General features: G+C 36.3%; 135 protein-coding genes, 1 rRNA gene and 1 pseudogene (1 of these 137 running past the window's edge). 6 read left to right on the top strand and 131 right to left on the bottom strand.

Annotated elements, in window-relative coordinates; all coding sequences use genetic code 11:
• The 11 genes from H8S01_RS08150 to H8S01_RS08100 all read right to left on the bottom strand — a co-directional run.
• Positions 1-388, bottom strand: the 5' portion of a protein-coding gene (locus H8S01_RS08150; protein ID WP_021866796.1) for an Asp23/Gls24 family envelope stress response protein. It extends 2 nt beyond the left edge of the window; 388 of the gene's 390 nt are visible here — the first part of the coding sequence; its start codon is at positions 386-388; its stop codon straddles the left edge of the window (only 1 of its three bases is visible, at position 1).
• A gap of 50 nt (positions 389-438) precedes the next feature.
• Positions 439-1,038 (bottom strand): SpoIIIAH-like family protein, encoded by a 600-nt coding sequence (locus H8S01_RS08145; RefSeq protein ID WP_021866797.1) that lies wholly within the window; start codon positions 1,036-1,038, stop codon positions 439-441.
• Between the two features lie 14 nt (positions 1,039-1,052).
• On the bottom strand, positions 1,053-1,460 hold the full coding sequence (locus H8S01_RS08140; protein ID WP_243204295.1) for a hypothetical protein: 408 nt from the start codon (positions 1,458-1,460) through the stop codon (positions 1,053-1,055).
• Between the two features lie 70 nt (positions 1,461-1,530).
• Positions 1,531-2,082, bottom strand: a complete 552-nt coding sequence (locus H8S01_RS08135) for a stage III sporulation protein AF (RefSeq protein WP_186836865.1) — start codon at positions 2,080-2,082, stop codon at positions 1,531-1,533.
• Positions 2,083-2,092: 10 nt separating this feature from the next.
• Positions 2,093-3,301, bottom strand: a complete 1,209-nt coding sequence (locus H8S01_RS08130; RefSeq protein ID WP_186836864.1) for a stage III sporulation protein AE — start codon at positions 3,299-3,301, stop codon at positions 2,093-2,095.
• A complete protein-coding gene (locus H8S01_RS08125) occupies positions 3,286-3,675 on the bottom strand; it encodes a stage III sporulation AC/AD family protein (RefSeq protein WP_021866801.1) in 390 nt (129 codons plus the stop codon). The genes H8S01_RS08130 and H8S01_RS08125 overlap by 16 nt, the downstream gene beginning before the upstream one ends.
• 27 nt (positions 3,676-3,702) lie before the next feature.
• Entirely contained in the window at positions 3,703-3,897 is a 195-nt protein-coding gene (gene spoIIIAC, locus H8S01_RS08120; RefSeq protein WP_021866802.1) for a stage III sporulation protein AC, read from the bottom strand.
• Between the two features lie 12 nt (positions 3,898-3,909).
• Positions 3,910-4,440: a stage III sporulation protein AB gene (locus H8S01_RS08115; protein WP_021866803.1), complete on the bottom strand. Its 531-nt coding sequence runs from the start codon at positions 4,438-4,440 to the stop codon at positions 3,910-3,912.
• Positions 4,440-5,360, bottom strand: coding sequence for a stage III sporulation protein AA (gene spoIIIAA / locus H8S01_RS08110; RefSeq protein WP_186836863.1), 921 nt, complete (start codon positions 5,358-5,360; stop codon positions 4,440-4,442). The genes H8S01_RS08115 and spoIIIAA overlap by 1 nt, the downstream gene beginning before the upstream one ends.
• A gap of 76 nt (positions 5,361-5,436) precedes the next feature.
• Positions 5,437-8,145, bottom strand: coding sequence for an FtsX-like permease family protein (locus H8S01_RS08105; protein ID WP_186836862.1), 2,709 nt, complete (start codon positions 8,143-8,145; stop codon positions 5,437-5,439).
• 27 nt (positions 8,146-8,172) lie between these two features.
• Positions 8,173-8,874: an ABC transporter ATP-binding protein gene (locus H8S01_RS08100; RefSeq protein WP_021866807.1), complete on the bottom strand. Its 702-nt coding sequence runs from the start codon at positions 8,872-8,874 to the stop codon at positions 8,173-8,175.
• A gap of 93 nt (positions 8,875-8,967) precedes the next feature.
• Between H8S01_RS08100 and H8S01_RS08095 the strand changes: the two genes are divergently transcribed.
• Both H8S01_RS08095 and H8S01_RS08090 read left to right on the top strand, forming a co-directional pair.
• A complete protein-coding gene (locus tag H8S01_RS08095) occupies positions 8,968-10,266 on the top strand; it encodes a D-alanyl-D-alanine carboxypeptidase family protein (protein ID WP_243204293.1) in 1,299 nt (432 codons plus the stop codon).
• 70 nt (positions 10,267-10,336) lie between these two features.
• Complete coding sequence (locus tag H8S01_RS08090) at positions 10,337-11,206, top strand: polysaccharide deacetylase family protein (RefSeq protein WP_186836861.1); 870 nt, start codon at positions 10,337-10,339, stop codon at positions 11,204-11,206.
• Positions 11,207-11,284: 78 nt separating this feature from the next.
• Here the strand turns inward: H8S01_RS08090 and H8S01_RS08085 are convergent, their stop codons facing one another.
• The 8 genes from H8S01_RS08085 to H8S01_RS08050 form a co-directional block, all read right to left on the bottom strand.
• Complete coding sequence (locus tag H8S01_RS08085) at positions 11,285-12,529, bottom strand: ABC transporter permease (protein WP_021866810.1); 1,245 nt, start codon at positions 12,527-12,529, stop codon at positions 11,285-11,287.
• A complete protein-coding gene (locus H8S01_RS08080) occupies positions 12,529-13,464 on the bottom strand; it encodes an ABC transporter ATP-binding protein (RefSeq protein WP_021866811.1) in 936 nt (311 codons plus the stop codon). The genes H8S01_RS08085 and H8S01_RS08080 overlap by 1 nt, the downstream gene beginning before the upstream one ends.
• A gap of 219 nt (positions 13,465-13,683) precedes the next feature.
• The gene (locus H8S01_RS08075) at positions 13,684-14,487 is read right to left on the bottom strand and encodes a gluconate 5-dehydrogenase (protein WP_420323502.1); all 804 of its coding nucleotides are present in this window, start codon (positions 14,485-14,487) and stop codon (positions 13,684-13,686) included.
• Positions 14,488-14,605: 118 nt separating this feature from the next.
• Positions 14,606-15,448 carry a 5-dehydro-4-deoxy-D-glucuronate isomerase gene (gene kduI, locus H8S01_RS08070; protein ID WP_021866813.1) on the bottom strand — a complete coding sequence of 281 codons (843 nt, stop codon included), beginning with the start codon at positions 15,446-15,448 and terminating at the stop codon, positions 14,606-14,608.
• A gap of 67 nt (positions 15,449-15,515) precedes the next feature.
• The gene (locus tag H8S01_RS08065; protein WP_021866814.1) at positions 15,516-16,157 is read right to left on the bottom strand and encodes an ABC transporter ATP-binding protein; all 642 of its coding nucleotides are present in this window, start codon (positions 16,155-16,157) and stop codon (positions 15,516-15,518) included.
• A gap of 21 nt (positions 16,158-16,178) precedes the next feature.
• Entirely contained in the window at positions 16,179-17,027 is an 849-nt protein-coding gene (locus H8S01_RS08060) for a hypothetical protein (protein WP_186836860.1), read from the bottom strand.
• Positions 17,014-17,805, bottom strand: a complete 792-nt coding sequence (locus tag H8S01_RS08055; protein WP_021866816.1) for a hypothetical protein — start codon at positions 17,803-17,805, stop codon at positions 17,014-17,016. The genes H8S01_RS08060 and H8S01_RS08055 overlap by 14 nt, the downstream gene beginning before the upstream one ends.
• A gap of 71 nt (positions 17,806-17,876) precedes the next feature.
• Positions 17,877-19,067: a hypothetical protein gene (locus H8S01_RS08050; protein ID WP_186836859.1), complete on the bottom strand. Its 1,191-nt coding sequence runs from the start codon at positions 19,065-19,067 to the stop codon at positions 17,877-17,879.
• 341 nt (positions 19,068-19,408) lie between these two features.
• Here H8S01_RS08050 and truA point away from each other — a divergent pair, with 341 nt between their 5' ends.
• Together truA and H8S01_RS08040 are read left to right on the top strand one after the other, a co-directional pair.
• The gene (gene truA, locus H8S01_RS08045) at positions 19,409-20,206 is read left to right on the top strand and encodes a tRNA pseudouridine(38-40) synthase TruA (RefSeq protein ID WP_186836858.1); all 798 of its coding nucleotides are present in this window, start codon (positions 19,409-19,411) and stop codon (positions 20,204-20,206) included.
• Positions 20,207-20,302: 96 nt separating this feature from the next.
• The gene (locus H8S01_RS08040) at positions 20,303-21,331 is read left to right on the top strand and encodes a 3-deoxy-7-phosphoheptulonate synthase (protein WP_021866644.1); all 1,029 of its coding nucleotides are present in this window, start codon (positions 20,303-20,305) and stop codon (positions 21,329-21,331) included.
• A gap of 76 nt (positions 21,332-21,407) precedes the next feature.
• Here H8S01_RS08040 and H8S01_RS08035 read toward each other — a convergent pair whose 3' ends face one another.
• From H8S01_RS08035 to H8S01_RS07965, 15 genes are all read right to left on the bottom strand, one after another.
• On the bottom strand, positions 21,408-21,965 hold the full coding sequence (locus H8S01_RS08035; protein WP_186836857.1) for a hypothetical protein: 558 nt from the start codon (positions 21,963-21,965) through the stop codon (positions 21,408-21,410).
• A 22-nt stretch (positions 21,966-21,987) separates the two neighbouring features.
• A complete protein-coding gene (locus tag H8S01_RS08030) occupies positions 21,988-22,530 on the bottom strand; it encodes an NUDIX hydrolase (RefSeq protein ID WP_021866642.1) in 543 nt (180 codons plus the stop codon).
• Between the two features lie 34 nt (positions 22,531-22,564).
• Positions 22,565-23,365, bottom strand: coding sequence for a pyrroline-5-carboxylate reductase (gene proC, locus H8S01_RS08025; RefSeq protein WP_186836856.1), 801 nt, complete (start codon positions 23,363-23,365; stop codon positions 22,565-22,567).
• Between the two features lie 81 nt (positions 23,366-23,446).
• Entirely contained in the window at positions 23,447-24,730 is a 1,284-nt protein-coding gene (locus H8S01_RS08020; RefSeq protein ID WP_021866640.1) for an aminotransferase class I/II-fold pyridoxal phosphate-dependent enzyme, read from the bottom strand.
• Positions 24,731-24,972: 242 nt separating this feature from the next.
• Positions 24,973-26,487: a ribonuclease Y gene (gene rny / locus H8S01_RS08015; protein ID WP_420323503.1), complete on the bottom strand. Its 1,515-nt coding sequence runs from the start codon at positions 26,485-26,487 to the stop codon at positions 24,973-24,975.
• Positions 26,488-26,621: 134 nt separating this feature from the next.
• Positions 26,622-27,254 carry a regulatory protein RecX gene (locus tag H8S01_RS08010; RefSeq protein WP_186836855.1) on the bottom strand — a complete coding sequence of 211 codons (633 nt, stop codon included), beginning with the start codon at positions 27,252-27,254 and terminating at the stop codon, positions 26,622-26,624.
• Between the two features lie 5 nt (positions 27,255-27,259).
• Positions 27,260-28,348, bottom strand: coding sequence for a recombinase RecA (recA, locus tag H8S01_RS08005; RefSeq protein ID WP_186836854.1), 1,089 nt, complete (start codon positions 28,346-28,348; stop codon positions 27,260-27,262).
• 256 nt (positions 28,349-28,604) lie between these two features.
• Positions 28,605-29,087 carry a CinA family protein gene (locus tag H8S01_RS08000; RefSeq protein ID WP_021866636.1) on the bottom strand — a complete coding sequence of 161 codons (483 nt, stop codon included), beginning with the start codon at positions 29,085-29,087 and terminating at the stop codon, positions 28,605-28,607.
• A 33-nt stretch (positions 29,088-29,120) separates the two neighbouring features.
• Positions 29,121-29,669: a CDP-diacylglycerol--glycerol-3-phosphate 3-phosphatidyltransferase gene (gene pgsA / locus H8S01_RS07995; protein ID WP_186836853.1), complete on the bottom strand. Its 549-nt coding sequence runs from the start codon at positions 29,667-29,669 to the stop codon at positions 29,121-29,123.
• Positions 29,670-29,691: 22 nt separating this feature from the next.
• The gene (rimO, locus tag H8S01_RS07990) at positions 29,692-31,017 is read right to left on the bottom strand and encodes a 30S ribosomal protein S12 methylthiotransferase RimO (RefSeq protein ID WP_186836852.1); all 1,326 of its coding nucleotides are present in this window, start codon (positions 31,015-31,017) and stop codon (positions 29,692-29,694) included.
• A gap of 30 nt (positions 31,018-31,047) precedes the next feature.
• Positions 31,048-32,982 (bottom strand): glycoside hydrolase family 25 protein, encoded by a 1,935-nt coding sequence (locus tag H8S01_RS14300; protein ID WP_186836851.1) that lies wholly within the window; start codon positions 32,980-32,982, stop codon positions 31,048-31,050.
• 2 nt (positions 32,983-32,984) lie between these two features.
• Positions 32,985-34,157 (bottom strand): 23S rRNA (uracil(1939)-C(5))-methyltransferase RlmD, encoded by a 1,173-nt coding sequence (gene rlmD, locus H8S01_RS07980; RefSeq protein WP_420323501.1) that lies wholly within the window; start codon positions 34,155-34,157, stop codon positions 32,985-32,987.
• A 69-nt stretch (positions 34,158-34,226) separates the two neighbouring features.
• Entirely contained in the window at positions 34,227-34,577 is a 351-nt protein-coding gene (locus H8S01_RS07975; RefSeq protein ID WP_021866631.1) for a DNA-directed RNA polymerase subunit omega, read from the bottom strand.
• Positions 34,578-34,594: 17 nt separating this feature from the next.
• Entirely contained in the window at positions 34,595-35,236 is a 642-nt protein-coding gene (gene gmk / locus H8S01_RS07970; protein WP_021866630.1) for a guanylate kinase, read from the bottom strand.
• An 83-nt stretch (positions 35,237-35,319) separates the two neighbouring features.
• Positions 35,320-36,198: a YicC/YloC family endoribonuclease gene (locus tag H8S01_RS07965; protein WP_186836961.1), complete on the bottom strand. Its 879-nt coding sequence runs from the start codon at positions 36,196-36,198 to the stop codon at positions 35,320-35,322.
• Between the two features lie 272 nt (positions 36,199-36,470).
• Between H8S01_RS07965 and H8S01_RS07960 the strand changes: the two genes are divergently transcribed.
• Positions 36,471-38,198 (top strand): Rqc2 family fibronectin-binding protein, encoded by a 1,728-nt coding sequence (locus tag H8S01_RS07960; protein ID WP_186836850.1) that lies wholly within the window; start codon positions 36,471-36,473, stop codon positions 38,196-38,198.
• On the opposite strand, the gene H8S01_RS07955 is transcribed toward H8S01_RS07960, so the two are convergent.
• The 5 genes from H8S01_RS07955 to H8S01_RS07935 form a co-directional block, all read right to left on the bottom strand.
• Positions 38,166-39,344 (bottom strand): hypothetical protein, encoded by a 1,179-nt coding sequence (locus H8S01_RS07955; RefSeq protein WP_186836849.1) that lies wholly within the window; start codon positions 39,342-39,344, stop codon positions 38,166-38,168. The two genes, H8S01_RS07960 and H8S01_RS07955, sit on opposite strands and share 33 nt — an antisense overlap.
• 12 nt (positions 39,345-39,356) lie before the next feature.
• On the bottom strand, positions 39,357-40,574 hold the full coding sequence (gene tyrS / locus H8S01_RS07950) for a tyrosine--tRNA ligase (RefSeq protein WP_186836848.1): 1,218 nt from the start codon (positions 40,572-40,574) through the stop codon (positions 39,357-39,359).
• 48 nt (positions 40,575-40,622) lie between these two features.
• Positions 40,623-41,099 (bottom strand): VanZ family protein, encoded by a 477-nt coding sequence (locus H8S01_RS07945; RefSeq protein ID WP_186836847.1) that lies wholly within the window; start codon positions 41,097-41,099, stop codon positions 40,623-40,625.
• Between the two features lie 35 nt (positions 41,100-41,134).
• A complete protein-coding gene (pyk, locus tag H8S01_RS07940) occupies positions 41,135-42,565 on the bottom strand; it encodes a pyruvate kinase (protein ID WP_186836846.1) in 1,431 nt (476 codons plus the stop codon).
• A gap of 161 nt (positions 42,566-42,726) precedes the next feature.
• Positions 42,727-43,734, bottom strand: a complete 1,008-nt coding sequence (locus tag H8S01_RS07935) for a rhomboid family intramembrane serine protease (RefSeq protein ID WP_186836845.1) — start codon at positions 43,732-43,734, stop codon at positions 42,727-42,729.
• A 260-nt stretch (positions 43,735-43,994) separates the two neighbouring features.
• On the opposite strand from H8S01_RS07935, the gene H8S01_RS07930 reads away from it, so the two are divergent.
• Entirely contained in the window at positions 43,995-48,224 is a 4,230-nt protein-coding gene (locus H8S01_RS07930) for an acyl-CoA dehydratase activase-related protein (RefSeq protein ID WP_186836960.1), read from the top strand.
• Between the two features lie 292 nt (positions 48,225-48,516).
• Here the strand turns inward: H8S01_RS07930 and H8S01_RS07925 are convergent, their stop codons facing one another.
• From H8S01_RS07925 to H8S01_RS07475, 92 genes and pseudogenes are all read right to left on the bottom strand, one after another.
• Positions 48,517-49,194 carry a uracil-DNA glycosylase gene (locus tag H8S01_RS07925; protein WP_021866619.1) on the bottom strand — a complete coding sequence of 226 codons (678 nt, stop codon included), beginning with the start codon at positions 49,192-49,194 and terminating at the stop codon, positions 48,517-48,519.
• Positions 49,195-49,207: 13 nt separating this feature from the next.
• Positions 49,208-49,969 carry an imidazole glycerol phosphate synthase subunit HisF gene (gene hisF / locus H8S01_RS07920; RefSeq protein WP_186836844.1) on the bottom strand — a complete coding sequence of 254 codons (762 nt, stop codon included), beginning with the start codon at positions 49,967-49,969 and terminating at the stop codon, positions 49,208-49,210.
• A 33-nt stretch (positions 49,970-50,002) separates the two neighbouring features.
• Positions 50,003-50,608 (bottom strand): imidazole glycerol phosphate synthase subunit HisH, encoded by a 606-nt coding sequence (gene hisH / locus H8S01_RS07915; RefSeq protein WP_186836843.1) that lies wholly within the window; start codon positions 50,606-50,608, stop codon positions 50,003-50,005.
• A gap of 150 nt (positions 50,609-50,758) precedes the next feature.
• Positions 50,759-52,000 (bottom strand): tyrosine-type recombinase/integrase, encoded by a 1,242-nt coding sequence (locus H8S01_RS07910; protein ID WP_186836842.1) that lies wholly within the window; start codon positions 51,998-52,000, stop codon positions 50,759-50,761.
• Between the two features lie 78 nt (positions 52,001-52,078).
• Positions 52,079-52,261 (bottom strand): excisionase, encoded by a 183-nt coding sequence (locus H8S01_RS07905; protein ID WP_186836841.1) that lies wholly within the window; start codon positions 52,259-52,261, stop codon positions 52,079-52,081.
• 107 nt (positions 52,262-52,368) lie between these two features.
• Positions 52,369-52,584: a phage holin gene (locus tag H8S01_RS07900; protein WP_243204290.1), complete on the bottom strand. Its 216-nt coding sequence runs from the start codon at positions 52,582-52,584 to the stop codon at positions 52,369-52,371.
• Positions 52,571-52,906: a hypothetical protein gene (locus H8S01_RS07895; RefSeq protein WP_186836840.1), complete on the bottom strand. Its 336-nt coding sequence runs from the start codon at positions 52,904-52,906 to the stop codon at positions 52,571-52,573. The genes H8S01_RS07900 and H8S01_RS07895 overlap by 14 nt, the downstream gene beginning before the upstream one ends.
• Before the next feature lie 37 nt (positions 52,907-52,943).
• The gene (locus tag H8S01_RS07890; RefSeq protein WP_186836839.1) at positions 52,944-53,816 is read right to left on the bottom strand and encodes a hypothetical protein; all 873 of its coding nucleotides are present in this window, start codon (positions 53,814-53,816) and stop codon (positions 52,944-52,946) included.
• A gap of 16 nt (positions 53,817-53,832) precedes the next feature.
• Positions 53,833-56,619, bottom strand: coding sequence for a pyocin knob domain-containing protein (locus H8S01_RS07885; RefSeq protein WP_186836838.1), 2,787 nt, complete (start codon positions 56,617-56,619; stop codon positions 53,833-53,835).
• Between the two features lie 49 nt (positions 56,620-56,668).
• A complete protein-coding gene (locus tag H8S01_RS07880; RefSeq protein WP_186836837.1) occupies positions 56,669-58,417 on the bottom strand; it encodes a phage tail spike protein in 1,749 nt (582 codons plus the stop codon).
• Entirely contained in the window at positions 58,402-59,115 is a 714-nt protein-coding gene (locus H8S01_RS07875; protein WP_186836836.1) for a hypothetical protein, read from the bottom strand. The genes H8S01_RS07880 and H8S01_RS07875 overlap by 16 nt, the downstream gene beginning before the upstream one ends.
• The gene (locus H8S01_RS07870) at positions 59,106-63,872 is read right to left on the bottom strand and encodes a tape measure protein (RefSeq protein ID WP_186836835.1); all 4,767 of its coding nucleotides are present in this window, start codon (positions 63,870-63,872) and stop codon (positions 59,106-59,108) included. The genes H8S01_RS07875 and H8S01_RS07870 overlap by 10 nt, the downstream gene beginning before the upstream one ends.
• Positions 63,869-64,246 carry an HK97 gp10 family phage protein gene (locus tag H8S01_RS07865; RefSeq protein ID WP_186836834.1) on the bottom strand — a complete coding sequence of 126 codons (378 nt, stop codon included), beginning with the start codon at positions 64,244-64,246 and terminating at the stop codon, positions 63,869-63,871. The genes H8S01_RS07870 and H8S01_RS07865 overlap by 4 nt, the downstream gene beginning before the upstream one ends.
• A 24-nt stretch (positions 64,247-64,270) precedes the next feature.
• On the bottom strand, positions 64,271-65,170 hold the full coding sequence (locus tag H8S01_RS07860; RefSeq protein ID WP_186836833.1) for a glucosaminidase domain-containing protein: 900 nt from the start codon (positions 65,168-65,170) through the stop codon (positions 64,271-64,273).
• Positions 65,171-65,182: 12 nt separating this feature from the next.
• A complete protein-coding gene (locus H8S01_RS07855; protein ID WP_186836832.1) occupies positions 65,183-65,728 on the bottom strand; it encodes a hypothetical protein in 546 nt (181 codons plus the stop codon).
• Between the two features lie 21 nt (positions 65,729-65,749).
• On the bottom strand, positions 65,750-66,181 hold the full coding sequence (locus tag H8S01_RS07850) for a hypothetical protein (RefSeq protein WP_186836831.1): 432 nt from the start codon (positions 66,179-66,181) through the stop codon (positions 65,750-65,752).
• A 71-nt stretch (positions 66,182-66,252) separates the two neighbouring features.
• The gene (locus H8S01_RS07845) at positions 66,253-66,936 is read right to left on the bottom strand and encodes a hypothetical protein (RefSeq protein WP_186836830.1); all 684 of its coding nucleotides are present in this window, start codon (positions 66,934-66,936) and stop codon (positions 66,253-66,255) included.
• Positions 66,937-67,255: 319 nt separating this feature from the next.
• The gene (locus H8S01_RS07840) at positions 67,256-67,579 is read right to left on the bottom strand and encodes a DUF7253 family protein (protein WP_118326520.1); all 324 of its coding nucleotides are present in this window, start codon (positions 67,577-67,579) and stop codon (positions 67,256-67,258) included.
• Between the two features lie 27 nt (positions 67,580-67,606).
• Complete coding sequence (locus H8S01_RS07835; protein ID WP_186836829.1) at positions 67,607-69,457, bottom strand: HK97 family phage prohead protease; 1,851 nt, start codon at positions 69,455-69,457, stop codon at positions 67,607-67,609.
• A complete protein-coding gene (locus H8S01_RS07830; protein ID WP_186836828.1) occupies positions 69,447-70,703 on the bottom strand; it encodes a phage portal protein in 1,257 nt (418 codons plus the stop codon). Before H8S01_RS07830 ends, H8S01_RS07835 begins: the two co-directional genes overlap by 11 nt.
• Positions 70,704-70,719: 16 nt before the next feature.
• Positions 70,720-72,465, bottom strand: a complete 1,746-nt coding sequence (locus H8S01_RS07825) for a terminase TerL endonuclease subunit (RefSeq protein WP_186836827.1) — start codon at positions 72,463-72,465, stop codon at positions 70,720-70,722.
• A gap of 22 nt (positions 72,466-72,487) precedes the next feature.
• Positions 72,488-73,027 (bottom strand): DUF7211 domain-containing protein, encoded by a 540-nt coding sequence (locus tag H8S01_RS07820; RefSeq protein ID WP_186836972.1) that lies wholly within the window; start codon positions 73,025-73,027, stop codon positions 72,488-72,490.
• A 76-nt stretch (positions 73,028-73,103) separates the two neighbouring features.
• Complete coding sequence (locus tag H8S01_RS07815; RefSeq protein WP_186836826.1) at positions 73,104-73,472, bottom strand: hypothetical protein; 369 nt, start codon at positions 73,470-73,472, stop codon at positions 73,104-73,106.
• Positions 73,473-74,233: 761 nt separating this feature from the next.
• A complete protein-coding gene (locus H8S01_RS07810; protein ID WP_186836825.1) occupies positions 74,234-74,500 on the bottom strand; it encodes a hypothetical protein in 267 nt (88 codons plus the stop codon).
• Between the two features lie 41 nt (positions 74,501-74,541).
• Complete coding sequence (locus tag H8S01_RS07805) at positions 74,542-75,531, bottom strand: DUF7211 domain-containing protein (RefSeq protein ID WP_186836824.1); 990 nt, start codon at positions 75,529-75,531, stop codon at positions 74,542-74,544.
• 11 nt (positions 75,532-75,542) lie between these two features.
• Positions 75,543-75,896 (bottom strand): DUF7211 domain-containing protein, encoded by a 354-nt coding sequence (locus tag H8S01_RS07800; protein ID WP_186836823.1) that lies wholly within the window; start codon positions 75,894-75,896, stop codon positions 75,543-75,545.
• Between the two features lie 84 nt (positions 75,897-75,980).
• Complete coding sequence (locus H8S01_RS07795) at positions 75,981-76,235, bottom strand: hypothetical protein (protein WP_186836822.1); 255 nt, start codon at positions 76,233-76,235, stop codon at positions 75,981-75,983.
• Between the two features lie 68 nt (positions 76,236-76,303).
• A complete protein-coding gene (locus tag H8S01_RS07790) occupies positions 76,304-76,660 on the bottom strand; it encodes a hypothetical protein (protein WP_186836821.1) in 357 nt (118 codons plus the stop codon).
• Positions 76,661-76,664: 4 nt separating this feature from the next.
• On the bottom strand, positions 76,665-76,952 hold the full coding sequence (locus tag H8S01_RS07785; RefSeq protein ID WP_186836820.1) for an SH3 domain-containing protein: 288 nt from the start codon (positions 76,950-76,952) through the stop codon (positions 76,665-76,667).
• A 13-nt stretch (positions 76,953-76,965) separates the two neighbouring features.
• Complete coding sequence (locus H8S01_RS07780; RefSeq protein WP_330605537.1) at positions 76,966-77,388, bottom strand: hypothetical protein; 423 nt, start codon at positions 77,386-77,388, stop codon at positions 76,966-76,968.
• Positions 77,372-77,734 carry a hypothetical protein gene (locus H8S01_RS07775; protein ID WP_186836819.1) on the bottom strand — a complete coding sequence of 121 codons (363 nt, stop codon included), beginning with the start codon at positions 77,732-77,734 and terminating at the stop codon, positions 77,372-77,374. Before H8S01_RS07775 ends, H8S01_RS07780 begins: the two co-directional genes overlap by 17 nt.
• A 270-nt stretch (positions 77,735-78,004) precedes the next feature.
• Entirely contained in the window at positions 78,005-78,268 is a 264-nt protein-coding gene (locus H8S01_RS07770) for a hypothetical protein (RefSeq protein ID WP_186836818.1), read from the bottom strand.
• Positions 78,269-78,277: 9 nt separating this feature from the next.
• Positions 78,278-81,067 carry a helix-turn-helix transcriptional regulator gene (locus H8S01_RS07765; protein ID WP_186836817.1) on the bottom strand — a complete coding sequence of 930 codons (2,790 nt, stop codon included), beginning with the start codon at positions 81,065-81,067 and terminating at the stop codon, positions 78,278-78,280.
• A 3-nt stretch (positions 81,068-81,070) separates the two neighbouring features.
• Entirely contained in the window at positions 81,071-81,628 is a 558-nt protein-coding gene (locus tag H8S01_RS07760; protein WP_186836816.1) for a DUF2800 domain-containing protein, read from the bottom strand.
• Positions 81,600-81,890 carry a hypothetical protein gene (locus H8S01_RS07755; RefSeq protein ID WP_186836815.1) on the bottom strand — a complete coding sequence of 97 codons (291 nt, stop codon included), beginning with the start codon at positions 81,888-81,890 and terminating at the stop codon, positions 81,600-81,602. The genes H8S01_RS07760 and H8S01_RS07755 overlap by 29 nt, the downstream gene beginning before the upstream one ends.
• A gap of 170 nt (positions 81,891-82,060) precedes the next feature.
• A complete protein-coding gene (locus tag H8S01_RS07750; RefSeq protein ID WP_186836814.1) occupies positions 82,061-83,107 on the bottom strand; it encodes a hypothetical protein in 1,047 nt (348 codons plus the stop codon).
• 636 nt (positions 83,108-83,743) lie between these two features.
• Complete coding sequence (locus H8S01_RS07745; protein ID WP_186836813.1) at positions 83,744-83,917, bottom strand: hypothetical protein; 174 nt, start codon at positions 83,915-83,917, stop codon at positions 83,744-83,746.
• Positions 83,918-83,921: 4 nt separating this feature from the next.
• Positions 83,922-84,158: a hypothetical protein gene (locus tag H8S01_RS07740; RefSeq protein ID WP_243204287.1), complete on the bottom strand. Its 237-nt coding sequence runs from the start codon at positions 84,156-84,158 to the stop codon at positions 83,922-83,924.
• 18 nt (positions 84,159-84,176) lie between these two features.
• Positions 84,177-84,338 carry a hypothetical protein gene (locus tag H8S01_RS07735; protein ID WP_186836812.1) on the bottom strand — a complete coding sequence of 54 codons (162 nt, stop codon included), beginning with the start codon at positions 84,336-84,338 and terminating at the stop codon, positions 84,177-84,179.
• A gap of 43 nt (positions 84,339-84,381) precedes the next feature.
• Complete coding sequence (locus H8S01_RS07730) at positions 84,382-84,558, bottom strand: hypothetical protein (protein ID WP_186836811.1); 177 nt, start codon at positions 84,556-84,558, stop codon at positions 84,382-84,384.
• The gene (locus H8S01_RS07725; RefSeq protein ID WP_186836810.1) at positions 84,555-84,749 is read right to left on the bottom strand and encodes a hypothetical protein; all 195 of its coding nucleotides are present in this window, start codon (positions 84,747-84,749) and stop codon (positions 84,555-84,557) included. Before H8S01_RS07725 ends, H8S01_RS07730 begins: the two co-directional genes overlap by 4 nt.
• A 141-nt stretch (positions 84,750-84,890) precedes the next feature.
• On the bottom strand, positions 84,891-85,547 hold the full coding sequence (locus H8S01_RS07720) for a hypothetical protein (RefSeq protein ID WP_186836809.1): 657 nt from the start codon (positions 85,545-85,547) through the stop codon (positions 84,891-84,893).
• A gap of 10 nt (positions 85,548-85,557) precedes the next feature.
• Positions 85,558-85,848, bottom strand: coding sequence for a DUF3307 domain-containing protein (locus tag H8S01_RS14465; protein ID WP_186836808.1), 291 nt, complete (start codon positions 85,846-85,848; stop codon positions 85,558-85,560).
• 13 nt (positions 85,849-85,861) lie between these two features.
• Entirely contained in the window at positions 85,862-86,128 is a 267-nt protein-coding gene (locus H8S01_RS07710) for a hypothetical protein (RefSeq protein WP_186836807.1), read from the bottom strand.
• Entirely contained in the window at positions 86,125-86,427 is a 303-nt protein-coding gene (locus H8S01_RS07705; RefSeq protein WP_186836806.1) for a hypothetical protein, read from the bottom strand. Before H8S01_RS07705 ends, H8S01_RS07710 begins: the two co-directional genes overlap by 4 nt.
• A 2-nt stretch (positions 86,428-86,429) precedes the next feature.
• A complete protein-coding gene (locus H8S01_RS07700; protein WP_186836805.1) occupies positions 86,430-86,627 on the bottom strand; it encodes a hypothetical protein in 198 nt (65 codons plus the stop codon).
• Between the two features lie 250 nt (positions 86,628-86,877).
• Positions 86,878-87,036: a hypothetical protein gene (locus H8S01_RS07695; protein WP_186836804.1), complete on the bottom strand. Its 159-nt coding sequence runs from the start codon at positions 87,034-87,036 to the stop codon at positions 86,878-86,880.
• The gene (locus H8S01_RS07690) at positions 87,033-87,200 is read right to left on the bottom strand and encodes a hypothetical protein (RefSeq protein WP_186836803.1); all 168 of its coding nucleotides are present in this window, start codon (positions 87,198-87,200) and stop codon (positions 87,033-87,035) included. Before H8S01_RS07690 ends, H8S01_RS07695 begins: the two co-directional genes overlap by 4 nt.
• The gene (locus tag H8S01_RS07685) at positions 87,200-87,514 is read right to left on the bottom strand and encodes a hypothetical protein (protein WP_055223439.1); all 315 of its coding nucleotides are present in this window, start codon (positions 87,512-87,514) and stop codon (positions 87,200-87,202) included. Before H8S01_RS07685 ends, H8S01_RS07690 begins: the two co-directional genes overlap by 1 nt.
• Positions 87,511-88,530, bottom strand: a complete 1,020-nt coding sequence (locus H8S01_RS07680) for a hypothetical protein (protein WP_186836802.1) — start codon at positions 88,528-88,530, stop codon at positions 87,511-87,513. The genes H8S01_RS07685 and H8S01_RS07680 overlap by 4 nt, the downstream gene beginning before the upstream one ends.
• A gap of 79 nt (positions 88,531-88,609) precedes the next feature.
• The gene (locus H8S01_RS07675) at positions 88,610-88,774 is read right to left on the bottom strand and encodes a hypothetical protein (protein ID WP_186836801.1); all 165 of its coding nucleotides are present in this window, start codon (positions 88,772-88,774) and stop codon (positions 88,610-88,612) included.
• Positions 88,771-89,721 carry a DUF5662 family protein gene (locus tag H8S01_RS14090; protein ID WP_243204284.1) on the bottom strand — a complete coding sequence of 317 codons (951 nt, stop codon included), beginning with the start codon at positions 89,719-89,721 and terminating at the stop codon, positions 88,771-88,773. Before H8S01_RS14090 ends, H8S01_RS07675 begins: the two co-directional genes overlap by 4 nt.
• The gene (locus H8S01_RS07665; RefSeq protein ID WP_186836800.1) at positions 89,718-89,891 is read right to left on the bottom strand and encodes a hypothetical protein; all 174 of its coding nucleotides are present in this window, start codon (positions 89,889-89,891) and stop codon (positions 89,718-89,720) included. Before H8S01_RS07665 ends, H8S01_RS14090 begins: the two co-directional genes overlap by 4 nt.
• A 162-nt stretch (positions 89,892-90,053) precedes the next feature.
• Positions 90,054-90,521 carry a Bro-N domain-containing protein gene (locus H8S01_RS07660; RefSeq protein ID WP_118326542.1) on the bottom strand — a complete coding sequence of 156 codons (468 nt, stop codon included), beginning with the start codon at positions 90,519-90,521 and terminating at the stop codon, positions 90,054-90,056.
• Positions 90,515-91,726, bottom strand: coding sequence for a DEAD/DEAH box helicase family protein (locus H8S01_RS07655; RefSeq protein WP_186836799.1), 1,212 nt, complete (start codon positions 91,724-91,726; stop codon positions 90,515-90,517). Before H8S01_RS07655 ends, H8S01_RS07660 begins: the two co-directional genes overlap by 7 nt.
• A gap of 1 nt (position 91,727) precedes the next feature.
• Positions 91,728-92,591 carry an N-6 DNA methylase gene (locus tag H8S01_RS07650; protein ID WP_186836798.1) on the bottom strand — a complete coding sequence of 288 codons (864 nt, stop codon included), beginning with the start codon at positions 92,589-92,591 and terminating at the stop codon, positions 91,728-91,730.
• Positions 92,592-92,650: 59 nt separating this feature from the next.
• Positions 92,651-93,142, bottom strand: a complete 492-nt coding sequence (locus H8S01_RS07645; RefSeq protein WP_186836797.1) for a hypothetical protein — start codon at positions 93,140-93,142, stop codon at positions 92,651-92,653.
• Positions 93,143-93,162: 20 nt separating this feature from the next.
• A complete protein-coding gene (locus H8S01_RS07640; protein ID WP_186836956.1) occupies positions 93,163-97,494 on the bottom strand; it encodes a DUF5906 domain-containing protein in 4,332 nt (1,443 codons plus the stop codon).
• A 7-nt stretch (positions 97,495-97,501) separates the two neighbouring features.
• Positions 97,502-97,735, bottom strand: a complete 234-nt coding sequence (locus H8S01_RS07635; RefSeq protein ID WP_186836796.1) for a hypothetical protein — start codon at positions 97,733-97,735, stop codon at positions 97,502-97,504.
• A gap of 21 nt (positions 97,736-97,756) precedes the next feature.
• Positions 97,757-98,305: a hypothetical protein gene (locus tag H8S01_RS07630; RefSeq protein ID WP_186836795.1), complete on the bottom strand. Its 549-nt coding sequence runs from the start codon at positions 98,303-98,305 to the stop codon at positions 97,757-97,759.
• Positions 98,305-98,889 (bottom strand): hypothetical protein, encoded by a 585-nt coding sequence (locus H8S01_RS07625; protein WP_186836794.1) that lies wholly within the window; start codon positions 98,887-98,889, stop codon positions 98,305-98,307. Before H8S01_RS07625 ends, H8S01_RS07630 begins: the two co-directional genes overlap by 1 nt.
• Positions 98,879-99,043 carry a histidine kinase gene (locus H8S01_RS07620; RefSeq protein ID WP_186836793.1) on the bottom strand — a complete coding sequence of 55 codons (165 nt, stop codon included), beginning with the start codon at positions 99,041-99,043 and terminating at the stop codon, positions 98,879-98,881. Before H8S01_RS07620 ends, H8S01_RS07625 begins: the two co-directional genes overlap by 11 nt.
• A 106-nt stretch (positions 99,044-99,149) precedes the next feature.
• A complete protein-coding gene (locus H8S01_RS07615) occupies positions 99,150-99,716 on the bottom strand; it encodes a cell wall hydrolase (RefSeq protein WP_186836792.1) in 567 nt (188 codons plus the stop codon).
• A gap of 15 nt (positions 99,717-99,731) precedes the next feature.
• Positions 99,732-100,649: a DUF6353 family protein gene (locus H8S01_RS07610; RefSeq protein WP_186836791.1), complete on the bottom strand. Its 918-nt coding sequence runs from the start codon at positions 100,647-100,649 to the stop codon at positions 99,732-99,734.
• Between the two features lie 2 nt (positions 100,650-100,651).
• Entirely contained in the window at positions 100,652-100,903 is a 252-nt protein-coding gene (locus H8S01_RS07605; RefSeq protein ID WP_186836790.1) for a DUF3310 domain-containing protein, read from the bottom strand.
• Positions 100,904-100,913: 10 nt separating this feature from the next.
• Positions 100,914-101,516: a hypothetical protein gene (locus H8S01_RS07600; RefSeq protein ID WP_186836789.1), complete on the bottom strand. Its 603-nt coding sequence runs from the start codon at positions 101,514-101,516 to the stop codon at positions 100,914-100,916.
• Between the two features lie 10 nt (positions 101,517-101,526).
• The gene (locus tag H8S01_RS07595) at positions 101,527-101,718 is read right to left on the bottom strand and encodes a hypothetical protein (RefSeq protein ID WP_186836788.1); all 192 of its coding nucleotides are present in this window, start codon (positions 101,716-101,718) and stop codon (positions 101,527-101,529) included.
• 85 nt (positions 101,719-101,803) lie between these two features.
• Positions 101,804-102,040, bottom strand: coding sequence for a hypothetical protein (locus H8S01_RS07590; protein WP_186836787.1), 237 nt, complete (start codon positions 102,038-102,040; stop codon positions 101,804-101,806).
• Between the two features lie 87 nt (positions 102,041-102,127).
• Positions 102,128-102,940 (bottom strand): DUF6353 family protein, encoded by an 813-nt coding sequence (locus H8S01_RS07585; RefSeq protein WP_186836786.1) that lies wholly within the window; start codon positions 102,938-102,940, stop codon positions 102,128-102,130.
• 52 nt (positions 102,941-102,992) lie between these two features.
• Complete coding sequence (locus H8S01_RS07580) at positions 102,993-103,730, bottom strand: DUF6273 domain-containing protein (protein ID WP_186836785.1); 738 nt, start codon at positions 103,728-103,730, stop codon at positions 102,993-102,995.
• A gap of 28 nt (positions 103,731-103,758) precedes the next feature.
• Positions 103,759-104,052, bottom strand: coding sequence for a hypothetical protein (locus H8S01_RS07575; protein ID WP_055223484.1), 294 nt, complete (start codon positions 104,050-104,052; stop codon positions 103,759-103,761).
• 33 nt (positions 104,053-104,085) lie between these two features.
• Positions 104,086-104,250: a hypothetical protein gene (locus H8S01_RS07570; RefSeq protein WP_172676042.1), complete on the bottom strand. Its 165-nt coding sequence runs from the start codon at positions 104,248-104,250 to the stop codon at positions 104,086-104,088.
• A 36-nt stretch (positions 104,251-104,286) separates the two neighbouring features.
• Complete coding sequence (locus tag H8S01_RS07565; RefSeq protein ID WP_186836784.1) at positions 104,287-105,099, bottom strand: DUF6353 family protein; 813 nt, start codon at positions 105,097-105,099, stop codon at positions 104,287-104,289.
• Between the two features lie 18 nt (positions 105,100-105,117).
• On the bottom strand, positions 105,118-105,435 hold the full coding sequence (locus tag H8S01_RS07560) for a hypothetical protein (protein WP_186836783.1): 318 nt from the start codon (positions 105,433-105,435) through the stop codon (positions 105,118-105,120).
• A 262-nt stretch (positions 105,436-105,697) separates the two neighbouring features.
• Positions 105,698-105,774: pseudogene (locus H8S01_RS07555) on the bottom strand.
• A 66-nt stretch (positions 105,775-105,840) separates the two neighbouring features.
• On the bottom strand, positions 105,841-106,059 hold the full coding sequence (locus tag H8S01_RS07550) for a CTP synthase (RefSeq protein WP_186836782.1): 219 nt from the start codon (positions 106,057-106,059) through the stop codon (positions 105,841-105,843).
• Positions 106,060-106,139: 80 nt separating this feature from the next.
• The gene (locus H8S01_RS07545; protein ID WP_186836781.1) at positions 106,140-106,358 is read right to left on the bottom strand and encodes a hypothetical protein; all 219 of its coding nucleotides are present in this window, start codon (positions 106,356-106,358) and stop codon (positions 106,140-106,142) included.
• 40 nt (positions 106,359-106,398) lie between these two features.
• The gene (locus H8S01_RS07540; protein WP_118326558.1) at positions 106,399-106,758 is read right to left on the bottom strand and encodes a hypothetical protein; all 360 of its coding nucleotides are present in this window, start codon (positions 106,756-106,758) and stop codon (positions 106,399-106,401) included.
• 69 nt (positions 106,759-106,827) lie between these two features.
• Positions 106,828-107,070, bottom strand: coding sequence for a hypothetical protein (locus H8S01_RS07535; protein WP_055223493.1), 243 nt, complete (start codon positions 107,068-107,070; stop codon positions 106,828-106,830).
• A 175-nt stretch (positions 107,071-107,245) separates the two neighbouring features.
• Positions 107,246-107,557, bottom strand: coding sequence for a hypothetical protein (locus H8S01_RS07530; RefSeq protein WP_186836780.1), 312 nt, complete (start codon positions 107,555-107,557; stop codon positions 107,246-107,248).
• A gap of 100 nt (positions 107,558-107,657) precedes the next feature.
• Positions 107,658-108,074 carry a hypothetical protein gene (locus H8S01_RS07525; RefSeq protein WP_186836779.1) on the bottom strand — a complete coding sequence of 139 codons (417 nt, stop codon included), beginning with the start codon at positions 108,072-108,074 and terminating at the stop codon, positions 107,658-107,660.
• Positions 108,075-108,118: 44 nt separating this feature from the next.
• A complete protein-coding gene (locus H8S01_RS07520; RefSeq protein WP_243204282.1) occupies positions 108,119-108,403 on the bottom strand; it encodes a hypothetical protein in 285 nt (94 codons plus the stop codon).
• Between the two features lie 69 nt (positions 108,404-108,472).
• Positions 108,473-108,670: a hypothetical protein gene (locus H8S01_RS07515; RefSeq protein ID WP_118326563.1), complete on the bottom strand. Its 198-nt coding sequence runs from the start codon at positions 108,668-108,670 to the stop codon at positions 108,473-108,475.
• A 78-nt stretch (positions 108,671-108,748) separates the two neighbouring features.
• Positions 108,749-108,958: a hypothetical protein gene (locus H8S01_RS07510; protein WP_186836778.1), complete on the bottom strand. Its 210-nt coding sequence runs from the start codon at positions 108,956-108,958 to the stop codon at positions 108,749-108,751.
• Between the two features lie 44 nt (positions 108,959-109,002).
• Positions 109,003-109,422 carry a hypothetical protein gene (locus tag H8S01_RS07505; RefSeq protein WP_186836777.1) on the bottom strand — a complete coding sequence of 140 codons (420 nt, stop codon included), beginning with the start codon at positions 109,420-109,422 and terminating at the stop codon, positions 109,003-109,005.
• Positions 109,423-109,553: 131 nt separating this feature from the next.
• A complete protein-coding gene (locus H8S01_RS07500; RefSeq protein WP_186836776.1) occupies positions 109,554-109,772 on the bottom strand; it encodes a hypothetical protein in 219 nt (72 codons plus the stop codon).
• A 46-nt stretch (positions 109,773-109,818) separates the two neighbouring features.
• Positions 109,819-110,121: a DUF6431 domain-containing protein gene (locus H8S01_RS14460; protein ID WP_279287875.1), complete on the bottom strand. Its 303-nt coding sequence runs from the start codon at positions 110,119-110,121 to the stop codon at positions 109,819-109,821.
• Between the two features lie 230 nt (positions 110,122-110,351).
• Positions 110,352-111,905, bottom strand: coding sequence for a hypothetical protein (locus tag H8S01_RS07495; RefSeq protein ID WP_186836775.1), 1,554 nt, complete (start codon positions 111,903-111,905; stop codon positions 110,352-110,354).
• A gap of 78 nt (positions 111,906-111,983) precedes the next feature.
• A complete protein-coding gene (locus H8S01_RS07490) occupies positions 111,984-112,508 on the bottom strand; it encodes a hypothetical protein (RefSeq protein ID WP_186836774.1) in 525 nt (174 codons plus the stop codon).
• Positions 112,509-112,585: 77 nt separating this feature from the next.
• Positions 112,586-113,491 carry a chemotaxis protein gene (locus H8S01_RS07485; RefSeq protein ID WP_186836773.1) on the bottom strand — a complete coding sequence of 302 codons (906 nt, stop codon included), beginning with the start codon at positions 113,489-113,491 and terminating at the stop codon, positions 112,586-112,588.
• Between the two features lie 96 nt (positions 113,492-113,587).
• Positions 113,588-114,892 (bottom strand): pyrimidine-nucleoside phosphorylase, encoded by a 1,305-nt coding sequence (locus H8S01_RS07480; RefSeq protein ID WP_186836772.1) that lies wholly within the window; start codon positions 114,890-114,892, stop codon positions 113,588-113,590.
• Between the two features lie 349 nt (positions 114,893-115,241).
• Positions 115,242-115,343: ribosomal RNA gene (locus tag H8S01_RS07475) — 23S ribosomal RNA — on the bottom strand; the annotation flags it as partial.

The following is a 115,343-nucleotide window of genomic DNA, read 5'->3' as shown; positions in this document are numbered from 1 at the left end:
ATTCTGCTTCAATGTTCACGCCTGCAATTTTGATATTAACTGCTACAACATCAAGACCTGTCATAGTTTCAATTGCTGATTTTACTTTTTCCTGTACCTTCTTTGATACTTTTGGAATCTCATATCCAAATCTTATATTTAGTGCAAGGTCAACTGTAACTGTCTTATCCTCAACCGTAACCTTAACACCTTTTGAAAGATTCTTCATTCCGAGTTTTGCAACAAGTTCATTCGTAATATTGCCTGCCATAGACTCAACGCCCTCAACTTCCGTAGCTGCAAGTCCTGCTATAATGGCAACGACTTCATCAGCAACACGAACCTCGCCAATGTTTACATTCTCACGAATAGAATAATTATTTCCTTTATCTTCAAACTCTTTAGTCATAGTGAACCTCCTAAGTCAAATTGTTATTAGGTTCATTATAATAAAAAATCCTAATTATTGCAAATATTTATTGTAATCTTATCTGCACTTACTCCTGTTTTTCTTTTAACAATATCTTCAACCTGTGCTCTTAACGTATCATCAAGCTTTGTACTGTTAATTACAACATCCACATTTCCGTCTGTCACAGACACTACAGCATTGGAAAATCCTTTTGCCTCAAGAAGAAGTTCAGCTGCAATTTCCTTTTGTGATGTATCACTTATATCAGCAAGCTTATTTACAGCGGCCTGCTTTGCTGCTTCATCAAGCGATTCATTATTTACTATTTCCATAAGCATTTCTTTATTTTTTGCACGAAGCTGTTCCCTGTTTAACTTTGCTTCAGATATAATACTGTCCGACACGCTGCTTCCTGATGTGAGCATGACACTCCCCGGCTCCATGAGTGAATTGTCATCCGGCTCTGCATCATTATTTACAATTTCGCCTGTATTCTCATCAATTACAACTCCGTCTGAACTTGCATCCTTAGTATCTTTGACTGAAATAATATCCGATAAATTCCCCGTATAATTTATGTAGCCTGCAACAGCTATCATAATGGCAAGTGCCGTGATAATAACCTGATTTTTTTTGATTTTTTTCAAAACTGCCTCCCTAATTATGACATTTTTAATACTTTTATTTTATGGACGGGTATTCCAAGCAACGCCTCAAGTGCTGATGTAATATTAGATACAACCGAACCATTATCACCTCCCTGTGCCACAATAACAACACCGCCTATAGCTGTATCATCCGTATTTTCAAGCGTAACCATAACATTAACTTTGCCGACTCCGTCAACCTGTGACAAAATCTTTTCTATACGCTGTTCCATATATACATCATAATCCGATATTTCTTCGTCAGAAGTTTTGTATGTATCACTGCCCGATACATATCCGCCTGTTTTGTCACTTTTTACAGGAATTGCAATTACAAGGAGCAATACTCCTATGAGTAATACTATTAATATTTTTTCCTTTCCCGATTTATTCAACATTTTTTCAACTAATCCGTTATCCATAAAACAAATTCCCCTTTCCGTGCCTCTTAATGCGGGCACCGGTAAAGACATCCGTTATGACACCACATTCTTATAAAATATAAATATTAACAAGCCCGGAATTTAATTCATAATATTGTGCTATGCTGCTCCGAAGATTAATAACTTTTTCCGATATCACAATTTCTTTATTATTTTCACCATAAAATATTTTTTTATCTTTTTTATCAATTGCAATATTTATTTTCTGGACATCAAGATATGTATCACTGTCTTCATCTGTGTCAATTACTATTTCAACCTCTGATGGCGTAAATCCCTCTTCCATAACCTTTTTCGTGACGAATTCCTGCTGTGTTTCTATATATTTTTCAATCATGACATCTGACGAGTCTTTTCCTGAAAATCTTATTTGTGACCTAAGTTCACTTATCTGTGAAGTTTTTGCAAATAAATCAATATCCGCATCATATTCCGCATTTATAATATTAAGCACAGGCATTATACAGGCAGCAGTTATCATACAGCCGCACAGAAGTCTTACAACTCCTTCATATTTTTCATCAGGCAGAATATGAATTACAAGTTCTGACAAAATGCTTATGACAAATATCTGTTTTACCCAGCCAAGAAGCTTATCCATATTTTATTCCTCAACTATTATTTGTAACTGTGCACACTATCGCAGTAAACAATATAAAAAGACATGCCGACATAACAACAAGAAGCGTCATAAGACCAGTCACCGTTCCCGAAGCATCAAGTATATTCGCGAACTTTTTATCGGCAACCGGCTGGACTGCAGCAGCAGTAAACTTTAATATTACAGTAAAACTTAAAAGTTTTATCACAGGCAGGCTTACAGCCGATATTATCAATATAACACCTCCGATGCCTATTGCATTTTTTATCACACTTCCCGCCGAAAATATCGTAAAAGAAACCGTTTCTGCTGAATCTCCTATTCCCGGCAGCACTTTAAGCACTTTATATACCGCTTTTTTCTTTGCACTCTCTTTAACAGGAGTTATCATCCCTTTAATCCATCCGGCTCCTGAAAACAGTGTAATTACAATTCTGCATGTCCATTTAATAACAGGCGGAATAAATTTACATATATTGGAAAATCTTTCGCTCTTTGTAAACGCATCTGCCACAATAAGCATAAAATCCACTTTAATAAGCCCCAGAAGCACATTTTTAAATATAATATTAACAACTGTTATCATAAGAAGCATCATTTCATAGTAAACACCGCTTGTCACACTCCCTGTCATAAATGTTACAGCCGAAAGAAAAGCCGGTATTACCGCTTTATATATTTTAAGGCCGGCATCCATAGCATTCACACACTCTACACATGATGAATAAAAAAATCCCGAAACAATAACTACCAGTCCTGTATAAAGCATTATCTCCGATATATCTGAAACCTGTTTTTTATTAAATGACGGAATAATAAAATTAATTCCTGCCGACAGAAGTGAAAGCATAATTATTTTTATAACTGTATCAGTATTTTCCCTGAAAACTGCCAGAAAATTCTTTATAACCACATTAATAATGCCTGTCTGTGAATAATCACTTTCTGCTATGCTTTTCACCAGACTTTCAAAATCCGTATTTTCCCTGTCATAACTGTATTTTTTCATAATTTCATCAATTTCAGAAAAATCGTAATCGTCAACAGATAATCCATATTCAGCATTTTCCGTATCCCCATCGTTATCTGTTTCCACAGAATTTCCGCTTTTTTCCGTCACAGACTCAGCATTTACACTTGTATAAGCCAACATCACAAATGATGCTGCATATAAAAATACTAACACGCCACACAATAATTTTTTTAATATCCCACGCATTTTTCCACCGTCTCAAGAAGCATGCTTACAACAGGAATACTCACTGCTGCTATTGTTATTTTTCCAAACACCTCAACCTGTCCAGCCAATGCACTGTATCCGCTGTCACGGCACAAATCTGATGTAAACTGCACCACATATGTAATTCCTATTATTTTTATCATAAGTGCCATATACTGCCCCGCATTACTAAGGTATGATGACAGCTTCGTTATCTGTGAAATAATTCCGGATATTTTCCCGGCAACCGCAATAATAATAAGCACAGATACAGCCATCGTCACAAGCACATATAGCTGGCTTCCCGCATTTTTTAAAATCATCGCAAAAAACACGGCACACACAGCCGTTGAAGCTATTTTTAAAACACTCATAAAGCACACTCCAGTCTGTTAAAAGCATTAAAAATCAAACAGTTTTTTCATATTTTCAAACAGATTCACAATTATCGGCACCAGCCAGTAAAGCACCAGCAGGAGTCCTGCAAGACTTGTAAGAAACGCATGCTCCTCCCTGCCGCTGTGCTTTAACACCTGGCTTAACACCGATACAAGAATTCCAACTGCCGCAATTTTAAATATCAGACTTACCTCCACCGGCACCCCTCCTTAAATCAAAACAAGCACAAGAAAAACTCCTGCTGCAATACCCATACATCTGTATATCCGGCATTGGCTGTCCGTTTTATCCTGTGCTTTTTTTATTCTGTCATCAAGCATACTTATCATATGATTGACAAAGTCCGTCTGCGTCTGTATATCAAGATGCACCGGCATATTTCCAAACTGCATAAGAAACTCTTCATCTTCCCTTAAAAAACAGCTTTTTGATGCGTTATTTCTGACGCTCTCCCTCCATATAATGTCAAATGCTGCCTTTTCACTGTCAACCACCATATTCTCATATACGTCTTTATAAAGTGCTTTTATGCCAAATGAATACTCATGCGATGCAAATCTTTTAAATATCTCGGGGAGACTTCCCGACTGAAATCTGATTTCTGCCGATATTGTTCTCCATGTCTCATCTATATCTGCAAGATTTTTTATACGTGTCTTATTTACTACAACAAAGTACATTCCAAGCATAAAACTCGACATAAGAACAACTGCTGCCCCTGTAATTTTTATGATATCCATTATAATCCCCCATTTTTTACAGCCCTCATTTCTTCTATCGTTCCTGCACCATTCTTGTCCGAAAGTACAACTATTCTTTCAAATCCATTAGCTCCAAACATCCCTGCAAGCTCACGTCTGTTCATACAGTCTGCAATTCCATAACCGTGTATTGATGCAAGGATATGACATCCGCAGTTTATAATCTGCTTTATTGCCATTACATCTTCCATGCTTCCTATTTCATCAACGGCAACAACCTGAGGTGACATTGACCTTACAAGCATAATCATCCCCTCGCTTTTAAGCCCCATATCAAGAACATCCGTGCGTATTCCTATATCATTCTGCGGAATTCCGACATGGCTCGAGGCTATTTCGGAACGTTCATCAACAATGGCAACTTTTAACGGAACACATCCAATGCCATATGAAATATGTCTTATAATATCACGCAGAATCGTTGTTTTACCACAGCCCGGCGGTGATACGACAAGTGTATTTTTAAATCCGCCGCTGCATATAAAATCAATTATTTCGTCTGCACACCCAACCACTTCATGTGCAACACGTATATTTATATATGATATATATTTCTGTCCGCATATATGTCCGTCCCGGGTTATCGCCTGCCCTGCCACACCTATGCGGTGGCCGCCTTTTACAGTCACATATCCCTGACGTATACTGTCCTGATATGCATACATTGAATACCTTGTCACCATCTGTATAATGTATGCAATATCATCAGATGTTATCTTTATATTTTCAATAACTTTCTCTTCATTATTATTGTACATAAGAATTGCCGGACGGTTAATCCTTATTCGTATTTCCGAAAGCTTACAAAATCCGTTTTTCCCCGGCACCATAACTTCCGTCTCTACAATCCGCTTTAACCGTTCCGGCAAAAGACATGTGATTTCTTTTAAATCAGACACTGCTCCTTTCTCCTGTTTATCTGTTTTTCATAATATATGAAAGGCAGGTCCCAAATATGTATTTAAAATAATCACGTTATTCAACTGATTTTAATGATTCAACCATAGGTACTTTCCTTAGTCTGTTATACATAACAAGATTGACAAACAATGCAAAAATCATCGTAAGCACAAATGAATATACATATGATACAGGACGCACTGCATCGCCGAACATTACATTATCCATCTCAATTGTTTTCATTATATACAGATGAAGTCCTCTTCCAAGTATAAGTCCTGCAAGCGAACCTATTATTGATATAACAACATTTTCACGATAAACATACGCTGCAACTTCTTTGTCAAAAAATCCAAGTACCTTAATCGTTGCAATTTCGCGTATACGCTCAGAAACATTCACATTAATAAGATTATACAAAACTACAAACGTAAGAGCTGCTGCCGATAATATCAATACATATGTAACAAGATTAATTGATGAAATCATATTATTAAACTTTTCTATATTAGAAGAACAGAATGTTATTCCTTTTACATTATTCATTGAAAGATAATCACTTCCGACTTCATTCTGCAGATCATCATTTTTCTGCGTCAGGGTTACAAGAATTGCATTCGGTAAATATTCTTCTCCAAAAACTTTTTCATAATAACCGGCTGTCATAAATATATAACTGTTTGTATACATTTCAACCACATGTGATACAACAGCCGGCTTTCTTACTCCTGAATCGGATGAAAGATATATAGTATCACCTGCCCTTACACCAAGCGTTCCTGCAAGCTGTTCTGTAATACATATACCATCATTATCCAGCTTGTACGTAACATTTGTATTACGCTTCCTTAACAGAATAAATTTTTCAAATTCATCCGCATTTTCCACAACATCTATGGTTATATCTTCTTTTTGCTGCTTGTCTTCATCATCAATCACTTCTGCATTTCCGACATCCGAAAGATATGTATGTATAGTATCATAATCATCGATTCTGTCATCAGCTTTAACTGTATCAAGCACCGATTCATCACTGTAACTTATTGTCGCATCATACTTTATAATCTGTACAAACTGCTTCTGTATAAGTGCAGAAACACTGTCCTTTATCGCAAATCCAGCAAGCATGAGTGCACACCCGCCTGCAATTCCGACAACTGTCATAAAGAATCTCTTTTTATACCGGAATATATTTCTTGCAGTCACTTTTCCGGAAAATGACAGATGTTTCCATATAATTCCAATATGCTCAAGCAAAATCTTCTTGCCTTTTTTCGGTGATTTCGGTCTCATAAGCGTTGACGGAACCTCCGAAAGCTCACTCATACATGCTGCAAGCGTAGCAGCCACAATAACTGCTGCCATAGATGCAATTGCAATAATCGAAAGAATAATATGATTAGCATATTTTATTTTTGGCATATAATAAATAATATTCCAGCTGTTATATATAATCAGAGGAAATACTTTCAGACCGAATATACATCCGATTATTCCTCCTGAAAGCGATGCCATAAGCGAATATAGCACAAACTTCATGGCTATTGCAGCTTTGCCATATCCAATTGCTTTATAAGTACCTATAAGGCCTCTCTGTTCATCAACCATTCTTGTCATAGTTGTAAGGCACACAAGTGCCGCAACAAGAATAAAAAATGCCGGAAATACTACCGCTATCGCATCCATTCTGTCTGCACTAGACTTATAATCCCTGAATGAATAATGTGAATTTCTGTCAAGCACATACCATTTCCATTCACTGCCAAGAGCTTCATTTTCTGCCTTGTCAAACTTATCATTGATTTCAGATAAATCAAGATTGGCAATAGCCTGATTTACAGCCGGTTCAACAAGCGGCTCTGCCATGGATGTTATGTCTATGCCCGGATAATATGCACGGTACTGCGAATAAATCTGTTCCCTCACCGACTCACGCACAGAATCGTATACTTTATTTAATGCGGCCTGTCTTTCATTTTCTATATTATTTTTTATATCACTTCTTCTTGCTTCAATCTGCTTTGTACCTGTATTTCCAAGCCTTACCTTGACATCATCGACGCAGCTGAAATATTTATCTTTATACGTATTAAGCTGCTTTGCACCATCTACTGTCACAAATGTTTCTGTATAATAATCTCCTGCAAAACAGTCGTCATTTACCATAATACATATATTTACTTTTCCGCTTCCTGTCGAACTCTGTCCAATATCATAACTTGCATAATACGGCGTGTATACAAGTCCCACAACCTTATATTCATTGAATTTCAGCGTATCAGATATATCCTTTTCATCTCCGGAGCGAAGAGTAATTGTATCACCAATATCAACTTTTCCGTCATAAAAATCAGAATACCGAACCACACATTCTCCGTCACTCTCAGGGAGCCTGCCCTCTTTAAGACGCAGCCTGTTAATATAATCTTCATTGTCATCTGCACGATTTTTTTCAGGAACACCCATCACTCTCACTGTTACCTGTGCATTGCCGATTGTAGTAAGCACATCAGCCTCATGTGCTGCAAAGACGCCTTTTACGCCATCAGTTTCACGAATTGCCTTAATATCATCATCCGTAAAACCGGCATCCGAAAGAAGTCTTAAATCAAAAAGATTATATTCATCATAATAGCTGTCTGACGAATATCTCATATCAGATGACGATGCCGTTATGCCTGCAAAAAATGACACGCCGATAGCCACTATGGCAAATATGGCAAAAAATCTTCCAAAAGAGCCTTTTATCTCCCTAAAAGTATCCTTTATAACTGTCTTACCCATGTATAAATCCTCCAAAATATGTAAATATTACCATTCTATTTCATCTATCGGCACCGGATTTTCATTGACTGTAACGTCTGATATAACTCCGTTTTTAACGCGGATAACCTTATTTCCCATAGGTGTGAGGGCAAGATTATGTGTAATGACAACAACCGTAACACCATGTTTAATACAAGTATCCTGTAAAAGCTTCAGCACAGCTTTGCCTGTCTGGTAATCAAGTGCACCTGTAGGCTCATCGCAGAGAAGAATCTTTGGATTTTTTGCCAGTGCTCTTGCTATTGCAACCCTCTGCTGCTCACCACCCGAAAGCTGGGCCGGGAAATTTTTCTTTCTGTCTGAAAGACCGACTGCGTCAAGTGTCTTATCAATGTCAAGCGGATCTTTGCAAATCTGTGCCGCAAGTTCTACATTTTCCCTTGCAGTAAGATTCTGCACAAGATTATAGAACTGGAAAACAAATCCTATATCATATCTTCTATATGCTGTAAGCTGCTTTGCATCCATTTCATTAACATGCTGTCCGTCAACTATAATCTCACCCGTCGTAGCTGTATCCATTCCACCAAGCAGATTAAGAATTGTGCTTTTTCCCGCACCACTCGGTCCTGCAATAACTGCAAATTCACCTTTTTCTATAGTAAAAGATGCCCCTGCAAGTGCCTTTATCTTAACATCACCCATTTTATATATCTTTTTTACATTATTAAATTCTATATAACTCATATAAAACTCCTTTCCGCATTATATAAAAATTTTGTATTTTATTTATATTTACTGCATAAATATTATAATAATCATTATATCAGATTTTTTAATATGACAAAGAAAAAAATCAATATTTTCAAAAAATTTTTATTATATACAGTTATAATTTCAATTATGACTGTACATTTTTTTAATCTTTTTACAACGGCCTCATACGCAAAAGAATCCCCTGATTCAATCTTTGCAAAATATGCCGTACTTCTGGATGGCGATACCGGACGTGTTTTATATGGCAAAAATGAAAATGAAAAAGCTCCAATGGCAAGCACTACAAAAATAATGACATGCATAATCGCACTTGAATATGCAAAAGAAAATATTTTTTGTACAACATCAGCATATGCCGCATCAATGCCTGATGTACAGCTTAATGCTGTAAAAGGTGAGATTTTTTCTATAAATGACCTGCTGTATTCACTCATGTTAAAATCACACAATGATACAGCTGTAATAATCGCCGAAAATATCGCTCTGCATTATCTATACGATGGAGATGACAAAGACAGTATGAGTCCGGAAACCAACACCGACGAACAGTCCAGAATGCTTGTCCTTCTTTTTGCATCGGCAATGAACCGGAAAGCCGCAGAACTTGGCTGTCATGATACATATTTTATAACCCCGAACGGCCTTGACAGCGAAGATGAAAATGGAATACATTCAACAACAGCCAGAGACCTCGCGACAATAATGGCATATTGCATTAAAAATCAGGATTTTCTTAATATAACACAATCCAAAAACCACACTTTTACATCATCATTAAAAACTTCTGATAATAATCTTAAAACATATAATTCATACAGTGTTTCTAACTCCAATGCCTTTTTAGACATGTATGATAATGTAATTTCGGGAAAAACCGGTTTTACAGGAGATGCAGGCTACTGTTATGTATGTGCATACAGGTGTGACGGACGTACATTTATTGTTGCACTCATGGCATGCGGCTGGCCCAATAATAAAACATATAAATGGAAAGATACACGGAAACTTCTGGATTACGCAAGAAACACGTACTATCCGTCAGAAATCATCTCCAAAGACATGCAGCCAGACGATATAATCGTTGAAAATGGTAATCCATCGGTACTTCATTTAAAAATCGAGAACAATAATGGTTTCACTGCACTTTTATCACACGATGATAAAGTAAATGTATCAATACATATGCAGACACTTTCAGCTCCTGTCATTTCAGGCGAAACCGTAGGCGAAGTGTGTGCATATATTAATAATGAAAAAATTTACAGTCTGCCAATCACAGCTGCAAATACTATTAAGGAAAAAAATTATGTATTTTACTTGAAACAATTGCTAAAACGTCTAATATTTATCGACAAATCATGACAATTATACTATAATATTATTCAGTTTTTATAAAAGTTATCAATTGCATACAGAAAGGCAGATTGTATAAATGAACAAAATATATAAAGCTTTTCCGGGAGGAAAGCATAAAGTTCTTACTTTGAGCTATGATGATGGAAAGGTTCAGGACAGACGTCTTGTCAAGATTTTTAATAAATATGGAATAAAAGCAACATTTAATCTGAATTCAGGTCTTACTGATATGAAAAACCGTATTCCAAAAGAAGAATGGACTTCTTTATATGCCGGTCATGAAGTTGCCGTACACACAGTAACGCACCCTACTATCGCAAGATGTCCGTCACCTGAAATATTTCATGAAATATATGATGATAAAATGGAAATTGAAAAAGTATTTGGTTATCCCGTAAGAGGAATCGCTTATCCTAACGGTTCATGTGACGACAGATGTGTAGACATTGCACGAAATGCCGGTATCGTATATGGCAGAATTGCTGCCGATAAATACTCAGCAGTCTGCAGCACTGAAACAAATGCAAAGTTTGCAGAAGCTCCTATCCTTCTGGGTGATGAAAACGGATTCGGAATGCCTGATGATTACATGCGTTGGCTCCCTACATGCCATCACAACCATCATCTCAAAGAATTCGGTAAAAAATTCATGTCCTTAAAGAAAAAGCAATATCTTTACATGATGTATGTATGGGGACACAGTTTTGAATTTGACAGAAATGATAACTGGAATATAATCGAAGAATTCTGTGAAATGATATCAGGTCAGGACGACATCTGGTATGCAACCAATATAGAAATTGTCGATTATAACGACATATTCAACCGCCTTCAGTTTGCAGCTGACAACAGTTTTGTATACAATCCTTCTGCTGCTTCTGCATGGCTTATGAAAAATGATGAAGAATGTATTGAAGTTAAAGGCGGAACACTCGTAAAGCTTTAATTAAAAATTTAATATCCGTATATTCCAACAGGCTGTGCATGACTTTTATACCATCATACACAGCCTGTTCTTTTTATCTTAGTTTTCTTTTATTGATTTAAATGCATTGGAAAGTTTTATTGGATTACCATATCTTAATGTACCCATTCTGTATATCTTCGCACCTATTATTCCTACAACAACAATACTTGCTACAAGTATAATAAATGATACTACGATTTCCCATGTATTTACAGAGCCCATTGCCACTCGCGCAAACATAGCACTGTAAGAACTTACAGGCAGAAATGATGTAACTTTTATCATAATTCCATCAACATTCGTCAAAGATGCAAGTGTAATAAAGTAAACAATCATAATTACCATCTGCACGCCGCCCGCACTCTTATTTATATCTTCTGTCTTTGATACAAGTGCCCCCATTGCACCATATATAAATGTGTAGAATAAAAATCCACCTATTCCAAAAAGTGCAAACACAACAAGCACATTTGCCGGAATATCAAGGACCATATTAAGCATGCCGCCCCATTTATCCTGATTAATCTTATAAGAAATAAGAACAGTTCCAAGCATAACAGCTGACTGAATAAGTGCTGCTACTGCACCTGCAAGTACCTTCGCAAAGAATAAAAGATTAGTATCAACACTTGTAACAAGCACTTCCATTGTTCTGTTGCTCTTCTCCTGCGTTACCGAAGTCGCAACCATAGAGCCATACATAATAATAATCATAAAAATAATCATCACAAGTCCATAACAGTACCAGTAATTGCTTCCCATGTCTTTGCCAAGAATATTTTCGTGGCAGTCAATCTGCGGATTAAATGCCTGTGTTAATGAAGCATAATCTATACCATTTTTCTGGCAATATACCATCTGATTCAACACTGTCATCACCTGTGTGAAAACAACCTGATTATCATCTGTCATACTCTGATTATATACATAGTAATCATAGTCTGTAAGCGAATTAACTACAAAGCCGGCTGATACTTCATCAGCCTTGACTTTATCAACAAGTTCGTTTTCTCCTGAAGCCTTTTTTATTGCATCATCATGATAAAAGTTCTGTATAAAGCTTATATCAGTAACCATACCACTCTTATCATATACAAGTATAGTGCTGTCAGAATCTGCACCTGAATTTTCATCGGATACATCATTTTTGTTCTCACCCGTAACAGAACCTATGTCAATGAAATTTGGCACAAACATAATAATACCGGCAACAAGTGCAATAATAACAGTAGTAATTACATAACTCTTATTTTTTATGTAATTCATCAGTTCATACTGAAAAATAACTCCGAATTTTTTCATTATTCTGCCGCCTCCTTCTCATCTGCATCACCAACTTTTGAAACAAAAATATCATTAAGAGACGGCTTATAAGTCTCAAATCGTTCAATCTCTATATTTTCACTGATAAACTTTGAAAGAATCTGCTTTCTTGATACATCTGCAACATTTTTAATAATCAATTCTTCCTTTGTTCTTCCTGTAATCTCAAGAATATCTGACATATGTTCATTAATAATATTTTCAAGGTCATCCAATGTCTTATCAACAGCTGATACAACAAGCTGATTCTTTCCAAACTCTCTTTTAATATTGTCAAGGTCACCGGATAACACAACGTCTCCCTTATTGATAATAACTATATCCTTACAGAATTCCTCAACATAACTCATCTGGTGGCTTGAAAAAATAACTATCTTATTCTGCCCTATAAGCTCCATGACAACATCCTGTAAAATTCTTGAATTAACAGGGTCAAGACCACTGAACGGCTCATCAAGAATAACTATATCAGGATCACATACCAATGTTGATGCAAGTTGCACTTTCTGCTGATTACCTTTTGAAAGAGTCTCAAGCTTTGCATTTTCATATTCAAGAACGCCAAGCCTTTTCAGCCATTTTTTTGAATTGGCAACAGCCTCGGATTTTGATATTCCTCTGATTCTTCCAAGATAAACCATCTGTTCAATTACTTTCTTCTTAGGATAAAGACCTCTCTCTTCCGGAAGATAACCTATAAGATGCTTTCTCTGGTTAAACTTTTCTCCATCAAGAAGAACTTCTCCTGAATTGGCACGGAATACATCCATAAGAATTCTTATCGTTGTAGTCTTACCGGCACCATTTCTTCCCAGAAGTCCAAGTGCTCTTCCGCTTTGAACTTCAAAAGAAATTCCATGAAGCACCTGTTTATCGCCAAATGATTTGGTGATATCTTTTACTTCTAACTTCATATAACCCTCACATTTCTGTGCATACAATTATATTCCTGCACAATATTTTAATTTCCAAAATAAATTATATCAGATAGTTAAAAAATTGTCTACCGACAGTTATGCTAAAAAATATTGCCCTCCTGATCCTGACAAAGAGTCTAAAAATCCCGGACAGCTTAAACTGCCCGGGAATAAAACAATATATATTATGTTTTTATTTACTTATCTGTATTATTCTTACTGTGGCTGCTTGCCGATGTAAGCAAGGATACCACCATCAACGTAAAGAATATGTCCGTTAACTGCATCTGATGCTTCTGAAGCAAGGAATACAGCTGGACCAGCTAATTCTTCTGGCTTTAACCATCTGTTAGCAGGTGTCTTAGCACAGATAAACTGGTCAAATGGATGTCTTGAACCATCTGGCTGACGCTCTCTTAATGGAGCTGTCTGAGGTGTCTCGATATAACCAGGTCCGATACCGTTACACTGGATATTATACTGACCATATTCAGAACAGATATTTCTTGTGAGCATCTTGAGACCACCCTTAGCTGCTGCATAAGCAGAAACTGTCTCACGACCTAACTCTGACATCATAGAACAGATGTTGATAATCTTACCATGACCTCTTTCAATCATTGATGGAATAACAGCCTTAGATACGATGAAAGGTGCATTTAAGTCTACATCGATAACCTGTCTGAATTCAGCAGCTGTCATATCACACATAGGGATTCTCTTAATGATACCTGCGTTGTTTACAAGAATATCAATAGGAGCAACTTCCTTTGCAATCTTTGCAACCATTTCATTAACAGCATCCTCATTTGTTACGTCACAAACATAACCATGAGCTTCAATTCCTGCTTCCTTATATGCAGCAATACCCTTATCAACTAACTCCTGCTTAATATCGTTGAATACGATTGTAGCACCAGCCTTAGCCATGCCTGAAGCAATAGCAAAACCGATACCATAAGAAGCACCTGTAACTAATGCAGTCTTACCTTCAAGTGAAAAATTTACTGACATTTTCATTCTCCTTTTCTTAAATAAATTCTATAAATGAAACCATACGGTGTCATTCCAAAAATATAATCTGACTTTTCAGAACCAGTTTAAACCGGATTGTTGATTAATTATTATCAGATAGTAATTATCTTAAATCCTTCATATCAACATCATCCATGTCATCGAAATCCTGATTCTCGCCAACCATGCCCCAGATAAATGTGTAAGCATGTGTAGCAGATGCTGAATGAATTGACCAGCTAGGTGAAATAACAGCCTCTTCATTTCTCATAACAATATGTCTTGTCTCTGTAGGTTCTCCCATGTAATGGAAAACAACGGCATCTTCAGGTACCTCAAAGTAAAGATATACTTCCATTCTTCTGTCATGTGTATGACATGGCATTGTATTCCATACACTGCCAGGCTCAAGACAAGTCATACCCATCTCAAGCTGACATGACTCAACCTGTCCCGGAAGAATATACTTATTGATTGTTCTGTGGTTAGCACTCTCAAGACATCCGAGTTCTTTCTTATTTTCAGGAAGAATATCCTTGGCTGGGTCGATAAATACTGTAGGATATGTCTTATGTGCAGGGGCACTGTTAAAATAGAACTTAGCCGGATTAGCTGCATCATCACTTGCGAACTTAATCTCCTTAGCACCCATTCCTATATACATACCGTCTTTGTACTTAAACTTATAATCCTTGCCGTCAACAGTAACTGTACCGTTACCGCCGATATTGATAATACCCATCTCACGTCTCTCAAGGAAATATGCAGCTCTGAGTTCTGCACCTGCCTCAAGTGTAAGTGTCTTTGCTGCAGGTGTAGCAGCACCTACAATAATTCTGTCAATCTGGCTGTATACAGTCTTAATCTCGTCAGCAACAAAAAGGTCCTGAACGAGGAAATCATGTCTCAATCTGTCAGTATCGTAATTCTTTACGTCTGCCGGATTAGCTCCTGGTCTTACTTCCATTGTAATTCTCCTTTTTATAAGTTTCTTCATTGTCTAATATCTTAACACATTTTGAAAAAAATTACAACTACTTCACCCTTGTAAGCACCCCCAGATCCATTTCACATACCGTATCACACAAAACATCAATATCTTCCGCACTGTGATTTGCCATAATAATCGTCTTTCCCTGCTGTGCAAGACTCTTAAAAAGCTCTCTCATCTCTTTCACACCATGTTTATCGAGTCCGTTCATAGGCTCATCAAGAAGAAGTATATCGGGATTTTCCATAATCGCCTGTGCAAGTCCCAGTCTCTGCCTCATTCCGAGCGAATAACGCCCAACATGCTTCTTACTGTCAGGGTCAAGTCCTACAAACGAAATAGCCTCACGAATCTGTTCCCTGCCTATTTTTTTATTAATCCCGGCAAGGAATTTAAGATTATTATAACCGCTGTAATTATTAAGAAATCCCGGTGTTTCAATGATTGCTCCAAGATTTTCCGGAACATCTATATCTTTTCCGATTTTTTTGCCGTTTACTGTAACACTGCCCTGCGTCACAGGCACAAAACCGCATATACATTTCATAAGCATAGTTTTTCCTGAACCGTTACGACCTATAAGCCCGTGTATTTTTCCCTTTTCAAAAGAAATATTTACATCATTCAATACTGTTGCCGCACCATATTTCTTTGTCACATGTGAAATTTCTATAATATCACTCATATATACCTCTCTTTCCGCACATCAATGCTCATTTCTAACAATAATTTCCTGTTTTCTTCCAAAAAATACAGCCAAAAATGTAAGTACAGCTATCAGCAGCACATACATTCCAAGTACATAACCTATCGAAGGATTTGCCGTCATGCCTGCAACATCAATATTATTAAGTGAATTCCAGCTTATAGGAGAAAACCATATAAGCCTTTGATTTCCATCTACAACAGCAGTTAATATCACAAAAAATCCGGCAATTATTGTCCCCGCAACATTAGTTTTTGTAATAACATTTACTGTATATATAAGAAGTCCGATAAAAATAAAACTTAATACCATAAGCAGAAATGAAAAAAACATAGCCTGTGCAGGTGTATAATATCTTATTACAATCGTCGGTACCTTTACTGTCGTATAATTAATTCCCAATGTGCTAAGCACTGTAGACGTGCCTGCCGAACCAAGCACTTTTCCCCATGAGGTTCCCCACTTTATATGACCGATATTAATAATTATCGTAGAAAAAAGCAGCACAAATGCGTATATAACAGAGCCTGCATATATGTATAATACCTGTCCGAAACACCACTTTTTTCTGCTCGTCCTTAACATAACATATGACTGGTTGCTGTCTATAAACGGAGCATCACAAAAAATAAATACAATAGGTGCCATAAATACAATCTTCATAAATCTCCAGCAGAAAAGAAACGGAAATATCCATGGATTCATCTTCTCACCAACAAGAGGTATAATTTTCCACATTCCGGAAATATACGAATAAACAAAAAGAAACGACATGATAAGACACATCTTTATACGGCTGTTAGAACCCCATTTCCTTATATTCTGCATACATATTCTAAATGATTTCATTACCGACCCTCCTCTTTACAAATCTATAAAACACACAACCGGCAAGAACAATATATCCAATTACAACCATTAATGACATAATAAGCATAACAGATGTACTCGTTCCATATGCTCCGCTTGCTCCCTGAATAGCCGGAAGTTTCAAAGCACCCGGAAGAAATCCAAAAAAATTTCTGATAATAATCACAACCATAAGCGGAAGTGTTACAGCTACAAAAGAATTGGGAATTATTGACGATATTGCAAATGCGATTGAGGCATATGCCGACGTTGCAAGTGAAAAGCACACCGTCTTAACAATTATAACCATATACGGAAACGAAGACGCTGCAATGTCATAGAACTGCCTTCCTTTACTAATCTCCATCCCATATGTTCTCTGAATATCACATCCGTACCGGATTGCCCATATTCCTGTACTGACATTAAGCCCTACAAAACTCACCGCAAATGATGTCAGTGCACACACAACCATCTTTGCGGCAGCATAACTTATTACATTACTTCTTATAATAACAGAATTGATATATCTGTCATTCCAGTCGTCGCAAAAGCTACATGCAAACGGAAATGAAGCTGTCAGAAATAATACAACATCAAAATTAGAAACACCGGTAACAACTATAAGCATCGATTCAGCCGCAGAATTTTTTACAACATCCATATGCCCTGCTATGAATACGATACTTATATATATAAGCAGCGATATATAAAAACGCCATGAACACATAACTCTCATAAGTTCATGGCGGCACATACCCCTTAATTTTATCCTCATAAAATCCCTCCTACACTTTGACGTATTATCCTCATAAATTATACTTAACACATAAACCGCATGTGACTCACTTAACTTTGAGAACTCATTTTCCTGATGATATTATAAGTTGTATTCATTATATATATACTTTTTGTAACACCTCTGTAAGCCGTTCCATCTTTTACCGTAGCACTTTCGACTTCATATGTAATCTGCCATACCGGATATGTAACCGCCTCTGTTCCTCTGTAATAATCATCCATAACTTTCGCCAGTGGACAATATACCTGCCGTATTTCAGTTATTTTCATTTTCATTATACCGCCTGCATATTGATTATCTGTATTAAAAGCAGTAATAGCATCCTCCAGTGTACATAATTGATTATTTTCCGGACTGCCGCCACATGTAATATTATATGTATAATTATCAGCTATTAACTTAATATCATCTCTTCCCACTACCACTCTTACATAACATGGATTGGAATAATTCACATTATTGCTTTTGGCTCCCGCCCAGGCAACAGGTATTCCCTCAATATTTTTATAAAACAAAAAATCATATACTTCATCTTCTTTATTCCATGTTATCTCTTCTTTATTATCACTCTTTAACGAACCGGAATACTTTAAATCTTGAACATTCTCTTCCCTGTTCATTATCTCTGTCATATGCGAAGCATCCATGGCAAAATATTCTATCACATCACCTACACCGGTTATTCCAAGCTTGTCACAATACTGTCTTGCTCTTTTTTCTGCTTCTTCTTTTGAAAAGTCTTCAAGTTCATCCAGCGGCAGATAATCTTTTTTATCTTTTTCTAACCGCACATACAAATTATACTTTCTGTCACTTGCATCCTTTGATGTGTACATTTTCATACTAAAAGTCTCTGTATAAGAGCTTCCGTCACTGTACTTATACATGATATTTCTTACATTTCCTGTCGTTTTGTCCAATATTTCTTTACGATCTGATAATTCTTTACCATCCTGTGCAAACACATCCGCATGTTTATCTGCTGTTGCTGAATCTACACCTGAATAATCAATCGTATAACTTTTGAACTCTTTATCTGTTCTGTACACGTCAGCATCAATCTCAAGCACATCACTGACAGTTGACTTTATATGATCGCTGTTATAATCAATCTGCTGTGTGCTTTCACCCGCATCTTTTTCAACTACTCTTGTTCCATCCGGAAACAATGAACATCCTGCCATAGTACACATAACCAGTACTGCAGCTGCTATACGCATTCTTTTTCTTATTACCATACGCACAACCTCTCCTTATTTAATTTTTATATATAAATCCCTATTTGCATAGAGTTCTATAGCTGTTTAGAATAAGCATCTCCTGCTTATTCGTTAAATATATCCCACCACAATCACGTAGTCTTTACATTTCAGATAATAACATTTTTCTACATTTTTTTCAATATCATTATATCAATCTGATATTTTTTGTGAATTATATACAATTTTCAATTTTTTTGTATTTTTTCTTTATATTCTCAAACCTTTGCAAAATCATACTATTGCCCGTTTATTATTTTTGTTCTATAATTACTTTAGATATTTGTTTTTAGATAATTTTACCAAAAAAGGAGTTTTGGATGTTTCACTATATGATTACCGTTTCCTATGACGGTTCTTCCTTCAACGGCTGGCAGCTTCAGCCCGACAATCCGTTAATCACAATTCAGGGACTTCTGAATTATGAATTAAGTAAGTTCACAGGTGAAGATATTAATATCCGTGCAAGCGGACGTACCGATTCGGGCGTACATGCCACCTGCCAGACCGCTGATTTTTTCTGCAATAAAAATCTTGATTTAAAGAATTTTCCAAAAGAAATAAACCGCAAACTGTGCGATTCCGTAAGAATAACAAGTATCTGCCGTGTGCGTGATGATTTTCACAGCAGAAAAAGTGCTTTGAGCAAAACTTATTCTTATTTTGTAAGTCTTTCTGACAAGCCCGATGTTTTTTATCACAGATTTGTATACACTCCTTGTATGCCGCCTTTAAATATAAAACCAAGCATGTGCAGTTCTCCTGATATTGAATTCATGAAAAAGTGCTCCCGTATTTTTATAGGAACTCATGATTTTTCAGCATTTACAACTGACAAATCACCTGATAAATCCCATGTAAGAACAATCAGTGATATTAATATTTCAATAATTGAAAACACGGATATTATGCGTATTGATTTTACAGGGGACGGATTTTTATATAATATGGTACGCATTATTGCCGGAACTCTTTTACAGGCAGGCTACGGACAGTTTACATACGACGATATAAAACAGGCTATGGAAAGCAGAATTCGCAGCAATGCTGGCGTCACTCTTCCATCCAACGCACTTTTTCTTACAGACGTGGAATATGACAACAACTTCTTTATATAAAGAAGTAATTATTTATGCCCGGGTTTACATTTTTTAATATTTATATTATAATTCTAAGCTGATGCAAAAGCGAAAATCGCAGAAATGAGGTAAAAAATGAGTTTTGAATTTATAAGAAAACTTCCTTCTCCTACGGAGATTAAAGCCGAATTTCCTGTCCCTGAAAAAACAGCTGCATTAAAAGCTGAGCGTGACAAGGAAATCGCTGATGTTATAACTGGAAAATCAGATAAATTTCTTGCAATTATAGGTCCATGTTCGGCAGATAACGAAGATGCCGTTCTTGATTATACACTCCGCCTTAAAAAAGTTCAGGAAAAAATCAAGGATAAAGTTATTATTATTCCTCGTGTATACACAAATAAGCCACGTACAACAGGCACAGGTTACAAGGGCATGTTACATCAGCCTGACCCTGAAAAGAAGCCTGATTTGCTTGCAGGGCTTGTAGCAATCCGCAAGATGCACATAAGAGTCATGGAAGAAACAGAACTTATGCCTGCAGATGAGATGCTCTACCCTGAGAATTACTGGTTTCTTGCAGATGTTCTATCTTATGTCGCAGTCGGTGCCCGTTCTGTTGAAGACCAGCAGCACAGACTTACTGTAAGCGGCATGGATGTTCCTGCCGGAATGAAAAACCCTACAAGCGGTGATTTTTCTGTAATGCTTAATTCTGTTGTTGCTGCACAGGCAAAACAGACATTTATCTACAGAAACTGGGAAGTTGCAACACCCGGCAATCCACTCGCACATACAATTCTGCGTGGTGCCGTTAATAAACATGGTCAGAACATTCCTAACTATCACTACGAAGATCTGATGCGTCTTGTCAATATGTATAATGCCCGCGATTTGATGAATCCGGCATGCGTTGTAGATGCAAACCACAGCAACTCAGGAAAGATATATCAGGAACAGATTCGTATCACTAAAGAAATCCTTCACAGCATGAAACATTCATCAGACGTAAAGAAGCTCATCAAAGGTGTTATGATTGAAAGTTACATTGAACCGGGCTGCCAGAAAGTCGGCGACGGTGTATATGGAAAGTCTATCACTGACCCATGTCTTGGATGGGACGAATCAGAAAAGCTTTTATACGAAATAGCAGAGCTTGTATAAATAAAGACAGAAAAAGGCGGCATTTTCAACTTTCCAAAAGGAAAGAAAAACGCCGCCTTTTTTGCCTTATTTAATCTTAAAAAATCAGCATATACATTTTTTTTAATGCTATAGGATTCAAAAAAGCCTCCATATATGTACCTGCTACAAACATAGCAATTACAATTCCTGCAAGAATAAGATTTTTTCTCATTCCTACCAATCCCGTACTCTCGATAAATATTTTTAACATAAGAACATACATTATTCCATAAAAGATAAACTGCGGAAATATTGAAATCAAAAATACAGCAATACCCATAAGCCCATATTTTAAAACCATTATGCTTATAAGTATTCCGCTTCCGGCTCCGGCCGCCATTGTAAATAATGCATAAATCGGAATTCTTATCTTTGTTATTCCTGCAAGTACAAGAAATACCAGCCATTTCATACGTGATTTTAACACATATTTCCACACTGTTATTCCATTTATTCTCACCGAATCATATATTGCAAGATAATCATTTCCAAGTAAATCTGCGTTTGTTATTTTTAATTTTATAAATATGTTAAACAATACCGTTCCAACAATCATCCCGGCAAAAATAAATAAAATAAACCTGTATCTTCTTATTAATAATGATGCCTTCACAGCCTGGCCTTTTTTGTTTTATTTATTGCATTGTATGTTTCGTTTTATTTATATATGCCATAATTGCAGCAATAGTTTTTGAATCCTGTATTTTACCGCTGTAAATCATATCCGTTATTTCATCTTCAGTGTAACTTTCAACATCAATAAATTCATCTTCATCAAGATGCTGCTGTGTTTTACAGAGATTTTTTGCAGTATAAACTTCTATTATCTCATTACAGAATGCAACTGCTGTCACAAGGCTTACAAGATGCGTAAGTCTGTCTGTCTTGTATCCTGTCTCTTCTTCAAGCTCACGCATCGCCGCAGCATATGCCTCTTCGCCCTTATTTATTCCACCTGCCGGAATTTCAAGTGTCTCTCTGTCGAGTGCATTACGAAACTGTCTCACAAGAAGTATTCTTCCGTCATCAAGCACCGGAATAACCGCAGCTGCACCACTGTGCTCGATAAAATCCCACTTTGCAACATTTCCGTCAGGTGTCATTATATCATCTTCATAAAATGATAATATTGAGCCTTTATGCTTTAATGTTCTTCCGACTCTTTTTATATGTTCCATATTTATTCCCTATTCTCTAAATTTATTGTTTTTATTATTTTTTTACTCCGTTACATGCCTCAAAACATGCATCTGTCGCTTTTATAAGTGCATTTCTGAATCCATTTTCTTCAAGAGCTGCAACCCCCTTAATTGTTGTGCCTCCAGGTGAGCATACATTATCCTTTAATTTTCCAGGATGCTCACCAGTTTCAAGAACCATTTTTGCCGAGCCAAGTACAGTCTGTGCAACAAGCTTGTAAGCATCTTTTCTCGGTATTCCATACTTTACGGCACCATCTGCAAGTGCTTCTATAAACATGTATACATATGCAGGTGAACTTCCGCTTGCACATACAACTCCACTCATAAGATTTTCCGGAACAGTTACCACTTTGCCGAAAGAATTAAAGAATTTTTCAATTATATCTCTTTCTTCAAATGAAAATTCTGCTGTATTATAGCTTATCCCTGTCATTCCCTCTCCGACAAGTGCAGGCGTGTTTGGCATTGCACGCACAACTCTTATATTGTCACCAAGTTTTCTTTTTATATCTGTAATTGTTATTCCGGGTGCGAGCGATATTACAATACTTTCCTCTGTAACTATATCATGTATATTTTTTAAAACCACATCATATACCTGAGGTTTTACAGCCAGAATTATGTATTTTGCATTGTTTGCACATTCAGCATTACTCTCCGCAAATCTTACGCCTGTCTCTTCACTTATTTTTTCTCTTCTGTCACTGCTTGGACATGTAAATATTATGTCTTCTTTTGAAAACGAATTAAGTGCACCTTTAAGCATAGCATAACCCATATTACCCATTCCGATAAATCCAAATGTATTCATACTCTTCTCCATCCTTTTACTTATTTTAAATAAACCCATTCCAAATATTATATCTGAAATGGGTTTGTCTTATAATTTATTTTACTTTGTTTCAAGTATTTTTTCAATACTTACTATTTTTACGCATAATACAAATATATCTGACGCAAGTTCCATCTCCTCAGGTGTTGGGAATGATGGTGCAATACGGATATTGCTGTCTTTAGGGTCTTTTCCATATGGGAATGTTGCACCTGCATTTGTAAGTACAACTCCGGCATCTTTACATTTTGCAACGATTGCCTTTGCACAGCCCTCCATAGCATCAAATGAAATAAAGTAACCACCGCGTGGCTCTGACCATGTACCGATACCAAGTCCAGTAAGTTCTTCTTTAAGGACTTTAAGTGTTGCCTCAAATTTTGGTCTCATCTGTGCAGCATGCTTCATCATATGAGCCTTTACGCCTTCAAGATTCTTAAAATATCTTACATGTCTTAACTGATTAATCTTATCATGACCGATTGTCTGTATTGTAAGCTGTTTCTTAATATCAGCAACATTCGCCTCAGATGAAGCAAGTGCAGCCATTCCCGAACCAGGAAAGCTTACTTTTGATGTTGAAGCAAATTCAAATACCATATCAGGATTTCCTGCTTTTTCACATTCTGATATAATATCAAGAATTTCATCCTGCTTATCTTCATAAAGATGGTGAATTACATATGCATTATCCCAGAATATTCTGAAATCTTTTGCAGCCGGCTTTAATGCTGCAAATCTCTTAACTGTCTCATCTGAATATGTGTAGCCCTGAGGGTTTGAATACTTAGGAACACACCATATACCTTTAACAGATTCATCATTATTTACATATTTTTCTATCATATCCATATCAGGACCATTTTCTGACATTGGAATGTTAATCATTTCGATACCAAAATGTTCGGTAATAGCAAAATGTCTGTCATAACCAGGTACAGGACAAAGGAATTTAACCTTATCAAGCTTGCACCATGGAGTATTTCCAAGCAAACCATGTGTATATGCTCTTGAAACCTGGTCATACATAATATTAAGACTTGCATTGCCATATATTATCACATGTTCAGGAGTTGTTCCCATTATATCTGCCATAAGCTTCTTAGCTTCCGGAATACCATCGAGAACACCGTAGTTTCTGCAATCTGTTCCATCTTCTGACTTCATATCTGAAGAACTGTTAATAGTATCAAGCATATCCATAGTAATATTAAGCTGTGTTGCTGACGGCTTACCTCTTGACATATTAAGACTAAGACCTTTAGACTGTGCCTCTTTATATGTCTCGTCCAATTCTTCTTTAAGTTTTAATAATTCTTCTTTGCTCATTTCGCAATATTGCATAGCCAAACCTCCTGCTTTTTATTAAACTTTGGATATGATACAATAAATCGTCAAAAAAGGCAATAGCAAAACTAAAAATTTTAATTTATCTTTGTATTTTTTTTATATTATTAAGTATTTTTTGCATTTGGCTTAATTTTAGTAACAGTCTCTTGTTTTACATATACTTTTTCCAGCTGACATATGCACACAAAAAACACCTGCGGGCAATACCCACAGGTGTTCTATGAACTCTAATCATTCTATTTGGCATAATCAACAACTCGTGACTCACGAATAACGCTGACCTTAATCTGTCCTGGATATTCCATCTGACTCTCAATCTGTTTTGAAATATCTCTTGCCATAAGTACCATATCCGAATCACTAACAACTTCAGGAATGACCATAACTCGAATCTCTCTACCAGCCTGAATGGCAAATGATTTCTCAACTCCCTTAAAGGAATTGGTAATATCTTCTAATTGTTTAAGTCTGTTTGTGTAAGTTTCTAACGTCTCACGTCTTGCACCTGGTCTTGCAGCTGAAATTGTATCAGCAGCCTGAACAATACAAGCAATTAAGCTCTCTGGCTCGACGTCACCATGATGTGATGCTACTGCATTAATAACAGTCGGCGATTCTTTATACTTTCTACATAAATCAACACCGATTTGAACGTGAGAACCTTCTATTTCATGGTCAATTGATTTACCAATATCATGAAGCAATCCTGCACGTTTTGCAAGCTTGATATCACAACCAATCTCTCCTGCCAAAAGGCCGGAAAGCTGTGCTACTTCAATTGAATGTTTTAACGCATTCTGACCATAACTTGTTCTGAAACGCATTCTTCCAAGGAGTCTTACAAGCTCCGGATGAATACCATGAACACCAACTTCAAGAGTTGCGGCTTCACCTTCTTCTTTAATTAAAACTTCTACTTCTTTCTGAGCCTTCTCAACCATCTCTTCAATTCTTGCCGGATGAATACGTCCGTCAACAATGAGTTTCTCAAGCGCTATTCTTGCGATTTCACGTCTGATTGGATCAAAGCCTGACAAAACGACAGCTTCAGGAGTATCATCAATAATAAGTTCCACACCTGTAAGTGTCTCAAGAGTACGGATATTACGGCCTTCACGACCGATAATTCTACCCTTCATCTCGTCATTAGGAAGCTGTACTACAGAAATTGTAGTCTCTGCAACATGATCTGCGGCACATCTCTGGATAGCTGTTACCACATAATCCTTTGCTTTCTTATCTGCTTCTTCTTTTGCTCTGCTTTCATATGCTTTAATCATTACAGCAGTTTCATGTTTTACATCATCTTCAACAGTCTTTAATAGATATTCTTTTGCCTGTTCGGAGGTTAAACCTGAGATTCTTTCAAGTTCCTGTTGTCTCTTCTGTTCAAGTTCATCAACTTTTTGCTTCATTTTACCAAGTTCTTCTTCTTTCTTGGTAATGCTCAAGTCACGCTTTTCGACAGCTTCAATTTTCTTGTCAAGGGATTCTTCCTTAGAAAGAACTCTTCTTTCATACTTCTGTACTTCAGCTCTTCTTTCTTTGGTCTCCTTTTCAAGTTCATTCTTGTTTTTCAAAGATTCTTCTTTAATTTCCAAGAGTGCTTCTTTCTTAGTTGTCTCGGCTGTTTTTAATGCTTCATCTATTATTTCTCTGGCTCTTTCATTGGCATTACCAATCTTGGCATCATTTGCCTTCTGGATAACTTTACCAGAAATAAACCATGTAATAGGTGCGACTATAACCAATGTTGCAATTATAGCGATAATAACCAGCACAGGAGCACCTCCTTATTTAGTTTTCATTGTACAAGCAATACAACATATTAATATTATACTCATTTTGCTTTATTGTCAAGAAATTTACGCTTGTCCGATAAGTTTCACATGCAATTATCACATACTTTATCAATAGCCTTATTAATAATATCAAAGTTAAATCCACGTCGGTAAAGATATGCCATAAGCTTCTGTCTTTCATTGTAATCCATTCTGCTTATATCTGTCTTAGATGTTCTCTTTTCAATAAGACTAACAACCTGATTCAGTTCACACTCACCATTATCACTGTAATACTCATCACATACACATGCAATTATATCAGCGGAAACGCCTTTCTCTTTAAGCTTCTGTTCTATTATACGCCTGCTTTTGACAGGAGCTTTAAATGCTACATAATTTCTTGCATATCTGTCATCATCTATATAACCATATCTGTCAATATATTCCAATGCAGCATCAACTGCTTTATCAGGATAATATCCGTCTTTCAGTTTTTTAATAAATTCTGCTCTCGTATAATCTTTATTCTTTAACAGATTCATCCCCCTGATAACTGCACGTTTAGATAAAACTGTCATTATCTCGTCATATACATCTTCACTTATATAGGACTGCTCTTTAATGCCAAACTTCCTTAACTCTCCGGCATACAATGCAAAAACATGTTCATAATCAACATATACAGCTCTTCTTCTTGAAGTAATCTCTTTTATTGATGTAACGAAATATTCCATATCAATTATTCTTCTTTAGCTGCTGCCTTTTTCTTTGCCGGCACCCCTTTTGCATCTTCAGACGTGCTCTGCTCTGCATTCTCTACTGATTCTTCGTTATCTTTGCTAAAATAATGTTCCCTTACTTTTTTGTCAAGTTCTTCCATAACTTCAGGATGTTCAGCAAGATAATTCTTGGCATTCTCACGTCCCTGTCCAATCTTTTCATTATTATATGCAAACCATGCACCACTCTTCTGTACAAGTCCTATACTTACTGCAAGATCCAATATATCACCCTCAACAGATATTCCCTTGCCAAACATAATATCAAACTCTGCTTCCTTAAATGGTGGTGCCACTTTATTCTTTACAACCTTAACTCTTGTTCTGTTACCAATAACTTCGCCACCCTGCTTGAGCGTCTCAATTCTTCTTACATCCATTCTTACTGATGAATAAAACTTCAAAGCCCGACCGCCTGTTGTTGTCTCAGGATTACCAAACATAACTCCAACTTTTTCACGAAGCTGGTTGATAAATATAACAATACAGTTGCTCTTGCTTACAACCGGTGTAAGCTTTCTTAACGCCTGTGACATAAGTCTTGCCTGAAGACCAACATGTGAATCACCCATATCGCCGTCTATCTCTGCCTTAGGAACAAGTGCTGCAACAGAATCGACAATAATAATATCAACAGCTCCTGAACGCACCATTGTCTCTGTTATCTCAAGTGCCTGTTCACCACTGTCAGGCTGTGATATATAAAGATTATCAATATCAACGCCTATGTTCTTGGCATATACAGGGTCAAGGGCATGCTCTGCATCTATAAATCCCGCTATACCGCCACGTTTCTGTACTTCTGCAACCATATGAAGTGCAACTGTTGTCTTACCACTTGATTCAGGACCATATATCTCAACAATTCTTCCCTTTGGAACACCGCCGAGTCCAAGTGCTATATCAAGGCTTAATGAGCCTGTTGGAACTGTCTCTACATTAAGATTATAATTAGACTCACCAAGCTTCATAACTGAGCCTTTACCAAACTGTTTTTCAATATTTGCAAGTGCGGCATCAAGTGCCTTAATCTTTTCTTCTTTAACCATACTTCTCCTCTCCTTAGCACATATTCTTATACATGCACATCATGAACACCTGTTCGTAAAATATATAATATATTATTGTCCAGCTGATGTCAAGTATAAAGCGAATATTTGTTCTTATTTACATAATTAATATTAATTTATAGTATGAGTATATCACACTGTATTTTATTTGTAAAGTTATTTTTTAATTAATAAATTAAAAATATCAGCAATTAGTAAAAACATACCAATCACTGATACTTTATCATCAGGCAATTTATTTTACAACATTAAGAACAAGTTTTAAAGCCTCATCTGCTGCCTGTGAACGTATTTCCATACGGTTTCCTTTAAATGAATATTCCTTAACAGTAACATTTCCGTTATAAAAACAGCCGATAAAAACACAGCCAACAGGTTTTCCATCCTCTGTATCCGGTCCTGCTACGCCTGTAACAGACACGCATACATCTGCTCCAGCTGCCTTTGCACCGCCTTCTGCCATCTCACATGCAGTCTGGCTGCTCACAGCATAATATTTTTCCAGCGTTTCTTTTTTTACACCAAGCACTGTATGTTTTGCTTCATCACAATATGTTACATAAGCCTGTTTCAACACTGCCGAAGCTCCCGGAACATTCACAATCCTTGACGAAATCATCCCACCTGTACATGATTCTGCCGTTGTTATAGTAAGTTTTTTTTCTTTTAAAACATCAACAACATGCTTTTCAAGAAGACCATTATTTCTTAATTCCATAAATGCTGCTCCCTTCAGATAAAACTTTCCGTTTTATTTTGATGAACCTTCAATAAATACCTTGTAATTCTTTGCAATATAATCAATCAGCGAAATCACTGTAAGTGCAAGTGCAATATATACAACTGCCATGTTTATTATGTTCATATATTTAAATGGCAGATCAAGAACAAGAAGAATTATCATTATCATCTGAAATGTTGTCTTGAACTTTCCCCAATAGCTTGCAGCAATTACAACTCCATTATCAGAAGCAACAAGCCTGAATCCGCTTATTATAAATTCTCTTGCTATAATAACAATGACAATCCATCCTGCAAGTTTTCCAAGGTCAGCAAGTGCGATAAGTGCAGAGCAGACAAGAAGTTTATCTGCAAGCGGATCCATAAATTTACCGAAATTGGTCACCAGATTATATTTTCTTGCTATTTTTCCATCTAATAAATCAGTAAGACTTGCTATTATAAATATTGCAACTGCTATATAAGCATTTCCTTTTCCCCAGAAATCTGTATATATAAATATCAGAAAAAAAGGTATTAATATTGTTCTAAGAATTGTAAGTTTATTTGGCAGATTCATATATTCCTCCATTCTTCCATGCCTAATCACACAGACTACCTATCAAATCGTATTCCATTGCACCGTCAATACGTACTTTAACTATATCACCCGACATAAGATTAGCATCTGTTTTTACAAAAACAAATCCATCCACATTAGGTGCATCTTTATATGAACGGCCTACATAAGTATCATCATCTTCAATCTTGCCTTCTATAAGACAGTCTATAACTTTTCCCACCATTTCTTCCGACTTGTCGAGCGAAACTTCCTGCTGTAGTTCCATGACTGCATCTCTTCTTTGCTCTTTCACTTCTTCATCAATCTGGTCTGGCATAACTGCTGCCGGCGTATCCTCTTCAGGTGAATATGTAAATACTCCAAGCCTGTCAAATTCCATCTCATCAACAAAATCAAGCATTTCCTCATGGTCTTTTTGTGTTTCGCCGGGAAATCCTGTTATAAGTGTTGTGCGGAGTGCAATATCAGGTATATTTTCACGGAGTTTATTTATTACATCTTTAAGTTCCTGCTTTGTTGTTCTTCTGCCCATTTTCTTCAAAATGCTGTCACTGGCATGCTGTATCGGCATATCCAGATAATGGCATACTTTTGGCTCATTTTTGATAACTTCAATAAGAGCGTCATCTATTTCTTCAGGATAGCAGTAAAGTATTCTTATCCATGCAATATCCTTAATTGCAGCAAGTTTTTTTACAAGCTCTGCAAGCATTTTTTTACCATAAATGTCAACACCGTAAACCGTTGTCTCCTGTGCGACAAGTATGAGTTCCTTAACGCCTTTTTCAGCAAGTTGTTCAGCCTGCTTAACAAGATATTCCATTGGATAGCTCCTGTAATTGCCACGCACCTTTGGAATAATGCAGTATGTGCAATGCTTATCACATCCTTCTGCAATCTTTAAATATTCATAATAACCGCCTGTAGTTATTATTCTTTCATCCTTCGTCATTACAAGTCTGTCCGCATCATCTATACAGCTGTATCCCTTGCCTTCAAGAACTGATAATACAACTTCTGCAATTTTATCATATGAAGCTGTTCCAAGAAGAGCATCGACCTCAGGGATTTCTTTTTCTATTTCATCATGATAACGGTGTGCAAGACATCCGGAAACAATAAGTGCCTTACATTTTCCGTCTTTTTTATGCTCAGCCATCTCAAGAATTGTATCAATGCTTTCCTGTTTTGCATCATGTATAAAACAGCATGTGTTTATTGCTATTACATCAGCTTCATATTCATCATCAGTAAATTCAAATCCTCTGTTTCTTAAAATACCAAGCATATTTTCTGTATCTACAAGGTTTTTATCACACCCTAAGGACACAAACATTATTTTCATGTATTAATCTCCATTCTTTTAAATCTTTTATCAATATACCCATGCACTTATATCAACGTCTCCGTTTATTCCGTCAACTCTGCCTTTGCTTGTATACTGCCACATATTTACACGTCCGCCATATGTATATTCAGTATTTCTATACTGTGCCAGCCATATTTTGCATGATGAAAGCAGATTACCTGAATATATTTTATTTTCAAACCAGTCTTTATTTGCATATGCCATAGCTGCATATCCGCTGTTCATTACCGTTCTTGCAAATGCATTTATTACATCTGTTCTTGTTGAAGCAGATATTGAATTGGCTCTTCCTTCTTCATAACTGTTTCCTGCCCATTCTACATCAATTGCAAGTGGAAGTGTCACATTGTATCCACGGCATTTTTCTACTATAAAGCTCGCCTCTTCGACAGCTTCTTCAGTATTTACCGCCTGTGTGACAATATATGCACCGACACGGATTCCTGCATTTATTGCACCACGCATATTCTGTTCAAAACGCCTGTCCTGTACAAGTCTTGCAGTTCCATATCCTCTGTAACCCACACGGATAATTGCATAATCAACTCCGGCTGCTTTGACTGCATTCCAGTCAATATCTCCATTATACGTCGAAACATCTATCATTGTACATGATGAAAGTTTACCATTTCCGTCAAAATAATATTGCAATCCATCTATATTCTGCCAGCCTGTCACACGCTGTGAACCCCTGTAATAATATCTGTTTCCGCCAATATTATGCCAGCCATCGCCATATTCTTTTACAAGAACCGGTGAAAGAGTATAGACATCATACAATTTCCCGTCTGATGCTGTTTGTGTCTCTTTTTCAGCTGTTGTCTGTGATTCCTGTTTTTTATCACTCTTTACAAGAAATGTACTTATAACACTTTTATCACCATCTGTAACAGAAACTGTTGTTCTTTCTTTTACCAGTCCTTCATATTCTTTTATTTCATCATTATTTTCTATAAAACATGCTGCTTTTTCATATGATGCAATATCAGAATCGGAAAATAATGCCGTGCTTACATTTTTTGTCTCATAAACATATGAATCATTCTGTGTTTTTATATGAGAAACCACACCATTATTATCATCCGAATACGATGGCGGTGTTATCACAATTGAGCCATTCGGCGTTACCGGCTCGTCTTCCGGCTCATCATCCCTGCCATTCTCCGGATCTTCTTTAATTGTGCTTTCATCTTCATATACAACACTTTCAAGAATATTTTCTATAACTGTATATTTTACAAGTGAAACTTCCGCAGCATCAGGAAGTGCGAATCCCTCATATGCCTTTGCAACAAGCGTATATGTTCCCTCATTCAGGTCAGTTATAACAACTTCTCCATCCTGATTATTATCTTCATACTCTGTTGCACCGGTCTGTGCAACTACATCTTCTGACTGGCTGCCATTTTCCTGTGTCTGTACTGCCGTACTTTCTTTAAGATTATCTGTGCCGCTCTTTTTATCATTTTTAAGTTTATCAACTTTTTCCTGATTTTCTTCAATGCTTCCGCTTAAAAGACGTACTGCAAAATTATGTCCTGTCACAGCTTCTCCTGATTCATTGACAAAATGAGCTGTTATTGAACTCTCATCTGCATTTGCTTCAAGCATGAGATTTTCAAGCTTTTTTGGTTCTTCTGTAGTCTGTTCCTGCGTTACAGTCTCAGCCTGTGTTGTCGTCTCTTCAACAGCCAGCGTCTGTTTTGTGCCTCTTTTATTTACTGAAATAACCACACAGATAACAGCTGCAACAATAACAACAGCAACGATTCCTGCCGCCGTAAGTATTTTTTTATTTTTAAAAATCCCAGACAAAACATTGGAAAAATCCTTTTTTTCTTTAACCTCTTCAACTTCAAGAATTTCTATTTCATCATCTTGATTATTTTCCTGTTTTATTTCTGTCTTTACTTCTTCTTCCTGTATATTATTCTCTTCCACTGCTATTTTCCTCTCTTTAAAACACAGATATTTTCAATATGCTCCGTATATGGAAATAAATCAAATGGCATACATTTTTCTGCCTTATATCCGCCTTTCTCAAGAATCTTTACATCTCTTATCTGTGTATCAGGATTACAAGAAATATATACTACACTTCTTGGCTTTATCTTTATAAGAGATTTAAGAAATGCTTCATCAGAACCACTTCTTGGAGGGTCCATGATTACAACATCTGCTTTTTTATTCCGGGCATATTCAACAAGGAAATCACCTGCATCACCCTCAAAAAATCTTATATTTTTTATATTATTGATCTGTGCATTAACCTGTGCATCCTCGACCGCTTTCGGATTAAGTTCTATGCCGATAACATTTCCTGCATACTTTGCAGCTGTTATTCCAATTGTTCCTATTCCGCAATATGCATCAACAACTGTATCATTTTTATTTATCCCGGCTGCCTTTATCGCTGCTTTATAGAGTTTTTCTGTCTGTTTGACATTTATCTGGTAAAATGAATCAGGACTTATTCTGAACCTGTTAGAGCAGAGTACATCTTCAATATATCCCTTTCCATAGATGACAATATTTCTTTTTCCAAGCACCATGCTTGTTGACATATTATTAATATTCTGAACTATCGTCGTCACAGACGGGCATGCTTTTAATAATTCTTTTATAAAAGCATTTTTTGACGGAAACTGCACCTGTCCTGTTACAAGGACAACCATCGTCTCATCCGTTGAAAATCCTCTTCTGATAAGAACATGTCTTATAAATCCACGTTTCGTATCTTCATTATAAGGCTGATACTTAAATGACTGAAATAATCTTCTCAATTCTTTTAAAATATTTTCCGACTGGGCATCTTCTATCATACATCCGTCAACCGGAATTATTTTATGTGTGCCTTCTTTATATGTACCTGTAATTATTCTGCCGTCCCTGTTGGTTCCAACTGCAGCATGAACTTTATTGCGATAACAGACTGGTCTGTACATTCCTGTTATCTTTTCACATTCTGCAACACCTCTAAAAAGTTCCGTAACATGTTTTTGTTTTAAACTTAAAGTTTTATCATATGGAACTTTTGTATAACAGCATCCGCCACAGTCATTGCTTACAGAACATGTTATTGTTTTATCTTCTTCGATATATTTTCCGCTCAACACTGCCTCCTGTATCTCTTTTCAGAAAAAAACAGCCATGCAGAATCTGTTGCATGGCTGAGCCTTTATCAATTAATCTTCGTCTGCTGAAGTATTATCAACAATCTTAATCTTTCCTTCGTATAATTCCTTAACTGCAACAGATAATGGTTTCATATCTTCTGCATTATCAATGAGCTCTTTACCCATGAAAATCTTTCTTCTGTCTTCCGGAGTCTTCTTAGGTGCTCTGTCCTTACCGTCTTTATCAGGAATTGTAATCTTGTCATACTTTTCCTCAAGATATCTTGCATCTATAATCTGCTTTGCTCTCTCTGCTGTCGCCTTGACAATTGAGTAGCGGCTCTGTACTACTGCCTGTTCTCCTTCTTCTGCTCTGCTGTTTACAGCTTCCATTAATTCTGAATATGATGGATGTAACATATATAACTCTCCTTAAATTAATATTTTTTTAAATCTTGTCTTATCTGGTTAATTACCTTAATGTTATCAGCATTGTCCGCACTGCACTCTGCAAGTACATCTTCTTTTCTGTGCGTAATATCATCAATGCATACAGCACATTCTTTAACTGTATCATTGATAACTATATAATCATATTTTTCAACACCTTCTGATTCTTTGGCAGCTTTTCTTAATCTTGCAATTATTGTCTCTTCATCTTCTGTTCCTCTGCCTCTGAGTCTCTTCTCAAGTTCATCGGCATCAGGTGGTGTTATGAAAACAAGAACTGCCTCAGGAAATATCTTCTTAACATTAAGTGCACCAACACTTTCTATCTCAAGAATCACATTCCTGTTTGCTTTTATCTGCTCCTCAACATAATCTCTTGGAGTTCCGTAATAATTATTAACATACTGGGCATGTTCAAGGAATCTGCCCCTGCTAATCATATCTTCAAACTCCTCTTTTGTCTTGAAGAAATATTCTCTGCCATCCTGCTCGCCTTCTCTCGGCTTCCTTGTAGTTGCAGATATTGATAAAGAATAATTATCATGCTCTTTTAAAAGCTCTTTTATCACTGTGCCTTTACCTGCTCCGGAAAATCCTGAAACAACAAGCAGTGTGCCTTGATTATTCATAATCAGCCTCTTTTCTGTCAAAAATATGTACGAATAATTATATCTGAATTTTGAAAAACAATCAAGTTATTTATCAATATTAATTATTCTATATTCTGTATCTGCTCACGCACTTTCTCTATAAGTGTCTTTAAATCTATAGCAGCATTAGAAATCTCTATATCATTTGCCTTTGACAAAATCGTATTAGACTCCCTGTTCATCTCCTGTGCGATAAAGTCCATCTTTCTTCCTATGCCGCCGGTCTCCTCAAGGCACTTACGTGCATGTGAAATATGACTTCTTAATCTTACTGTCTCTTCATCAACGCATATCTTGTCTGCATATATAATAACTTCTGTTGCTATTCTTGATTCATCTATCTGTGTATCACCAAGAAGCTGTGTAACTTTATTTTCAAGCTTGCTTCTGTACTCTTTCATAATCTGTGGACTTCTGCTCTCAATAAAATCAACAAGTTCTTCCATATGGTTAAGTTTATCCTGCAAATCATTTTTAAGATTTGTTCCCTCAAGAATTCTTGTCTGTTCAAACTGCGAGCAGGCATTTTCCAAAGCTTTACTTATAAATGCCCACAACTCTTCCTCATCTTCCGTCTCTTCCTGCATAGTAATAACTTCAGGATATCTTGAAAGTGAAGTTATTGTTATGTCATTCTGTTTGCCGAACTGTTCAGCCATGCTGTCAAGTATATTCATATACTCAGCCGCAAGATCACTGTTATATTTCAAATGAACATTACTGTCAGCTGTATCTTCATATGAAATAAAAATATCTATCTTACCTCTCTGTGCATATTTTTTAAGCACTTCTCTCATACGTGCTTCAAAAATATTCAGCTTTTTAGGCATCTTTATTCCAGCCTCAAGATATCTGTGATTTACAGACTTCATTTCAATTGTTATTGTTCTTGTTCCCTCGCTTTGCTCACATCTGCCAAAGCCGGTCATACTTTTTATCATTGTGTCAGCCATACCTTTCCGCTATGATAATATATTTAATCATCAAAATCACTTATCAGCTAATTATATCAATAATATAGCAAAAGTACAAGACACAAGTTCATTTTTATGCTAAAATAAGCAAGAAAACAAAGGGAAAATCCTCTCCTCACCACTGGGCATAGTGCATCAAAGATGCACATTTGGATTTTTCCTTCGGAAAAACAAGGAGGACAAATCCTCTCCTCACCACTGGGTTCGGATTTTTCCTTCGGAAAAACAAGGAGGATTTTATGGCACTTGATGGTATTGTCATTTCTAATATAAAACATGAACTAAACGAAAAGCTCATCGGAGGAAGATTATATAAAATTGCACAGCCGGAAGCTGATGAACTTCTTCTTACAATAAAAACGCAAAACGGCCAGTACAGACTTGTAATTTCTGCTAATGCAAGTCTTCCGCTTATATATCTTACCGATGATAATAAGCCAAGTCCGATGACTGCCCCTAATTTCTGCATGCTTTTAAGGAAGCATCTCGGAAACGGACGTATTATAGGCATCACGCAGCCCGGTCTTGAGAGAATTCTTGACATTGAGATTGAACACCTGAATGAAATGGGGGATGTATGCCGCAAACATCTTATAACAGAATTCATGGGCAAACACAGCAATATAATATTCTGCGACGGCGACACAATCCTTGACAGTATCAAGCGTGTTTCATCACAGATGAGTTCTGTAAGAGAAGTTCTTCCGGGACGAAAATATTTTATTCCCAATACATCAGATAAGAAAAATCCACTGAATACGAATTATGACGAATTTAAAAACACAGCACTTACACGCCCTGTGAGCACATCAAAAGCAATTTATTCATCATATACGGGTATCAGTCCTGTCGCTGCAGAAGAAATATGTTTTGAAGCTTCAATCAATTCTGACAAGCCTGCGAACTGTCTTGAGGAAAATGAAAGTCTTCACTTGTTCAACATTTTCAGCAATATAATGGATAATATTAAAAATAATATTTTCACTCCAAATATTGTATACATCGGAGATGAACCAAAAGAATTCTCATCAATTCCGCTTGAAATGTTTGATAATTGTACAAAATATGATTCTGTCAGCACTCTTTTAAGAGATTTTTACTCCAAAAAAGATGCTGTAACACGAATCCGCCAGAAATCATCTGATTTAAGGAAAATAGTTTCAACGGCACTTGAACGCTCCGTTAAAAAAGCCGACATACAGGAAAAGCAGTTAAAAGATACTGAAAAACGTGATAAATACCGTGTTTACGGAGAGCTTATAAACACATACGGCTATAATATTCCGGAAGGCAGTAAGGAATTCAAAGCTCTTAATTATTATACTAACGAGGAAATCACAATTCCTCTTGACCCAACACTCACACCACGCGAAAATTCAGTAAAATATTTTAATAAATATAATAAACTGAAACGTACTTTTGAAGCCGAAAGTGTACAGATAAAAGAAACCCGTGCCGAAATAGCACATCTTGAATCAGTCGCCTCATCACTTGACATTGCTGTATCTGAGGACGATCTTGCACAGGTCAAGGAAGAATTAATTGAGTCAGGATATATACATCGTCATCAGACACCGTCAAAGAAAATTAAAATTGTAAGCAAACCGCTTCACTTCATGTCATCCGACGGTTTCGACATATATGTAGGCAAAAATAATTTCCAGAATGATGAGCTTACTTTCAAATTTGCAAACGGCAGCGACTGGTGGTTTCATGCAAAAAATATGGCAGGCTCACATGTCATATTAAAAACTGACGGCAAAGAAATTCCTGACCGTACCTTTGAAGAAGCAGCCGCACTCGCAGCACATTTTTCAAAAGGACACAGCCAGGATAAAGTTGAAGTTGATTATGTTTTAAAGAAAGAAGTTAAAAAACCTGCCGGTTCAAAGCCCGGTTTTGTTGTATACTATACAAACTACTCAATGATAGCATCAACTTTTATAGGCGAGATAAAGCAATGCTGATGATGCTATAACATCAATCACGCCGCATCCTGCATAGATTGCAGATATGCCGCCAAAACCAAGAATTAATATAGCAGCTATACTGATAATTGCATAACCGATTGTGATTATCAGTATATTTTTTAATTCAAAAAACTTTTTCTGTGCACATATTATACATAATACTGCCAGAATTGTAATAAAAAATATATCCAGAACAAAACATATCATATATGCTGCCCCTGCTCTGTCTGTCATATCACACACATTTTCATTATATGAAAGTGTTCCGAATATTGCGGGTGGATTCATCCAGAAAACAACGCATCTTATAAGAGCGGCAGCTGTAAAAACAGCTCCCATTATCACAGCAAATATTCTTTTCAAATGAATTCTAAGCACTCCCATTATAAAAAGCGTTATAACTGAAGCCACAAAAACAATAAGCCACTTTGGCATTGAAAAAAGGAACTTATCACCAAAATAATAATCTTTTAAAATATCATAAAGCTGCCCTGACACATCACTGTAACCCGAAGCAATTCTTATTGCCCATTCTCTTGCTACATCAAATATTAATGATGTAAAAAACAATGGTATTATAAGAAGCCATCCAAGATTACTCTCAGCCTTGTAAATGGCCATCTTTGGTATTCCACTTGACTTTACAATTGCTGACGCAAGCAGACTCACAAGTATAAGCAATATTCCTGCTATAAGAACATGAAGTTTTATAAGTCTTACAGCCGTAAACTGTGTATCAAACTCTCCAAGATAAATTTTTGCAAACACTTTATGCATAAATTTATTTTTTTCAAGAACGTATGCAAGTATAAGATATACTCCTGTTACAACATCAAAAATTATAGCCGTATTAAGACATATATCCGTTCCCTTAATGCGAAAAAACACACCTGCAAATCCAACTATTGTTGTAAACAATGCAATTCCGAATATTATCTGATATATGGCATTCATTCCCTTATAACATACAAGATTATATACAGAAACAGCTGAAGCACCAGATGTAACGCCACCATTATTCAGGTCTTTTATTATTTTTGTAAAAACAGTACTTCCCGCACCAAATATTAAAATCAGTGCCAGTGCAGCCATAAGTATGGCTACACTGACAACTCTGATAAGAACAATTTGATTCTTCTTCATTTTCGTGACATCCTAAACTGTTACTTTTCTAAAATTCTTCTTGCCTTTTTTAACAACTACGCCATCTTCAAATAATTCCATAGCGAATACTGCATCAATAGCTGATACTTTTTCACCATTAATGCTTACGCCGCCCTGCTCAACAGCTCTTCTTGCTTCTGATCTTGAAGACGCAAGTCCTGCCTGATGAACAATTGAAATAATATCGATATTTCCATCTTTAAAAGATTCTTTTGAAATTACAGCTGAAGGCATATTCTGTGCATCTCCGCCAGTAAATATAGAACGTGCAGTCTCTTCTGCCTTCTTTGCTTCTTCTTCTCCATGAACAAGCTTAGTAAGCTCATATGCAAGAATTTCTTTTGCTTTGTTAAGCTGTGCACCTTCCCAGCTGTCCATCTTTTCAATCTCTTCAAGTGGTATAAATGTAAGCATTCTGATACATTTTAATACATCTGCATCATCTACATTTCTCCAATACTGATAGAAATCGTATGGTGATGTCTTATCAGGGTCAAGCCATACTGCACCTGACTGTGTCTTACCCATCTTCTTACCTTCAGAGTTGAGAAGAAGTGTAATTGTCATTGCTGACGCATCTTTTCCTAATTTCTTTCTTATAAGTTCTGTACCGCCAAGCATGTTACTCCACTGATCATCGCCACCGAACTGTAAATTACATCCGTATTTCTTGTAGAGCATAAGAAAGTCATATGACTGCATAATCATATAATTAAACTCAAGGAAGCTGAGTCCTTTTTCCATTCTCTGCTTATAACATTCTGCTCTAAGCATATTATTAACAGAAAAACATGCTCCGACTTCACGTAAGAAGTCAACATAATTAAGATTTAAAAGCCAGTCAGCATTGTTAGCAAGTATTGCTTTGCCATCTGAAAAATCAATAAATCTTGACATCTGCTTTTTGAAACATTCAACATTGTGCTGAATCTGTTCTTCTGTCATCATCTTACGCATATCCTGTCTGCCGGACGGATCGCCAATCATAGCTGTACCACCGCCTACAAGTGCAATAGGTTTGTTACCTGCCATCTGAAGTCTTTTCATAAGACAGAGTGCCATAAAATGACCTACATGAAGACTATCAGCAGTTGGGTCAAAACCAATATAAAATGTAGCTTTCCCATTGTTAATTAAATCTTTTATAAGCTCTTCGTCAGTAACCTGGGCTATAAGTCCTCTTGCTACTAATTCATCATAAAGTGTCATATGTTTATTCCCCACTTCCCGTTTTACAATATTTTCTAAAATGCCATACTAAATTATCATTTTTTTACGCCTGTCAGCTATGGAACATATAATAATACCGATTAATATTCCAACACAGTCAATCAGTACATCTGTAACGCATCCGTTTCTTCCCGGAACGTACAATTGATGAAATTCATCTGAACATGCAAATGCTGCCGTTGCAAAAAAACTTATAAATCTGACGAGCTGCCAACTGACACCATCAACTGTAAATGCCAGATAAACAAGACATGCAAATATTGCATATTCAGTCATATGTGCTGCTTTTCTTACAGGCAATTCTATCTTGTCTATAAGTTCCTGTCTGCCATTCCAGCGTACATCTACAAGATGTACGCTGTCTGCAATATCAACTATGACACCTGCTGCCTTACGACTGAGATTTCCCGAGTTTTCACCATTCTGTCCCGAAAATCCGAATATCATAACCGCACAAATAACAGCAGGAATCCATATAAATATTTTTAAAAGTTTACTTTTCATAAATGTCATCACGACATATGCTCATGATGTAACAATTAGATTGTTACAACACGCATTGTATTTGTGAGACCTCTCTTTGATGTTGGAGAAGAGTTTGTTGCTATACCGGCAGATACAATGACAACATCTCCCTCGCCAATATATCCGGCATTCTCTGCTGTGACAAGTGCATGCTCAATAATCTTATCTGTAGAAGTCTCAATAGCAGTTTTAACAGGTCTTACACCCCAATAAATCTGCATTTTTCTAAGAACAGCATCATATGGTGAACATCCAACAATCTGTGTATCCGGCTTGAGCTTAGATGCAAGTCTTGCTGTAAATCCTGAAATTGTAGGGCATACGATTGCTTTTGCATTTAAATTCTCTGCTGTCTGTACAGTTGCATTAGTAACAGCACTTGATACTCCTCTCTTTGTATGAAGCTTAGCATAATCTGCATACTTCTTAGGTAAATCCTGCTCTGTAGTCTCAGCAATCTTAACCATCATCTTTAATGCTTCAAGAGGATACTTACCATTAGCTGTCTCACCTGAAAGCATAACAGCGTCTGTACCATCATAAATAGCATTGGCAACATCAGTAACCTCAGCTCTTGTAGGACGTGGATTACGAATCATTGAATCAAGCATCTGTGTAGCTGTGATAACTGTCTTATATGCCGCATTACATTTTTTGATAATTTCCTTCTGGATATGAGGAACCTGCTCAGCAGGAATTTCAACACCCATATCACCACGGGCAACCATGATACCATCAGCAACTCTGATAATCTCATCAAGATTCTTAATGCCTTCTGCATTCTCAATCTTAGCAATTACAGGAATATCTGCATTATGAGACCAGAGAAGTTCCTTGATTTCCTGAATACAAGCTGCATTTCTTACAAATGAAGCTGCAATAAAATCAAATCCCTGTTCAATACCAAATAAAATATCATCCTTATCCTTATCTGTGATACCCGGGAGACGGATACTTACATTAGGAACATTAACACCTTTTCTTGAACCAAGCTCACCGCCATTTACTACTGTACATTCAATATCAGTGCCATCTATAACATTATTTACACAAAGTTCAATAAGACCATCATCAATAAGAATTGTATTTCCCTTTGAAACGTCCTGTGGAAGACCTGCATATGTGATTCTTCCAATTGTCTCATCACCAAGTACGTCTCTTGTTGTAAGTGTAAACTTCTGATTTTCTTTAAGTGTTACTTTCTTATCGTCCTTGAGGTCACCTGTTCTTATTTCAGGTCCCTTTGTATCAAGCAATGTAGCAATAGGAATATTGAGTTCTTCTCTTACGCTCTTAACTAATGCGAAACGTCCTGCCTGCTCTTCATGATCACCATGAGAGAAGTTAAATCTTGCAACATCCATTCCTACAAGAGCAAGACTTTTGATGAGTTCTCTGTCATTAGTATTAGGACCCATTGTACAAATTATTTTAGTTTTTTTCATTCTGACCTCCAAAATAAACTTTAATTCAATTAATTTTATCTCATACTAAACACAAATACAAATTATTGCATAAATCTTTTATAATAGCAATAAGAAAAAATACTGTTTTTGCAGCACTATATTGATACTAACATATTTATGCCGTTCTTTCAAAACATTTTTTAATTTTTTTGTGTATTCTGATTGTTATTATCACCTGTAACATGTATATGTGTATACAGATGATCCTGACAATATTCAAGATTGCCTGCACATTTTGTGCAGAATCTAAATGTAAGATTATCGCCATCCAGCTCTGTCCTGTTACAGACAGCACATCTGTGCTTTGTACCTCTCGGATTAATATACGGTTTATTGGCACTATCCCATGTGCTTTTTTCAGAGTTCGCATTATAAAATCTCTCGTTGAAACTTCCCGCATTTTTTCTTGCCTTATCAGCTCTTTTCTCAGCTTTACGATAATTCTTCTGTGTATATGTCCTGCCAGGTGCCTTTCTTGTAGCAAAAAAGAAAATAATAAAATTAAGCATTGAGATTAATGCACATGTTGCCATTACATAACATGTATATGAATTACCGGCAAGAAGTCCTGCATTATAAAATCCTCTCCATATAGCCTTAGGCATTACAGGTGTAAGATATCCGCCAATAATCGTTATTGCAAATATAATTCCATCAAGCCATCCAAGCCACTTCATCTTTATAGGAAGTACAAAAAACAGAAGGACTTCCGTATCTGCCTGTTCGACCGCAAATGCTAGAAACAGTGCAAGATTAATATAATATGTTGACATGTTAAATGACCAGCCAAATATAAAGTAAATAACAAATGCTGCAATAATATGCAGGATTACTCCGCTGAAATAATAGACATTAAACTTAAATGAACCCCATATTCTCTCAAGTACAGTTCCGATTACATAATAAAAATATAATGTAAATACCATAAAAATAATGCTGCTTGACGGTGGCTGCAAAATAAACGTAACCAGTCTCCATACCTGACCATGCAGTACCTTTGCCGCATCAAGACTAAAATAATAAGTATATACATCAGGTGCGAATAATTCTATAACAAATCCCACAAGATATATACCTATAATATAATACATAAGATTTGGTATGGCATATTTACCAAATCTACGTTCTAACTTATCAAAGAATTTCATACTTTAAACAAGCCCCTTTCAACGCCTTTGTGCTAATTAAATTTAGTATAAATATATAAACTGTTTTTGTCAACGAATCATCACTGTTCTTTTATAAAAAATATATTAAAACTCTAAAATTTTGCATTGCCATAATATGTAAAATCAATAAAATAAGGTTATAATGTTGAAATTTATTTTTTTTCATAATATAATGAAACGAATCGCATTATTCGACAAATTATAATTAAGGAGGCAGGCACTTTTTGCCTGATATTTTTATGAATTCATATAAACTTGGAATTGATATAGGTTCAACCACCGTTAAAATTGCTCTTATTGATGACAATAATACAGTGATTTTTTCAGACTATGAACGTCATTTTGCCAATATACAGGAAACATTACAGTCGCTTCTTGAAAAAGCTGTAGCTTCTGTTGGTAATTTTAACTGCCACCCTGTAATTACAGGTTCAGGCGGTCTCACTCTTGCCAAACATCTTGAAGTTCCTTTTACGCAGGAAGTTGTTGCCGTTTCCACTGCTCTTCAGGCTGAAGCTCCGCAGTGCGATGTTGCAATAGAACTTGGTGGAGAAGATGCCAAGATTATCTATTTCACTAATGGTGTTGACCAGCGTATGAATGGTATCTGTGCCGGCGGTACAGGTTCTTTTATTGACCAGATGGCTACTCTTTTACAGACTGATGCCTCAGGTCTTAATGAATATGCAAAAAATTACAAATCTATATATCCTATCGCTGCAAGATGTGGAGTTTTCGCAAAATCAGACATCCAGCCTCTTATCAACGAAGGTGCAACAAAAGAAGATTTGTCAGCTTCTATTTTTCAGGCTGTTGTTAATCAGACCATATCAGGTCTTGCATGTGGTAAGCCAATCCGTGGCAATGTTGCATTTTTAGGTGGTCCTCTTCACTTCTTATCAGAGTTAAGAGAAGCTTTTATACGTACATTAAATCTTGGTCCTGACCAGATTATTGCCCCAGAACATTCTCATCTTTTTGCAGCAATCGGTTCTGCAATGAATTACAAAGAAGATATATGTGTTGATGTTTCAGACATTATAAAACGTCTTCAGGGCAAGATTAAACTTGACTTTGAAGTTGAACGTATGGAGCCTTTATTTGAAAATAAAGAAGCTTATTCTTCATTTACAGAAAGACATAATAAAGCAAAAGTTCCTACTGCTGACCTCGCATCATACAGTGGCAACTGTTATCTTGGTATTGATGCCGGTTCTACAACCACAAAAGTTGCACTCGTAGGCGAAGACGGTAAACTCCTCTACTCATTTTACAGCAGTAACAATGGTTCTCCGCTTGCCACAACAATACGTGCCATCAAAGACATTTATACAAAGCTCCCTAAAGATGCCAAGATTGTACAGTCATGTTCTACAGGATACGGCGAAGCTCTCATAAAATCAGCACTTATGCTTGATGACGGCGAAGTTGAGACAGTATCACACTTCTACGCTGCCGCATTTTTTGACCCTGAAGTAGACTGTATCATTGATATCGGCGGTCAGGATATGAAATGTATCAAGATTAAAAACCAGACTGTTGATTCAGTACAGTTAAATGAGGCATGTTCGTCAGGATGTGGTTCATTCATTGAAACATTTGCCAAATCACTTAATTACTCTGTTCAGGACTTTGCAAAAGAAGCTCTTTTTGCAAAACATCCTATTGACCTCGGTACAAGATGTACTGTATTCATGAACTCAAAAGTTAAACAGGCTCAGAAAGAAGGTGCAGAAGTTGCTGATATTTCTGCCGGACTTGCATACTCTGTTATCAAAAATGCACTTTACAAAGTTATCAAAATTTCTGATCCGGGTGACCTTGGAAAACATATCGTTGTTCAGGGTGGTACATTCTACAATGATGCTGTCCTTAGAAGCTTTGAAAAAATCACAGGCGTAAAGGCAGTCCGTCCTGACATTGCAGGTATAATGGGTGCATTTGGTGCCGCATTAATAGCCAGAGAACGTTATGACGGAATTTCAGAATCTACAATGCTTTCTATAGACAAAATTAACGAGCTTACATACAGCACAACAATGACACGTTGTAAGGGATGTACCAACAACTGCTACCTTACAATTAATAAATTCTCTGGCGGAAGACGTTTCATTACAGGAAACCGCTGTGAACGCGGACTTGGAAAAGAAAAAACAACTGAAAAAATGCCAAATCTTTTTGAGTACAAGCTTCACAGACTTTTTGATTATGAACCACTTGCAGAAGATGCTGCAACGCGGGGAACTGTCGGCATCCCTCGTGTGCTTAACATGTATGAAAATTATCCTTTCTGGTATACATTTTTTACAAAATTAGGATATCGCGTCGTTCTTTCACCACAGTCAAGCAGAAAGATTTATGAACTCGGTATTGAGTCGATACCATCAGAATCAGAATGTTATCCGGCAAAACTTGCACACGGACATGTAACATGGCTTATTAAACAGGGTGTTAAGTTTATCTTCTACCCATGCGTTCCTTATGAACACAAAGAAATTGAAAAAACAAACAATCATTATAACTGTCCGATTGTAACATCTTATGCTGAAAACATTAAAAATAATGTAGAAGAATTAAAAACTGAAAATATTGATTTCAGAAATCCATTCCTCTCTTTTGAAAATGTTGAAATTCTTGAAAAACGTCTTTCTGAAGAATTCAATAACATTCCGTCATCACAGGTAAAAGCAGCTGTTAAAGATGCATGGAATGAACTTATGCAGTCAAAGGAAGACATACATAAAAAAGGTGAAGAAGTTATCAAATACCTTGATGAAACCGGTCAACGCGGTATCGTCCTTGCCGGTCGTCCATATCACGTTGACCCTGAAATCAACCATGGTATTCCTGAACTTATCAATTCATATGGCATTGCTGTTTTAACAGAGGATTCAGTCTCGCATCTTGGTAAAGTTGACCGTCCTCTCATCGTTATGGACCAGTGGATGTACCACTCAAGACTTTATGCAGCTGCAAGCTATGTTAAGACAAAAGATAACCTTGATCTTATCCAGCTTAATTCTTTCGGATGCGGTCTTGATGCTGTTACAACAGATGCAGTAAATGATATCCTTACAAAGGCCGGTAAAATATATACTGTACTTAAAATTGACGAAGTTAATAACCTTGGTGCTGCAAGAATCCGTGTACGTTCACTCATCGCAGCTTTAAAGGTACGTGAAAAGAAACATTACCAGAGAAAGATTGAAAGTGCTGCATTTAGCAGAGTAGAATTCACACCTGAAATGAGAAAGAATTATACTATTCTCTGCCCTCAGATGTCACCAATCCATTTTGACCTGCTTGGTCCTGCACTCTCATCATGCGGATATAATTTTGAAGTTCTTGACAATGACAATAAGTCATCAGTTGATATGGGACTTAAATATGTAAATAATGATGCGTGCTACCCTTCTCTTATGGTAGTCGGACAGATTATGAATGCTGTTCTCTCAGGTAAATATGATTTAAGCAAGACAGCTATTATCATCACACAGACAGGCGGCGGATGCCGTGCATCAAACTATATCGGTTTCATCAGACGAGCACTTTCAAAAGCTGGATTATCTTATATTCCTGTAATATCACTCAGTGCACAGGGGCTTGAAGTCAACTCAGGTTTTAAATACGACCTGAAAATGCTCAAAAAAGCAATGATGGCTATTGTTTATGGTGATGTATTTATGAATGTTGTATACAGAACACGTCCATATGAGAAAGTGCCAGGTTCTGTCAATGCTCTCCATGAGAAATGGAAAAAAGTATTAATTGAACAGCTGACACAGCCTAAAGTTTCTATGCGTGAATACAATAAAAACGTCCGTGCAATAATAAAAGATTTCGATAATATTGAACTTCTTGATATTAAGAAACCTAGAGTTGGTGTTGTAGGAGAAATCCTTGTAAAATTCCTTCCTTCTGCCAACAATTACATTGTAGACCTGCTTGAAAGTGAAGGTGCTGAAGCTGTTGTTCCTGACCTTATGGGATTTCTGCTTTACTGTGCCGAAAATGCAAACTTCAAGCGTGATTACCTCGGTGCTTCAAAGAAATCAGCATTTTTGAACAATTCAGTTATTAAAATTCTTGAATGGTTCAGAAAGAGCTCTACAAAAGCATTAAAAGAAAGCAAGCGTTTTACTGCTCCATCAAGTATCCAAGAAACAGCTGCTCTTGCAAAAGATCTTGTTTCACTCGGCAACCAGACCGGTGAAGGATGGCTGCTTACAGGCGAAATGATTGAACTCATACATAATGGTGCAGGAAACATTGTATGCTGTCAGCCATTTGCATGTCTTCCTAACCATATTGTTGGTAAGGGCGTAATTAAAGAGCTTCGTGCTGCTTTCCCTGAGTCAAATATCATTGCAGTTGACTACGACCCGGGTGCTTCAGAAGTCAACCAGCTTAACAGAATCAAGCTTATGCTCGCAACCGCAAATAAAAATCTTGCAAAAGAATCTAAGTAGTGTTATTATTAGATTAGTTTTTAAAACGTAGCTTTATTTTATTTAGTAAAGGGGATTGATTATTCAATGTTTATGTTATTTATTGGTCCAATCATTGGAGTTGCTGTTTCAATTATCGCCACAGTTGTAATTGTATCTTCTGTTGGTGCATTAGCAGACAGCGAATTAGATTCAGATGAATAAAACTTTCTAGTTTTCATTCATATTATTGTTCTCCTAATATTGAGTGTTTAATTCGCTCAAAAAATCCCCCGGGTGTCATCAGACACCCGGGGGATTTTATTACGTATTTCTATATATTTTCTATCTGCCAGTCAATCGGCTCTGCTCCATTTGCTTTCAAAAATTCATTAGCTTTGCTAAAATGTTTACAGCCAAAAAAGCCTCTGTATGCTGAGAGCGGACTTGGATGAGGTGCTGTAAGTATAAGATGCTTTGGATTAGTAAGCATTGGGATTTTACTTTGTGCCGGTCTTCCCCAGAGCATGTATACAATAGGTCTGTCCTGTGCATTAACAGCCTGAATAACTGCATCTGTAAAATTTTCCCAACCTCTTCCCTGATGCGAATTGGCCTGATGTGCACGTACTGTAAGTACAGTATTTAATAGCAAAACGCCCTGGTCTGCCCACTTTTTCAAATATCCGTTATTAGGAATATAACATCCACAGTCCTCATGCAGTTCTTTATATATATTCTGCAATGATGGTGGAATATCATGCTGTGATGGAAGTACAGAAAAACTTAACCCATGTGCCTGATTTTCATTATGGTATGGATCCTGTCCAAGAAGCAGCACTTTCACTTTACTTAAAGGTGTAAAATGAAATGCATTAAATATATCTTCTGCAGGCGGATATATAATTGTTTTACTATATTCATCCTTTACAAATGTATATAATTTTTTGTAATAATCCTTTGAAAATTCCGGGCTTATTGCATCAAGCCAGTCATTATTAATCATTGACATATTTTATACACCTCTATAAACGCATAGAAATATCTCTATTTGCAAGATATTTCTTTAAATCCATTATTTCCATTTCTTTATAATGGAACAATGACGCTGCCAAAGCTGCATCTGCTTTTCCTTCAGTAAAAGCATCATAAAAATGTTCCATACTACCTGCTCCGCCTGAGGCAATTACGGGAATGGATACATTTTCTGCAATTGTTCTTGTAAGCTCAATATCATATCCAGCCTTAGTTCCATCACAATCCATACTTGTCAGAAGTATCTCGCCGGCACCAAGCTTTTCAGCTTTCATTGCCCACTCAACCGCATCAATATTCATATCAACACGGCCACCATTTTTATAAATACTCCATCCACTGCCATTATCGCGTTTTTTAGCATCTATTGCAACCACAACACACTGGCTTCCAAACTTGTCTGCTGCTTCACTTATAAGTGTCGGATTCATAATAGCTGCCGAATTAATTGAAATCTTATCTGCACCTTCTCTCAAAAGCACCTTAAAGTCATCAACACTTCTTATTCCACCACCAACTGTAAATGGAATAAATACCTTTTCAGCAACCTTTCTTACCAAATCTACAGTTGTACTTCTTCCGTCACTTGAAGCTGTGATATCAAGAAATACAAGTTCATCAGCTCCTGATTTATCATACATCTGGGCAACTTCAACCGGGTCTCCTGCATCACGCAGATCCACAAAATTAGTCCCCTTTACAACTCTTCCGTTTTTACAATCCAGACATGGAATAATTCTCTTTGTAAACATATATTATATCTCCAATCAATATAATTACTAATATTATAATGAAGCAAAGTTCTTCAAAATTCTCAAACCAACATCACTGCTCTTTTCAGGATGGAACTGACATGCAAATATATTTCCTGATTCAACAGAAGCATGAATATGTGTTGAATATTCAGTTGAAGCTGCAACTATATTTTCATCCTCAGCTTTAAGATAATATGAATGTACAAAATAAACGTAAGAGTTATTAGCAATTCCGTCAAACAATCTTGCCTGTGGCTTTATATTAAGTGAATTCCATCCCATATGAGGAATCTTCAATCCTTCCTTTGGTGGAATTCTTAATATCTCTCCTTTAAGAATTCCAAGTCCCTCTGCTCCCGGTGTCTCATCACTCTTTTCAAATAAAAGCTGTAATCCAAGACAGATTCCTAAAAATGGCGTATCCTTTTCGGCTACTTTTTTTATTGTATCAACAAGATTAAAATGGTCAAGGTTATTCATTGCATCTCCAAATGAACCTACGCCCGGAAGAATAACCTTATCAGCCTGAAGTATCTCACTCGAATCTCTTGATACAATAACATCCTGACCTAAATACTTTAATGCCTTTTCTACACTCTTTAAATTGCCCGCGTCATAATCGATTATAGCTATCATTTATTATCATCTCCATTCATTACTTCATTCTTTGAGTAATTAAGCCACTTACAGCTTTTGGAGTCATTCCATTTCATTACTCTTTATTATATTTAATTACATCTCATACCAGCATATATTTAGTAAATAATTAGTACGTGATTTTTTATACTAATTAGTATTTATTGATGCTGCAAGCAAGTTAATCTCTACAAGTTGCTGCTCACTTGGTTTCGCACTTACATAGTTATTCATAGTTGTAACTATGTTTCCATGTCCTAATATATACTGTAATGTTTTTGGTGGTAATCCCTGCATATTCGTAGCGAATGTATGGCGACATATATGCGGCTCAAATTTCCGTATAGGATTATCAGAATTTGCATTGTTGAATCTCTTGATACAGTTTTGCAAGTATTCTTCGACATGTGATCTAACGATTGTCTTTCTGCTTCTTGTTGCCAGAAATACAAATCCTTCATATGCTTTGCCTTTTTCATCATAGCACACTGGTTCAATATCCCCCATAATATAACGATTTTTCAATATTCTCTGAAAGCATTCATATACACCATCAGTCATAGGAACATACCTTGTTCCATTTATGGTTTTCGTCGGTAAGACAACATGCGTATGATTGATACATTGCAGTTGTTTTTCTACTCGAATTAAATGATTTTCCATATCTATATTATCAAGTGTTAGACCGCATAACTCTGATACCCTTAAACCAGTCCAAAACAGCACATATATCATGTCATAACAATGAGCACTATGAGCATCCTTTGAACAAAATTCAAGGAATCGCTGCATATCCCGAATTGATATTGCTTCCATTTTCTTACTATCACTCTTATCAGTAGTAATACGTCTGAAAGGATTTTTTACTATGTAATCATAATCGATTGCATATTCAAATGATCTTTTTATAAGACTAATTTGAGTCTGAATACTTGAGCCTCTATGCTTTTTCTTCATATCTGAAAGCCATTCTTCACAATGCTCTGGTTTGATTTTACCTATTTCCATGTGACCAAGTTTGTACTGTGCTAATGTTTTTATGGTTGTGTTATATCCAACCTTAGTATTATGAGTTAGTTCTTTCCTATTATATAAGTGTTTAAGATATCTATCTATTACTTCTAATAATGTGAGTTTAGCTCCGTCCATGTCGATATTATTTTCTAACTGTACTTTTAATTCTGCCTCCTTTTCACGTAAACTTTTCCCCGAACGCTTACCTTTTGGTAATTGATCCGTAGGTTCGAGTCTATATGAGCTTACCACTCTTTCCTTTCCAAGAGCATCTTTATAATGATACTCATACCTTTTCGTTTTTGAGTTATAGTATTCGTCAGCCCTCAACGTTTTTCTTTTCGGTTTGTTTTTTTCAGATTTAGTTTTATTTGCCATATTCTCAGCCCTCCATTAAAAAGTGCCTCGAATGAATACTAAATAATAATATCACATCCAGGGCACCTTGTCGATATTTTATATCTGCTCTACTTTGCTTATAAATTCTTCAAATGATTGTCTTTTTATCTTTATAACACGACCAACCATTAAATGATATTTATAATCATAATCTTCACGGATTATATCCCTTAATCGGTGCTGACCTATACCAAATAAATCTGATGTCTCCTTTATAGATAATAAAAGTTTATCTTTCATACAATCACCTCCAGTCTTGAGGTAATCATAATCTTTTTACCAGTAACCTACGTACGGAAAAATTAAGAGGGAATGCTATTCACACGCCCTCTTAACAAATACTGACACTACTCCGTTTTATTAGCCTTATTATACTGTGCTGTGCTAATTCCAAGAATAACTCCAAGGAATGTATCAATAGCTGTAATCGTACCAACAACCTGCTCACCATATGGGAGTCCCCAAATGCCTGCAAGAGCAAAATATAAAGTACCAGCCGCTGGAAGCAAATACATTGCAATCCATTTCAGTGTGTCGTAAGTCTTGTCATTAAGTTTCATCATGTTCGTCCTCCTTATTTTGAATAAATTTATGTATTGGAAGTTTATCGACCTCCTGCATAGTTCTTTTAGCAGAACCGTTACCTCCCAATTTTTCATATGGTTCAAAAAGATATACTTTCAAATTTTCGTATTCATCCTGAGTAATATATCCTCTCTCAATGTACGACATACCAAGATACATAATCCTATCATGTGCTAATCCAATAAGCATCTCTGTCTTTACATCTTTGTTTTCTGTTCGTTTTGATAAATACGCCCATAATCCAGAAGACGCAAGTACCGAACTAAAAATTGTAATTATTATTTGAAACCAAGATTCCATAATTCCTCCTTTTACAGATTTCCATTAATCATTTTTGTTAATATTTATATCCGACTACCCTATAAATCTTATGATAATTACCGCTTTCAACAACTCCACCCTGATTTTTCTGATATGAAGAACTGAAGTTCAACTTTGTACCGCTTACGGCATAATACGTAAACTTGTCGTACCACGTACCACTTACGTATGCGTGCGAATTCATTTTGAATTTTTCCGCCGCTGCTCTTATTCTTATGCTGTTATCATCGCCGTCGTTATCGACAAAAAATATCTCTATGGTTTTAAAATTGCTGACATTCTGACTTAAAGTTATGTTTGCGTTGTATGCGGTGTTTGTCGAATTATATAATTCAACCGCTTTAGGAGCATACTTGTCTGATAACAATGTTTTATTTTCATAAATTTTATTTGCATATACTTCATAAAACTGTTTTGAACTGTCCCCAATTCTGCCATAATTATCCGCATATGCCCTAAGTCCGTAATCATCATTGTTGCCAAATGTAAGTACGCCATTTATAACCTCCTGTGTCGTTACCATTGAAAAATATTCTCTTACAAGAGCATCATCTACAGGTCTTATTATTATCTCATCATCATCTGATGTAAATGCAGCAAAAAAGTTAATCATTGTATAATCCGTCACCGGATTGTTATATCCTATTTCAATTTCATGACCATTGACATCATCAGCATTATTAACATAGTTCGCATATCCCGCATTGTTTGCATACTTTACACTCTTATCTTTATCGGCTGTGTTGTTTATATTACCCAGCCCGATATCTGCCGGAGTAATATTTATATTGCCTGTCCTGTAGACGGATTCCGCAGCACCTTTTACTCCGGCAACGCCTGAAGATGTCGGTGTCGAATAATCAACGCCGTTATAATAAATCTTTCCCATGTCGTTCTCCCTTTCATTAATTTACTAGATAAATAGTTCCATTTTTCTTCTGTGCATCAGTTAATTTACTATAATCAGTAGCTGACATGACTTTGATTACTGCATTTGCTCCACTTGTTATGCCATCCAACTTCTTTTTATCTGACGGAGACATAAGACCGTTTGCTGACTGAGTAGCAGCACTATATACTGTATCTGTAAATTTTAACTGCGTCCATTTTCCCCACGATGATGTCGAAGTCGTATAGTTACGTTTATATGCAGTGTTTAAATTATCGGGAAGCCATATTTGATATGGTGTTCCTACGTTGAATTCTGCAAATAAAGTTCCATGCGTACCGGTAGGATTATTTGATGTGCTTGCAGATATATGATGTATTCCTGTTGACTTTATGTTATTAAGGTCGGTTGCCACATTTTGTGATTCAGTTACCTTACTGTCAACTAATCCTTTTAGCACTTTACCCTGTGCGGCTGATAAAGAATCTGATGTTGAATCCGATGTTAAATTATTCTGAATTCCACGCCAAGTATTAGTATTACTGTCAGAAAGCTCCACCGTCGTGTTGCCACTTTGGTTCGTTGTAAATGCCCCCTTAACCGTTCCGGCTTGCTTAATAATCACTGTTCCATTTCCAACAGATGGAATAGTCGGTTTATTACTCAAATCGTTATAATCTCCGCTTGCGGCAACCTTCGATAATTTTGATTTTATGTAAGTCAGCAATGTCGAAAATTTAACCCTGCCAAATTCATTTTTGCCACCGGTATCCTGTCGTATAAAATTCGTATCGTCTGTCGGTGCTGCCGTCCAGCTTGCTGTGAGATTTGAAAGAAGTGAATTCGCACCTGTTGCTGTATTGTCAAGCTTTCCGCTTATATCCTGATGTTCTGTCAGATATGTTCCAGCCGCCTGTGCACCTATATTCGCCCTGGCGTTACTTTTTTCCGCATCAGATAATCCCTGACTTGCAACAGTTGACACCGCCTTGAAATTTCCGACCTTATCAAGACCTACATCTGCCTTTGTCGTTCCGTGTGGATTGGTGCCAGCCGGGTGTCTGTAAACCTGTGTTTCATTTCCGTTTATCTTTAGATTTCCGTTTGTCGCAGATGCTTCTGTATTTGTTGCATCTGTACGTGCATGAGCCGACTGTGAATGTTCATATGCTGCCTTTCCTCTGTCTCCCCTGTAAGCTGTCGTTGACGTTTCCCCCAGTGCAAGAGTATCAGATATTACAACGAAAGTGCTTCCCGACCACCTGTAAGTCTTTTCCGTGCTTAAATCAACGTATATCTTACCCGATTCGCCGCTTATTTCCGTTGTATGCCCCAATTCCTTATATAGCTTTCCATTGTAAAGATAGCCCTCAATTACATCATCAACGAATGACGGAAGCTGTGAAGCCGGGACTTTGCCTGTGGAATCAAGTTCAGCCAAACCATTTGCGGACCCTTTCAATATTGCACTTAACTTTTCTTTTAACTTTGTATCTGTCTCTGATTCAGTGTAATATCTGTCGTCATGCGTGTGTGTTAATGCGGCGTAACTGCCTGCCGCCTGTGCACCTATATTCGCCCTGGCGTTACTTTTTTCCGCATCAGATAATCCCTGACTTGCAACAGTTGACACCGCCTTGAAATTTCCGACCTTATCAAGTCCAACTTCTCCAGCTGTATATGACGGCTTTGTTTTTGCTTTTGCCCAGTCTGACACATCAGACGCTGGCAGTGAAGACGGCTTATTTTTTAGGTCGTTATAATTTCCGCTTGTCGCCACGACTGCAAGTCCGTTTATTTCATCTGCTTCTATAAGGTTGTCTGCATCTTTTACATAATAGATTGTTCCGTTTTTCTTCTGTGCGTCTGTAAGTGCATCATATTCTGCCTTTGTAAGTTCAAGGCTTAAAACTCCCGACAAAACCTTCCACTTATTATCTTTTGTCCAATAGACACATGTTCCCTGTGGATACGGATGCCCTGCTCCCTCTTCAAATCTGCTGTCGGATATGAATTTATCTTTTACAGCATACAGATGTCCGGCGACAAGCCCGGATGTTGGAAGTTCGCTAAAAGCTACAACTCCCTGCGGCAATAGTGACCCTTTCCATGATGCAGCATATGATTCTGCCTCGTCTGCACTGTCTGCTGCCGCTGTAGCACTCTGTGAAGCAGAAGCTGCTGACAATGATGCCTTATCAGCATATTTTTTTGCATCCAACATACTGGAATTTGCTGAACTTGCTGAACTTGCTGAACTTGCTGCGAATGATGATGATTCATCGGCTTTTTTAGATGCTGTATTAGCATACCCAGCGGCTTCATTTGCTGAATTAGATGCTCTCGCTGCTGCATCTACAGCTTGTTCAGCATATTGTTTGCCTGTGATATATTCAGTTGTTGATTTTATACTCTGTTCCTGTACAGGATTAAAATCAATCTGTACGGCAATAGCTCCACTGGATACAATCTTGTTATTTAGCTCAATCTCCACAATAGGATTTATTTCTCCTGCCAGTGCAGTCATTTGCTTTGTAACTTCAAAGTAAACTGTATGCATAGCAGAATCCCATCCCAATGCAGGATTATATACAAAGTTACCATCAACCTTGCCACATCTAATATTAACAGTTGCGTTTGCAGGTATTGTATATTCAAGTCCGTCATTATACAGTTTTACCGCAATAATTGGTAAGCCTTGGTCATACTGTACAAGATGAACCGGACGTACAATCTGACGAGCTGTCATATCGGCATATGTATAATGTACAACTCTATTTGAGTCTGGTGTATATACACCCATAGTTTGTCACCTCGTATTTTCTTTCTAATAAATTTTTATATGTTACTTTCTAATAATCTTGTAATGAACAATTAACGAGAATACCATTTTTAAATTCCAAGTAGCATTCATTTGTCCATTTTGATACTTTACCATCTGAATTCACTTCGCCAATTTGCACAAAATTCATCCTACGTGTAATGCCATCACTTTTTGATATAATTTTCTCAACATCAGTCGCTGTTGCATATTTACAGTCGTTCGTAAGCTCTGACACTTTTGTTGGGATAGATGGAGTATCAGAAATATTATCATAAGGAATCTGAACATCTTCTGATAAAGTCATACCGTCCACGTCAAGTCGAATAAGAACATTTCCGTCTACACCCTTTATAAGTGCCGTACCATTTGAATTGTTCTTTCCACCAAGAATTAAAGTGCCGCCATTTATACGATTCGCACTCATAGTTCCAGTTTTAACAAAATCTGCTACAATCTGACCATCCTGTGTCATAGCTAAAGCGAATGGACCATTATATCCTGTTGAAGAATATCCGAGTCCATCTTTATTCCAACGCCATACCTTCTTCGCAGTAGCAATATCATCTGTATCCATAATAAGAATTTCATCTGGATACTGTCCTCCGTTACTGCTATGCATAATTACATAACCACCAAGACCGCCGCTAATTAGCTGTGTAGCATTATCAAGTGCCTGTTGCATAAATGTTTTGGTAATAGTATCAGAAATTGCCTGCTTTTGATCAGAAATAGTTGATGCGAGATTTGTTCTTGATTCGCCAAGTTTAATCGATATATACTTATTACTTATGACATCATATATAGTTTTTATACATTTTGCTGTGGCACTAACATTTAACTCTGGAAACTCAACGCTTACAGTATCACAAAGATGTACATCTTCCAAAAGAGCATATTTAGCATACTCAGAAGATTGTGATAATTGTGTAAATGATACTGTTAATGATACAGCTGGTACTCCTATGTTATTTACTTTCATATAATAATTAGCTCTTGTTCTAAGCTGTTCCTGAGTTGGTTTTTCCTGCCACTCCTGTGACAAATCCAGCGGATAAATCCTTGTAAAGTTATATGTACCAGATGCTTTTACAATCTTCTCATTCAATTGCATAAGACCTTCCTGCTCTGAATACCAGAATGGATAAACACCTGTATAGACAGAACTGCAATTCTCTTCCTGCTTTAAATCAGTAAGATTTTTTCCGTATCTGATGCTAACACCTCTATCAGCACCTCTTTTATTCCAAAGCTTTACGTTGAATTTATCAAATTCATATTCTCCTCCATACACATCAAGGATTGAACCATCAACGCCTCCAAGAAGTGAACGCATACTCGATGGTTTGAGAACTGTCATATTTGCAGTTGTAGTTTTATCCGTTGAAAACGAAAACGGACAATTGACCGCTGATGCAGATTTCATATTAATAAATGCATTTTGAACTGTGTCAGCTGCAAATGCCGATACAGGGTATCCAGACATATCGTAACTTATATGTTCTGCATTTACTGTTACAATTCCATTGATTGGCTTTGTAATTGCATAGATTCGGAATGGTTGCAAGTCAGAATAAGGATTCGGCTTTGCCATAATTATACGTCTAAGCTGTAACTCCTTATATCTGATACCTGTAACCGGATATTCCATTTCGAGTTCAAATTCACCATTTCTTTCTTCAGTAACTTCGCAAGTAATAGCATCACTTAATGTGCCTAATCCATTCGTTGTGAATGATGTTTCTGTAGACTCATGAAGAGTAATCATAGTGTCCACCATTTAGGTATCACCTCCACACTTGTTATTCCACCAGAAAAAGAAATTTCGTTTTCACCTTTTATAAGTTTCGGAAATCCGTTGCTCAAAGTTACAAGTGAATTACAATTTGTAATCCCTTTATAGGCATCCTGTAACTCACTATCAATTGTTAGATACGAACTAATATTAGAAATGGTAATAACATAATCACCGATTCTCAGATTTCCCTTTCCAGAACCGTTCACTTTTATAATAGGAAGCGACTTGAATCCTGTGGGATTTCTTAATTTGCTCGTTGCCCTAACAATTACTGGATTATCACCAGATTTAAGAAAACGCTGAGGTTTACAATCAAATGCGACTGTAATACGCCCAGCGTGCTGTAATATGTTTTCGATTGTTCCGCCACTCTTATAAGCAGCAAGTCGATAATATTCCGGCTCATATGAATCTTCCAACTTAGCATATCCAGATGCGGAATTAAGCCACTCCGAAATAAAATTTGCCATCATTATAAAATCCTTATTTTCAGCACCAATAGCTATGTCATAACTTCTTGATACATTCTTATATGACCCTTTATCGACGTAAATATCTCCGTTTCTTCCAGGAATATGTGTAACTTCATAGTCCTTTTCCGGAGTTTCATATCCAGGTGGGTGCTCCACTTGGATAGCGAATTCTTCTGACGAAATGCCATTGTAAATAATTACGCCCATGAAGCATCCCTCCTTTCAACTTGTCTCTGAATAATATTTGATACTTCCTCTGCAATTTCTTTAGGATTACTTCCTGTGATATTGAATGTATTTTCAAATGAATTTCCGCCGTTGAAGTTTCCAACAGCATCTGAAATCTTATCTAACACACTGGAATTATCAGTTGCTTTACTTCTTACTTCATTAATACGACTGCCGGTTCTATTGGCAATGTCTAATGAACCGGATAACGAATACCCATCAACACTCTTCATCATACTAAATAACTGATTAGCACCATTTTGAATATTTGACAGATCCATTACCGGTCTTATAGTAGGCTCTGCGTCTATATCCGAACTAACCAAATCTGCAATAGTTGAAAGTGTGTCAGACATTGCTCCAACAGCACCTTTTCCCATATCAACAGTAGCGTCAGATACTTTTCCGGCATAAGCTTTTACACCATTGACAAAGCCTTCGTCAGCATACCTACCGATTTCAGCAAATACCCTCGATGGTGAATGAATACCAAGGAAATTCTTTACTCCATTCACAGCACTCTTTGCAGCGTTAATTGCTGAGTCAGCTAAATCAGAAGCTTTATCTGCGATACCATTTATAAGTCCACCTATAATATGCTTTCCTACATCTTTAAAGTCATCTATTTTATCATAAATAACCTGTTTGGCATCCGATAGCAAGCTTTGAAAAGTCTCTTTTAAATGCGATAATTTATCTTTGATACCCTGAATCAATCCAGAATCCATTATTTTTGAACCTATTTCTTTAATATCAACAACTCCACCAGTAAGTACAAGAACCGCTGCACGAATCAATGCTTTAAACAAATTTCGTATATCATTTGCTAATCGCTCAGAGTTATTGTCGATAGCACTAATAATTCCTTCGATGAAACTCAAGAGCAAATTAACACCAGACTGAATCACATCTGGTAATTTTTGAGCTATTCCGTCGATGAAATTTAGCACAATATCTATAGCAGTCTGAATCACCATTCCGATATTATCTGCAATTCCCTGTAGACATGCAATCAGAATATCGAATACAGCCTGTACAATTTCTGGCGTATGCTCAGCCAAAGTTTGAAGAGTTGTAACCAGCAATGTTACGAGAACTTCGACCAATTGAGGTACCACATTTGATATCGCCGACAGACAAGCAGTAATAATAACGACAAGCGACTCTAAAATTTGTGATGATGCCCCTGCTAATGCAACACAGAACTCAGCAATTCCCTCTGCCAATTTCACCAATACTGCCGGAATCAAATCTGCCACGCCTGTAATAATGACTGCCAATGCCGCTACAAGTGCTGTCGCTCCTGCTGTTCCAGCCGCAGCTATCGCAGTAAGTCCAACAGCAAGTGCCTGTAATCCAAGTCCAGCCGCTAATAAGCCTGCTCCTGTCGCAGCAACGCCTACGCCTATAAGTGTGAATGCTCCTGCTAACGCCAGAATACTTGGAACTATCGGTGATAATACAGCTCCTGCCACACCTATAATTGTAAATGCACCTGCTAAGGAAATTAAGCCTTTAGCAATTGCTTTCCAACTCATAGCTCCTAATATACTAAGCACTGGAGCCAATACGGCTAATGAAGCACTTGCAATAAGTAACGCTGCTGAACCAGCCAATGTTCCGTTCATAAGATTTAACGCAATCGACAATTCCGCTAACGCTACTCCCATAGTAACAAGTCCTTTTCCAATCTCTTCCCATGTCAAATTTCCCATTGTACTTAGAACATTTGATAACATTGTAAGAGCACTAGCAACTACAATAAGACCAACACCGGTTGATACCATATTTTTAGGCATTAATTTGATTGCTAATGCAATCTCTACCAATGCTCCTGCCATAGCAGTCAATCCCTTACCAATTTCATCCCACTGCATAGAACCAAAATCCCCTACAGCCGATGCCATAATTTTCATAGCACTTGAAATAGCAATTAACGCAACTCCTGTTGATACAACATGCTTAGCATTACCTGTAAGATTTGTAAATGTTGCAATTTCTGCAAGTAATATACCAATACTTGTAAGCCCTTTTCCAATCTCACTCCACTGCATAGAGCCTAAATCTTTGCAGGCAGATGCTAATACTTTTATAGCGGCTGACAACACAAGAATTCCTGTTGCTGTTGATACTACTTTCCCACTAAATTTAGCTGTATTTAAGAATAAAGCTATCTCTGCCATCAGGACACCTACTCCAGTAAGTCCCTTACAAAGTTCTCCCCAGCTAAGTTTTGATATATCCTTGCAGGCAGATGCTAATATCTTAACAGCTGTCGCTAGAAATATAAGGTTAAAAGCACCTTTGGTAATTATCTTTTCATCTTTTGAAATAACTTTTGCAACTCCTGCCAAAACGCCAGAAATTACAGTAATACCAGTAAGTCCTTTCGCTATCTCATTCCAACTCAAAGATGCAATCTTTTTTAACGCTGATGCAAGAATTAACACTGAAACTGATAAACCCAACATAATTGTAGTTGTCTTTCCAGCTTTTTTAAGGTCTCCGCTTATCTTTGTAAAGATAGCCATAGATACCATAAGTTCAGCAAACAATCCAGTCATAGCTGTAATAGCTGATGCTAATTTTGCAGAATCAATAAGTGAGAGAACTACTATAGCCCCTGTGAGAATAGCAATTGCACTTGCAATCTTAATTAAAGTTCCTGCTTTCAATTGTGTCTGATATGCTTCAAAACAACCTCTAACACTATCAAGAATTCCCTTGATTTGGTCTGTTAGTTTCGTAACATCACTCACTGCATCTGTAATCCCTTTAAGAAATTTATTAATTCCAACCGCAATTCCAGCTAATGAAATTCCACTGAGAACATCGAACACACTTGAGAAATTGACATTATTGATATCTTCTACAAATCCACTTGCAAGAGTTTTCATTGCTTTTGTAATACCATTTCCAATAATCTTTACACCATCCCATAATGCCTGGAGGGCTTGTAAAAACTTAGAATTTTCGAGTGCCTTACCCATTGCACCAATTGCAATTTCAACTCCACTTCGCATTCCATCAGCAGCTTCTCCAACTTCTGACATTCTTGTATGTACTCTTTCCAAAACGGAATGAATAACTGCAAATCCGCCAGTATCATATTTCTGCTTTATAGCATTTACGAATCTTGCGACTGCGTCAACAGCTTTGTCGATTAAATCTGTTGCTACTGCCACACCTGTTTTTATAAATTTAACAACTGCTTGTATAGCTGCGTTAAATATATTCGTTTTCTTTATAGTATCATCAAGTTTTACCAGCCAATCTCCCAAACGTGCTGTAACTGATAAAATAGAACTTGCTAAATCGCCAGTTCCACCTAAAAGAGAACCAACACCTTTCGCTACAGCAACGAAAGCCTGTTTAACAATGTCAATTACTGCAAACAAACCTTTAAATGTCCTCTTCAAATTTTCTGAATTTGTATCACTTAGTTTCAGATATGCTGTCAAATTTCTTAACGCATCTGTAATATTGTATAGCTGTTGTGCTGTCATCGGAGGGAAGATTTCGCGAAATGCTTCTTTCACTGGTTCGATAATACTAAGCACTCCCTCAAAAGCGTTTCTTGCCGCTTCTATAAGTGCTGTTCTTCCACCTAAGTCTTTCCAACCCTGTAACATACTATTTCTGGCATCCGCTGATGAATTTATAATCGCACTGAATGTATCACTCATCTCTGTGAGTAGCTCTTTCGCTTCTTCAAAGTCACCAACGATAATTTCCCAACTCTGAGTCCAGCCAGACTGTGCGGCTTCCTTTAATGTGTCAAATAACTGAGTAAATGTCTTTACTTTAGTAGCGGCATCATTTGCTGTTTGACCCATTTTGATTATTGATGCTATCTGTTCGTCAGTATAACCCATTGTTCTGAGCTGTTCCTCATTTAAGTCACCAGTAAACTTCGATAATGTCTCAGTTAAGATATCTGATGTCAGCCAACCTTTCTGTAAAGTTTCTCTGAATGACCCTTCATCTTTAATCATGTCGTCAATTGCTATTCCATGCACTCTTGCTGTTTCTTTTAAGGCATCCTGGAATACTTGACCACCCATACCAGCATTTACAACTGAATTCCAGTCCTGCAATTTAACTGTTCCTGCTGCCAATGCCTGTGATAACTGATACATTGCCGTACTTGCCTGCTGTGAATTTGAACCAGATACGGCGGCAAGGTTTGCAATACCTTTGATTGCGGAAACAGAAGTGTCCAAATCAACGCCGGCTGCTGTGAAAGTACCAATATTACGTGTCATCTCCGTAAAATTGTAAATAGTCATATCCGCATAGTGGTTTAACTCATCCAATGCATTATTGACCTGGTCAAGGGTCGTCCCATTTGATGAGGTATTTGCTAAGATTGTCTGAACAGCATTAATCTGTGTTTCATATTCCTCAAAACCTGTTCTTACAGGATCAATAGTCAACGCCGACATAATGCTCTTTCCAGCATTTACTGCTGAATTTGTAATATTTGCTAAAGCTGTAATAGCCATTACCTCTAATGCTGAAAATTTTGCATTAACAGTTTCAACAGCATTTGCTAACCCAGAAAGATTTATCTTACCGGAGGCTTTTTCAACACTTTCAAGTCCTTTTGTTGCTCCCTCCATATTCAAACTCTTTTTAAGTTTGTTTATCGAAGATAAGCTTGTCTGAATATTATTTTCAAACTGCTTATTGTCAAATCGCATTTCTACGACTCTTTGGTCAACAGTTGTACTCATAAACTTGTAACCTCCTTCCACGCCGACTTGACAATTTCGTCAAAAATAGGCTGAATAGCAGGATTGATATAATCTCGACCCTGTACCCAGCCTCCGTTACGAGTTCCATGTCCATACTGCAAGATAATTGCAATTGGAACTCCATTTTGAATATTCGTGTTATAAAAACTAATAGATACCGAACCCTTCTCCTGTTTTATTTCGTAATTCCATGAATTTGCAGTTTTTCCAGTATCTCTCGGCGTAGCAGACGCAAGGGCTGCCACACCTTGGCGACCGTATTTATCAAGGTCCCCTATTCGTGCTACTTCTTCCACTCTTTCCAGATACCTAGTGAGTTTATGGAAATCGCCCTTTTGTCTGAAACTTATCATGATATATTCCTCAAAAATTATTATTTAGCAAGGAAGTTTTAATTCCATACCTGCATATAACATAGTATCTAATGTCATATTATTATACTCTGCCAGTTCCTGAGCCCTGCATTCATCGCCTAAATAATCTCTTGCAATCTGACAGAATGAACCACCTGGCTCTACTGTTGCATATCTTTCATCTGTATTTTCCTCAGATGTATCATTGTCTTCTTCTGATTCTTCTGCATTATCCGAATAATATTTTGCTTCTACAGCTGCCTGATAATCAGCCCAGCTATATCCTGCGGATGCAAGTTTCTGCTTGCGTTCTTCCCCATTTCCATATTCGCCGCGATATATTGCATCTACTACAGACTCATCTATATCATCACTTGGTGTATTAGATGATTCATTGAGAATGCTGCTTAAATAATCATTAAATATTCTTAATCCGAAATCATTTATTATGTCTAATGTAGTTTCATAATAATCAGGAGCTGTTGCGTAATTGTAACCTACCCAATTATCATTTTCATCTCTATCTGTTCCATTAACAGCATTAGTGAGACCGTATAATTCTCCCTCTGGTGTATTAGCAGATGTGGCGTCATCGTAATTATTCCACTGCATCAAATCCAAATATCCATATACAGCTCTTGTAACATCTGGATATTTTGCAAAACTATCTCTAATACTCACATAATTTCCATCAATATATTCAGTAGTATCGCATTCAATATCACTTCCTTTTATTCCAAACAATGAAGAAGCGTTTAAGTTCCACCCTGATTCTTTAGCTGCCTGTGCAATGATAACAGCTGGACTTATAGTCTTTTTTCCTTCCCTTATATATTTCACACATGCATTACATACAACAGGTGCGAGTGTATTAACAAAATCATTAACGTGTTCATACTTAGTGTTTATTATTGGCATATTCATACTTATTCTCTCCTATCCTTTTGAATGAAATCTCTTTCTATTTGCAGCATTTATTGCAGCGTGCTGACGATATAGTTCCTGCTGACTCATTTTCTTTTTAGGTTGATTCTTCTCATTGAATACCCTTATCAAAGTAAGCAATCTGTTTAAATGCCATTTCTGACATTCCATAGGAATATTGAAACTAATCATCCAGTAATAAATAAGTTCCGCTGTAATCTGCTCTCTATTTGTTGTTACTTTCTTTTTTGTTTCAGTGAACCAAGTAGCAGTCATTGGTAACGCAATATACCTGTTCACTTCTTCTATGTTTGCTATTGTTAAATAGTTGTAGCAATCGTCTGGTACATTCTGCGTAATGGTCATACATCGCACATAGTCAATAATTTCCGCAGTGGTTTTCTCTTTTTTATTTATAAAAGGCTTATTCCACTTAGCTTCCCATTTAGCAACTGAAACCAAAGAATGCTCTAACTGTAATTTTTGTTCCTTTGTATGGATGAACTGTTCATTCTTTTCATCCCATAATTCAACTGAAGGTATTACAATATTAAGCATCTGTACACCTCCCAAATGAATTTACTGTGCGGTTCCCGAAACAACTGTTAAATTCTTATTCTCTGCTGCCGACTGTGCTGCATCATCCTTAATCTGTGGAATGATTGCATTAATGAAATCAGAAGCAGTATTAACATCTCCAGATAAGAATAATCTCTGAAACAGCACGTCATATGCCGGTGATTCTGTGAACGCTTTACTGATTTCTTCCCCTTTTTCAAGTCTTCTTCCATCTGCCGACTTGATGCCGTATGCAGATAAAATAATTTTCTTAAATGAAGCCATAATTTCCGGAACATTCTTAGCATTTACAATTCCCATGAGATACTCTGCAAGACCACCAGGCATACTTACCTCTAACTCCGTAATCTCTGTTTTGCTAAGGTTGAAATAATGGTCTTCTGTTCTTTCTGTTCCATTGAAATCAACATAAGTAATAGTTTCTTTATGCATTTTGAATTTCTCCTTTCAAATAAAAAGCGACGCCAGCCGAACTGAATACGTCGCATAGACTGAATATTTAATTAACCTTCTGTTGTCATCATGGAAATGATTTCATCAGGCATTGGAAGTCTTGGCTCAGTTGATCCAGAACTATCTGTTCCATAAAGAATACCTTCCAGCTTCTGAAGCTTTGTGGCATCTACCTTTGTTGAATCGAATGTCATTGTTGCTGTTGCTTTAAGCTTCTTGCCCTTAACAGCCGCAGTAACTTTAACAGGTGTTGCACTATATTCCCAAGACATAGCCAATGGCTCTGGACTACCATTTACAGATGAATTTTGTTTCTCTGATGGAGAAGCAAGACAACCCCATACTAAGTGAAGCTTATAGCCATGGTCATTTGACTCTGTATCATTTCCGAGAATAGTCTTATATGCAAGACCGAACTTCTTACGGTTCTGCTGACCTGCATATACTCCCGGTGCAATCTCTACAGAACCATCACATTCTGCAAACTCATCCGGAGCCATGTATGCTTCAATAGTTCCTCCAGCTGTTTCAGCAGACATAAGATTGAGATACTCGATGTTATCTGCATAAATCTTATTTGACTCTGCTCCTCCAGGACTGTCTGTAATAGAACTTACACCATTCCAAGCAACACCCTTTGTGTAGCCATTTGTCTGAAATGGGTAAAGAGCGACTTCACTGATACCAGTTTCAAACAATCGCTCACCTTCATTATCCCATGTAAGTTTTGACATATTGATTTCCTCCTAATAATAAATTTCATATACTGTATGATTCAAATTATCCTTGGTATAGGCTGTATTGAACCTGCACATTGGTAACTCAAATACTTTGTCTACTATGTCGCTATCCGGATTACTATCTATAACTGTCACCGAATAACGATTTGAAGACAAATAAACCCTGTCATCGGCGTACCTCTTATCTTTTCCATTAAGGGCATACACAATGGCAGGGTATTTCATACTAACAGATGCTGGCGGCTGAAAATAAGCTCGACATTCTTTTCCTCTCTCTGGGCAATCTAATATGCCGCAAAGAATACTATGCAGTTTAAGTCGTCTGCTCATTATAAACACCTCCAACTGTCAGAATTAATCGTGGATACTGAACTTCTACGCTCGTAATTTTCCACTTAGCTCCCATAAATACGATATATCGCATATTCTGGAAATTCTCATAAGCAAACGGGTCAGCAATAATACTAAACTCATTTGAAATATTAAGGTTATCATTAAGTGATGTTCCAGTTTCGTGCTGAGCCTTACTCCTATTAACATCACCATAATGATTATGCTCTACAATATGGTCTGTCCATACACCGGGAGCCGTTTCTTCTGATACGGAATAACCAATTGCTCCAAAAAATTTACTCATTTTGAAATTTCCTTTCTAAGATTTATCTTAGCCTGCTAAGTCGCCAGTCTGCTGACCCTTAGTATCTGTGACATCTTCCTCAATAGCAATTGCTGAGTAGACTCTTGTAAGAGCTCCAGAGCAGCGTGTCTCAAGAAGTGATTTCTCCTGGTTGAAGTCGATATCGAACTGAGTGAAGTGTGTGATTTCTCCACCCTTTGTTGCTCCGAGAGAATAATCCTGAAGATTTACGACAAGAGCGATAAGCTTCTTTGTCTTTCCATCTGAAGTCTTTCTTGTCTTGTTAGCGAACTGCTCGGCTGTATTGATGCTGCCAACATTTAACGCTGTAGCAAGCTCAGCCTTAGAAGAGTAGATTCTTCTACCGTTCAAATCTCTTGCAAGAAGCATTACATTTGCCATATGCGGTGTGCAGTATAAGTCTGGTGTACCAGTTCCCTTATAGTTCTCTCTTGCATAGAGTAATGTCTGTACCATTGCTTCAGCGTACACATAGTTATCACCGAAGTTTGCTCCTGTATTTGTTCCCTGAAGCTCAGCCTTCATAGTTGTAATATCGAGATCGGTATGAATTGTGTAAAGGTCGTCATCAAGCCAGATTGGTCTGATATGCTCTGGGAAGATTTTATCCTCTGCACCATCATCACGACCGTCACCAATCATAATTGCCTTAGCAAGCTCCTCGTTAAGGTTCATACGGTCAATGCTGTACAGATATACAACATAATCGAAATCGGTGATGTCAACAATGTCATCTCTGTTAAGTGCATTCCTTACATAAATAGTCTGTGGGTCTGTTGTTCTTCTTACAAGATTGAAGTTTCCTGCTAACTTCTTCTGCTTTCCTTTCTGGTAGCCATGAGCTTTAAGAGTGTCAATATTTCTGATATCAGCCTGTGTTGTTCTGATTCTTGACATAGGTGACTTATGTACCTTAGAAATAACAGTGCTAATCCAACCCTGATCATTAGTAATAAGCTCCGGTGCACCAGGTCTTACCTCTGCATACTCTGGGAAAAGCTTAGAAAGGTCTCCTGTTGCAACACCACTGCTAGTTGCATCATGCTGAAGTGCATTCTCCTCTGCATACATCTGTAATGCATTCTTAAAAGTACCAACTGTTCTCATCTTTGCTGTCTCAATTATAGCTACCTGGTCAGCATGAGAAAGTGTGTTATCCTGTGCCTGTACACTGTTCTCAAATACGTTATGTTTCATCGCCATTTTATCATTTCCTCCTTCATTATCATCTGAGTTATCATTGTTTTCATTATCTTCCATAATTGTCCCGATAACGGCATATACAGCAGTCTTCTGCTTTTCTGTAAGTGAGTCAAAGACATCTTCTACAGTCTCATCATCTTCGGACTTTTCTTTTTTCTTATCTTCCGAATCCCTAGTTTTCTCTTCGTCATCCGGTTTGTCATCAGAGTGCATAAACACTGTTACACCCTCGTCATAGCAAATAATTATTCCAGAACCATCCTCTCCATGAGCAATTACATCATCAATAAAAGCTCCAGGATTAGCCCCAGCAATTACAAGACTAACTTCTCTGATTAATCCATGGATTACATCAGAGCCTTTCTGCATTAACTGATTTGCAAAGATTGACAATGACCTCACATCGCCATGCTGCACCAGTTCTTTTGCGGTCTTACCTTTTTCCGTATCGTTAAATTCACAATACGCATATACACCATCTTCGCGATTTTCAAGATGTGCTAATCCAAGTACATCATCAACATCATGGTTGTGATTCCAAACAAGTGGAACTGTTTCTCCATTCTGTGACTTGAACGCATCTTTCTTAATTACACGACCATCGGTGCAAGTGAGATTATTTCGTGTGGCATAGCCACCAAAATCATACTTCATTTTGAATTTCTCCTCCTATATCTTTATTTTCATCATCAGTCTGAGTTGCGATTCCAGAATCAGATTGTGATATGTTACTATTTCTCAATTCATCCGCCTTAGGGTCATCAGATGGTTTCCATCCAATTACCTGACGCATTTCATTTGATGATGCTACTTCATTTCTCGTAAACTTGTCCGTTATCTCAGCAATTTCACTTATTGATACAAGTTTGAATGAGTCTCTAAAGAACTTAATTGACTTATTCTTTGTACGAGCTGTCTTTGTAAGGAACTTACGTTTCATTTCATCAACAATCGCCGACAAAATGGGTTCTATTGTCCTATTGTAGTAGTTAAGCATTGTCTTCTCGTCTGCTGTTCCATCTAATATGCTCTGAGTGATACCTAACTGGCTATATAGCATACTCGTCAAATATTCAATCTGCTTCATCAGATTATTCTCAACTGAACGATTTAACTGTGTAACATGCTCCGTTCCATCAATATACGCAATTCCATACTTTGAGCCGGATAACTGTTCTTCTATATCTTTCCTTCGAAGTTCAGCCTGCTTTCTTCTTGCAACTGATTTGATAACATATGGTAGCTGGATAATTAAATCCAATTTTCCGGAACTGCTCTGTTCATCAACAGCATCCAAAAGATTCAACTTTCGAACCAATCTCTGCATTGTAGAATTCGGTTCATTAATAACGGCATAAAGTGGGTTTTCAATAATTGCTACGTTTCTCTTTGGCATAGTAATTGTCTGCCTTACACCTGTCTGTTCGTTATATACCTCCAGCTTTACATGCTGTGGATACCAGTCAATCACTTTTCCTACTCGCATTGACGTTATATCAAATCCGTTAGATATATCTGGGTCAATTGTAGTGTCAACAGGTACTATCGCTACAACACCTTCATCCATCATTGACATAACTACATCCTGTATGAATGCTCTTCCTGTCTGGTCAAGATTTGCCTCTAATGATAAGCAATCATTAAGTCCAGATTTTACAACATTTAAAAACCGCCCTTCATCATCCAACTGAACATGCTGAATGTTAATGGCGGCTACATCTAAAGCTATTCGATTGTAAACAGAGGTCACGATAGAACGCTCGTTTCCTCTTGTGAGTCTAAATCTGTCTGGTCGATATGCATATCCTCCACCTATACCATACTGATAATTGGCAGTGGGGGCTCGATTCAGAAATGCATTCCAGGCGTGTTTCAGTCTGGAGCCAACTGTTAATTCCATTTTGAATTTTTCCTCCTTATTCAAACATATCTCGATTGAGCTTATATGCAACATAGGCATCCATCATAGCTGCCACAGCATCAATTTTCTGATCATATCTTTTCTTTAACAATTTACGGTTTCCGTTAGTATCCTCTAAAGTAATACAGTTTCCCATCGTAAATGTCATAAGCTCCTCATCGAACAGAAGCATTCTATCTTCTGATAATTTCTTTAATTCTCCAAGTGGAACTGATTCTGTCTTAGCTCCCTGGATTACTTTTTCTACACCAAATACACCATTTTCCTGTGTCCAACGTTCTACGAAATCTTTTGCGTTATATGGGTCGTACCCAAAACACCTTACATCGTAACCACTTTCAATAATGTAGTTGTCCAAATCTTCATATACATCCATCATATCCAGAACAGTTCCTTCCATAACAATAAGACTACCTTCTTTAATGAACTCTTCATACTTCAATCTCATTGCAGACTGTAATTTCATTAATGTTCTCTGTGTTATGTAATTTCGTGTCTTTACACCAAATGCACCATTAGATAATGGGAACAAAAATGTAAATGCACAGAAATCATCTCCTTGTGATAGGTCACCACCCAAAGAGCAAGGCAACTGCCAAAAATCTCTTTTTCGATGTGGCAGAGTTTCTTCATATGTGAAGAAATACGTATAACCTTCCATCGGCAGACCAAATCGTTTTGCAAGTATATCATTTCTTGCTGCTGGGGCTTTCTCTGCTCTTTCAACATCAAGCTGATATGTGTCATAGCTGACTGTCTTTCCTAAGTTTGGATTAGCCTTCAACCACATATCTGGATTTGAAACTTCTTCGACAGAATCAAGTTTGTACCACCAGATAGAAACATGAGGGTTAATATATTCACCTTTTAGGATGTCCTGCAATTCCATTTTGATTGTATCGCCAGCTCCGTTACGGACTGTACCTTCAGAGCTAATAGCAACAATCAAATAATCGTCTACCTTTGACGCACCCTGCTCAATAGCACCGATTACGTCTTCTCTGATATCTCCGGATAACCATTCATCAACAGTTGCAACCTTGAGCTGCAATCCCTGTAACTTATCTATCCTCATCGGACGTATTTCCAATAACGAACCGGTAAGAAAATTTTCTATTCCTTTCTTGGTCGATGCCAATTTAACTCTATTGGCTTTTGAACCGCTGGTGTTCATTATTGAGCCATCTGTAAGAAATTTATAGAATGGTCCTCTTGAACGCGTAATAGCTGTACGAATAGGTGATAAGACTTCTTCTGCCTGTTTCATTGTTGGTGCGGTTGTAATCTGGTGTGTTGTCGTGATATCGACATTGAGAAAATAGTTCTGTAAACAAGAACCATACATAGATTTTGCGGCACCTCGTGCTACAATGAGGTACTGCTTGTTAATAAGCCTTTTTCGGATATGTTTTTTAACATAATGTCCTCCATGACCATCTTCAGACGGTTCATAGACGCTTCTTTCAACAAAATAATACCAGCCAAAAATTTGTTCAGACCATACTTTAAACGAATCAAGAAGATTCAAATCAGAACCATCGGTAAGCGTTAATTCGTTTTCGCAATATAGGATAAATCCCTCAACTGCTTTGTCATCGTAATAGACTCCAGGGTTTGCAATAAGGTCATCAATACGGTTCATCTCCATAGAGATTTCCTTATTAACTGGTATCTCGCCTCGAATAACGGCATCACGAAACATGCCGTAATACTTCGGGACGGCTGTGTTTGATAATGCCATATTGTGTCTTCCTTTCGATTAGTTAATCATCGTCATCTTTGTCATCAGGTGACACTTTCCAGAATTTTCCAATTTTCTTATTATCATTTGCCTGGAATATTTTTGCACTTTCTTCCTTACCTACTGCTGAATCAAGAGCTTTTTTTGTTTGATTTAAGACAACGCCAGTTACAACTGCTTTCGCAGCTTTCTTAGGTGCCTCTTTGATTGCTTCTTCTGCGCCCTCCTTGGCACCTTTAACAGCATTCTTAACATATTCCTTACCCTTATCGGCTGCTTTCTGACTGAGGTCTTTCATCTTAACCCCTTTAAACTTTGACATTGCCTGCCCAATTTTTTCGGGATTTTTATGAACATAGTATGCTGCGGCTGCAATCGTCGCTGTACTTACTGCCGCTACTGCCATTTTTTTCTTTATACTCGACGAAATGGCTTTCTTTTTTTCGCTATCATCTGATTGCTTTTTTCTTCCAATAGAAGTTAAAGAGCCATCTTTATTCTGGTAACGACGTACTCCCCATTTCATTCCTTTGATTCCATGGTGTTCTAATTTATTATCCATTTTGATTATTCACCTCCATTTTTTACGAAAACAAAAAGAGACTATGTTTCCATAGTCCCTCGTCATGATTGAATATTTACTTTAACACTTTTAATTCATCCAATATGTCTGCTAATCGTTCTCCATTTTTCTTTCTCTTATCAATTTCGACCCATTCAGCGTTAGTTAATTCTCGTCTCAATCTCCAATAATGTCCTAATGATCTGTCATAGCAATACAAATCCTTTAAATTCTGCTCTTTGTGTAAATTCACATGTTTGCTTACAGCCTTAATTCCAGCTGTTGTGCAAGCCAGTAAACCTGGACCAACAAGCAGAACAACTTCTTTGTTATCACTAATCCAATTAGTAACACTATTAATCTTGTTCTGAATTTTTGCTTTTCGCTGACGTTTCTTCTCCTCTTTTTTGAAATCAATAATTTCGACCTTATTCTTATTAAACATAATGTTAATCTCCTTTCATGAGTTAAAGTTTATCTTTCTCATAAGAGGGGATGTTTTTATTGCGAATAAGAAAATTGAAAATAAAAGGGTTATGAGGAGCATCGAACTCTCATAACGGCGGTAGAATTTAATCTACTACATTCGTGTCACGCCACTTCCTTTTCTCTCATAATAGAATATGTAATTTTTGCGAAGCTTATCTTGACATCTTTAATCATTTGTCATACCATATATTGTGTAGTAGGTTCTAAAAAGCACTGGAGGTAGTATATGATTAATTATTCACAGTTTTATAAATCGTCAAATAAACAAAGTGCCTTAATTCCCGCATATCTGACATATTGCCTAGACTCCCAATCTAATAAGCAACATAAAAAATGTAATAAGTATAATTCTATGCACAACAACTCAAATAACAGCCTACAATGCTTTTCAGAGCCTACCACACCCTGAAATAAATTCTTTCAGTCACTATATTTGTATTACATCATCAAGAATATGAATGAATAATATGTAAGATGTCCGTTCAACTTTCTTTGTATTTTTATTTATTACATAAACCAAATTTGCATATCTATCATCACTTTCAGGAACAACCATATAATAGTTCTTCCAAATATATGCTGATCTGATTTTATTTTTTAATATCTCCGATAGTAGAATAACATCTGTATCATACACTCACACATATTCTGTTCCTTCCAATATACGTTCCATATCGACGCCTCCTTTCATAATCAGAAAACTCAAAGAGCCTCTGTTTATGAGACTCTTTTTCTGAATTCTTCTGGAGTTATTTCTTTGGCTTCATCAAATACTCCTGCTACAAACATATCAATTATTGTGGTCCAATGTCTTTTATTATCACCTTTATTAACAACATCCCAACGATCAGATGAATAATCAGAATCAACACCAACATAATATCGATCTTTATCTTCTAAAACTCTGACAATTTTTTGTTCCAAAAGTTGTTTTAATGACGATTGTTCATAATCGTATATTTTTAATTCTTCGTTTTTTGCCATAAAAATTCTCCTTTCATAAAAGGCAATGTTAATTTGGCTTGTTAAAATTCTAATAGTTCTTTAACACCATCAAAATTAATTTCCGCATTATCAAGTCGTGCTAATGTTAATCCGCCATTCGGATCTATCATTTTCCAATAGTTACTAACTATATTATCGTTTTTATTAGCTTGTCCGTCAAAGAATTTCACGACACCATCTTTTATAGACCAGTTAAATGCATGACCACCGCCTCTTCCATTCGGCGTATATTCTTTTTTCCATTGAATAGAACAGACTCCAGATGCATTTTGACCAAACTTATTAATCAGCATTTCTGCGGCATCCTTTCTCGAGCGACCAAATTTTCCTGCTGAACCTTCAAGAACTTTAGCTCCCTTGAAACAGGCTTCAACTTTGTCGCCTAATTGCTGTGGTTTTCCGCCAGTAGAACCAGCCTTTACATCCAGTCCAGCTTGTCGTAAGAAAGTTGTAATACTACAAAGAGTGCAGTTATTACTGTAGTTCTTATTAGTTCCGGAATGAGAATTAACATTCTTTAAAGTATCCTCTAAAGATTCACCCTTTGCTAACTTCTTGATTCCATTAACTGTCTGAACAGTCTTTGTGGTTGACTTAGAAGTCTTGCTAAATAAGTCATTAACTTTCTGTTTACCAATATCAACTTTACCAGATTTCTTCTTACCTAGTAATTCATTAACTTTGGTTTTGCCAGTTTCTACATACTTATCAAGCTTTCCAGATTTAGCCAATTTATATGTACCATAAGCAGCTAAGGCTGTTGCAGTAGCGGCTATTCCTATCTTGATAGCTTTCTTTTGTTTATCGGATAAGCCATGTTTCTTATTATCATTTTGACTGTTTGAATCAGACTTGTCAAGAGACTTTCTCCAACCGGCTTTCTTTTCAGATGCGGAGTGGTCAGATACTCCAATAGGATAAGGTGGACCGTTCTTTCTACCCCACTTCATACCTAATATTCCATGATGAGCCAGAGTATTATTTGGAAGGCTTTGTGCTGTTAATATCATACTCATTCCTCCTAATGTCTATTAACTTCATCCCATGCATAATCAGCCCATGACCAATCTTCATGTATATCAGATACTTTCTTTGTTCCATTTTTCTTCATATACTGATTAGTATATTTCTTACCATTATCAATATATACTGTTTGTTTTGGTGTATCTTTTAGAGAATTGATAGTAACCGCCATTACAGATGCTGCACTGATAATGCTAGCGACTCTTTTTGCATTATTTTTTATTCTTTGTCTTTTCATCTGAGCACTATCTTTAGCAGATTGTTTTCCACTAGATTTTTTCTTTGACGTATTTGCCCTCCTATGTCCCCACTTCATACCAAGAACACCATAATGCATTAATTCATCATCCATTTTCACCATCACCTCCTATTTTTTTACAAACAAAAAAGAGACTATGTTTCCATAATCTCTTAACATTGAAATTCTTCACTATACTCATTTTCTATCTGTTATCTCACTTGCTATTGTTCCCAAGAATGGGGCTCCAAGACACACTAGTAACATCAGTGCGTTTATCTTTTCATTATGTGCATGTACTTTTATAATATCTATAGCTTCGCCTCCATTGGACATTTTCTTAACCCAACCTTTTTTTCTATAGAATCTATCATTTCTCTGTATCTGCCATCTAAGAAACGCATTTTCTGTTAAACGCTTTCTTGCAACCTCTTCAAAAAACTTATTAAACATAATAAAATCTCCTTTCATGAGTTAAAGTTTATCTTTCTCATAAGAGGGGATGTAATAGTTGCGAAGGTTTAATCCTCAGTCTCACTTACAGTTCGTAAACGACACTCATATTCATTAATCTGAGCTTTATAACACTCCATAACAGCTGAATTCATAGGTGGGTCAAATAATAATTTTACCTTCAACCACACATAAGATTTCACAAGCTGATACAATCTCATATCTTCAATAAATTCAGACCATTTATTATTCTTATCCTCTATCATAAAGCCATCTGATGGACCGATACCTAACTGAGTTAATATAGTAAATACCGAATTTATGTGCATAATTATGTCTACATCGAAAGCATCATACTCCTCAGTTAAGCCAAGTAACTTCTTCACAGAAGTCAATATACTATCAGAAATATTCTCTGCTGCCATAACACTACTCCTTTTCAGGATTGATAATATTAATAAAATCGGTCATGCAATAACCATCTCCTGTTTCTGTATGAACTGAATAGAAACCATTAATGATGTTATCATTTAAAAGTTCCACGACAGAACCACAAGGAATTATCCCTATTACATCAGCTTCTTTATTTGGTTCTTTTCTAACCCTCAACTGCCCACAGTTTTCAACAGTTCCAAGAATTTTAATCTCTTCATTCTTTGTGTTATCATTTGACGATTCTACTAACTGTTCTGTCTGATTTGCTTTTTTTTCGCTCATAAGTAACCTCCTTCTAATGTCTCCATGGACACATATCATTTTTTCTTCTCTCTACAGGTGCATGTGGTAATAAACTTGAATCACCATAATGTATAGCATTGTGAGTATTCAATACTGTTGATATCAAATACTCTGGATTAAGTAAGTCGTCATTTCTATTTATGATGTCCTCTGGTGTAATTGGATTCATATGGTGAATAATAATATTCCCTTGAATTTCATATCCCTCGCAAGCCAAATCACATCCTCTATCTCTGACAATGATTTCGTTTCTAAGTTGTTTCCACTCTTTTGAATTATAAAAAATTTGATTCAAATATCTGTCAAAACCAAATGTCTCTATTCCAACAGAACCATCTAATTTCAAATATTCGAATCTTTCTTGAAATGTTGGCAAACGGATAAGCTCACTATATGTTTTAATCATCCCACTCATATTCATCGCTCTCCCTTTGTGTATCTTGTCCGCTATATCCTCTGAAAGCGTCAAGGGCATTTTTGTATAATTCCTCTGCCTGCTCTGAAGATTGAATACTTTTTGTTTTTGCCTCTGTTAGGGCTAACTCTTTTTTTGTCTTCTCTAATTCAAGCTCTGCCTGCTTTGTTCCGAGCTTTAAATAATGAACAATAATCTGCGATGGTGCCTTACCAGACCTCATTAAATCCTCAGCACAATCAGTTGCAAGAGAAATCATCTGTTTCTGTCTGGCTTCTGGTGTGATTGCTGGTCGCATTCGCTGACTGGCAGTATCAGAAGATGAGTCTGGCTTAACTTTCCTCATAGTTACCGCCTCCTTTTAAATAATTTCTGCACACTTTACATAAAGTTTCAGCAGGGTTTTAAAGAGTTCACAGAAACTATTACACCACTCTTGTATATGAAAGGAGACAACCTTTAAAGATGAGCCAGCCACCGCTCCGTAATAATCCTATAAACTCTTTAAAGCCCTGCTGATATGTCAGAACATTTTCCAAAAATTTCCCTCTGGGGAAAAAATAAAGACCGCCGCGATATGGGTGGGGGTATGTTTTTTAGACACCCCCCTATACCCTTAGACAGTCTGCGTGATTTTTAGTGTTTTCTTCACTTTCTTGTATATGTTTCTAAAATCATATTTGATGATTTCGTCTATCGCTCTTTCAATCTCTTTATCATTCTCTTCATCTGATAGCTCATCCGATGTCCTTGCAATGCGACCAAGATACGATGTAGAGTGATAGCCTTTCTCCTCGTCATATAGCATCCATTCGGTGAACTGGTCGAACGGATCATAAGGGTTATCAATTGTTGTCAATGCACACTTAGTTACATCCATTCTTTATGTTCACTCCTTTCCATTCAGATACTTAGATACAGTTGAAGTAGATACTCCTAAAGCTTCTGCTATTTCAGATGTGCTGTAACCAGATGCAGATAGAGCTGAAATTCTACCTTGTTTAGCTGTACTAAGTGATGTTGTGGCACGAGGAGTAGCCTTTTGTCTTACAACATCAATATTAGTATTGTTTAGTATCTGTGTTAATTTGTTCTCGCTGATAGCACCAGCCTGTATAGCCTCCCATTCCTTATCAGTTATATCTATAGAAGTTCTCTTAGCTCCTACAGAATTACGGGCTTTTGAAAGAGCCTGCTGACTTGCCTTCTTAATTTCAGCCTTTGTCATATCTGGGTTATCTCTTTTCTTAGATTGAACTTCGGCATTCGCAATAGTCTGGGCTTGTCTTTCACGAGGGGCATTCATCAAAGCAACATTTAATTTTCCCATAAGGGAATCTACTTCAGACTGATAAGTTGCTTTTGCAGAAGCAGAATAGGCAATTTTTCCAGTATTAACCATTTCTCTTCTTGCCTGATTTGCTAAAGATTTCATAGAATTTGCATATTTTGCATATGCTTCTTCCTGTGGAGTACCGGATGATAATTCTCTTGCATCCTTAACTTCAGCCATCTTTGTACTCTTCTGAGTACGAATTTTTATTTTTCCATCTTTATCAGTATATGTCTCTTTAACTTCTTTGTAACTGAGAGAACCATCTTCGTTAATGATTGGACTTCCTTTTCTCTTTAATACAGAAGTTTCAGATTTCGCTCTTGAAATAAGAGTGGACGCACCTTCATGATAGTGACCATTTGAATCTGTTGTACCCTGATACTTCTTTTTTAAAGTTTTTATGTCATTATCAATTTCACTTTGTTTATAGTCCAATTTGTGCTTTTCGGCATCAATAACAACCATACTATGACGAACAGCTTTTGCTAGTTCTGGTTCTGTAGCACCCTTCAAAGTCATATCTGTAATAAGGTTAGAAATCTTACCCATTTCAGTCTGAGTATTTGTCATTCTCTGGTATGTTCTACCATTTCTGGTGTAATATTCTTTTCCCTTAGAATCTACTTTTACAGGTTTGCTGGAATCTGGACCATATTCATCCTTTGTATCAAAATCCTCTAATCCTTTTAAAGAATGTGTGGAAGTGATTTTTACTTTGCTCTTTGAAGAATTACAAGGTATTACCATTACGGTATCACCATCAAAGTCAGCTCCGGACAATCTATCAGCATTCTTTTTATTAATACCAATTGCATCAGCCGGAGTATTACCAAGAACTCTCTTTCCTTCAACTAACTTATTATTTACTTTCAAAATTGGTATCTCAAAAGTTCCACCATGTGGATAACGAATTAAGGCAACTGTTTCACCATCTTTGTAATTAGGTGCATAAACCTCATTATCTTTAATGGTTGTCAATGGAAGTATTACTTGATACTTCTGTCTTGGTAGTGCCGCTGCCTGTAAATGTACAGCCGCCGAATCACAATCATCAGCAAAAGATTTTAATAAAATTTTCTTTACAGTAGGATTGGTCAACGAACAAATCTCATCAAATTCGGATTGCTTATCTGCTGTTGCAAGACTTAGCTGTTTTTTAATAAGGGATAGACTCTGTTTTGACAAGAACTGAGATGGAAGTGTTTTACTCCATTCTCCCCAGTCGCCTTCTTCGGCTCTTTTATTAATTAGAGACAAACTCTGTTTCTTTCCAGTTACAGGGTCTGTATACTTTCCTTTTGGGTCATCGTAATAGCTTTGACCACCATGTTCCTTTATCAAAGAACCAAAAGGATTATCCGGGTCATTCTTAATATCCTTGAGAACTTCCATTTTAGGAACAGATTTTGATTTATTTGTATTGAAAATAACATCAACACCATCTGGCATATCATCAGAATAGACAGCCATTCCTTTCAGATATTTCTTTCCATCCACCATTATTCGAACCTGTGCATAATGCGAATCGCCTAATGATAAATCCTGGACTCCTCTACGAAGTTCTATAACGCCATCTTTGTTAATACCGCCATCTTCTTTGTATCTGATAGCAAGTCGATTAGAATCCATACTAGAAGGATATTCAAATCCTTTTCTGAAAGATTCACCGCCATCATAAGAAATATAATCTTTTACTGAATGCACATCATCATAATTGTAAATATCTTTATGCTCTGTTCCGGGTGGACAGATTACTTTTATATTTGTCTGCTTTCCAGGATTAGTAACCTGTGGAACTCCACCTCCATAAATTGGATAACCTTCCATTTCCAAAATATAAAGAGCCTGATTAAGTTTCTCTTTTGAAACTCCAAGCTCTCTTTCAACTCCAGTACCGACATCAATCATGCCTTTTTCATCAATAAGCTTTCTAAGAACATCAGCTGTAGCTTTCGCCTGATTCATTCTGACTTCTGAATTTTCATTCAATAAAGACCTTACAGAAGAGTCATTTGCAAATCCCATCTTATCAGCAATTTCGTTCAAACTGTAACCTTTTTCTCTAAGGTCTTTGGCTGTTGCAACCTGCACCGCTCTTCTTTCATCTTTAGCCAGACTCATTTGTGTTCTAAGCTGAGTTGTTGTAAGTCCCATAGTCTTAGCAATATCTGTTTCACTCATACCAGACTTTTTTAAAGACTGCACACGACTCAGAAAATCTCCGCTATGCTGATAAGGGTTATCTCCAGAACCCCATGGATATCGACCAGATCTTCTGGCAACACCATAATGCATAAGCATATCATCTGAAATCTGAGATAATACTTTAGCTATTCGATTCATCGATTAACCCTCCTGTTCTTTTATTTTTCTTATGACCTTATCAAAGGTAATAATTTTATCCATAATTGGAACAATATCTTCTGCTGTTGGATTATGATACAGAACTTCGTTGTTCTGATAAATTCTTAATTCCATATCAATATCAGCAGGTTTTACTTTATATTCCAAACAAAAAAGAGCGGCATAAATCATAAGCTGCTCCATGTGTGCCGGAATTACTCCTGTCTTCAAATCATGAATTCTAAGTAATCCGGATCTGTATGAAATTGAGTCTGCTGTTCCAAAGCAGTTTTCAGAATAGAATAATGCCTGTTCTGGTGTCATCTTATAACCAATGGCATCATTAACATACATATTTAAAGTCTTTTGTGACTTTGGTAATTTCTGTCCCAAAGAAATACACTGTGCAGCAAATGCATGTAACACAGTTCCTTTCTGAGTAGCAAGAAATTTTGAATAGGCATCGGCAACTTTATCTTCGCTATAATTAATCCAATGATATTTACTAGCTCCGAGAAATGCGTGCTGTCCTTCAAGATTGGAATGATTGTTGAAGTTCATATAATACTTTCTCCTTGTTTTCCGGACAAATGAAACGAGAAAAAGACATCCTGTTCATTTGGTCCACATAATATTCTTGATTAGGCTGTTTACTAGCCGACGCACTTTTTTTACATTCCAAAGAAGCCCACTTATCATTATAAAGAATTAGCAGGTCTGGAATACCTTGAATATAACTTGCATCATTCTTCATAACGATGCATCCAGGAAAAAGTCTTTTAAGTTCTTTAATTAGATTAGCCTGGAATTTGTTTTCTAACATTTTGTAAGCTCCTTTCACAAATATCAAAAGAGAAAGTGAATGCTGTTAAAAATGCATATTTTACCTCTCTCCTCATAAAAGGGAATGTATTTTTCGCGTGCAAAAAAAGAGCGTAAAAAAAACAGAGATACGATTAAGCATCTCTGTCTCAATAAAGTTATTTATGTTTATTATGCAATCTTTAAATATAATTCTCCATCCTTATCCAAATAACATACTTGATTTTGTAGGCAAGACTGTAAAACTGATTGCAATGGTTTTCGCTCAATGAACTCTTTTCCATTTCCAAGTAACTCTACATATTCAGCAATTCGATTCTCATAAATGGATTTGTCAATTTTCTTTAGTGGATGTCCTTTAAAATTTATAACATACATCTCTATAGCCGAGAAACTGGATAAAAGACGTTTTTCGCACTTATCGATATATGTAAGAATATCTTTTTCAACATAAGTAATATAATCTGTTTCAAAATTTTGTGAGTAAAAGACTTCAAGTATAGTGCTCATGCAATACAGTTGTACTGATAATTGTAAACAATCTTTAATCTTAAAAGCTTTATTAACAAACTGTTCTAAATCATTACTGTCTTTAGACTTTACTAAAGAATCCAAATCTGACATATAGAACTCTATATCTTTTACCGCTGTTTTTCTTGCTGTCTGTAGGCTAATAATTGTTGCTGTTCTCTGATTATCATATCCCATGATTGAATTGTAATTCTGATATGCAGAATTAACAAAACTAACTTCTGACATCAACTCAGCTTTTTTATCCCCATAAAGAAACTCAAGAATCTTATCTGCTTTTTGATTAATAACTGTCAGATTATTATTAATATTTTTTAAGAAATATTGTCCCGAAGCCATTGCCATTACACTAAAAGCCCCCATCAATACAGCTTGCTGTCGCATTTGTGTCAACGATGCATGTCCTGCAATTCCGTGTTCTCCATAAAATGGCGTACCTAATTGCCCATTCTTATAATGCATTAAATCTGATATTGAAACACCATTTGGAAGATTCAGAATATATGCATTTGCTAATGTTTGAGCAGCCATGATTGATGGAAGTTCTTGGTGTAACATACTGATACTTGCTTTCTGATTAGATGATAATTCTAATTTTTTTAGTTTACTTTTATTTGGTAATTCGTCACAAGCCATTATCTCGAAACTTTCAATCGGTTTAATCGCACTATCATTTTTATCATTCATTATATTTCCCTCCATATTTAAACTATCAACATTATACCATAGCTGAAAATAAATTTAAAGTCGCTTCTTGAGCTGGAACTACCTTCTTGGACAAAAACCCAAAAATTTTTGCTAATTATATATATTTATTAAACTTTTTCTTCGCATTAAAGTTGAAAAAAAAGTGGGTTTTTGACCAAAGTTGGATATCCAAGAACTCAGAACCCGCATAAATACTGGGCTTGCGGGCATTCAGTTTATGGACAAAAACGTTTTAAAAAGTGGGCAGAAAACCCAAATTTTTGACCAAAGTTGGATATCCATTAAATATTTTTCACACTTTTGCCCAAATTTTTCAGTCTCTGCCCGTTTTTATTTTCCCAAAAGTGGGCAGAAAATGACCAAAAATGATTAAATGGATATCCACGAATTCAGCCAATTTTTATCAATTTACCCAGTATGTCTCAGCAAATTATGTTGCATTCTTAGTCCTCTTCTCAGAATTTCAGCCTTTGGCATACCATATTCAGTCGATAATTCATCCAAAATAGACTCCTCACAGTCCGACAAACGCAATCTATACTGCTTATTTTTTACTTCTCCGTCGTCTCTAGGCGGTCTTCCACGCTTATTCACCTACAAATTCACCTCCAAATTTTAAAAATTTCTTCTGTGATACGGCATATTTCTGCGGAATATTGGAATATATGTATACTCTGTACGAACGTAAAAGTCCCTATGTTCCCTTATATGTTCGGCAAATCTCTTCATAATTTCCTTAACTCTTTCCCACACATCACATAATGCCTGTAAAATATCATCATATTCCATACTGTTACCTCCAAATTTTACCTGTTTTACAGTCTTTTATAACAATTCTTCCTTCAATATGAAATCCAGCCAACTCACATATAGTAAATATAGTATTTAAAAGCTTGCGAAAACGTTCTTCATCTTCTGGTGATGTTTTGTTTTCTACAGGTGTTTTCTCTACATTATTTATTGCACTATACGCAGTTGGGTCCGGATAACCTTCTGGATTTCTGTAACCGAACCCACTAATCATACGCATTTACTTCTCCTTAGCCTGTTATTTCTTATTTTCCTTTTCTAAGTCCAGTAATTCTATAAAGCTCTTATAATCAATCAATACGTCTTTGTCTATCAAAGCTTTTGAAACTTTACCAAGCGTCTCCATCTTTGACTTATACTCAAAACTTTCTAAAATTCTAGTTGTAAGTGTATATACCAAAATAAACACCACAAACAACAGTATTAAAATAGGTAGTAACTCGTTAATTGTCATCTTTCATTTCCTCCGTTTTCTTATCGATTAAATCCTTTGTAGCTTCTTCTGAATCGTTATCAACAGTTGTATTTTTCACCTGTATACTTTTAGCAATACTCTTCAAACTCGCATCTATAGACTTTAAAGTTTTTAAAATATCAGTATCATACTTATCATGTGTCATATTACTTTGTTCTCCTTTCCGTTATGCCATAATTTCTTATCTGATAAATCCCACTCAAGAGTTGCTCTGCATAATGGGCACTTTTCATCAATCTTCTTAGCTGAGTGCTGTACCTCTCGCCCGCAAACGCAGTACCCATAAATTACAGAGCTAACATGGGATTTCCAGTAGTCTTTTACCGTAACTGTCAAAATATCACTCCTTAGAAAATAATAAAATAGTCGTCATTACATAAATATCACAAATCAATACACTCTCTTTTATGATAAAAGATAATATAGAACCGCATATCGTTACAATTAAGCTGCACAAAATGTATTTACACCATTTTTTCATTCCATACCTCCAGTAACCAATTCAGAATATGGTAAACTCTCAATCCATCGGCAGAATTCTCTCCATTCATCCAGCTTATGGTCTTTACGAGACTTATAAATATTTGCTAACACCTCATAATTCATCATAACATTACGAGTCTGATTATAGCTGCTCGGAAGAAGCTGAATCATCTGCCACCAATCACCTTTGTTCTTTGTTTTTAAATATATAGATCTTGAATCGTTTAAATCGTCTATCGTGATTTCTAAAACTTGTCTTGTTTGAGAAGCTAAATGTTCCGTCGAAAAATCATCCAGCGTAAACTCCTTCTCAGCAATCTTATGCATTGTACTACAGCTATTAGCAACCGTACCAACCTTATAAGTATCAAATTCTTTCCACCAATATAAAGGTGCTGTAATTCTCACATACACCGGCATCATCCTCATAAACTTTCTATGGTCTGTACAAGCATTTGAGAGACGCTGCATAAGATTAGCATCATTAGTTCCAATAAAATAGTCATCAGACCATTGAATATTAGTCTCCCTTGTTGCTTTTCCACAACTACTGTCACTATTATCCCATGAATTCATAGGGTTTCTCATGCCCTCAATAATAAACTTCATCTGATCTGGACTTGCCAGAACCACATTTTCTAATTTAATCATGCTTAACCTCCTATAATAAATAAACTAACATTACAATATAATGTAGTACCTGGTCGGTAACGTAATTAATTTTGTGATATCTATCCTTTAAGGCATCAATTATTAAATGTGTAATAAATATAACCAAAATCTGCCAAGTAAAATCAAAGAAAATGAGGAATGGTAAGCAATATAGTACACAATGTGCAACTAAATAATACCAATTTTTTCCTTTTCTATTTGCTATAAAATCAGATTGGAATGTATAATCGCCTATCAAATGACAGCATATTAATATTATTATTATTTTAAATGTTTTCATTTTTATTTCTCTCCTATTTCTTTTTAATTGTATATTTGTACTTATTGACATCCCTAGAATGATTCCACCATCTGATAACCGGAGCCATTATCATAGTTTCAAAATCTGCATTTGAATCTTTTATATCAGAATCTAATATGATATGCTCATAAATAGGTTCACTACATCCAAGCTCTAACGTGGAATTACATATTTGTATTTTCCACGCACCGCCGTATCTACCAATATGTTGAAGCTTGAAACATAAATGATCATGATTTTCAAAAAATTCTTTAATCATTTCTTTTCCTCCTTAAAAGCACTTTCGAAACTTTTACGTACTTCCTGCATCCCATCGTGAAAACCTTTGTCATAAGCACGTTCTAATTCTGCCACATTCTGAGTAGCAGTCACCCAACGCTCGCCTATGCTAGGGCCATATTTTTTGCTCATTCGAACTAACTGAATAGCACGTACTAATTCTTCTTTTTCAATTGTAATATTGTATTTATCCGATGCAAAATCGCTCAAAACCTGAAATATAAATTCGTCTTTAGTTTCCTGGAACTTCATTGTTATTTCATTAATTATGCTATTCATTATTATTCCTCCTCTTCTTTTAGCCAGACTCTGATCCTATCATTGTAAGTATCGATTTTTTTGACTTCTCTATCTAAAAAATCTTTTGAAAAATATTGTGATGCGTAACGATTGCGACTAAATATAACAGCCGGGAATGTTCTATGCATAACAGTTACATCACAGCATGTAATTGTTAATATATCTTTTAATTTTATCATTTCTTTTTACCTCCAAAAATCTTATCTAATAACATGACAGCTGCCATGTATACATATGGAATACATGTCATGAAAAATAAAACAATTAATGTTATAGGCCAGAAAACCCATATGCATATACAAACAGATAGTTTAAAATTATCATTAAAATAAGATTCAATACTTTTATGAAAATATGAACTACGATAATCATAGTAAGTACCAACTACGGATAACACAAATGCTATTATGAAATATAAAACAAGGAACTTCATCTTTTTCCACCTCTTTTCCTATGCTGTAAAATATAATCGCCATAAGCCGCTGGAGATATAGCAGTTTCTTTTTCAGTCTTCCAATTAACATATCCTTTTCGTCCAGCTTTTTGGTTTTTGTCCTTTGTATACATCGTGCTTATATTGTTGCTCATATGTTTTCCTCCTCTTTCACAATCCCACGAAATTCAACCACTTCTTCGGAGAGGCTGACGAAATATCTTTTTCCCTGATATTCCACAATATCTCCGAAGTAGTTGATATCCATTTCTGGTCGTGAAGCATATGCAAGAACATTAATTTTTGTTGTTCGATTCACTATCTTTTCCTTTCTCTATCCATCTTCACATCAATTGCTTTCTGCATATCTTCTGGTGAGATATTAAAAATGGACTCCAGAAGTTTCAAGCAAATATAAGCATCTGCCATCTCTTCTATGAGTCCAATTCTGTCACCATAACCTCTAATTTGTTTGCTAACCTGCTGTGTGAGTTCTGCAAATTCCTCCATAGCAATAGTACAATTCAATTTCCAAGGTCTTTTATTTATACTATTTCGTATAGCTCGCCTTCTCTCTTTATCAGAAAGTTCAATATTACTATTTAAACCTTGAATAAATCTAGTTCTGTTCATTCTCCAGCTCCTCTCTGGACATTAGCTTTCTTTAATTGCTCCGCAGCCTCTTTTCTTGCGTCATATTTGAAAATATCAATCTCTTCAAACTTATTATCTTTCTCTGCAAAGAAGCGGTTAATCTTAACCTTTTCTCCATTTGGAGTAATCACATAGAATACGCCAACGGTATCAAAGTCCCCATTTTCTGTGTCATATAAGAAATCCTCACAATATACATAGAATGGTTTTGTTGACGGCATATATGGCATAGTGATAGGAAACATCTCATCCATAATCCTATCAATTAATCCGCTATGATAAGTATTGTTCTGGTTATTGATACTCACACATACAGCTCTTGTTACATCGTTGTAACTAATTGAGCCATCTTCTTTGATATGCTTAAACAAAGAACTCATTCGTTTGCACTGAATTGATTTCTCTCCATTTTTCTCAAAACTACCACCGGCATCCCAAATATCATCAGTATCTACAATTGGCGTTAATGGCTTTCCTGCAATTAAGCGGTTAAGAATATTTTTAGTAATTCCAATACCGCTATGTCTATCTTCCATAAGACTATTAAATGCCTTTAATGCACTTCTGTAGCAAGCACATCCATACTCAGAAAATCCATCGCCATCATCACCAGATTTCTCATGTTCGCAAGCCAGCTCCACCTCATTTTCAGCCCATAAATCCATAGAGGTCTTTTCTCTGCAAGAATATAAAGATACATTCCTGTCATCGATATAAATATTTGCAAATATCTTTCTGGTATCTCCACCGAACTCAGTAATAATTTCTGGAAGATTCTCATTAACAGCGTCAAAGACAAGTCCTTTCTCTGAACACCAATTAACAGCTGCCTTTGTCTGTTCCTCGTTTCTACAAGTCCAAAGAATAACCTTATCTCCGTTCAACTGGCAATTCATAAGAAAATCAATAAGCTCCATATTTGGCTCGCCGATCTCAGGGTATTTGTTCTCACATAAAGTTCCATCAAAATCTACTGCAATAATATTATTTTCCATTGTATTCGTCTCCTTTAAATAAAAAATAACCCACAAGCCTATAAAGACTCATGGGGTCACATATACTATATTTTTTTTTCTATTCTAATCTTTCAATATCTTCATATTTGATTTCTACTGTATCCCAATCCTGACCAGGTAAATCTACATCAGCAATATATGCGACACCTTCTTCTAGGATTTCAACAATCGAAGCTTTTCTTCCATCTTTTAATATAACCCTATCATACAGATTTATTTTCATTCTGAAGCCTCCTTCTTTGTAACATATGCACTTGTTAATTTAATACCATCATTACCATCTTTTATCCAAGCTGTAAGAACATTTGCTTCTTTTTCATTAGGACCTTTTAATTTCATGATTTGTTGGTACCTCATTCCGTATCCGCCATCGCCACGCTCTTCTAATTTAGTAACATCAAAATGTTCATTGATACTATTAATTAACTCGTCAGCGTTATCTTTCGTATATCCCAATGCCGACTTAAACGCTCTTGCTTTATTCGGTGCTTTATCTGGATTAAGTGCATATTCTGTAAATTTTTCTCTAGGTATTTTTGTTGTTTTTATTGTACCATGTTTCTGCACAGTTGCAACTCGTCCGTTATCTTTTATCGGATATGGAGGACCATTCCTAACACCCCACTTCATTCCTTTTACACCGCTATGCTCAACTTCCATACTGTCGAGTTTTTCCTTTATCTTATCAAGAATATTCTCAACAGTCTCTCTCGTTCTAGGTGCAAGCTTCATAAATTTAGAATGTTCGGTATACCAGTTAAATATCTCATACAGATTTCCGTTAGACCAACTAAAAGCCCACCAATCACAAATCATCTCCACGATATAATCGTATGGCATTTCAAGAATGGTCTCTAATTCTCCATTTTCCATATCGTCATGAATAAGTATCCAATACTGCCAGTGATGTGGGTTTCTATGAATATGTATCAGCCATGCTTTTTGATAATCCTGGACGACTTTATAAGACCTGTTGTTTCCATAAAAATATGCATCGTATGCATTATACTCGTCCTCTTCATCTTTAGACTTATCATGAGCAAATTCAATCTGCCAAGCTGCATCTGAAATATCATTCGTAACATCTGATAAATTTTCACATAGCCAGTCAAATCCTCTTTTAACATTAGCCCTGTGATTTGCTAAATATTGGTCATACTGGAAGCTCATTTCTTCACCGCCTTTTTCGTGATTAACTTTACAAACAGCTCTTTAGCTTCCGGACCATCGATTGCATTAACAATATCAACAGATTTATTCGGCAACTGTCTTCCAACACACAGTACACCTTTATTGGTCTTATCATCATAATCAATGCTTACTAAAACTGTATCTCTCATTGAGTTTTCTCCTTCCAATTTACAGGTTTTTCTGATTGTGTATTGCTACCATGGTCTAAGCACTCACAACAAGGGTCACATCTCTCGTCCAAGTCTTTATGCTCACAGGTCTTGCAATACTTTTCAAAATCAACTTCAAAATATAAATTTTCCATAAAGCACCTATCCTTTATATGGTATCTGTTCTACATCTCCGCCAGGAGTAGTGACTGATTGCATAAGCTGTCCGGTTGCTTCGTCGAAATATATATTGTCCATAGCGTTGTTCCATTCATCAAACTGCTCAGAAATATCAAACCCTTTTGTTCGTCTGAGATTGATAAGTTCATCGTGAACAACTCTTCTCCAAGCTCTGGCAATTTCTTTTCTACTCTGTGAAAGAATACTATACAATCCGTGCTCATTTACAAAACTTACAGATCTTCTCTGACCTGCAACTACCATTGGTAGGTTCAGCTTTTCATCAGCCTCACACATATCAAGCATTCGCCACGTATTTCCGTAACTATACTCAATAATATTTGCTATATCTGCTGCCTTGAACAATGGTTCATCCAAATCACCATATACATCAAGAACACTACTACCTAATCGTATCTGTCCTACTACCTTTACTGAATTGTTTACCATTTTACGTATCTCCTTTCATTAAACGTCTTTTTCTCTTTTAATGCTCTAGCTATAGCTGTATCTATTCCAGAGCGAGATTTTAAGTGATAATAATACAAGTCTTTAAATGGTGTATTCATCCTGTCAATTCTTCCTGCTGACTGAGCCATTATTTTGTAAGAATAATTTTGTGAGAAGAATATAATTGTATCTGTTGTGATGCAGTTCCATCCTTCTGCTCCAGCATTGTATTGAACAAGATAAGCCCATTTATCACTTGTTGGAACTGGTTGATGCTTATGACCGTTCCATTCGGCAACTTCATATTCCGTCAGAATATTTTTCAATAGCTCCAACTCATAATCAAAGTTGTAAAATATAATAGCTTTCGGATGCTTCTCCATAACCTCAAGCAAAGCCACTTGTCTTGATTCATCCATATTTACAAGCTTCCGCCATACATAGCAAAGTCCTGCCGCATTCTGGAGTGGTTCGTTTTTATATGGGTCCCATCGATTTTTAGTTACTTCCTTATATATAATAGAGTCATATCCAACATAAATATCTTCATGGTGCGATACAGTTTCTCGTTTGAAATCCATATTAACAAGGATTTTATTCCGAAGTCTGATTAAACGTTCTGTATTAAGATATCTGTCAATCTTCGGAAACTTGCTGAATCTACTATAAACAATGTGTTCTCTTGTAAATTCACTTCGATTTTTATAGAACCCATTCGCTACAAAGACTGGTATATAATCCTGCCAAGTATCACCAGGCGTAGCAGATAGCAAAATCCATTCGTTACTTTTCGCAATCTTCAAGAATGCCTTTACCCATGTTCCGCTGCCAACAACTCTTTGCTCATCAAATATAAAGAAGGCATTCTTTACATCTGAATACTTTTTCACGTTATTCCACGAATCTACAATCACTTTGTTAGAATATAAATTTACATCGTCGTGTGTAGATAATAGAAATGGTGCTAACTCCCCATCCCATTCGCAAGTATCACGCTTTCTGGCAGTTGTTATAATATACAAATCTTTAGGCGGATCATCCATTGGTTCATAAATATCAGTCCCAATAATTCCACCATTTCGCACATAGTAATAAGCTATTGATGTTAAGGATTTTCCACTTCCAACACCACCACATAAAATGCAACCAGTTTTCATCCTTTTTATTGCATCTAATTGATAGTCTCTTAATGTAACACCCGCCATATCAAAATCTCCTAATCATCCAAATATCCGAAAAGCACATAGGTGTATACCAATATTTGCTCTTATCGTCATCTGTGGTCATCGGATCTGTTATAGAATTTCCAACTTTTATATAACCAGCTACACCAAGTAAAGAAATTTGTATATAGCACATAAGAGCAACTGTTTCATCAATATCCTGTCCGACAACCAACAAATGTCTTTGAAAGTTCATTGATGGCGTTGCTTTTTCCATTTTTCTTTTAATGGTATTAATAGCTGCTATAAGTGTTGCTCCTGCTCCACAACATTCATCAGCAAGAGAAATATAACCTTGCTTTTCTAACTTGTCTTGAAGATTATCGTCCAAATCACTGGTAACAACATCTGCCATCAGCTGACAAACTGAATATGGTGTGAAGAACTGACCTGCCGAACTATTACCAAGTCCTAAATCCATAAATATTTTTCCTAAGAAATCCTGTTCCGGATTAGCTTCCAAAGCCATTGTTGTATATGCAGCCAGTTTAGGAAATATCATCTGTTTCTCCTTACTATACTTATGAATGATGCTTAAATATCTTTCTTCTCTGTCCTTATAGTGAAATTTGTCAAGAGGATTCGATATTGCACAAGCAAACATAATTACAAAATCTCTCCAAACATCGAATGGTCTATGAGTTCTTGTCAGTTTATTAAACTCATTCAGAAAGTCTTTTGAATATGTCCCGACCGGCATTTTTTCTGTTTTCATTTCTACTTTTTGTTTTGGTTCGACCGTTTTCTTTTTATCAATGTTTGATAAATCAATTGTCGGTTCCCATTTCTTTGTCACATTCTCAACCGGTGGCTTCGGCTTATTAAATGACTTTTTCTTAAAGAACATATGCGTCTCCTTTCAAATATAAATGGGTGCCAACCATAATTAGCTGACACCCGCAGATTTTAATAGAATGGAACCCCATCCTCTACTGTAGCTTCTTCTCTTGCATATTTTTCAGCAAACTCATCCTCTTCGATAGTTACATACATCGTCTTGACATATGCCTTGATTCCAGTTTTTCCATTCACTTCCCAAGAATATGGTCTTATAACCAAATCGACATTACTTATTTCAGCAAAATCCAATGTGCTGATAGAATCCTCATCTAATTCGGTAGTCGCTTTTCTTGTCACCATATAAATCTTTGGTGGAATGTTCTTATAACTTACAGCTACCTGAATATAATGCTTTGGCTCATCACCATCGTCTCTAGGCTCAAGAATTCTTACATTCCAACCGTCTTTTGATAACTGCTCAACATCCGTATCATCTTCAATGAGTACGCAGAAGTTTCTATCTCCATCACGATTGTACTTGGACTCCTCTCCTCTAAAGTTTCTAAATATGATATGAGCCCCTTCAATTTTAATGTTTCCTACTGCTTTATTAGCCATGATAAAATCTCCTTTAATTGTTATTTAGTTTCTACAGGTGGGTTCATCACCTGACTTGAAATTACTTCTGAAATATCATAATTTTTACTGCAATTCATATGATGCACATCATCATTAAAATATGGACAGTCAAAACAAGTTGCGTATTTAGCATCTCCGCAAGGCATAAGCTTTGGTGCATTCTGCTTCTTTTCTGTTATATATGGATCATCCGATACGAACCATTCGAAATCACCATACTGCGAAATAGTATCTACCGCCTCATTTACAAGTTTGTCATAGTAAGACCTATCGATGTCATTAACCTTATCTAATTCTCTGACCATCTCAGATTCAAGCCATCTATAGCCCTTTGTAGCTGTTGCGGCATAATACTTACCGTCTTTTTCACGCATAAGTAATCCGCCACCGCATCCGTCTTTTATAGGACAGAATTGTCCAACTTTACCGATGAAGCGATAATTATGTCCCTCTGCAATAAGTGGATTTAATTTCTGACAAGTGCTTTCAAATGTCGTATCGGACAGTAACCCTTTCTTGAAATCGCTTTCAGCCTTGCTTAGCTCTTTTTCATATTGATATACATCCGGTAAATCTTCATTTAAGTCCAAATATAAAGAGCTGCTCACAGATTTGGTCTCGCACATATCTTCAAATGCGATGTCTTCTCTGCTGAACAGCTTCTTAAATACATATGGAATCTGGAACTGAGTACCTGTCGCCGTCCATTTTCCGCCTTTCTTTTTGTTGTCGCCAGGAACGTAACCATACATTTTCTCGCATTCCTCTGCCGATTTATACTTTGCAATATATACGGCATCATTGACCAAGCACATACGATCATACGTAGCCTCATGTTCAAATGTGTATCCATACCTCTCGCCAAAGTCCATAACGAACTGAATGATCTCTGGCGTTGCATCCGGGATCTTAATAGAGTCTGTCTTAATATGAGCAACTTGGAATCCACGCTTCAGAACCTCGTTCTTAAGATCAATCATGAACAATGCTCCACGTTTTGCCACGATGTTATCGATGTTTCTCGGATCACGGAACGGATTATCAAAGGACGCAGATGTAAGACCGTATACCGAATTGATAGCTGTCTTCAGTGCATTAGCGAGATCTTCTGATGTCATTTCACCGTCGATAACTCTCTGAATATGCGGAGTAAGCTTACCATCAAGCATGGTATTAACAATGCTCCAAGCCTCATGTTTAATGCTTACACGACCCTCAACAATATCGCGGAATGCTTTCGTGAATCTCGGTCCAAACAGAACCTCAGCAATAGCACTATGCGGATGCATTGACGAAATATCCAGAAGTGCTGCGTTTTCATACATTCCAGGAACGCCCTGAGCAAATCCGCCCTCACCTACTTCTTCTCCACGATATGTGGATTTTCCATGGTCAAATACATACCCAGGGAAATATGGAAGAACGCTGCGGGATTCGAATGGAACTTCGTTCTTATCATTGTACTTCCAACCATAGTGAGGCTCTTCCATCATCTTAGGGCAGGCTTCCTTAAGGAAATCCATACTCTCTTTATCCAGCGACTCTACCGGCTCTGCCAGATTTCTGTAATGGAATTCTGACTGCGGTTTTCGGTTGGTTCCAAATATAATTCTGGTTGTAAGAGAGTTTGTAGTATCGTTAACAGTCATCTCTGCTAAATCTGCCAGAATCTGTCGTGCTGTCCAGTCAGCCTCAAGATAATTAAAGGCTGCCTCAGTAGCAATAACATCGTTATCACAATACTCAGCGACTTTAATCCAAAGCTCTTCCGGAACCGGTTGGTCCCATGGAAGACCAAGCTCCTGGTGATGCGTTCCAGCTTTGATAACTCTTATTTTTTCGTCAGAAAATCCTTTTTTCTTGAGATCATCATCGGTGAGGTTTCCCATCTCGATTTCTAATTTCTTAAGACTCTTCTTATTACCAGCTGAAGCGAAATCATACACGTCCGTATAGGATACGTTGTATGCCTCTCCAAAGAAACAGTTCGGACTTCCATTAATGATTTTCTGCGAAAGGTTATAGAGCTGTTCATTTGTATAACCCATTAACCTTGCGTACAGAATATGGTTATCATATCTCCGACAGTTGAAGCCAACCAGTCTGAACTGCATCAGCTCCTCGATATCACTTGGTGTTGGATTAATCATTCTGACAACAGGCTTTCCCTCACCCTCTATTTTCCAGTTGACCAGGAACAGGTTCGGAAATACCTCGATATCATAGAATACAAGCTTTGCATCATCATTTTTTACAGCATTAGAATTTTCTTCCGATTTAAACTGCATCTTGTTGACGAGCTTGATACAATACTCTGCCTGATGAGAGCTGTTAGCTGCAAATGCTAATACCGCATTTCGCATATCTGTTACATCATATTTGAGTTCACTGCTATGAGCATCCTCCAATATTTTGTATATGAAATCGATACTTGGCTTAGTTCCTGGGTGGATTTCTTTATTGAGATTTCTCTTTATAAGTGTCCTAAGTCCTTTCTCGCTTTTTATGGTATCAAAATTTACCATTTTGTCTTCTCCTTTCATTGGTAATCCAGAAGATATAGTAGCTATTGGTAAATTGTTGCATTTCGTTAGTTTTCTTCTTAATGAACTTTTACCAGTAAATACTTTTACCTCTATATGGTCGTCGTAGATTCTGCTTAGCTTAGAAGGGTCTCCAGAATATAAATAATGAAGATGTATTCCTTGACCACTTTTACTCAGTTCTGCATAAGTCGGTGGCAACTTACTAGCAGCTTCCAAATTCTTTTCGAAAGATTTATTTCCTGTTTCGTCCGGAATATCAAAATCTACGACAATGTGATTTTCTGGAACTTTCACATAATGAATTTGTGAGGTATCCAGAGCAGATAATTTTGTTTTTACTTTTTCCCATTTCTGCTGTGGGGTTTCATTTTGCGAAGCATATTGTGCTGGACAATCCGCACATACAGAATCAAATACTGACTCCTGTTCTTTGAACTCTATCTGATAAGTTTTTGGTGTCTCTTTTTTCTTTGTCTGAGCATCACTTTCAAACTTATCTGTCTTAAATCCTATATAATAGCTTCGTACTCTTGAACCGTCATCAAAATTAAATCTCTCCTGGAAATCCTTGAAATAGTTCTTCAATTCTTCCTGAAATGCTCTTCTTGATAACGGATAACCAACTTTCGCTTCATCACAGTAATTCTTATACATTTCCCAAGCCGCTTTAAGGGTTGTTCCGTCTTCTTTTTTAAACACATAATAAGAATCAGCTATAAAGTTATAAAAATCATTAGACGCACCAAGCATTGAAATTGGAATATAATTGTCGTATCTGCCAGGATTATCCAAATATATTTCCTGACAATGATAAGCAATTGCTCCAAGTTCAAAGCTAACCTGTTTTACAATTGTTTTGTATTCCTTTGGATTAAGCTTATTTCCAGATGGAGATACATCAATCAGTCGTCTTATAAGACCAGATTTGGCATCTGTAATACGTACAGGTTTATTAGTTCCCATAAATAAGAAACATTTGAAGCGGTTTGCATATGTTGATTTGAATTTCTCATTTACAGTCATTAACTCATGTGAGACCAAACTGTTAAGCCTTGTATTATCCTCAATCCTTGACAAGTCTCCATCGTGCTGAATAGCCACCAATGGATTACTTTTAAATGCCTCTAACGCAAAAGAGTTACTACTAGACCCCAATGCTTTCGCATCAAAGACTGAGTAATAACCCTCAAATAATTGCTGAATAATATTTAAAATTGTTGATTTACCTGTACCTGCTGCTCCATATAGTACAAGAAATTTCTGTAATTTCTGCGATTCACCACATACTATTGAACCGATAGCCCACTCTATCTTCATTCGTTCTTCAGGAGAATATAAAGTGCTAATCAGTTTTTCGTATGCTGTTATATCCCCCTCTTCAAGAGGATAATTAAGCCGCTTGCTCGCATAATCTTTTTTTGTTGTTTCCGTATTGGAAAATATAAGTTTATCGTCAAGCGTATGAAAACTGTCTCGTAATTGCTTCTGACAGTATTTATGCCAAGAGTCAATCATTCCGCTCTCAGCGTCCCACATATGCAGGACTTTAATATCTGAGTTAAAGCGTTGGCGATTCTCCTCAGCATATCTATCCAGTTCGCGGTCTATAAGTTGTAAAGCATCCTGTTCATCGGTAGACCATAAACCACGTTCTTCTATCCAGATAGCGTAAAAATCACCACCTCGAATCATAAGATCTGTGCTTTTTTTAATAAGGAACTTTGGATAGATTTCTATTGTTCCGCGCTTTGTACTACGCGTTGAAACCACCATAAAATCCAACATCACATTTTTATACTCCTTCCGATTCCTTTAACCCATCAATTTCTTTTCGCAAAGCTGTGATTTCCTGCTGCATCTTTTTACTGTCAGCACGCATCGCAAGTAAATTTAAGGTTGTAACGATACTAAATAATGTCACAGCCTTATTAAATTTGTTCTGATGCACCAATGCTTTGTAAATGCGTACAAGGTGCTTATCTGTAGCATCCATATTTCTAAAAATATAACTTACTAAATCGTTCATAATAAGTAATCTCCTTTCAAATCAAGTAATACTGTCAAGATACCAACATGCCTGATACCAAATTTCCACTTTTCTCAAGTCATAGTGACAATTTTCAAGTGTAAATAATCCGCCTTGCCCGTCTGGCTCATACTGCCTCTCTAAAAATCTTGTTACAATATCTTCAACACGATTCTCATTAAATTTTCTGTCATCCATAGAGCCCAGCCCAAGATTAGTAATCATATTCCAGAACCATTGTCCTGTTCTGTCACCAATCTCTGGGTCGTCCATAATATGTTCCTCTAAACGAATTGAAAGTGCTATTAGCATCTCCAATACGCTACATGGACTATCATCCAGATAATTCGCTATAACAGAGCAGTCATATCCGTTCTCGTATCCAAATCGATAACGTAGTTCAATACCGTCCTCAAATCGATTGCTGTCCATAGTAAGCTGATATGTGAAATCCATATTATGGAGAAAATTTAATAGCTTTCTATATGATAATTTCTTCGGATATTTTGTATCACATACCAGACCATACATCCAATCGAAATAATCAAATTTTAATTCGTCTCTGGTCATTACATCTCCGTTCTATGTGGCTGAGTTTCAAAAATTTCCTGATAGTTTCTCTGGTCTAACAGAATTTCATAATCGCATTTCTTAGCATCGTTTCTCACATAGACGGAGTCATCCTCATACTCTCCAAAATGCTCAAGTGAATCTTCCCCAACAGTTTCTTCAATATCATCCACAATTTCATTCATATCATCTAGTAACACTCCGTCAGCCGTATATGTAAGACTTATTTTTTCGTAATCATCAAACTCTCCGAAATCTGACGGCTGTATAACATATGGTCTGTCAACAGCATTTTCCTGCTTCTGTTTTTTGTCTTGCATATCGCTATAGTTCACATAGCCTTCCTTCTGTAATATTGCTACATATTCAGCAATACTCGGTTTGTCTACAGTTCTACTGTCAGTAGTTTTTTCAACAACAGGCTCTTCTGATTCATCTTTTTTATCCTCGTCAAATACTCTTCTTGAATTGAAGTCTTCTTCCGCGAGTTTCTCATACTTATCTTTAAAATATGAGTATGTACCGGCTACACCAATTCCAGCACCAATAATCGTGCCTAAAATAAATGCTACTTTACTGTTCATTGTTATCCTCCTCTGTCTTGATAGTCATAACGGTTAATGCTAAACCGCCAAAAAGTAAAGAGGCACTCAACAGAATGCCCCCTGTAATATGTCTTTTTCGATTGGTATCAAGAATATAATCCATCATTGATATGAAGTTACCAATTCCTTCCATAATTAGTGCTCCTTTCCACCGAATAAGACAGCAAGACCGCTCCAAAAGCAAATTCCTGCAACTGCTGATAATGTTAATCCTACTACATGCATAACAATTCTCCTTTCTATTCTCCACTTGAAAAATAGTGGTTTCCAATCTGAAACATGGGTGTTCCATAGTTTCCATATCTATCAGCTGTAAAGAATATAACATCATAATTCTTTCTATTACGAAGTTCTTCAATTACAAGCTGACAAATATAATCGTCAATATAGCATCTGTCAACTCGCCCATTCCACATAGAAGAAAATTGACTTGGCTGATAAACTACTTCATAAACTGTATTAGGAAAAGAATCAGAGTCAACACGATTTAAAATAGTATCAATTACTAATCGTTTGCCCTCTTCGCATTCTCCCTCAGCTTCAGCCATAGTAACAAGAGCAATTAACTCAATATCATCATTTGAAATATCAGTATCAATTTCGCAGATAACGTCTTGAGGTGCCAGCTCTTGGACTACTACTTCCTCTTTCGGACTAAATGATACTTCTTCAACTGCCTCAGTTTTGATAACCTCAACTATCACTGTCTCATTAATTTCATCGTTTTCACTTGTCGTGATTGGCGATGCTGCTATGCAAAAAGAACTTGTGACTATCAGTAGTATCATCCAAATTATTTTTTTCATATGCAAATTCTCCGTTTAAATCAGATCTAATATATTACCATCCACATTGAAGTCTAATAAAATTGCTGGCTCATATGATCCATCTTCTGTTTCTCTGTTCGTTTCTAAGATGCCAAAGTCCACAAAGTTATCACCAACTTCATTGTTTTTGTTATATACCCAGCCAACAATCTGACCTTCCTTAGTTCTATCAATTCCGATCATATCATATACATCATTTAAGAATATATATCCTCTCGACTTTAACAGATCATTTGCATACTGCTGCTGTCCTCTTAACATAAGTAAGTTATATTGTGAATCTTCTTCATATCCATGACATGACTCATCAAAAAATCTAGCATATCCACTGTCAGCATTAGCTACATTAACAGTAGATTTTACTTTCTTCTCTTTACCTGTATCTGGGTCTTTCACAGTTTCCTCAAATTTCTTTGCCTTAATATCATATTTCAGTTCCTTATCTACCTGCTCTCCAAATCTTTCAACAACACGATTACGATATTCTTTGAAAGACTTATCGACAGTTGCGTATGCTGCTGCCAGAGCTACATTTCTCTTTCTGAGAATATTATTAGAAGCTACAATACTTGTAAGTGATAATGCACCTAACGCAATAGCAGGAGCATATAATTTTATAAGCTTTACTCCTGTCTGTGTATAAATAATAGACAAGTCTTTCTTGGCATCTTCCTGTGAATAATCTGCTTTGATTTCCTCATTTTTAGAGCATTCATGCACAGCATCCACATCTTTTTTATGCTCCTCTAATACCGTACTTAATTTTGTTGTCGCTTTACACGCCATCACAGCACTTGCAACTGTTCCAACAACACCAGCTGCGATAAGAATTTCCGGACTGTGTTTTTTTACCTTAATAGTTGCTGTATTTACAGCTTTTGTTACTCTTGCAATAATTTCATTCTTTTTCATAATTATTTATTCTCCTCTTCTAAATTTTTTACATGATCAATGAGATGTTCTAAATACCATCTCGCTTTTTCTAAGTCCTGTACGCCGTTCTTATTTTTCCAACGGCACATATATTTGAGTACATTTCCAGTGTCAGTAGCTTCAATACCTTTCAAATCAAATGTAAATGCCTCAATTACATCAATTACCTCTAATCCAGTTTCACTCTGATAATGAGCTGGATGTGATACCATAACATCTTTTGACTCGTACATAATCTGCCTCCTAATCTATTGGATTTGCTCTTGGAAACTTGATAGTATATCCATCCCTAGTATTAACAACTCTTGCATTTCTGATATTATCAGTCCAACCGTAGTTGTTTCCTGTCCACGGACCATCAATACCAACCAAATCGAAATAGTCTGCAACACTTACGATTTTGTAACTTGCAACGATTTCGTCCATAGCAGCTAATACATTTTCTGCTTCCGTTCTAGTGTTAAAGTAAATATCATCGAAATCACAACCGCCAATAGAACTCTGTGTATTATAATTTCTTCTGTTACCCTGTGCCGGATCTTCATAATATTTACGATAAGATACTTTACTTGCCGTGGATCTTCTACCGCCGGAACCCTTAACTCCAAGAACTGCTTTAACAGCATCAAGAATAATATCCTTTAAAGCAGGCACAACAATATCCTCAAAAATGTAGCTTTTTACGTTATCTACATCTTCTGGAACAAATATCCCTGCAAGTTTATTAATTCCACTCTTTTTCTTTGTCTTAACCGAACCAGATACAATTTTTTCTACCTTCTTTTCTGTCAGCTCAGCCTTCGCTCGTTCTCTTGATTTATGCGAGTTGGACTTGTATTCTTCCATTCTTTTCCTCCTAATTGATAACCATTAATTCCCCAGGCAAAGTAATTTTCGATGCTGGCATACGGTTATTATTTTTCTTAAACTGATACGCTAAATTACTCTTTGCTTTCTTTTCAGATGCTGCGTATGTAGACCCCGCCCAATTATTAGCAATGCACTTGCCAAATTCCATAACTGGACCATTATAAGAATACTGATTCATAACAATACCTCCATAATAAAAAAAATAAGAGAGAAAACACCTTGTTATAGGTATTCTCCCTCTTTCCTGTCAGAATAATAATTCTTTAATTTTCAGAATCATTCTCATCAACTGTTTCAACGACAACGTCGTCATCGACAACACGAAACCCTTTACGTGCTTTCATTTCTTTCAGTTTACCAACTACTGGTGCTACTACAAACTTGTAAGCTAAACCGCCTGCAATCATAGCCACACCGATAGTTGCTACCTTACTAAATCCTCCTTTGGAAGCTGTCTTTACGATTTCCTCTGTTGTGTCCATAACCTCTTCGTTGTTCATGATTTCATTTGTTTCCATAATGTTAATCTCCTTTCAGATTAAAAATTTGTTATTCTTTCCATAATAGTGGTTGTAATTTATGCGAACCTACATCAGGTTTCTATAGTCATATCTAGGCCCGCATCCGTAATCTATTACAAATACAGGCTCATCATTATCACTGAGCTGTGAACTAAAGCGAAGATCGATATATCCTTCTCGGTCAATATTCCATCCAATGTCATCACCGATTTTAATAGCTGGTAAACCAATCTCATAGTAGAATTCATTAAGAGAAATATACATTTCATCTCTCATCTGTTTATTCAAATCATTCTCTGCTTTCTTAATTTTTTCAATTTTAGACTTGAAATATCGTCCGGATAATACGTCGTAGCAAAGAGTCTCGCCATCTCCCACAAATATAATTTCGCTTTCTTTTGCCGGATGTGCATCGATTTTCTCCTTTGCAACGGCATCTCTGATAGTCTGCTCCTTTTTTTCTCCAATCGTTTCGACAACTTTGTTCTGATATTCCTTGAGTGATGTTTCAGCTATAGAATATGCCGTAGCCAGTGCGGCGTTTCTTCTGGCATTTACTGAACTTGCTCCAATCAGACAAGCAATAGATAAACTGCCTGTTATAGCTGCTGGAATATAACATTTCCAACAAATTTTTATAGCATCAATATTTGATATTTTTTCCGAAACGAATTGTTCTGGAATACCATTTTCCCTATCTATTTTTCTATAATCTTCTTCTTTTTTTAACAATTCCAATGCCTTCGGTGTTGCTCTTACAGCCATCACAGTTGTTGTTACCATCCCAGCAATACCTATTCCGGTCAATATTTCCGGACTATGCTTTATGGTTGATTTTTTCACTGCATTGTATGCCGCTTTAATATTGGGTTTATGCATTTTTCTTACTTCCTTTCCTATAGATTACCCCGCCCACAAGGGGCAGAGATTTTTACTTAACCAACCAGATTTCCGGACGAACCCCAACAGAGTTCGAAGTGCCGTCGTAGTTCGCATCGCCACCGCCTCCCACAATAGCGAAAGCAGTCGAAGAAAATTCTTTCTTGGTAGCATTACGGAGCCATCCGCACTCACACTCATTGTTATAATAAGCAACTCGATTGCGTCTCTGCTTCATAAGTGGAAGCTGTTTGTCATTATCAGCCTCAAAGTGATTTCTATCCCACGCGTCGTCCCAGCCAAACATTTCACCTACAGTCGGAATAGTAACATCAGTCAGTCTTGCTCTAATTGAATAAGGTAATGCCTTTACGAACTCTGTATGTAACCATTTATTCAAATCAGAATCTTCAAATCCACCCTCATTTGTGTCTGACTCATTCATAGGTCTCTCAGCTACATAATCATCGAAAATAAGCATAACCTTATCGTCCGTAACCTTGTGTACTGTTGCTGCAACTTCTCCCAATCCAACCAACTTAATTGTTGTCTTATCTCCTACCTCAGCATCTTTTAAGTCTGACTTTGCAGGTGCTCTGAATAATGCATTAATAAATTCTTTAATTGCAAGTTCATCATTAACGCAATATGCTTCCATTGCTTCTTTTGACTCTTTATCAGCAGCCATCTCGATATACTTTTTGTATATTCTTTCTACTGTAGGTGTGTCAATACCTCTTGTTGCTAATCCAATAATTTCTTCTCCTAATGTCATTTCTCTGTTACACATAATGTTAATCTCCTTTCAAAATATCGCTTTATGCGATTAATAAATCAATGATCCATCGTGTCATATCTTTGGCACACGAAAATAAAAAACTGTTGTTGATGTTTTTGCAGGCGTACTCATCCATTAACTCTTCAAAATTTTCAAGAGTTATCAATGGCGGAATATCCCTGTTGTTATTTAATCGTGTCAACAACTCTTTTGCCGCCCATATAGAGTAGCTATTACTGACAAAACTATCACTATACCACCAATCAACTCTATTTTTTCTTGATTGCTTTAGACAATATTCAGTAATTTCAATAGCTGTATCTATTGATGACATACTTAACCTCCATAAAACAAAAGAGTCCTTGTTTTAGGACTCCTTCGCATCTGCGTCTCTTTTAGCAAGAGCTTCATTAACTTTCTTATCAATCTGCTCATTCATCTTCTGCTCATCAGCCCAATCGTTAATAAGATTCGCTCCTAAACCGATCACTGTTGCAGCAAGACCAATGATTCTAATAATTTTACTATTCATAGCCCGTTGCCTCCTTTCCATAATAGTGGCTGTAATTTATGCGAATGTTTCATCGTTACTACTCGGTGAAAACACCATATCAATAACATACACTTCAAGACCGTCATCTAAAACTGTCTTGTGATGATTGAAATCGATCCAACCTATTCCGTCTGACCAATGCCAGCCAAGTTCATCTCCGCAATCAATGTGCTCTATTCCTAAAAAATCATAAAAGTCATTAACGCATATATCGCTACCTAAACACCAGTTTCGATTTAAGTGATATTCTGCTTCTAACACTTGTGGAATGGTACTTTCAAAATATCTCATCGAATAAGTGTCATAAAATAATTTAATGTCATCAGGATTTCGCTCACCAAACGATAAAGATGACGTACCAAAAAAGTTGCCAGAAGATATACACACATCATCTGCTTTTTCGGCTACAATAGAGTCAATTATTTTCTGATGTGCTTCCTCTCCATACAATTCCTTTAGCTTTTCCTTATACTCATTGTATGATTTGTTAATCAGTGCATATGCACTTGATAAAGATGCCTGTTGATGTTTATTCAGCACATTCGCACCAACAATACAAATGATTGTTGAGACCCCCATAATTGTTGATGGAATATAATAAACCCATGCAGATTTAATAGCTTCTGTCTTGCTATATCCACATGGGTCTCCGTCGTGATTAATTAAACTGTCTTTTTTAATCTTTTCTATTGCTTTTGGTGTTGCTATAACGGCAGATACAGTAGTTGCAACAAGTCCAGCAACTCCAAGACAGGTTAAAATTGTTGGTGAGCCTCTTTTCAGTTGTATAACTGATTTGTTAATGAGTTGATTGATTTTTGGTTTCATAATGGTTGTCTCCTTTCTTTATTCCATAGCTCGTAAAATATCCAGCACATTATCTGCCAGATTTATTGCTATTGAAAACATTAGTTGTGTGTCCTGTCTCATATGATAATATTTGCTCATCATGGATTTGAAACATCTGACAATTTCTTCAATTTCTGCTATTGACGCATTGTCTTTTGGATATAATTCAGACGATACATATTCCAGTAATTCATTTACTGACCATATGGAATAACTCGATTGCATAAACTCCTTGCGATGTCCGAATATCGTCGGAAATGATACATCCATCTGATATGTGTCACTTAATATCAGTTCAAGCTGCTCAATAGACATATGAACTCTCCTTTCCAGAAAAATAAAAGAGATTGCACTATCACGTATCTGATGTGGTATTGTTTTTCTTTTCGGCGTTTTTCTTACATCGAAGTTTCAATCCGATAACGCCCCACGTCGTCGTTAATGCTAAATATGAATTTATATTAACTGACTCCTTTACGAGTAGGTTTGCTTTCGTGTGCAATAGCCCCTTCTGTTCCTCGTCATTTACGTCTTTCTCTCATAATATGCCTTGTAAATTTTGCGAAGAAAATAAAAGAGAAATAGAATGGATTCGAACCATCAACCCCTGGTACAGTATATTGACCAGTGCTCTACCAACTGAGCTACTATTCCTCTCATAATATGCTTTGTAAATCTTGCGAAGAAAAAGAAAAGAGCCGCCATAAGCGACCCTAATCATCAGTTCAAACCAATACTTTTCAGTATGTTTATAAGCTCGTCCTTTCCAATTTCAGCATCTACATCGACATGAAGATGTGTCTTTCCATCTGCAATAGTTATAGTGACCTCATTTAACTGAATATCAATATCATATCTAGTTTTCTTATGTATCACCATTTTTAATGCTTTTGAAATAATTCCTCTTGTAAATTTAGATACTATTTTCATTTCGTCCATGCTCCTTTTACTCCTTTCAAAGCTTTAGTTTCTCATAAAAGGAACTGTGATTTTAGCGAAAAGAAAGAGCCATTGCTGGCTCAATCTTCAATTTTTACAAGCATGTAATTTGGATTATCCATATAGATATTAATTTCATTGAACTGTAAATAATCTAATCGTTTGGAATTAAACACATAATTGTCTGTTCCTTTCTTGGTTTTACTTGTTTTTAAAATCAAGAAATACACCTTACAATATTCACTAATATCCAATTTCTTTATTGTTTCAATACTTTTGTCTAATTGAGTAATCTTCATAAGATTCACGCTCCTTTCATAATACAATATGTAAATTTCGCTAAATATTACGTCTGTCAAAGCATGTTTCCCATCTTTGCCTCTGTATAGGTTTCATTTTCAACGCCCACATAATTTGTCTAATGCTTACAGTTGGATACAATCCGTCCGTACACTCTCCTGCTCGTTCATCAAAAAATTTTTTGAACTTAGGATGCAAATATAAAGAATCTGTCAACCATGAATCAACCTCTGTCCAGTATGTAGTCTTTGTATCTGGATTAAATCTTTGCTGAATAACTGCCAAACCTTTATCACCAATTGTAAATAATGTACATCTGTCATACACCGGATGATTGCATATATATAATTTTCCATACATAGAAAGATAAATATCCGGTTTTTTATAATGGTATCTCATCTCTATTCTCCATAAAAAGAAAAGAGCCTTAGATTTCTCTAAGACCCTCTCCTCTAGCTTATTGCGTTTTTAATTTTCTTCTTCGGACTCATCCGCGGCAATACCCAGAACTTCCTCTCTGGTCGGATATAAATTCTCGTACTTTTCATCTCCTTCACAGCCATATTCCTCTAAATCAATGCTGTGACCACAATGAGGACACACTAATGTGTCTTCCCATTCGTCTTCAAATTCCATTAATCCTCCGCACTCAGAGCAGATATATTCTCCGTCTGTCATTGCCTTTCTCTGTTTTTCATTAAAAATACTCATGCTAAATATCTCCTTTCAAAATTGACCTGCTCGCATACTTGTATGTCTAGTATACAAACTGGCGTTAATCTGTTCAAGAGATAAAGCTTTATTCTCTCATAAAGAGCAATGTATTTTTCACGTAAAAAAAAGAAAAGGAGATGCGTATAGAATTCCACATCTCCTATAGGCACGATTACCACTCAGCAGTAATTATTCTGCATTCCTTGCAATAATAAACTGACAGCTTGACATCAGCCTTTACGTCCTTATCCATATGATACTCAAATGTTGCTGTTCGATTGTTTTCATTCGTTACTAACATACTTTGAACTGCCGGATTTTCTCCATCATCAAGGTTGTCTATAACAGTAACCAATCTCTTATGCAAATATTCATTCTCATTGAATATGACAGTAAAATGCCATAAGCTTTCGTCATCACCACAAGGAATACTTAATGTAGTCTGATTTGTAGTAATTGGTACCTCCACATAAATTTTGTTCATCTAATTTTACCTCCTTTTCTGTTTCTCATAGTAGTAAATGTTATAATAGCGTAGAAAAAAAGAGGACATGCGTTGTACACGTCCCCTTATCAAAAAATCATTATTTCTTTGTTGGTCTAAAACGATTGATCAAACCTGTAAATGTCTTCGAGGTATATGTTCCTGTTTCTTCAAACTTAAATCCTTTCCTCATCCAGATTCCATAGAATATCAATGGCACCATTAATTCTGCCGCTGCTACACCTACTCTGAAATATCGTTCCTTAACCTGCTCTTCGAGTTGTCTCTGCTTCATTTCATCGTCTTTAGTGTTGGCTTCTCCTTCCATCACACGACGATCATACTTCTCATCCGCATCCCATTCGCTCTTGTTCTCCTCGATTCTCAGCTTGTACAGCTTTGCCAAATCATCAATAGCACTCGATTTTTCGTCAGAACCTGCTTTGAGTTCAGATAAGTTCTGAATCTCCGTTGCAATTTCCTCGTTCAATAAATCTTTAATATTTGGTTCGCTCATTTTGTGAAACCTCCTTTTAATAATTTCTTTCATAATAGAAAGTGTTATTTGTGCGAAATGTAATCCTCAATTTTCACACGTAAACGTACGGTTTGCTTCTTATAGATATCATCCATACCTCCTCGGTCTATTTCAAGAAATAAATAAGTTCCGCTATCCGGGTCAGATTGGTCAACCCTAAGCGAACCTATTGGCTTATCCTTAAATATAAATCTTGATACGAGTAATCCTATAAGAATACCTACCAATAACCAAATTAATGGCATATGCTCCTCCTTTCTGAAAATATTTTCCGGAATTTTCCCACCGGGCAATTTTTCAAATATCAATATAGTATGATTTCCAGTAACCTACGTACTGGATTTAACCTAGAATAAAAAGAAAGAGCCATTGCTGGCTCAATCTTTAGAATGCTTTCCAAACGGATCTAATCCCATATGTTCCATTGCATCAAAGCATTTCATTGTATGTTTTTTCATTATTTCTTCAGCTTTATCGTCTTTTAATATTCCTAACTGATTAGCAACATTATATACGTCTAGCATACTTGCATGAAAATTCAATCTCATCTTTGCTACTTTCTTTACAATATCCATTTTTAATACCTCCGTTATGATTTTATTTTCTTCATAAAGGACAATGCATTTATTGCGAAGAAAAAGAAAGAGCCCTTGTTAGGACTCAATCTCTTTGTCTGATTTTGCATTTTTAATCTTATAACTAACATAATTAATTGACGCTCCAATACCAACTCCAATGGCAGTAAATACTACACCCCACTTCATTCCATAACGAATTCCTTCATCATAAAATGCTGTAAGCGCTTCCCCATGTTCTGCTAAAAGCTCGTTAATAGTATCAATATGTTCTTTTGTCATTTTCATAATATGCACCATCCTTTCATAAAGGACAATGTATTTATTGCGAACTATCCTCGCTCTTTATCCAGCAACCAGAAAAATCGTCTGTACAAGTCATAGTAAATATCTTTGCAACACGGAATATTTAATCTAGCTTTCAAAATATCATAAGACCATCCTTCTGTAATTCCCTTTAGTAGATACTTTGCCAATTCTGGATTTGTGAAATTAGCAACTCTTTCAAGCATGTTCATACGATCTGCATAGTATGTTCTAGCTATTGCGTATCTTGATGTTGGGTCGTCAATATTATTGGTTATAACTCTCATCGCCAAATTCATAGTTTTTGTATTAGTTCCGTCCAATGCAGCATATGCTTTCTTCCATATAGGGTATTGCAAGCAAAAATGTTTTAATTCGTAATATCTATGTTTTTCTATCCAATATGGATTCTTTTCTGATAATTCAGCTCTTAATGTTGTTCCCATATAAATCTCCTTTGTGTTTATTACCGCCGGTGATTCTATTCTAGGTTAGAATTACACAATAGTAAAAACAACCTCGGTGGAACACTCGCAAAAAAAAAGACAGTCCATGTTTTCACAGACTGCCCTTCGTTTTAACGCTTTACTAAAAATGATGGTATTTCAATTGATACTCCTTGAGAGTTGCATTTATCGATAGACATTTGTAATTCTCTTACTGCCAGATGCTGTAATACTTTCTGACACTCATCATAGTTCTCAAAATTTCCTTCTTTGAATTGTGTCATATACTGTTCAACCTCTAACCAGTATAAGAATGTATCCTCTGCTATGTTGTTTCCTTTTCTCTTCATGATATAAATCTCCTTTCATATAACTACATTTTTATTAAAGGTTTTCTCATAAGAGAGATTGTAAATTAAGCGTTCGCCATCTAGTCATAGTCATCTCGCAAGGATAATCCTCATAGTCTATCATATTGCTTGTTATTTTACCTTCTATAACTCCTGTTATTATTCTTGCGTCGTATTGTTTATAAGGAAAAATGTTATTCGGAAGTTTTCTATGTATACAATTACAAACTGGACATTTGAATCTTTTTACAGTAATGATAGACACTTTACGATTTTTCGTCCGTACCATTCTTGAAACTTTATCATAATATTTCAAATCACTACCGCAAGATTCGCATATGTAATTCATATTTTTTCACCTCACTGACAAGGTTTATTATACATAAAAATTAAAGATAATGTAAAAGAGTACCTCCTGGTTTCTTCGCCATTTGGTACTCTCGCATTCATTCAAGACATTGTATTTAGTAAATAATTAGTAAAATATAATTTTATTGTAAACGTAACATCTATAAAGCCTTATTTTACAGTGATTACAGAATAATGATAGGCATCATAATCGATTATAGCTATCATTTATTATCTTGCCTTTCCGTATGCTTCAATTTTTCTATAGTACTGCGTAAAATTATTATCAGACATAGCAACTAATGATACTGCTTCTGATTCAGATATTTTAAATGTATCATTAAAAGCCTGTATAATCTGTGCTCGTGCTTCTTTCATCTGGTTTCCGACACCAAGACTGTTCGCTTCATTATAATATGTATCATATCTGGCAAGTCCTTTTACAAGTGCATTGATTGCCTCCGTTTTCATATCCATTTCCATATAATTCTGATATGATTCATACTGTCTTGTAACATATGTTATAAGCGTTGCCTGTCTGTACAATGTCTCATCACTCTTATTTAATTTCATTCCTGATAATGATTCATAAACTTTTGAATAATCACCATTTTCAAGATTTGTTTTTGCCTTTGAAATTGCTGTTGTATAGCTTACTGTTGTATTAAGAAGTGAAATAAGAACAATCACACTTGCAACAAGTGTAATAAATAACATTATGCTCTTAGGTTTTATCTTTAATATATCTCCAGGCTTTGGTTCCGGCTTTGGCTTTTTCTCTTTCTTAGGTTTTGCAGCTTTCTTAGCTGCTTTTGCATCCTTAGCCTTCTTTTTCTCAGCAGCCTTAACTTCTTTCTCTTTCTTGGCATTTTCTTTTTTAACTGCTGCTGCCGCCTGTTTTTCTTCTTTTTTCTTCTTCTGTTCTTCTATATCTGCAAGTTCAGCTTCTTCTTCCAGTTTATCCTCTTCAGCATTTTTCTTCTTCAACTGGGCAATACGATATTTAAGCTTAGCTATAAGCCCCTTTTTAGGTGCAATATTTTCGTCAAGATTATCTTTGTCACCATACATTTCCTTGATAAGCTGTACATTCTCATCTTTGCTTCTGTCTGGTTCTTCCGGCAAATCATTTTTTTCTGTCTTATCTTCCGATGTATCATCATAAATATCATTATTTACAGAATTTTCATCATCTTGATTGATATTATCAGCAATGTCTGCCCTGTTTTCATCGATGATACTTTCATTTTCCGGCTGTGGTTCTGCATGTGGCTGTAACTCTGCCTGTGTCTCTGGTGCTGACTGTCTGATATCATCATCTTTTCTTACATCATCAACAGATTTTTTAGTTTTATTTGTCTTTACAACTTTTTGTTTAGACGACTTTTCTTTTTTTTCAATATCTAAATCTTCATCTTCTTCATCAAGATTCTCAAAGAAAACACTTTTTATAACAGAAAAAATATTATTTTTCTTTGTCTTTTCTTTTTTCTGTTTTTTCTTGCCTTTTTTTGATGCTTTTGCTGAGTCAGCCGCCGTCTCATCATTATCAACAGTATCAACAGCCATATTGACATCAGCTTTTTTTTCGTCAGCTTTCTCTTTATTATTCTGATTATTAATGTTGTCTTTTTCTTCCTTCGTGTCATCAAACAAATCATCAACTGATGATGTATCTGTTGTGACCTGCTCTATAATATTATCAAGCCCCATCTGTGAAAGCCTTTTCATATCATCTTCTGAAAGTTCTGGTTCAGAAAAATCCGGTTTTTCATCTAAGCTCATTTATTTTCTCCTCATTCTATAAATACTGCCATTTTAAACATTAAAATTGTATCATACAATAATCAATTTAACAATAAATTACTTTAAAAGCATATCTCGTAATTCTTCAACAAAATCCTTTGCATTCTTATTAATGCCACATGCCCTCTCCCCTATATTTTCAGGAAGCTGGTAAAATTCATCATTAATTCTATACATTTTACTTTTTTGATTAATAAAAACAATTTTCTCAAATGGCCATCTGAAAACATTCGGATGATTAAAATCCTCACCGAGTTCAATTATAAGCAATTCCTTATTTAATGTTGCCGACAGCCATTTATTATATAAATCCCACTGTTTCTGTCCGTTTTCTTCATTGTCAGCAAATGGAGCACATACTCTTTTAGGATTAACTTCTGTATTTTCAAAAATATTTTCTTTATTTGTTGTAATAATAAAATAATTCTTTTTATCTAAATAATTATTAAAAAAAGTTATTATCTCATTCATTGCAGATATTTCACCATACTTATCACTTGTAAGCTGCGAACCAATTCCTATTACAACCATCTGTGCTTCATTATAATCATTAATAAAATCTTCTATATTAAAATCTTTCAAACTTATATCTCCAATTTTTTATATACAATATGCTGCCACCAGTAATGTGACAGCATATAAAATACTAATATCTTTTATTATTTCTGAGCATTAATCAGCTTATCAATCTCACCAACAAGCTGTCCTATTTCAGGTTTTGATAACTGTGCATTTGCACCAAGCAATTCACCTTTTGCTCTCATCTGTTCATTGATAAGAGATGAGAATATAATAACAGGAATATTCTTTAACTGCTCATCTGTTTTTATTAATTTTGTAAGATGATGTCCATCCATCTGAGGCATCTCAATATCTGTTATTATACATGCAATATCGTTAGGTACTGCACCTGACTTAACTTCCTGAAGGTAATCCCATGCTTCTTGTCCATTAGCAAATCTTGTAAGATTAACATAACCAGACTTTTTAAGAGAATTGCCTATCATTGCACCAAGAAGTGGGGAATCTTCAACTGAAATAACATGAGCCTGACTTCTCTCTCTTCCTTCATATTCTTCTATATCTGATACTTTAAGACCAGTTTCCGGACTAATATCTGATACTATCTTCTCAAAATCCAATATAATAATAAGCTGATTATCAATCTTAACTACGCCTGTCGCAATACCACTGTCCTGAGAACTTACTGTACTATCCGGTGTAATTATGTCTGCCCATGATACTCTGTGAATACCAATAACTGTATGAACGTGAAATGCTACATTCAACTGATTGAAATTAGTTATAATAAACATATCTTTTTTTATATCTGGCGAAGGCTTTGCATTAATAACTTTAGCAAGGTCTACAACTGTAATCATCATATCTCTTGGCATAAAAATACCTTCAACATTAGGATGTGAATTAGGTACAGGTGTTACGACATGAAATGGAACTATCTCCTTTATCTTCGCTACATTAATACCGTAATGATTATTGCCAACTGTAAATTCCAAAACTTCTAATTCATTTGTTCCGCTTTCCATTAATATGTTAGTTTCCATATCTAAAATCCTCCGATTCACGTTCATTTCATTAATTTATTATAACAAGTTTTTACAACTATTTCAACATAATTAAGCGTATAATTAAGACTAATTCTACTTAATAATCTGCTTAATAAGTTCAGGTTTTTCACACTTTTTATCCACTATTTTATATGAATTCAAAATAATATTAATAACATCATTTTTTACTTCTTTTTTATTAAAATATATAGTTGCAATTTCTTCATTTTTATTGACAAAATCACCTGTTTTTTTATGAAGAACTATTCCTGCAGATAAATCAACAGGACTGTCTTTATCCTTTCTTCCTGCACCAAGAATCATAGATGCTCTTCCTATCTGTTCACATTCGATTGATTCAACATACCCCTCAGAATTTGATATTACAGGCTCAATATAACTTGCATTTACAAGTTTCATCGGGTTGTCAATATTACTTATATCTCCACCCTGGGTCTTGATAAATTCCTTAAATTTTGAATATGCAGTGCCATTCGTCAGTGATGATTCAAGCATATCTTTGGCCTGTGCGGCATCCGATGCTTTTCCGGCTGCCTCTAAAATCTGTGTTCCAAGTGCAATACAAAGATTATGCAAATCAGCTGGTCCTTTTCCCTTTAATGTTTCAATAGCTTCAACAACCTCCAACGCATTTCCAATATTATGTCCTAATGGCTGATTCATATCAGATATAACCGCAATCGTTTGCTTATTTGATGCTTTTCCTATCTTTACCATCTCATGTGCAAGTTGTAATGCATCATGTTCGTTTTTCATGAAAGCTCCACTTCCAGACTTAACATCAAGTACAATTATATCTGCACCAGCTGCAAGTTTTTTACTCATAATACTGCTTGCAATAAGTGAAACATTTTCTACAGTTGCTGTAACGTCCCTCAATGCATAAATTTTCTTATCAGCAGGAGCAAGACTTAGCGTCGGTCCATTAACTGCAATACCGATATGTTTTATATTTTCTATAAATTGTTCATTAGTTAATGATGTATTAAAGCCCGGAAAAGATTCCAGTTTATCAATTGTACCGCCGGTGTTGCCCAATCCTCTTCCGCTCATCTTCGCTATATTAATGCCAAGTGATGCTATCATTGGTGCCAACACAAGTGTAGTTTTATCTCCCACACCACCGGTACTGTGTTTATCAGCTTTAACTCCCGGTATACAGGATAAATCCAGTTTCTCACCGCTTTCTGTCATTGCCTTAGTCAATGCAAAAGTTTCTTCATCTGAAAGGCCTTTAAAATAAACGGCCATAAGAAATGCTGACATCTGGTAATCCGGAATACTCCCCTGTGTATATCCTTTAACAATGTAATTAATCTCAGATTCAGTAAGACATCCACCCTCTCTCTTCTTTAAAATCAAATCATACATTCTCATATAAATCACCTGCCACTTTATTTAAATATTCACATTTATTATCTTATTTATAATTTTACTCTTTTTATAGAATATACGCAAGCGTTTTATCAATATTTTATATTGTATAATGTGAAATATTTCACTTTTTAAATCACTATCACCTTTCGGACTATAAATTTCAATATATAACAGCTTATCTGAATCAGACAAATAAAAAAAACCTATGGAATAACCACAGGTTTAATAACAATATTATCAAAGGATTGCTCCCTCAAAACTGCACATTAAATATATCTTTTTTCATCCGATTACCTTTAAAGATAACTCTCGTTCTATCTCGTTGCGTTTTCTTACAAACCTAACCTCTTCGGTTAAGCCCTCGACCTATTAGTATGAATCAGCTCCACACGTCACCGTGCTTCCACCTTTCACCTATCTACCTCGTCGTCTTCAAGGGGTCTTACTAACT

Source organism: Lachnospira hominis (ex Liu et al. 2021), from assembly GCF_014287955.1.
Lineage (GTDB): Bacteria > Bacillota > Clostridia > Lachnospirales > Lachnospiraceae > Lachnospira > Lachnospira hominis.
This window is presented reverse-complemented; position numbering and strand designations above follow the sequence as displayed.

Excerpts from the sequence above, each read along its gene's own strand:
- H8S01_RS07590 (WP_186836787.1), bottom strand. The coding sequence starts at position 102,040 with ATGAACAACGAAGAGGTTATGGACACAACAGAGGAAATCGTAAAGACA.
- H8S01_RS07930 (WP_186836960.1), top strand. The coding sequence starts at position 43,995 with ATGAATTCATATAAACTTGGAATTGATATAGGTTCAACCACCGTTAAA.
- H8S01_RS08075 (WP_420323502.1), bottom strand. The coding sequence starts at position 14,487 with ATGAAAATGTCAGTAAATTTTTCACTTGAAGGTAAGACTGCATTAGTT.
- tyrS (WP_186836848.1), bottom strand. The coding sequence starts at position 40,574 with ATGACACTTTATGATGAATTAGTAGCAAGAGGACTTATAGCCCAGGTT.
- H8S01_RS07890 (WP_186836839.1), bottom strand. The coding sequence starts at position 53,816 with ATGGGAAAGATTTATTATAACGGCGTTGATTATTCGACACCGACATCT.
- H8S01_RS07765 (WP_186836817.1), bottom strand. The coding sequence starts at position 81,067 with ATGAATCGAATAGCTAAAGTATTATCTCAGATTTCAGATGATATGCTT.
- H8S01_RS07770 (WP_186836818.1), bottom strand. The coding sequence starts at position 78,268 with ATGGATGTAACTAAGTGTGCATTGACAACAATTGATAACCCTTATGAT.
- H8S01_RS07680 (WP_186836802.1), bottom strand. The coding sequence starts at position 88,530 with ATGGAAAATAATATTATTGCAGTAGATTTTGATGGAACTTTATGTGAG.
- H8S01_RS07825 (WP_186836827.1), bottom strand. The coding sequence starts at position 72,465 with ATGGCATTATCAAACACAGCCGTCCCGAAGTATTACGGCATGTTTCGT.
- H8S01_RS07485 (WP_186836773.1), bottom strand. The coding sequence starts at position 113,491 with ATGGAAACTAACATATTAATGGAAAGCGGAACAAATGAATTAGAAGTT.
- H8S01_RS07865 (WP_186836834.1), bottom strand. The coding sequence starts at position 64,246 with ATGATAAGTTTCAGACAAAAGGGCGATTTCCATAAACTCACTAGGTAT.
- H8S01_RS07545 (WP_186836781.1), bottom strand. The coding sequence starts at position 106,358 with ATGAAGATTACTCAATTAGACAAAAGTATTGAAACAATAAAGAAATTG.
- H8S01_RS08080 (WP_021866811.1), bottom strand. The coding sequence starts at position 13,464 with ATGAAGTTAGAAGTAAAAGATATCACCAAATCATTTGGCGATAAACAG.
- H8S01_RS07880 (WP_186836837.1), bottom strand. The coding sequence starts at position 58,417 with ATGGTGGACACTATGATTACTCTTCATGAGTCTACAGAAACATCATTC.
- H8S01_RS08040 (WP_021866644.1), top strand. The coding sequence starts at position 20,303 with ATGAGTTTTGAATTTATAAGAAAACTTCCTTCTCCTACGGAGATTAAA.
- H8S01_RS07630 (WP_186836795.1), bottom strand. The coding sequence starts at position 98,305 with ATGACCAGAGACGAATTAAAATTTGATTATTTCGATTGGATGTATGGT.
- H8S01_RS07610 (WP_186836791.1), bottom strand. The coding sequence starts at position 100,649 with ATGAAAAAGAATGAAATTATTGCAAGAGTAACAAAAGCTGTAAATACA.
- H8S01_RS07830 (WP_186836828.1), bottom strand. The coding sequence starts at position 70,703 with ATGGAATTAACAGTTGGCTCCAGACTGAAACACGCCTGGAATGCATTT.
- H8S01_RS07505 (WP_186836777.1), bottom strand. The coding sequence starts at position 109,422 with ATGGGAACAACATTAAGAGCTGAATTATCAGAAAAGAATCCATATTGG.
- H8S01_RS07650 (WP_186836798.1), bottom strand. The coding sequence starts at position 92,591 with ATGTTCTTTAAGAAAAAGTCATTTAATAAGCCGAAGCCACCGGTTGAG.
- H8S01_RS07895 (WP_186836840.1), bottom strand. The coding sequence starts at position 52,906 with ATGGAATCTTGGTTTCAAATAATAATTACAATTTTTAGTTCGGTACTT.
- H8S01_RS07695 (WP_186836804.1), bottom strand. The coding sequence starts at position 87,036 with ATGAGCAACAATATAAGCACGATGTATACAAAGGACAAAAACCAAAAA.
- H8S01_RS07875 (WP_186836836.1), bottom strand. The coding sequence starts at position 59,115 with ATGGGCGTAATTATTTACAATGGCATTTCGTCAGAAGAATTCGCTATC.
- hisF (WP_186836844.1), bottom strand. The coding sequence starts at position 49,969 with ATGTTTACAAAGAGAATTATTCCATGTCTGGATTGTAAAAACGGAAGA.
- H8S01_RS07745 (WP_186836813.1), bottom strand. The coding sequence starts at position 83,917 with ATGGAATATGATGATATTTTACAGGCATTATGTGATGTGTGGGAAAGA.
- H8S01_RS07960 (WP_186836850.1), top strand. The coding sequence starts at position 36,471 with ATGGCACTTGATGGTATTGTCATTTCTAATATAAAACATGAACTAAAC.
- pgsA (WP_186836853.1), bottom strand. The coding sequence starts at position 29,669 with ATGAATCTGCCAAATAAACTTACAATTCTTAGAACAATATTAATACCT.
- H8S01_RS07605 (WP_186836790.1), bottom strand. The coding sequence starts at position 100,903 with ATGTACGAGTCAAAAGATGTTATGGTATCACATCCAGCTCATTATCAG.
- H8S01_RS07905 (WP_186836841.1), bottom strand. The coding sequence starts at position 52,261 with ATGAAAGATAAACTTTTATTATCTATAAAGGAGACATCAGATTTATTT.
- H8S01_RS08010 (WP_186836855.1), bottom strand. The coding sequence starts at position 27,254 with ATGGAATATTTCGTTACATCAATAAAAGAGATTACTTCAAGAAGAAGA.
- H8S01_RS07755 (WP_186836815.1), bottom strand. The coding sequence starts at position 81,890 with ATGTTAGAAAACAAATTCCAGGCTAATCTAATTAAAGAACTTAAAAGA.
- H8S01_RS07620 (WP_186836793.1), bottom strand. The coding sequence starts at position 99,043 with ATGGAAGGAATTGGTAACTTCATATCAATGATGGATTATATTCTTGAT.
- H8S01_RS08100 (WP_021866807.1), bottom strand. The coding sequence starts at position 8,874 with ATGAGTTATATAGAATTTAATAATGTAAAAAAGATATATAAAATGGGT.
- H8S01_RS14090 (WP_243204284.1), bottom strand. The coding sequence starts at position 89,721 with ATGAGCTTCCAGTATGACCAATATTTAGCAAATCACAGGGCTAATGTT.
- H8S01_RS07860 (WP_186836833.1), bottom strand. The coding sequence starts at position 65,170 with ATGAATATGCCAATAATAAACACTAAGTATGAACACGTTAATGATTTT.
- H8S01_RS07820 (WP_186836972.1), bottom strand. The coding sequence starts at position 73,027 with ATGGATAATAAATTAGAACACCATGGAATCAAAGGAATGAAATGGGGA.
- gmk (WP_021866630.1), bottom strand. The coding sequence starts at position 35,236 with ATGAATAATCAAGGCACACTGCTTGTTGTTTCAGGATTTTCCGGAGCA.
- H8S01_RS07850 (WP_186836831.1), bottom strand. The coding sequence starts at position 66,181 with ATGCATAAAGAAACTATTACTTATGTTGATTTCAATGGAACAGAAAGA.
- H8S01_RS08050 (WP_186836859.1), bottom strand. The coding sequence starts at position 19,067 with ATGGTAATAAGAAAAAGAATGCGTATAGCAGCTGCAGTACTGGTTATG.
- H8S01_RS07810 (WP_186836825.1), bottom strand. The coding sequence starts at position 74,500 with ATGGCAAAAAACGAAGAATTAAAAATATACGATTATGAACAATCGTCA.
- H8S01_RS07885 (WP_186836838.1), bottom strand. The coding sequence starts at position 56,619 with ATGGGTGTATATACACCAGACTCAAATAGAGTTGTACATTATACATAT.
- H8S01_RS07900 (WP_243204290.1), bottom strand. The coding sequence starts at position 52,584 with ATGATGAAACTTAATGACAAGACTTACGACACACTGAAATGGATTGCA.
- H8S01_RS14460 (WP_279287875.1), bottom strand. The coding sequence starts at position 110,121 with ATGAATTACATATGCGAATCTTGCGGTAGTGATTTGAAATATTATGAT.
- H8S01_RS07775 (WP_186836819.1), bottom strand. The coding sequence starts at position 77,734 with ATGAGGAAAGTTAAGCCAGACTCATCTTCTGATACTGCCAGTCAGCGA.
- H8S01_RS07550 (WP_186836782.1), bottom strand. The coding sequence starts at position 106,059 with ATGGACGAAATGAAAATAGTATCTAAATTTACAAGAGGAATTATTTCA.
- H8S01_RS07660 (WP_118326542.1), bottom strand. The coding sequence starts at position 90,521 with ATGGTAAACAATTCAGTAAAGGTAGTAGGACAGATACGATTAGGTAGT.
- H8S01_RS07675 (WP_186836801.1), bottom strand. The coding sequence starts at position 88,774 with ATGAAAATAAATCTGTATGATAGGGTTATATTAAAAGATGGAAGAAAA.
- H8S01_RS07800 (WP_186836823.1), bottom strand. The coding sequence starts at position 75,896 with ATGGATGATGAATTAATGCATTATGGTGTTCTTGGTATGAAGTGGGGA.
- H8S01_RS07955 (WP_186836849.1), bottom strand. The coding sequence starts at position 39,344 with ATGAAGAAGAATCAAATTGTTCTTATCAGAGTTGTCAGTGTAGCCATA.
- H8S01_RS07845 (WP_186836830.1), bottom strand. The coding sequence starts at position 66,936 with ATGTCAAAACTTACATGGGATAATGAAGGTGAGCGATTGTTTGAAACT.
- H8S01_RS07840 (WP_118326520.1), bottom strand. The coding sequence starts at position 67,579 with ATGAGTAAATTTTTTGGAGCAATTGGTTATTCCGTATCAGAAGAAACG.
- H8S01_RS07815 (WP_186836826.1), bottom strand. The coding sequence starts at position 73,472 with ATGTTTAATAAGAATAAGGTCGAAATTATTGATTTCAAAAAAGAGGAG.
- pyk (WP_186836846.1), bottom strand. The coding sequence starts at position 42,565 with ATGAAAAAAACTAAAATAATTTGTACAATGGGTCCTAATACTAATGAC.
- H8S01_RS08000 (WP_021866636.1), bottom strand. The coding sequence starts at position 29,087 with ATGGAATTAAGAAATAATGGTCTTCTTGAAAAGCATGTTGTTGATGTT.
- H8S01_RS07730 (WP_186836811.1), bottom strand. The coding sequence starts at position 84,558 with ATGACACATGATAAGTATGATACTGATATTTTAAAAACTTTAAAGTCT.
- H8S01_RS07565 (WP_186836784.1), bottom strand. The coding sequence starts at position 105,099 with ATGAAACCAAAAATCAATCAACTCATTAACAAATCAGTTATACAACTG.
- H8S01_RS07740 (WP_243204287.1), bottom strand. The coding sequence starts at position 84,158 with ATGCGTATGATTAGTGGGTTCGGTTACAGAAATCCAGAAGGTTATCCG.
- truA (WP_186836858.1), top strand. The coding sequence starts at position 19,409 with ATGTTTCACTATATGATTACCGTTTCCTATGACGGTTCTTCCTTCAAC.
- H8S01_RS08055 (WP_021866816.1), bottom strand. The coding sequence starts at position 17,805 with ATGAGGATAAAATTAAGGGGTATGTGCCGCCATGAACTTATGAGAGTT.
- H8S01_RS07750 (WP_186836814.1), bottom strand. The coding sequence starts at position 83,107 with ATGAATGATAAAAATGATAGTGCGATTAAACCGATTGAAAGTTTCGAG.
- H8S01_RS07525 (WP_186836779.1), bottom strand. The coding sequence starts at position 108,074 with ATGAGCGAACCAAATATTAAAGATTTATTGAACGAGGAAATTGCAACG.
- H8S01_RS07720 (WP_186836809.1), bottom strand. The coding sequence starts at position 85,547 with ATGATTAAATTAGAAAATGTGGTTCTGGCAAGTCCAGATCAGATGAAG.
- H8S01_RS07515 (WP_118326563.1), bottom strand. The coding sequence starts at position 108,670 with ATGGATATTGTAAAGAAAGTAGCAAAGATGAGATTGAATTTTCATGCA.
- H8S01_RS07560 (WP_186836783.1), bottom strand. The coding sequence starts at position 105,435 with ATGTCTATTGAGCAGCTTGAACTGATATTAAGTGACACATATCAGATG.
- H8S01_RS07935 (WP_186836845.1), bottom strand. The coding sequence starts at position 43,734 with ATGAAATTCTTTGATAAGTTAGAACGTAGATTTGGTAAATATGCCATA.
- H8S01_RS07600 (WP_186836789.1), bottom strand. The coding sequence starts at position 101,516 with ATGGAAGAATACAAGTCCAACTCGCATAAATCAAGAGAACGAGCGAAG.
- H8S01_RS07575 (WP_055223484.1), bottom strand. The coding sequence starts at position 104,052 with ATGTCATCAATAGATACAGCTATTGAAATTACTGAATATTGTCTAAAG.
- H8S01_RS07570 (WP_172676042.1), bottom strand. The coding sequence starts at position 104,250 with ATGAATAGTAAAATTATTAGAATCATTGGTCTTGCTGCAACAGTGATC.
- H8S01_RS07965 (WP_186836961.1), bottom strand. The coding sequence starts at position 36,198 with ATGATAAAAAGTATGACCGGCTTTGGCAGATGTGAGCAAAGCGAGGGA.
- H8S01_RS08105 (WP_186836862.1), bottom strand. The coding sequence starts at position 8,145 with ATGGGTAAGACAGTTATAAAGGATACTTTTAGGGAGATAAAAGGCTCT.
- H8S01_RS07855 (WP_186836832.1), bottom strand. The coding sequence starts at position 65,728 with ATGCTTAATATTGTAATACCTTCAGTTGAATTATGGGATGAAAAGAAT.
- H8S01_RS08140 (WP_243204295.1), bottom strand. The coding sequence starts at position 1,460 with ATGGATAACGGATTAGTTGAAAAAATGTTGAATAAATCGGGAAAGGAA.
- H8S01_RS07540 (WP_118326558.1), bottom strand. The coding sequence starts at position 106,758 with ATGAGATACCATTATAAAAAACCGGATATTTATCTTTCTATGTATGGA.
- H8S01_RS08065 (WP_021866814.1), bottom strand. The coding sequence starts at position 16,157 with ATGAGTGATATTATAGAAATTTCACATGTGACAAAGAAATATGGTGCG.
- H8S01_RS07700 (WP_186836805.1), bottom strand. The coding sequence starts at position 86,627 with ATGATAAAATTAAAAGATATATTAACAATTACATGCTGTGATGTAACT.
- H8S01_RS07835 (WP_186836829.1), bottom strand. The coding sequence starts at position 69,457 with ATGAAGTATGATTTTGGTGGCTATGCCACACGAAATAATCTCACTTGC.
- H8S01_RS07925 (WP_021866619.1), bottom strand. The coding sequence starts at position 49,194 with ATGTCAATGATTAATAATGACTGGCTTGATGCAATAAGCCCGGAATTT.
- H8S01_RS07780 (WP_330605537.1), bottom strand. The coding sequence starts at position 77,388 with ATGAGTGGGATGATTAAAACATATAGTGAGCTTATCCGTTTGCCAACA.
- H8S01_RS14465 (WP_186836808.1), bottom strand. The coding sequence starts at position 85,848 with ATGAAAACATTTAAAATAATAATAATATTAATATGCTGTCATTTGATA.
- H8S01_RS08030 (WP_021866642.1), bottom strand. The coding sequence starts at position 22,530 with ATGGAACATATAAAAAGAGTCGGAAGAACATTAAAGCATAAAGGCTCA.
- H8S01_RS08020 (WP_021866640.1), bottom strand. The coding sequence starts at position 24,730 with ATGCAATATTGCGAAATGAGCAAAGAAGAATTATTAAAACTTAAAGAA.
- H8S01_RS07760 (WP_186836816.1), bottom strand. The coding sequence starts at position 81,628 with ATGAACTTCAACAATCATTCCAATCTTGAAGGACAGCACGCATTTCTC.
- H8S01_RS07870 (WP_186836835.1), bottom strand. The coding sequence starts at position 63,872 with ATGAGTACAACTGTTGACCAAAGAGTCGTAGAAATGCGATTTGACAAT.
- hisH (WP_186836843.1), bottom strand. The coding sequence starts at position 50,608 with ATGATAGCTATAATCGATTATGACGCGGGCAATTTAAAGAGTGTAGAA.
- H8S01_RS08060 (WP_186836860.1), bottom strand. The coding sequence starts at position 17,027 with ATGAAATCATTTAGAATATGTATGCAGAATATAAGGAAATGGGGTTCT.
- H8S01_RS07645 (WP_186836797.1), bottom strand. The coding sequence starts at position 93,142 with ATGGCTAATAAAGCAGTAGGAAACATTAAAATTGAAGGGGCTCATATC.
- H8S01_RS07805 (WP_186836824.1), bottom strand. The coding sequence starts at position 75,531 with ATGATATTAACAGCACAAAGCCTTCCAAATAATACTCTGGCTCATCAT.
- H8S01_RS07710 (WP_186836807.1), bottom strand. The coding sequence starts at position 86,128 with ATGATTAAAGAATTTTTTGAAAATCATGATCATTTATGTTTCAAGCTT.
- H8S01_RS08085 (WP_021866810.1), bottom strand. The coding sequence starts at position 12,529 with ATGAAAAAATTCGGAGTTATTTTTCAGTATGAACTGATGAATTACATA.
- H8S01_RS08095 (WP_243204293.1), top strand. The coding sequence starts at position 8,968 with ATGACAAAGAAAAAAATCAATATTTTCAAAAAATTTTTATTATATACA.
- H8S01_RS07625 (WP_186836794.1), bottom strand. The coding sequence starts at position 98,889 with ATGAACAGTAAAGTAGCATTTATTTTAGGCACGATTATTGGTGCTGGA.
- H8S01_RS08130 (WP_186836864.1), bottom strand. The coding sequence starts at position 3,301 with ATGCGTGGGATATTAAAAAAATTATTGTGTGGCGTGTTAGTATTTTTA.
- H8S01_RS07640 (WP_186836956.1), bottom strand. The coding sequence starts at position 97,494 with ATGTTGGATTTTATGGTGGTTTCAACGCGTAGTACAAAGCGCGGAACA.
- H8S01_RS07535 (WP_055223493.1), bottom strand. The coding sequence starts at position 107,070 with ATGAGTATTTTTAATGAAAAACAGAGAAAGGCAATGACAGACGGAGAA.
- H8S01_RS07975 (WP_021866631.1), bottom strand. The coding sequence starts at position 34,577 with ATGTTACATCCATCATATTCAGAATTAATGGAAGCTGTAAACAGCAGA.
- H8S01_RS07665 (WP_186836800.1), bottom strand. The coding sequence starts at position 89,891 with ATGAGAGATACAGTTTTAGTAAGCATTGATTATGATGATAAGACCAAT.
- H8S01_RS07655 (WP_186836799.1), bottom strand. The coding sequence starts at position 91,726 with ATGGCGGGTGTTACATTAAGAGACTATCAATTAGATGCAATAAAAAGG.
- H8S01_RS07910 (WP_186836842.1), bottom strand. The coding sequence starts at position 52,000 with ATGGCAAATAAAACTAAATCTGAAAAAAACAAACCGAAAAGAAAAACG.
- kduI (WP_021866813.1), bottom strand. The coding sequence starts at position 15,448 with ATGGAAGTAAGACCAGGAGCTAATCCGGCAGACGTAAAGAATTACGAT.
- H8S01_RS07585 (WP_186836786.1), bottom strand. The coding sequence starts at position 102,940 with ATGCATAAACCCAATATTAAAGCGGCATACAATGCAGTGAAAAAATCA.
- H8S01_RS07635 (WP_186836796.1), bottom strand. The coding sequence starts at position 97,735 with ATGAACGATTTAGTAAGTTATATTTTTAGAAATATGGATGCTACAGAT.
- recA (WP_186836854.1), bottom strand. The coding sequence starts at position 28,348 with ATGGTTAAAGAAGAAAAGATTAAGGCACTTGATGCCGCACTTGCAAAT.
- H8S01_RS07510 (WP_186836778.1), bottom strand. The coding sequence starts at position 108,958 with ATGAAAATGACAAAAGAACATATTGATACTATTAACGAGCTTTTAGCA.
- H8S01_RS07945 (WP_186836847.1), bottom strand. The coding sequence starts at position 41,099 with ATGAAAAGTAAACTTTTAAAAATATTTATATGGATTCCTGCTGTTATT.
- H8S01_RS07685 (WP_055223439.1), bottom strand. The coding sequence starts at position 87,514 with ATGAACAGAACTAGATTTATTCAAGGTTTAAATAGTAATATTGAACTT.
- H8S01_RS07795 (WP_186836822.1), bottom strand. The coding sequence starts at position 76,235 with ATGTTTAATAAGTTTTTTGAAGAGGTTGCAAGAAAGCGTTTAACAGAA.
- proC (WP_186836856.1), bottom strand. The coding sequence starts at position 23,365 with ATGAATACATTTGGATTTATCGGAATGGGTAATATGGGTTATGCTATG.
- H8S01_RS07595 (WP_186836788.1), bottom strand. The coding sequence starts at position 101,718 with ATGAATCAGTATTCTTATAATGGTCCAGTTATGGAATTTGGCAAGTGC.
- H8S01_RS08135 (WP_186836865.1), bottom strand. The coding sequence starts at position 2,082 with ATGGATAAGCTTCTTGGCTGGGTAAAACAGATATTTGTCATAAGCATT.
- H8S01_RS07785 (WP_186836820.1), bottom strand. The coding sequence starts at position 76,952 with ATGAGCGAAAAAAAAGCAAATCAGACAGAACAGTTAGTAGAATCGTCA.
- rimO (WP_186836852.1), bottom strand. The coding sequence starts at position 31,017 with ATGAAAATAATGTTTGTGTCCTTAGGGTGTGATAAAAACCTTGTAGAT.
- H8S01_RS07580 (WP_186836785.1), bottom strand. The coding sequence starts at position 103,730 with ATGTGTAACAGAGAAATGACATTAGGAGAAGAAATTATTGGATTAGCA.
- H8S01_RS07480 (WP_186836772.1), bottom strand. The coding sequence starts at position 114,892 with ATGAGAATGTATGATTTGATTTTAAAGAAGAGAGAGGGTGGATGTCTT.
- H8S01_RS07705 (WP_186836806.1), bottom strand. The coding sequence starts at position 86,427 with ATGAATAGCATAATTAATGAAATAACAATGAAGTTCCAGGAAACTAAA.
- H8S01_RS07790 (WP_186836821.1), bottom strand. The coding sequence starts at position 76,660 with ATGGCAGCAGAGAATATTTCTGATAGTATATTGACTTCTGTGAAGAAG.
- H8S01_RS07495 (WP_186836775.1), bottom strand. The coding sequence starts at position 111,905 with ATGAGCTTAGATGAAAAACCGGATTTTTCTGAACCAGAACTTTCAGAA.
- H8S01_RS07500 (WP_186836776.1), bottom strand. The coding sequence starts at position 109,772 with ATGAAGAGAAAAGGAAACAACATAGCAGAGGATACATTCTTATACTGG.
- H8S01_RS08115 (WP_021866803.1), bottom strand. The coding sequence starts at position 4,440 with ATGGATATCATAAAAATTACAGGGGCAGCAGTTGTTCTTATGTCGAGT.
- H8S01_RS07615 (WP_186836792.1), bottom strand. The coding sequence starts at position 99,716 with ATGAAAAAAATAATTTGGATGATACTACTGATAGTCACAAGTTCTTTT.
- H8S01_RS08125 (WP_021866801.1), bottom strand. The coding sequence starts at position 3,675 with ATGAGTGTTTTAAAAATAGCTTCAACGGCTGTGTGTGCCGTGTTTTTT.
- H8S01_RS07530 (WP_186836780.1), bottom strand. The coding sequence starts at position 107,557 with ATGAACAAAATTTATGTGGAGGTACCAATTACTACAAATCAGACTACA.
- H8S01_RS08090 (WP_186836861.1), top strand. The coding sequence starts at position 10,337 with ATGAACAAAATATATAAAGCTTTTCCGGGAGGAAAGCATAAAGTTCTT.